Origin of the sequence: Microcoleus sp. B13-B6, assembly GCF_036705405.1 — a bacterium.
Taxonomy (GTDB): Bacteria; Cyanobacteriota; Cyanobacteriia; order Cyanobacteriales; family Microcoleaceae; genus Microcoleus.
Window position 1 is genome coordinate 1 of sequence record NZ_JAUBUJ010000017.1, and the last position, 109,512, is coordinate 109,512.

Below are 109,512 nucleotides of genomic sequence, written 5' to 3' on the forward strand. Positions count from 1 at the left end.
GGAGCGGAATGAAGCGAAAGTTTCACGTTCCGTTCTGAAGGAGAGGTAGGGGTAGAAATGCCCCTATCGACTCTAACCGATACATAGCCAGTGCTACTTCTATTGTCGTTTCAGCCATAGATGAAAAAGGTGTGGTTCCATGTTCTAAAAAATATTGGTTATCGTTTTTTAAATATTTTTCTAACTTTTTTAAAATCATTAATCTCATGGTTTTTATATTACTTACCCATAATAGATGTCGATGCTCGCTAAGTTCTATTGCACCTAATAAATATGCTGCTTTTTCCCAGTAGTTTTGCCAAAAATCTACAATTCCTAATAATGTGTAATTGTCAATATGATCGTGAAAAGTAACCAGAGCAGACCACAGTAACGCTAAATATGGTAAATTTTCACGAGCTTGTTGAAACTCAACATCTTCAATTTCTGAAATTTGGTGAAGAGTCCTATAAAAAATGTTTGAGGATGTTGAGATTTGTTGTGTAGTAGACGTTTTTCCTAAACCACGCGCTTTTTTTCTTCGTTTTGCTTCTCCCATAATGCCTCTCAAATATTCAAAAAAGTTAACATAACACATAAAGTGTTCATGTAACACAACATCAGTTTTCCAATGGTTACAAGGCTTAGGCGGGGAAATGTGCCTTTCCCCGCCTAGCTTTTTTAAAGGGGTTTCAGCCTCTAAATTAAGATATGCTCTTATCCTGATTTAGTAAAGTAACGTGCCTGATATTTGTTGGTCTTCTTAATTAACTGGTTCCCAGGCTCAAGCCTGGGAACGAGCAAACACCTATGCTTTGCGCTTCCGACGGCGAATCAGCACACTCATCACCTGCTTCGGATTGGCTGCACGTTGTAGCTGACTCCAATCGCCGACTTGTGCAAATCCCAGGCGGTACAAGGTGAGTATGGTTTCCCTGACACCCTTGGGCGAACCTGTAACCGTTACACACACCACATCCTGTTCCGATTCTGCTGCTGAGTCGTCATTTGGCCGTGCAAATTTGTTGTCGTCAGGCAAGAATTCCTGTGACATAATATGTTCTCCTGGTTTTGGGTTTTCTAGAAAAACCCAAAAACCCAGCCGCCCCGCATTTCAACACATAGCAGGGCGGCTACAGAGGATGTTAAGATACTCCGTTAGCCTCCAGACTGCCTTGTACAGTTTGGCGGTTAGCTGTCCATTGCTGTTACCAGCAGCTTTGGGCAGTGCAACTAGATTTTTGGGCGACGCGGGCTACTTCCTCTACAAGCAAAGCAACCTCTAACTTCAAAGCGTAGCCGCAGACGGGGGCCTGTGTCAATCCATTTCGGATTTTACCGAAAGCGAGTAAACGAGTAAGAGTGAACTGAGATGTTGCACCATTCTCAAGAACGGGCAAGATGCCCGTTCCACAAAAGATAAATTTTCTTGTGGAACAGGCATCTTGCCTGTTCATAAAAGGCTAATTGAGAATGGTGCCAGATTTAAGATTAAATGAACCGCGAGGCACGAAGGACGCGAAGAAAGAGATACAGTTCTTCCTTCGCGCACTTCGCGTCTTCGCGGTTCGTTCACATAATCAAAAAGCCCTATAATTTCGGTGTTAGCAAAATTAGCTGTTTTGATAAGATCGATCGCACTTCATCCAATCCCATCTCCACATCCGCCAAAATCTCCCCAACAGTCTTCCCACCACCTTGTAGGGGCGGTGCCCCCGTGCCCGCCCTGTCTGGGGGGGGTACACAACCTTGCAAAAACTCAAATTCCGCACTTGACAAATTGAGCAATTGGTAGTTGCAATCAAACACTTGTTGACTAGGCCAACCGTGCATACAACCACTCAACTCAGGAATTGCCGCCAAAAGTGCCTTATCGTCCGACCAATCAATTTTATTAACAGGCTTTTTGCCCAAGAAAAACTCGTAATGAGTGATTTCCGTATCCAACAACTCAATTAATCGATAAAGCTCCCGTTCCGTCAAACCCTGAGCTCTTTCTATCAATTCCGGCGCTTTCCCCAAAAGTCTTTCTAACTGCCAATATCCCGGATTTGAGAAACCAATAAATTCCAATCCCGAAGCGTCAATTAACTCGAACAAAGTCTCGATATTGTAATCAATTTCCTGCGGGTGAACGTACATATCAGCAAAACATTCGTCCCGCTGATTTTCTCCTGCCCAACGCTGTTTCTCGTACTTGACAAGACGGTTGTTTTCTGGTAAAGAAGCAAAGATTTGACGACCGACTTTCACACCATCGGGATAGTCACCTTTTTGGGGGCCTTGGAGAAGTCCGATCGCCCTTTGCATCAGTTGAATTTCCCAGCGTCCGAGCTCAGCATACACAAAAATGTGCATCAAACCACCCTCGGCCAACTTCGCCGCCAGCGCTTGAATGCCCCGGATCGGATCGGGTAAGTGGTGCAGCACGCCGACGCAGTTGATCAAATCAAACTCGCCCTCTAACTCGGCGGCATCGTACAAGCTGAGGTGGCGAAAATCAGCTTCCCGCGCTCCCGATCGGCGACAGCGTTCTTGTGCTACCTTCAAAGCACCCGCACTCAGGTCGATCGCCGTTACCGAAGCTTCAGGATTGAGGTGAATCAGATAATCAGTGCTCGAACCAGTGCCGCAGCCAGCATCTAAAATCCGAATATCGAGTTTGGGCGGCTTTTGGCCAGTGCAAAAATTGTAAGCATCAGGCCAACTCCAGCGCCAGTTGTACCCAGGGGGCGGTTCATCGGACAAAGGATCGGGCGGGAAAGGGAAAGTATCGTACAGCCGCCGCACGGCAGCACTGATATCGGGTGTAGTATCCATAGGTGACATTTGTTGCGCTTGGGGATTCGGGATTGGACTGACAACTGACCGCTGACCACTGACCGACAGCAATTTGATCCGCGCCCCCCGGATTTATCGGTGGGGTCGATTCTTCAATCTAAAATCTAAAATCTAAAATCTAAAATCGGTTGACAGCTTCTGCGTAATAAAACTTATCATTTTTTCTCATATAAGCTCTCTTAAATCTATACAATAAATCTCGACAGGCTTTTTAACAAACAAGGACTGTCAATAGCCCACCGCTGAACTGTCGAGTAAAGCGGAGGCGTCTTTCCAGAGAGCAAGAGGCCGCGAAACAGGCAGAAGAAAATTTTTGATTTTCTTTTCCTTTAATTCAAGGCACTGGCTGCGATCGCCCAAAGGCAACTCTCCTGCCGAGTCTTTTTTTCCACGGGTATGCCGGCGGAGTGCAGCGGAGGGAGTACCCCGTGCCTGCCTTCGGATCGGACATTTCCCCGCAGGCAGAAAGATGAAACCAAAACATTTTAATCTAAGAAAGTAAGCGCGCCCGAACCTCGTGACAGGTAAAGGCAAAAAGTAAACAAAGCAAAAATACCTACTTTGACCTGCATGAGAAGGCAAGGTTAGTCTGGTTAAATGCTGCAACGATTTAGATAGGGAGCTAAGGAGTCTAATGACTGTAAAAGCAAGTGGTGGAAGCTCGGTTGCGCGTCCGCAACTATATCAAACTGTACCGGTCGCAACAATTTCGCAAGCAGAACAGCAAGACCGCTTTCTACAGCGGGGCGAACTCAGCGAACTGGCAAGTTATTTCAGTTCAGGGGCTCTTCGGATCGATATCTCTGCGACGCTGACCAAAAACTCGGAACTGATAGTATCCCGCGCAGCCAACCGGATTTTTACCGGCGGTTCCCCGCTGGCATTTTTGGAAAGACCACAAGAACCTGCGATGGCTGTAGCAGGTGCGGCTCGCGCCGGATCGGGGAATGTCTCTGAAGGCATGAAACTGGGAACTGTTACCTACGTTGAAGGTCGCGCAGGTGGCGGCAACGGCGGTGGCGGTGGCGGTGGTTTCTTGGGGCTAGGAAATCTATTTTCTGGCAACGGTGGCGGCTACAGCGGCCCAATCCCAGCAGGATTTCAGCCGATCAATGTCTCGCGCTACGGCCCGGGCAACATGACCAAATCTCTGCGGGATTTGAGCTGGTTTTTGCGCTACATCACCTACGCGATCGTAGCTGGCGACCCGAACATTATTTCGGTGAACGTGCGCGGATTGCGAGAAATCATCGAAAATGCTTGCTCTTCGGCAGCCACAATTGTGGCAATGCAGGAAATGAAGGCTGCATCTTTGGGATATTTCAAAAACAATGCAGAGGCCGCTGCGATCGTCGGACAGTATTTCGACGTAGCAATTACCGAATTCAAAGCTCCCACACCTTCAGACAAGGTGCGGCAGCGCGAAAGCAACGACCAGCAAGGGCTGCAACTGCCTCAAATCTACTTCAACGCAGCCGAGCGCCGATCGAAATTCGTCATGAAAACCGGTCTGTCTTCGGCTGAAAAGCTAGAAGTAATCAAAGCAGCTTACCGCCAAGTATTCGAGCGCGATATTACCCGCGCATACAGCCAAAGCATTTCTGACTTGGAATCCAAGGTCAAAAATGGCGAAATCTCGATGAAAGAGTTTATTCGCCGGTTGGGTAAATCTCCTCTGTACCGTCAGCAATTCTACGAGCCGTTTGTCAACAGCCGCGCTGTAGAACTTGCCGCCCGCCACTTCCTCGGCCGCGGTTTGAGCTCGCGGGAGGAATTTAGCAAGTATTTTGCGATCGTCAGCAAAGGCGGCCTGCCAGCCCTCGTAGACGCGATGGTTTATTCCCAGGAATATTCCGACTATTTCGGCGAAGAAACAGTGCCTTACCTGCGCGGTTTGGGCCAAGAAGCTCAGGAGTGTCGCAACTGGGGCCCGCAAATTGATTTGTTCAATTTCAGCGCTCCGTTCCGCAAGGTTCCTCAGTTCATCACCTTGTTTGCCGGCTACACCCAGCCTCTGCCAGACCAGCACGTTTACGGTGTTGGCAATGACCCCTTAGAAATTCAGTTTGGCGCGATTTTCCCCAAAGAAACTCGCAACCCCAAGAGCCGTCCGGCTCCCTTCGGCAAAGACACTCGCCGCATCCTGATCCGTCAAGGTGCAGGTATTGACAATCAGTTGAGCAATCCGGCTGCTCGCGGTGCTGCTCCTGGTTCTCTGGGCCCCAAGGTCTTTAAATTAGACCAGTTACCGAGCAACTATGTTGCTTCCAAGAAAACTGCCCGCGGTGTCTCTAGCAGCTACAGCAATGCTTCCAGTGTCAAATTTACCGAAAGTTCCACCCAAGCTGTGATTCGGGCAGCTTACCTGCAAGTGTTCGGTCGCGATGTGTTCGACGGCCAGCGCCAAAAGGTAGCGGAAATTAAGCTGGAAAACGGCGAGATTCCGATGCGCGAGTTTATTCGGATGTTGGCGAAGTCTGACGTGTTCCGCAATATGTACTGGAGCAAGCTCTACGTTTGTAAGGCGATCGAGTACATTCACCGCCGACTCCTGGGACGCCCTACCTATGGCCGTCAGGAAATGAACGCTTACTTTGACATTTGCGCCAAGAAGGGTTTCTACGCGCTGGTCGATAGCATCATGGACAGCATGGAGTACAACGAAGCTTTCGGGGAAGATACAGTGCCCTACGAGCGCTATGTAACTCCCGGTGGTTTGTCGATGCGGACGATGCGATCGGGTTCCATCGCTGAGCAAAATGTCCAAGCTCAGACGCCCGAAACTCCTCGATTTATCGAACTCGGCACTGCGCTCGATCGCGGCGAATTCGAGTTACAAAATAGCCTCGCTCAAGGTGTCAGCAAGCGGCGCGAACAAACTAAGGTGTTCAAGCTGACGACTACTTCGGACAAAGTAGCTTTGAAAACTTTAATTCAAGCTGCTTACCGTCAAATTTTTGAGCGCGACATCAACCCGTATGTTGTGAAGAATGAATTCACGGCGCTGGAAAGCAAACTGGGCAACAATGAAATCAATCTCAAGGAGTTCATTGAAGCTTTGGGTTGCTCATCGCTGTACATCAAACAGTTCTACGCACCTTATCCCAATACTAAGGTGATTGAGTTGGGAACCAAGCACTTCTTGGGTCGCGCTCCCCGCAATCAAGCGGAGATTCGGACGTACAACCAAATCTTGGCAAGTAAAGGGATTAAGGGCTTTATCAACGCGATGTTGAACAGCGTTGAATATGCGGAGGCGTTTGGCGAGGATACTGTTCCTTACCGTCGCTTTCCGACTCTGCCTGCGGCGAATTTCCCGAATACTGAAAGGCTGTACAATCAACTCACTAAGCAGAATGGTGAGTTGGTGGTTCCAAGCTTTGAACCAGTAGCTGCTACTGACAGAAGCTAACAACAAACTGCAAGAAAATTGAGTTGGTAGGTTGACAAAAATCCCTCGCTATGGTAATGCTGTAGCGGGGGATTTTTGCAACCGCAGATTTTAGGATCGCGAATTAAATAATTTACACTCTTGAAAGTGGGGAGTAGGGGTTGGGCTTATAGCCCGCCCTTTCTGGACGGGCGGGACGCCCATCCCACAAGAACCATCAAAATTCTAAGTTATTTAATTCTCATTCCTTAGCGGATAAACGCGGATAAACGCTGATGGGATGATATGAAATGCTAATTTCGGCAACTTGCGAAAATAGCCTCACACCTCAAACCTAACACCTACAACCGAACTCTATCACCTCATAGCTATTACCTAATGCCTACAACCGAACACTTTTAACTAATTAGCTCGATCGCCCGATCGGCTTGAATCAAACCATATCCACTGGCAAGGTCAAATCCAACATCAAAACCGGGCGTGTTTGGATCGTCCATATCCAAAGCCGTTTGCGCTAGGACTCTATTAATGTCCGCTGGGCTTAAGTAGGGATTTGCTTGCAGCATCAAAGCCGCAACTGCCGCCGCATGAGGAACCGCTGCAGATGTGCCCGCGAAATTGGGGAAACTGTCAGCATCTTCCAGAATATCGTTGCCAAAGAACGTCGTATTGGTATTGTTGGGAGCGACGAAACTCGGCTGCGGGCGCAACTCAGGTTTAGATAGACGATCGCCCTTTTCATCAAACAAAATAGGAGTGCCACCAGCCGAAGAAAACTTTTCCAATATTGCAGGATTTACACCGTATTCAGGAGTGAGAAAATAAGAGGCAGCCCCGACTGCTGCGACTCCTCTGGCATTCGCATTGCCATATACAGTTGAACTATTGGTGTTGTAATTGTTGATTTTGAAGGTAGCGGAACCGCCCGCTATATACTTCATTAAACCGGGAGCAGCACCCGATCGCTTGGCAATCATGAGATTGAATAAATTGGAGCCAAAGGAACCATCATTGGAGAATTTAAAAAACTCGATCGGATCTCCTCCCACATTTGACAATGTGCGGCTGCCTAATATTTTTTGTTTGGTGCTGTCGAGCAGGTAAATGTCAAGATCGTTAGTTGAATTAGCCATAGGTGAGTCCCATTGCAGTGAGAGGTCGAAGGAATCACCTGTCTTTAGCGTGATGTTTTGATAGATATCTACCCCAGGCCCCGGATCGAAGTCATGAAGTTCTCCGAAACCTGGCACAAATCCAGCCGAGTTGAAAGCACTTTGATAGCTATGGCGAGCAGAATTACCTGCTGAAGTAAAATAGGAAACTCCCTGTTTGACTACTTCTTCGATCGCTCGGGCAATGATGCCATCTTGGAACATCGGTTCAGATAGAACCCTGACATCATCTACAATGATTTGCGCTCCCCGTGCTGCCAGGGCATGAATTCCGTCAGCTATAACCCTTTCATTTGCTTTGGCGAATTCTAGAGCGCTGTTAAACTCACCGACTGCAGAGGCTGTGTGAAATAACAATTCAGCTCCTGGAGCAATATCGTGAATAATTTGCAGCAAAGCTCTGCCTTCATCCATCGGTGCGAGGGACTTATGGTCAAATTCTGATAACACCTTGACTGTTGCAGGCAAGTCGCCGCTTTCAATATCTTTGGCGGCTCCACCCAGTTTGTTGAAACTATCAGATAACACCCCGATTTTAACGCCGGTGCCGTCTACTCTAAACCGATCGCGCGCTACATCCGATCGCATGGCCCGATCGCCGAGGCTGGTTACAGATCCAGGAGGTTTTAAAGTGAGGAAGGCTGAATTGTCGATCGCGCTGGCACTGGTGTTTTTGATAATTGCCAGCAAATTCCCAGTCTTAGTGCTAATTAATGTACTGTCGCTGTTGTCGCCTGTGCCTTGATAAACGATTAATTCATCAAGGGTTAACCCCGCAGCTAAACCGAGCCGATCGCGATCGTTAAGATTAAAGTCAGTGAGAATATCAGTTCCTTCCTGGGCTTCCAACACGAAGATATCGCTCTCAGTCCCGCCGATTAATACATCTAGCCCCGCGTCGCCCGCGAGCAAATCGCTGCCAGCATTCCCCCAAATCGTATCGTTGCCGACATCGCCCAACAGGATGTCATTATCGCTAAGTCCATTGATGCGATCGCCACTTTGATTGTTTATTGCATCGCTGACATGGTTGAATCTTGCCATCAAATCGTTGAAATTGTTGGGCAGCGCGATCTGGCTTTTCATGTTACTGGCTAGCAGCAGATTGTGGCGATCGAGGAAAGTAGATAAGTTGATATTTACAGGATCGATGTTCATAGAAGTTATGCCAAATTCCAAAATCTTTTCACGCGAAACTAGACATCACTTAGGTGCTGTCGGTGCATTTGCTTTTTAGTCGTTTAATTACGGCTTCATATCCCTAAACAAATCTCTTGGGATGTTATGCGGCCAATCGAGGGGCGGCATTGGGAAGCCATTCTGCTGGGAAGCAGGCTGTTGTTGACACCGCTTTTTGTCGTCATTTAAGCCAAAGCCCATGTTCCAACTGAAATTTTCGTTGCGGGTGGTGCTTTGATTTCTGCGCTCGATTCTGGCGGTGAAAGTACCGGATTCAATGATGGTATTACCGCGTTTTATCTCATAGGAAAAGTCGTTATTGCCAGGTTGTACGGCTAAATAGCTACCCTTGTGTGTGATGTCAAAAGACACTTTAAATCCTTGCGACATTGGAGCTTTATCGTATCCGCGATCGGTATAAGGAGAAGGGTTGCGATCGATCCCGGGGGTGACATTTCTGATAGTAACGCGCAACCCTGGAGCGGGTGGCGTAGTTTGGGAAATGAAGGCTGCTCTCCCGAAGACTAGCTCTTCGTGGGTGCGGCTGTGAGTCTCCATATTAGGGTGGTAGAACTGACCGACACACTTGCCTGAGTCTACTTGGTAAGTTGTAGTGACAGATAAAGTAGTTACTGCACCGACATTGAATTCCTCAGATGCTTGAAATTGCAATCCGGTTTGCAGGGCGGGTGATGGGGTTTGGGCATTGGTAATATCAGACAGCACCGGTACGCTTAACAGTGAAATTCCCATGACTGTAGAAACAAATTTTGCTTTCATTGTTAGGATTGATTTTTGTAATTTCATCGGTTTAGCCTCACAAATATTTGCAATTATCGGCAAGTTTTAGCAAGCAGATAACCGAGCTCGTGTCCGATCGATTACCATAACAAAAACTGTTTGTAGTGCGGACTTTATGCAGCAGGATAGTGCGGGTTAAAGTCCAGAATACGAAGCATAGTTATTGCGGTCGCTCGCGCCTACACGATAGGATACGATAATTTTTGGGACTGGCTGATTTCTAATTCGATTTATTCTCAATCTAATGCAAGGTGTTGTTTGCATCATGTGTACCAGCATCTCGAATTCAGGCTTTCATGTCGATAGATAAACTTCGCGTTACAGATCGATTTTCCACAGAGCAAGTTCGTGCAGGGTATCTGCCACAGCCAAACTGTTGAACTTAAAGGAGTTTGAGCCAACTTCTGGCAGTCGGTTAGAGTCCAAAAAATTTAACCGCATTGCAATTCACAAAATCCGTTTCCTGTCAATAGCTGAAATTCGTAAATTATTTGGTAAGCTTCAAAGGAAATATTGTTCGATAGGTAATTTTTGTAACAATTAATACTTTTATCGATAAAGTATGGAGCTGGAACACGGACTTGAATGGGTCGATCGGCTGGTGAAAAATCGCACGGGCAATCCTCTGACTGCTATGGAAATTGCGCTGCTTAGAGGTGCGTGGTTGGGACAAACCTACGAAGCGATCGCACAGACAACTAACTACTCTGCCAGCTACCTCAGCCGTACCTTTGCACCCCAGTTATGGCAACGTTTATCAACTGCCTTTGGCGAATCTGTAACGAAGAAAAGCTTTCGTGCTTGTATAGAACGCCTTGCGGCCGGACAAATAATTGCACAACAACAGGGACAAGACACAGAAAAACAAAAAAATGCTCCTGTTCTTGCTGACCATCAAGCTAGCCTTGCCCAAACACCAGCCACTGCGATCGGCTGCCTCAATGTGGATCCTCTTTGTGATTGGGGAGAAGCGATCGATGTCTCCATTTTTCACGGACGCACTCAAGAATTAGGCAAGCTAACCCAGTGGATAGTGCGGGAGCGCTGTCGATTAGTCGCCCTGTTAGGGATGGGTGGCATTGGCAAAACCGCACTGTCAGTAAAACTGGCCCAGCAGATTCAAGAACACTTCGAGTTTGTTGTGTGGCGATCGCTGCGGAACGCGCCTCCCCTAGAAGACTTGCTCAAAGACCTAATTCTAATACTTTCCCAGCAACAAGACATTGAGCTGCCTCGATCGACTTACGAACAAACTTCTCGTTTATTGCAATACTTGCAAAAACATCGCTGTCTGCTGATTCTAGATAATGGCGAATCGATCTTGCAGAGCGGCGATCGAGCCGGGCACTATTTACCTCAGTATGAAGGCTACGGACAATTGTTGCAGCGTGTTGGCGAGAGCAGCCATCAAAGCTGTTTAGTCTTTACCAGTCGTGAAAAACCAGACGAAGTTGCGGTTCTAGCAGGAGAAATCTCTCTAGTGCGGGTACTGCAAACGATCGGTTTAAGCGCTGCAGAAAGCGATGGCATTTTCTCAAGTAAGTCTTTGAGCGGTTCAGATGCCGATCGCCAACAGCTTAATGAACTTTATGGGGGAAATCCTCTGGCTTTAAAGATTGTCGCCACCTCGATTAGCGAAGTATTTGACGGCAATATTTCTGCGTTTATACAGGAAAAAACTGCTGTTTTTAACGGAATTCGGTTGTTACTTGATGGGCAATTCAATCGTCTGTCGGATATAGAAAAACAGGTAATGTATTGGCTGGCTATTAATCGAGACTGGGTAACAACTCAGGAATTGCAAAATGATTTTTTCCCTGCGCTTTCTAAAGCCAAACTGCTAGAAGCATTAGAATACTTGCGGCGGCGATCGCTGATTGAATGCAGCACTCAAGGATTTACCCAGCAACCTGTTGTCATGGAATACATGACACAGAAGTCGATCGAAACTGTTTGTGATGAAATTTGTCAGCAGGCACCGCAATTATTATCAACCTACGCACTGTTAAAAGCGCAGGCAAAAGATTACATTCGAGAGGCGCAACTGCGAGCGCTCGTGCAACCTCTGATTGCTCAACTGTTGGGTCATTTTGGCACTCAACAGGCGATCGCGCAACAATTACAGCCAATGCTAGAACGCCTGAAACGAGAACCTCACCTCCGATCGGGATATGGAGCTGGTAACTTAATCAATCTACTATCTCAATTGCACGCCGATCTGAGTGGATATGATTTTTCTGGCTTAACGATTCGTCAAGCAGATTTGCGACAAGTGTCGCTTAAACAAGTTAATTTAGCTGATACCCATTTGATTAACTCAGTCTTTGCCGAATTACTGGGCAGCCTCAATGCAGTTGCCGTCAGCCCAGACAATACCTTAGTCGCAAAGCTCGGTAACGATGGCATGATTTGTGTTTGGCAGGTGGCAACAGGTCAACGAGTGCTTACCTTAGCAGCCCACACTTCTTTAGTCTTGAAAGGTTTGGATTTTAGCCCAGACGGACGATTGCTGGTGAGTGGTGGTTACGATCATCTCGTCAAGTTGTGGGATGTCACAACAGGAAGATGCCTGCAAAGCTGGTTCGTTGGTAATTCTGTGCTAGTAACGATATTTAGCCCAGACGGTAAGCTAGTTGCCTGCAGTAAAGATGGCAATACGATCGAACTGTGGGATGTCCAAACCGGGCAATGTCTCAGGGTGCTTTCAGGCAGTCAGGCTCAAGGTATTGGGTTGGCATTTCACCCTCACAGCAGGCTACTGGCGAGTGCTGGGGCCGAACTAACAGTCAGACTCTGGGATGTCTCGACTGGAGAATGTTTGCAGACATTTGTCCATACAGATATGGTGTGGTCAGTTGCTTTTAATTCTGACGGTACTCATCTGGCGACGGGTGGAGCAAATTCTTCAGTCAAAATCTGGGATCTAGAAACGGGGGACTGTCTCCATACTTTGGAAGGTCACAAAGGTCCTGTAAATGCGATCGGCTACACTGCTGATAGCAGCATTTTGGTAAGTGGCAGTAGCGATGGCACCGTTCGCCTCTGGGATGTCCGGACTAGAAGATGTCTTAAAGTTCTGTCGCAAGGCGATGGAGATGCTGTCTTCGCAATTGGCTGTTTCTCGAACAGTTCGATCGTTGTCAGTGGCAGCGTTAACGGAACCATCAGATTTTGGGATACAACAATCGGGCAATGTACCAGAACTTTGCAAGGAAAGATGATTGCTTTTAGAACCCTCGCCTGCAACAGCCAGGGAACTCTACTGGTTAGTGGCAGTGAAAATGGTCAAGTAAGAATTTGGGATATAGCAACTGGACGCTGCTTGAAAGTTATAGCAGAACATACTATACAGGTTTGGGGTACTGCGTTTCATCCCCAAAAAAACTGGTTTGCTACGTCCGATTTGGGTGGCAAGGTATGCCTGTGGGAGTTTGAGGTAATTGCTCAACCTTCTACTCTCAGTCAAGCTTCAGAAACTGCATTTGACTGTCGTCTTAAGACGGTTTACCAGCATACCCATTGGGTGCAAGCGATCGGCTTTCATCCTCAAAGCGATATTTTAGTGATGGGTCATGGCGATGCAATGATTCGGTTCTGGGATATTACTACTGAAACCACGATTAAAACCCTATTTGATGGGGGGCATTGGAATGTACTAGCAATCGCGTTTCATCCGCAAGCTCATCTCCTAGCAAGCGTGAGTAACGATCCGTTAGTCAGAGTGTGGAATGCAAACACTGGCGAGCGTTGTATGGCTTTGCAGGGTCATACCAGTCGCAACTGGACAGCGGCCTTTCATCCCCAGGGGCACTTGCTGGCAACAGGTGGTGATGACCATTTGTTGAAGTTGTGGGACATTAATACAGGTCAATGCTGCGTTACTTTGCAGGAACATACGAGTTCGATTTGTTCTATTGCTTTCAGCCCAGACGGTAGATTAATGGCAAGCAGCAGTACCGATCGCACAATTCGCCTGTGGGATACAACAACTTGGCAGTGCCTGCGAGTGCTGCAAGGACACACAGGAGCGGTCATTTCTATTGCGTTTCAACCGCATTGTGATGGCGTTTCTTCAGATCGTCCGCTGATTCTAGCCAGTGCTAGCTATGATGAAACCCTGCGATTGTGGAATGTTCAAACAGGAGAATGTCTCAAGATTCTCCGTCCCGATCGGTTATATGAAGGCATGAATATTACTGGAGTAACCGGATTAACGGAACCTCAAAAAGCAACATTAAAGGCGTTAGGAGCGATAGAAAACCAATTATGAAATTTCAGTAGGTAGGCGTAAATAAACCCGCTTATGTAACAGAATGTAAATAACTCGAAACTTCTGCGATTGCCTTTCTTCGGATCTTAACGAAGAGAGGTTCTCTTCGTTAAGCTCGCTTGTGACTACGCGCAGCGGTTCTGTTGTCGAGCAAACTGTCGAGACTGAGGAAGAAACTCCGAGGTTTATCGAATTGGGCGCTGCGCTCGATCGGGGCGAATTCGAGTTACAAAATAGCCTCGCTCAAGGTGTCAGCAAGCGGCGCGAACAAACTAAGGTGTTCAAGCTGACGACTACTTCTGACAAAGTAGCTTTGAAAACTTTAATTCAAGCTGCTTACCGTCAAGTTTTTGAACGCGACTTGAATCCCTACGTTGTGAAGAATGAATTTACGGCGCTGGAAAGCAAACTGGGCAACAATGAAATCAATCTCAAGGAGTTCATTGAAGCTTTGGGTTGCTCATCGCTGTACGTCAAACAGTTCTACGCACCTTATCCCAATACTAAGGTGATTGAGTTGGGAACGAAGCACTTCTTGGGCCGCGCTCCCCGCAATCAAGCGGAGATTCGGACGTACAACCAAATCTTGGCAAGTAAAGGGATTAAGGGCTTTATCAACGCGATGTTGAACAGCGTTGAATATGCCGAGGCTTTTGGTGAGGATACTGTTCCTTACCGTCGCTTTCCGACTCTGCCTGCGGCGAATTTCCCGAATACCGAAAGGCTGTACAATCAACTCACCAAGCAGAATGGTGAGTTGGTGGTTCCAAGCTTTGAACCAGTAGCTGCTACTGACAGAAGCTAACAAAAAACTGCAAGAAAATTGATTTTGTAGGTTGACAAAAATCCTCCGTTACGGTAATGCTGTAGCGGGGGATTTTTGGTGATGTTACGCTGTTTATCGATCGGCGAGTCCCATAGTCCGACAGGGATTGAACTCCCTGTGTCCTAGCTAAAGTCCTTGCTATGAGGACTGAGGTGGGCGATCGTTTGATTTGGCGCTTCAGTCGGTTTTAACCGACTTTAGCTATGAGACGGGGATTTCAATCCCCGGCGGACTGAAAGCAAAACCCGATCGCCCAAAAGTGCGATCGGGGTCGATCGATGAGTCCGAGAGTCCGACAGGGATTGAAATCCCTGTCTCATAGCTGAAGTCCACGCTTTGTGGACTAAATTGAACCACAGTTTGATGAGACTGAGAAATTTGATAACGGGCAGGCAAGCGTGAGAAATGGTTGGCAATTCAGTATGGTCTCTGACCGTACTGAGTATATTTAGGATTTAAATAATTAAACTAACTGCCACTCAAGAATACCAAACTACAAAGTATAGGACGAAAAGAATATGGGTTTGTTGATCTAAGGATCGCGAATTAAATAACTTACAATTTTAATTGTTATTGTGGGATGGGCGTCCCGCCCATCCCACAAACTTGTGGAAGTTATTTAATTCTCATTCCTAAGCTGTTGTGCATTTAATTTGTATATTGAGGGCGGGATTTCCTGCCCAACCCCTACTCCCCACAAGAGGAAAAATTTATTTTACTATGCAATTTAAATGCGGATTAACTGATTGATTTCGCTAATCTTAGGATTAGTAATTACAGCCATGATTAATCGGTTAATGGGGATATAGCAACCGCCAAGGAGGTTTCTATACTAGCGTGTCTTTTTTATTCAAACTGACAACAAGGATTTTTTGTATCGGAGGCGGAATATGGATAATTTATCGGACAATTCAGCAGAGAAAACACAATATCTTGGTTTATGAACTCGGATATGGTGCAAGTTACCGCCCTTTATATATTCGGTTAACCGTACTAAAATAGCCACTTTGACGCGAGAACATTACCGCCCAATCTTCGTCGTTGATTTCAATATACAAAATTGCGATCGGCACAGACACAGCGATTGCCTAGTTATCGGGTATTAGTGATTTCCCTTCATTCCCTGTAGGCAAAAATTAGGTATAATTGGTGAGTGCGTATGATGATAAAAGTTTAAAAAAAGAATAGCCAGGGAGGGAAGACCCCAACCCCGATAGTGATTAGTCATTACCCATCTAAAATCTAAAATCTAAAATCTAAAATTGTATGGGCTACATCAAGATATTGACCGCAAAATAAAACAGCCGAATAAACGGGCCACTTGTTCTGATTAGTAAAGTAGCGAAACGAATAAGATATTAGGGCATAATGTTGTGAAAGATGGAACAGGGTATGGAACTAAATTTACAGAAATTTTATAGCGCCTGCAATCCCAGCTACACCCTGGCAGTAGCAAATCAAGAAGACAGACAATACTATATCGATTTCTCATCAGTGCGGGGCGGCACAATCGTAGAACAATTGGAGCGCACCATCAGCCGTCTGTCCCCGGATGCACCTACCTGTCAATTATTCACCGGTCACATCGGCTCTGGTAAATCAACAGAATTGCTGCGGCTGCAAGCTCAATTGCAGCAACAAGGATTTCATGTTGTTTACTTTGAGTCGAGTAAAGACTTAGACATGGCAGATGTAGATATCACTGACATTTTGTTGAGCGTTGCTCGTCAGGTGAGCGAAAGCATTGAGAAAATGAAAATCAAGCTGCAACCGACGGGTTTTAAAGCTTTGCTCAAAGGGGTTGCGGATGTTTTTCAAACTCAAATAGACTTGAGCGCTGAAGCTAATGTCCCTGGTTTGGGGGAAATAAATGCCAGCACGGAGGGAGAATTTTCTCTGGCGTTGGGAATTGGCAAAATTACTGCTAAGGCGAAAGATGCTCCGAATCTGCGATCGGAGTTGAGGCAATATTTGGAGCCGCGAACTAACGTAATTTTAGATGCACTGAATAAGGAGTTGTTGGAGCCGGCTAATCAAGAACTCAAACGCCAAGGAAAACAAGGACTTGTAGTAATTATCGACAATCTCGATCGCATACACCTGTGCGCGAAACCGACGGGGCGACTGCAGCCGGAATACCTGTTTGTCGATCGCGGCGAACAGTTGGCCAGACTAAATTGCCACGTCGTGTATACAATTCCTTTGGTGCTGATTTTCTCTAACGATTTGGGCCAGTTGACCAATCGATTTGGGGTAGATCCGAAGGTTTTGCCGATGGTGCCGGTACAGTTGAGCGATGGTTCTGAGTGCTCTGAGGGTGTGGAATTGCTGCGGCAGATGGTTCTGGCGCGTGCGTTTCCCACAGTGCACCCTTCGCAGCGCTATGCTTTGGTAGGCAAAGTTTTCGACTCTGCGGAAACTCTCGATCGCCTGTGTCGAGTCAGCGGGGGTCATGTCCGCAATTTGCTGCAACTACTGTATGGCTGTCTGCAGAAACAAGACCCTCCTCTGTCGCGGGAAACTTTGGAAAATGTGATCGTCCAGCGCCGCCACCAGCTTACTTTGGCGATCGAACCGGATGAGTGGAAATTGCTGCGCCAAGTATCCGCTACCAAAACTGTGAACGGGGAAACTAAATACCAAATATTGCTGCGGAGTCTCTGGGTGTTTGAATACCGTTACGGCGAGGATTACTGGTTTGATGTCAATCCGATTTTGGCTGACGCCAAAGAGTTTCGGGAAACAGTTGAGAGTTGACGGTTGACAGTTGACAGTTGACAGTTGACTGTTGACAGTTGACGGTTGAAATCGCTCTTCGGTCAAACGAAGTTCACTTCTAGCGGACTAAAGAATAAGGGCGTTATTGTAGCAGGATGTGCTATGAAAACTAACAAAAGTCAACAGTCAAAAGTCAACAGCATTGCCCGATCAACAGTCAACCGTCAACAGTCAACCGTCAACCGTTAACTGTCAACAGTCAACAGTCAACTAACAAAAATGATTAAAGGCACTACTAAACTGTTGGGAGTAATTGGTCATCCCGTCGAACATTCTCTGTCGCCGGCGATGCACAATGCTGCTATTTCCCACTTGGGAGTCGATTTTGTTTACTTGCCGTTTCCAGTAAAACCAGAGGATTTAAAGGTTGCTCTTGCAGGATTTGCGGCGATCGGCGTTCGGGGATTTAGCATCACGATTCCGCACAAACAAGCAATCCTACCGCTGTTGTCGGAAGTTTCCCCGATCGCCCGATCGATCGGCGCAGTCAATACCGTATACCTGACTGACAAAGGTTGGTGTGGCACAAATACTGACGTTGAAGGCTTTCTCGCGCCGCTGCAACCCCCCCCAACCCCCCCTTACCAAGGGGGGGCTAAAGACGCGACCTCTCCCTTAGAAACGGGCAATACGGCTATCGAATCCTGTCCCCCCCCTTACCAAGGGGGGGCTGTTGAATCCTGTCCCCCCCCTTACCAAGGGGGGGCTGTTGAATCCTGTCCCCCCCCTTACCAAGGGGGGGCTAGGGGGGGTTCCGATTGGAGTCAGAAAGTAGCGGTAATTTTGGGGAATGGCGGGGCGGCGAGAGCTGTTGTGGCTGGATGCGCTCAATTGGGATGTGCAGAGATTCACGTTGTCGGCCGCAGCGAACAAAATTTAGCGGAATTTCAGCAGAGTTGGGTCAATTCTCCGATGCCCGTGCATAATTTGCAGGTGCATACTTGGGATAATTTGTCAAGTTTAATTTCGCAGGCAGATTTGCTGGTGAACACGACGCCTGTGGGGATGTATCCGCAGGGGGAAAAGTCGCCGGTTGCGGCTGGTGAGATCGATCGAATTTCAGCAAGTGCGATCGTCTATGATTTAATTTACACCCCTAATCCTACCCAGTTTCTCAAAGATGCACAGCTTCGGGGAGCGCGAGCTATTGACGGACTCGAAATGCTAGTTCAACAAGGAGCAGCCGCCTTAAAAATTTGGCTGGATCAAGAATCCGTCCCAGTTGATGTGATGCGCCAAGCCTTGCGACAGCATTTAGGTCTAGATTAATGCCATTTCTTCAAAAAGTAGCTGTAGTTTTCAGAATTCCTATAAGCCGGAATTTGAGGCCCAATTCGCGCTAAGCTGAGAATTAAAATATACTTGCCCCGCAATTTATGAAATTTCGAGCTATCAGCCTTTTTTTTGCTACTTGCCTAATCGGAATTTTTAGTTTGGTCTTCACTCCACCTGCTTGGGCTCTGACGCAGATTAAACTTTCCGACCTTTCTTATCGCGAATGTCCGGCAGAAATGGGAGAAGGAACAGTCACCAGTGGCAGTTCTATGGAAGCTACCTGCTTTTTGATTACTGGGAAAGCTGAAAATAGCACCGGCAAACCAGTTGTCAATGCCGATATTTTCGGCCGCATTTATGATGCTGACGACAATCCGGTGATGCAAAACCGGACTCGGTTGGGTTCTATAGAAGAAGTTCCTCCCGGAGTTAGCGATTTTCAGCTCAGAATTTCGGTTGCCGCCAATCAACGAACACCTTTGAAGCTCAAGCAATTTAAAGCTACAGGTTTTACTGGCGTGGTTCGCCGCTAACGAAACTATTTGAGATTTTAGATTGCTGAGAAAGAGATTTTGGGTTGGCTGGCCGTGAAATTGCGATGCAGTTTGAGATTTTAGATTTTCGATTGTTGAGTGGCTGGCAATTTCTCATTTCTCATGTACGATAAACTCCCCAGCTTTTCAACCGGGGAGTTTATCTAAAAATGTCAAATCTAAAATTTAGTTGTCGGCAGCTAGGTCGGCAAAACAATTTACGCTCGATGCTTAAAAACTTAAGCTTTTCAAACTACAAGGATGTTTGCAAGCTGGTCAAAAGACCAATCAAGAATTCCGAGCCGAATTGCAGTACAAAAAACGCAATCAGCGGCGAAAAATCAATCCCTCCCAAGGGGGGGATAATCGATCGGAATAGATTGAGGTAAGGGTCTGTTAACTGACTCAAAATTGAAAACGGGGGGTCGTACCAATTGATGTTAGGGAACCAGCTTAACAGCACCCGAATAATCATCAGGGCTACATAGATTTGCAGAAATGTGGACAGCGTGGTTGCCAAAAGGCCTATTGAAGAACTCATAAATTTTGCTTGTAGTTTGAGTAAAGTTTACAGACACTTTAACTTAAAGTTTAGCATAGGTCGGGGAGAGGGGGAGCATGAGGCTGTTTACGGGCGGGCTAGAAGACTAACGGCCCACAATAAAATTCACTCTTGGCTTCACAGGCCCGAAAGGCCTGTAAAGCGAGAATGGTGCAAGATGTCAGTAACGCGCATCGATCTGCCAGACTAATCTAAAATTTTAAAGGGATTCAGGAGTCGTTGGCGATCGAACCCTCGCCACCCGGCGCCGGCGCGTTCCCGTTTACGTCGCCGAGTTGCAGCCGCACGTCATCTATTGCCTGATTTAGCTGAGCAATTTTATCTTCTAAACTCAGCCTTGCTACTTCCATACTGTCGGCTTCGAGTTGGCTGGCTTTCCTCTGGCGGATCTTTCTTGTCTTTGCGTCTGAAGGTTCACTCAGCAAAGCTTCAGCAGCGCGCCGCGACAGCACCGCGCCCAAAACTGCACCCACCAAGCCGCCAACAGCAGCTCCGGCAATAAATCCCCCTGTAAAACCCTCTCGATTGCTCATGGATCAACTCAACTGCGCGATATTTCTTTGATTTGTTTATTTTGACACTCTCCCGGTGAGAAACCGGCAGACGATTTTAGATTTTAGATTTTAGATTTTAGATTGAGATGCCCAGCGCGAAAAATCATCCGCAAAGAGAAAGCCTAATGAGCATCAAGTTCGGTTAGTTGTCAGGTAAGGCGAGAATTCCGACTTCAGAGTTAAAGCGGATCATTTCCAAAGATCGATCGCCATAAAGATCTTCAATGTGCTCCAAGCAGCACTCGATCGCGAAATCGTTCAATTCAGTCGGCTCAACGCCGTACATATCCTGAAACACCTCTGAGTCTACCCGACAAAAGCGCGGTCGATCGGCATAAATTCCGCATTCTCGCGTCGCTCTGTCAAAATTGATACACCAACCGTCCTCTCCGACTAAGCTCAAATAGAGCGCTAATTCCTCTTCAGATAAATACTCGTCTAAGTCTGGGCGCTCTGTTGGGTCGAGGTAACAACAAGCACCGCACTGCTTTACGCAACGCCAAGTAGCCATAGTTTGATTTTAGATTTTAGATTTTAGATTTTAGATTTTAGATTCGGAGCATTATGTGGAAAATGCCAAACTTTAGGAGATTGGGGCTCTTCAAGTATATCAATTGCCAGCGCCGGAGGCGGATATCCCGAAGGGGCGGTTCGATTTTAGATTTTAGATTTTAGATTGGGGGACTTTCCGGGAAGGGGCATCAAGTCCCTGGTTTCCTGTGACTGAGAGGTCGATCGTAGTTTACATTTTGTTGAATTTTGTAAAGTTCCTTAAAAAATATGGTCGATCGCCCGGTAAAATCAGAAGCGGATTTTCTAATGCAACAATCTAGACTTAATCACTACAGTCAGGAGGACAAATGGACTTTATAACCGATCTTTTCAGTGGTATGGGTGGTGTAGACTACCAACTCATTGTTCAGGTAGCTTTACTCGCAGCAGTCGTGCTTTCTGGCCCGATCGTGATTTTTCTCTTGGCTGCTAAAGGCGGCGACCTGTAATTATAGCACGCTAGGCGGCGATCGAGAGTTGGGAGTTTTGAGTTTTAAATTATTCAAAATTCACAACGCTTGATCGCCAATTTTCCCTGCTGCACGAGCTTTGTTATCAAATACCGAGTTATCAAATACCGAGTTATCAAATACCGAGTTATCAAATACCGAGTTATCAAATACCGAGGGCGTGTTTAGCAGTTTGAATCAAATTCTCAAAAAAAGGTAGAGATACATCGACTTCTCTAGCATCCTTGCGGGAGTTGCCTAACAAACCGATGTTTTGTCCGGGTGCAACAGCCAAAACTTGCCCTTGAGAGTTGCGAATTCTCAATTCCTCGATCGATCCGGCTGGAGACAGACTGCAAGAATAAGTGCGATCGCAATAATAAAACTCAACTTTTCCGAACATCGGCGGCCTGGAACTAGCAACACTTGCGGGCAGCCGGACACCCAACAATTCTAACTCCACCGATGTCTTGCCATTAAAACTATTTTCCCGCAATCGGTAAGCAATATCAACCCGCCGAGGCAAAGGAAAATATTCGCCCCAACGCCAAGCAATCGCCTTCACACTAGCCGATACATTTCCATCTTGAGTTGCAGTTAGTTTAACGTGACCTCCTTTACCCACAATTTTCTGTTCAGTTATGCAAACATTAGGCGTCCAAAATACAGGAGCCTTATTTTCAATCCCGCAAGGTTCTAGAGCATCAATTTGTCGGTAAATGTCGAGATTTATCTCTGCCAAATTTGCCTGCACATCTACTGAAACCAGCGGTTTTAGGTGTTCCGGCTGCAAACATTGATTGGCAAAAATTGACAATTGATTGCGGAATTGGTCGAGATTCTCAGCCGGCATAGAAAAACCGCCAGCCGCTTTGTGTCCGCCAAATTTAGTTAATAAATCCGCGCAAAAATTCAGACCGTCAAATACATTAAACTCAGGAATTCCCCTCGCCGAACCCCGGACAATTTTAGCGGGCGGGCACGGGGGCACGGAGGAGGATGAGGTTGTAGGGGCGGTGCCCCCGTGCCCGCCCTCATCCTCAAAAGTACCAATAAACACAGGTACGCCGTAGCGTTCCACCAACCGAGAAGCTACAATCCCGATCACCCCGTGGTGCCAACCAGGTTGCACGACAACTAAAACTCGTTCTTGCTGCAAGTCTAGCTCACTTTTCTCGCACCAAGCAATTGCTTCCTGCTCAATTTCCTGGCACAACTCCTGCCTGCGCTGATTAATTTGTTCGCACTGCATCGCGTTTTTAAGAGCCAATTCGCGATCGTCCGTAGTCAGCAACTCTATCACAATTTGAGGGTCAGCCAGCCGCCCCACAGCATTAATCCGGGGCCCAAGCCGAAAACCAATATCTTCAGGCTTTAAGGAATTTTGAGTAGGGGCGGTGCCCCCGTGCCCGCCCGTGAGTTTTGAGTTGAGAATAGATGAACTTTCCCCACTTCCCGGCTGCACTCCCGCCACCTGAATCAAAGCCTGAATACCCGCCAATTGCGAGTGAGGCAACAGCCGCAAACCCCGCTTCACCCAGCGCCGATTAACTCCTGTCAAAGGCGCTAAATCCGCAATAGTTCCTAAAGTAAATAACTCCAGCAGCGGATTCACCAAGCCGCCCACTTTCTGCATATCAATCGCCAAAGTAATCGCCAAAACATAAGCAACGCCTACGCCAGCTAAACCGCGATAGGGCGAAGATTCCGCAATTAATTTCGGGTTGAGAATAGCATCTGCCGGCGGCAGTTTTGGGGGTAAATCGTGGTGGTCTGTAATAATAACTTTGACACCGAGTTCTCGCGCTCTGGCAACCGGGCCGTAGGCTGCAATTCCGTTGTCAACAGTGAGAATGAGAGCGACACCTTCGGAGTGAAATTCTTCTACAATGCGATCGTTAATCCCATAACCTTCTCGCATCCGGCTGGGAATAGCATAATCCACATTCGCCCCCAGCAGCCTCAGAGCGCGTAGCAACAAAGCCGTGCTCGTCATCCCGTCAGCATCGTAGTCGCCGCATATCGCAATTTTTTGCCCTCCCGAAATCGCCTCCCGCAACAATTTGACACTCGCAGCCAAATCGGGAAACTCATCCTTTGGTGCGGGCAAAACCAGAGATTCCGGTTCGATAAACCCTTGCACTTCTTTAAGCGAATCGATTCCCCGGTTAATCAGTACCTGTGCCAGCAAGGGCGACAAACCGATTTCAGTGGCAAACTGTTCGGCTTGCTGTGGTTGAGGCGAATAAATTTGCCACCGTTGGTTTGGCAATCGGTGAAAATGCGGGGGCACAGATGTCGGTAGCTCTTGCACGGAAGCTGAGGTTTAAAGATACATGATTAATCTTACCGAATTAAGTGCCTCAGTCAATCAATTTTAGATTTTAGGTTTTAGGTTTTAGATTTTAGATTGATCCTAAATATGAGTTTTTTGGGTAAAATCCAAAGGTTGTTTGTAGGAAAGCTTTTTTCGGAAGCTCTCACCGCACCCAAATAGGGATACAAGCCCCCGACAGCAGTCGTGGAGACCAAAAAATTTTAGACCAAAGTTCAAACCCCCCACATTTATCTGTGGAGTCAATCTAAAATCTCGAATCTCAAATAGACTGAGGGGAGCTGCAGAACTAAGTGTAGCAGGCATTTGTGCGGCAGGCCCTAGGGCGCAGACTACTAATTTAATGAGGAGACTTGCATGAGTGGCGATCGACCGTCGTGGTTTAAAATTGCATTACAGGTTCGAGGGTCTGTCATTCCCTCAATTTTGCCGCGCGTTTTGCTGTGCGGCGGATTTGGGGTGTTTATTTCCTTCCTGTACTTTTTCAACTTGCCAGTATCCTTGCCGATTTTGTCTAGCATTGTACCGAGTATTGTCCTCGGTTTACTGTTAGTTTTTCGGACAAACACAGCCTACGAGCGATTTTGGGAAGGTCGCAGATTGTGGGGTACTTTAAACAATAACATCCGCAATTTGGCTCGTCAAATCTGGGTAGCAATTGAGGAAAAAGACCCGCAGGATATCATAGAAAAAAAGTCAGCACTGCGCCTATTAGTTGCCTTGGCAGTGGCAATGAAACTGCACTTACGGCAAGAATCAGTCAATCCAGAGTTGGAGCCGTTAATGTCCCCAGCGCAGTACCAAAAGCTCAAATCGATGAACAATCCGCCCCTAGAAGTTGCCTTTTGGATTGAGGATTATATGCACGAGCAGTACGAGCGCAATTGCGTGGATGTTTATCAGTTAACTGGTATGAATGAGTTGCTCAACTCTATGATTGATGTATTAGGGGGCTGCGAGCGGATTTTGAAGACGCCTATCCCTTTGGCTTACGCGATTCACCTCAAACAGCTATTGTTACTTTACTCTTTGGCACTGCCCTTTCAAATGGTGAAGGATTTGGGTTGGGGAACCGGCCCTGTTGTTGCTTTAATTAGTTTTACTTTGTTCGGCATCGAAGAAATCGGCATTGAAATAGAAAATCCCTTCGGGCGCGATGCCAATGATTTGCCTTTGGACAATATGTGTGCTGCCATGCAGCGCAATATGGACGATTTAATTTCTTTATCTCCTAGCGTTCACCAACACCTGAAAGATAAGTAGAGTCATTAATCATTGGTCATTAGTCATTAGTGAACTGTAGGGGCGGGTTCACCAATAATCCTCACAGTGCAAACAGATTTAATAAACCCGCCCCCGCCCCACCCTAAAACTCTTTACTAACGTTAATTTCTAACAATAAACCGCATTAATCCAGCCAATACTAACAATTTTAGATTTTAGATTTTAGATTTTAGATTGGTATCGAAAATCTAAAATCGTATAACCTACGGGTTAATTTCTAACAATTAACCGCATTAACCCAGCCAATACTAACAATAAAGGTGTCAGCCAATCTCCCCACCGCACGTACAAAGTTCGAGTTTGCCGCCGATAAATAGTAGCATCTCGGACTTCATAGGTATTAATTCCAGACTTCCAAACCGTCTCGCCGCGAGGATTTACAAAAGCAGAGTAACCCGTATTAGTTGCGATAACTGCCCATCTATCAGTTTCAATTGCCCGCATCACATCTAGAGCATGATGTTGATCCAGCATTGGGGGTTTGTAATGGGCATTGTTGGAAGCGGTGATCATAAATTCGCCTCCCTTCGCCGCCTGATATCGGAAAATTTCAGCAAACGCCGAATCGTAACAAATTCCGACAATGGCGCGGCCAAACGGCGTATCAAACACTTGTTTAGAATTACCGGGTACTAAATGAGCATCTAAGGGAGAAAGGCGATTAATAATCCCGCCTAAAATTTCGTAAAAAGGGATATATTCGCCTAAAGGCACTAGCTTTAGTTTATCGTAGCGACCGATAATTTCTCCAGTGCGATCGATCGCCAATAAGCTGTTAGTGATACTATTATCTTGCTGTCCGAATCCTCCAACCCAAGCCACAACGCCGCGTTCGAGAATAGCTTGGTAAAAGGAAAGAGTAGAACGCTGATACTCGTTTGTCCAGATAAAAGGCAAAGCCGTCTCTGGAATTAACACAGCATCGACTTTCCTGTCTGCTAACTGTTTGTATCCAGTGGTGTAACCTTCCAAAGCGCGCCCCCAGCCCGCTGAGTCAAACTTAATCTCGTTAGGAATATTGCCTTGAATAATGCCAATTTTTAATGATGTTCCCGCCTCTTGAATTAAAGGCCGATTGTACAAACTCCAGCCTGCAATATGCAAAACTAAAAATAAACCCGCAGGCAAAATATAAGCAACCGACTTCTTCCCTCGGACTTCTCCCTTCTTACCTCGGGCTCTCTCCTGCTTCCATCCATCCGTTACATCCGTTACATCCGTTACACAATCCGTTGCCGAACTTCCTTCTTCCTTCTTCCTTCTTCCTTCAAGAAAAGCTTCGGCGATTAAGCCATTTACTGCTACAAGAGCGGCTGTTACTGCGCTGGGCCCGGAGAGTTGACCGAGGTGCAATATTGCTAAATTGTGCGGGCTTTGGGTATAAGAGAGAGATGTCCACCACAGCGAACCTGTACTCCAAATACTTTCTAAGGCGCACCACAAAGCTGTGCCAATTAAAACGCGAGTTAATGCTGAAAATTTAGAGCTACCCCCCCCAGCCCCCCCTTGTAAAGGGGGGGAGTTAAGAATATGAATAGGATTTTTGCCGGGTAAAGTTAGAGAGTTGAGAATTACAAATAGCCACGCCCAAACGGCGACTAAGGCGGCTCCCCAGAGGGTGATGAATGCCCAGCAAAAAAGTGCGATCGCCAAACTCGGCCACCAAGGAACTCCCAACCAAGTCATCGGGTGAATTCCCATAATCCAAGATAAGGCTAATCCGTGATAGCCAATTCCCCAGAGTAAAGGAAGAAGGAAGAATGAAGCAGGAAGAATGAAGAATTTTTGTTTTTTTACTTCTTGAAGAGGCTTTTCATAACTAACAACCAAAATCCAGAGGGGAACTAGGGCTACCCAAGCCAATAGCCAAGCATTTACTGGTGCGGTTGTCAATGCCATCAAAATGCCGCTGAAAAGTGCGATCGCCCAGGCTAATGTTTTGGATTTATGAACCACGAGTTTTTCAAATTTGTGCCTGTTAAATATCGCCACTTTGATGATTGCCAAAAATAATAATTCTTAATCAATATATCAGATCGATCGGGAAGAAGGAAGCTCGGCAACGCGCAGTGTACGAGATTTAACAGATTTAACGGATTTAACTGAGAAGTTGCACCATTCTCAATAAGCTTTTTATGAACAGGCTTTCCGGCCTGTTCCACAAGAAAATTCACTCTTTGTGGAACAGGCCGGAAAGCCTGTTCCTGAGAATGGTGCAACATCTCAGATTTAACGGATTTAACAGAAAAAAATCTATCAAATTATACTTGCCCAAACAAAAAGCGCCCCTATTTCTAGGAGCGCTTTTTGTTAATCAAAAGCTAAATTTAGCCGTTGATGGAAGGAGCAACCAAAGCTACGGGAGTTGTTTCACCGGCCGCCAAGTCGAGAGGGAAGTTGTGAGCGTTGCGCTCGTGCATCACTTCCATACCCAAGTTAGCGCGGTTGATGACATCAGCCCAAGTGTTGATGACGCGACCTTGCGAGTCGATAACCGATTGGTTGAAGTTGAAACCGTTCAAGTTAAACGCCATCGTGGAAATACCCAAAGAGGTAAACCAGATACCGACAACTGGCCATGCACCTAACAAGAAGTGCAAAGAACGGCTGTTGTTAAAGCTCGCGTATTGGAAAATCAAACGACCGAAGTAGCCGTGGGCTGCAACGATGTTGTAGGTTTCTTCTTCTTGACCGAATTTGTAACCGTAGTTCAAAGATTCAGTTTCGGTTGTTTCGCGAACCAAAGAAGATGTTACCAAGGAACCGTGCATGGCGGAGAACAGAGCACCGCCGAAGACACCAGCAACTCCCAACATATGGAAGGGGTGCATCAGGATGTTGTGCTCGGCTTGGAACACGATCATAAAGTTGAATGTGCCGGAGATACCCAAGGGCATACCGTCAGAAAAGCTGCCTTGTCCGATCGGGTAGATCAAGAATACTGCGGTGGCTGCTGCAACTGGTGCAGAGTAAGCGACGCAGATCCAAGGACGCATACCTAAGCGGTAGGACAATTCCCATTCACGACCCATGTAGCAGAAAATGCCAATCAGGAAGTGAAATACTACCAATTGGTAGGGGCCGCCGTTGTACAACCACTCATCGAGGGAAGCTGCTTCCCAGATGGGATAGAAGTGAAGCCCGATCGCATTCGATGAAGGAACAACAGCACCACTAATGATGTTGTTGCCGTACATCAAGGAACCAGCAACTGGTTCGCGGATGCCGTCGATGTCCACAGGAGGAGCAGCGATGAAGGCGATGATGTAGCAGATGGTGGCACTCAGCAAGGTAGGAATCATCAAGACGCCGAACCAACCGATGTAAATCCGGTTTTCCGTGCTAGTTACCCAGTTGCAAAACTGCTCCCAAACGTTGGCGTTTTCGCGACGCTGTACGGTTGTTGTCATAAGAAACTTTCGGTAAGTGGGAAACGACTCGGCGGTTTCAACCGCCTTGAATCCCTTGCGGGGTTGGAGAGGTATGGTTGCCTCTCCGGTGAGGTATGGTTGCCTCAATCTCCTTTTCGGGGTAATGTTCGCTTCGCCAAGGTTATCGGGGCTTGTCACGCTTACAGCACTGTCGAGAGTGACTTTAAGGCTGTTTAACTGTAAACAACAGAGCGGAAAACTAGCGTCGCATTTTCCGGTGTTATGACCCCAATAACGTAGTCAGTGAAGACTTAGGCTGGTCAATACAGCTTGCTTGATTTCTCTTACAAGCTCAGTGGCTTTAGCCCTGAGTTACTGACTTGGTTTATGATTGCTTAATTGAATTTTCAAGGTTCGTTGTGGGGATGCCCCACGCTTATATTAGTAACACCATTCACTAAAGTTTGCCAAGGGATTACTGCTGACAATTTAAATATTTTACAAACATTTACAAAAATTGGATTCTTGGTAAATATTTATAGTTTTTTACAAAGTAATATTACAAGCAAAACGGGTTAAATACAGCGACCTGAATAACTGAATCTATTGGCTGTAGCTTGGTTCAGCAGTTCGAGCATTGTTTTTTGTTCAGGTCGATTCTCTTTGTCTTTAAATATCTGTTAATTAGGTCGTGAAGAGATGATTTTTAATATTTATTCACAAATACCCGGTGGATTCTGCGAGGGGAAATTTTATCGGGAGAATAGTGAAAACCTGGTTTCAAGTGCGATCGGGCTCCATTCTCAATAAGAGCCAATCAACCCGGTTTATTGACGAAAAAAGAAACCCGGTTTCTGAAGCGCTGGGCAATAGAAATCAACCGGATTTCTGAGGATGAGTCCGCAATTTCTGCGTAAAAATTAGGCTTTAGCCTGGGGGCCACTTCATCTGCCGTCCGCCGAGAATGTGAAGGTGCAGGTGGTCTACAGTTTGACCGCCGTCGCTGCCGCTATTAATGACGACGCGATAGCCGTTGCTAAGTCCGAGTTGTTCTGCTACCCGTTTGACAGTCAGCAGCAAGTGTCCCATGAGAGCATGATCTCCCGATTCGGCATCGGCTAATTTGGCAATAGGCTGTTTGGGAATGACGAGGATGTGGACGGGTGCTTGCGGATGGATATCTCTGAACGCGAGGGCCAAGTCGTCTTCATAAACGATGTCTGCGGGAATCTCTTTGCGGATGATTTTGCTGAAAAGCGTTTCTTGAGTTGTCATGGGTGTTAACGAACGAAGGAAGAAGGAAGAAGGAAGAAGGAAGAAGGCGGAAGGGGGAAGAGGGAAGAAGGCCCAAGTGGGAAGTGGGAAGAGGGAAGGCCCAAGTGGGAAGGGAGAAGGGGAAGTGGGAAGAGGGAAGAGGCAGCAGGAGAGAGGGAAGAGGAGAAAAAGAAGAGGCAAGGAAAAGTTTTCTTGCCTCTCCCGATATTCATTAGTCATTGTTAATCATAATAGATGATGAATCAAGGACAGGCAAATTAAGGATAAAGAAAAATGCTTGCTAGGGTTTGGAGTGCATCGATCGTTGGAATTGACGCGGTAAAGGTGGGTGTTGAGGCTGATGTGTCAGGGGGGCTACCGAAAATCGTCGTTGTGGGGTTGCCCGATTCTGCGGTGCAAGAAGCTAAAGAAAGGGTTAAGGCTACGCTAAAAAATTCTGGATATGCTTTTCCGATGCGGAGTATTGTGATTAATTTGACTCCGGCGGATTTGCGGAAGGAGGGGCCGAGTTTTGATTTGCCGATCGCCATTGGCATTTTAGCAGCATCCGAACAAGTCAGCGGTCAACTTTTGGGAGATTATTTGTTTTTAGGGGAACTTTCTTTAGATGGGAGTTTACGGCCTGTGGCTGGGGTTTTGCCGATCGCCGCTGCTGCTCAAAAAATGGGTATTTCGGGGTTGGTTGTACCGGCTGGTAACGCGCAAGAAGCGGCTTTGGTGCACGGAATATCTGTTTATGGTTTTGAGAATATTTTTGCAGTTACTGATTTTTTGAACAATCCTGAAGTTTATTCGCCTGTAGAAGTAAACGGTCGAGAAGAATTAGCTAAAACGCGGTTTTCTGGCCTTGATTTAAAGGATGTAAAGGGGCAAATTCACGCGCGGCGGGCTTTGGAAATTGCGGCGGCGGGGGGACACAATTTAATTTTTGTGGGGCCGCCAGGGAGCGGTAAGACTATGTTGGCGAGGCGTTTGCCGGGTATTTTGCCGCCGCTGACTTTTGATGAAGCTTTGGATGTGACTCAGATTCATTCGGTGGCTGGGTTGTTGAAGGATAAGGGAAGCTTGGTGGGCGATCGACCTTTTCGCAGTCCTCACCATTCGGCATCTGGGCCTTCTTTGGTAGGTGGCGGCAGTTTTCCGCGTCCGGGTGAAATTTCTTTAGCACATCGCGGCATTCTTTTTTTGGATGAATTAACTGAGTTTAAAAGAGATGTTTTGGAGTTTTTGCGACAACCGCTGGAAGATGGTTATGTGACGATTTCTCGAACTAGACAATCGGTGATGTTTCCGGCGCAATTCACTTTAGTTGCTAGTACGAATCCTTGCGCTTGCGGTTATTACGGCGATTCGATTCAACAGTGTACTTGTTCGCCGCAAAAGAGGGAGCAATATTGGGCAAAACTTTCGGGGCCTTTGATGGATCGGATTGATTTGCAAGTGGCCGTAAATCGTTTGAAACCCGAGGAAATTACGCGACAGCCGACGGGGGAGGAGTCGGAACCGGTGCGGGTGAGGGTGCAGCGGGCGCGAGAACTCGCAACTCGCCGTTTTCAGTCGGAATCTAGTTTGCGCTGTAATGCCCAGATGCAAAGCAGTCACATTAACACATGGTGTCAGTTGGATGATGCTTCTCGGAATTTATTGGAGATGGCGATTCGGAAGTTGGGGCTGTCGGCGAGGGGGAGCGATCGCATTTTGAAGGTTGCTAGAACTATTGCTGATTTGTCGGGGGATGAAAGCTTGAAAACGAATCATGTGGCGGAGGCGGTGCAGTATCGGACGATCGATCGGATGCAGTAAGTCAATCGATTTTAGATTTTAGATTTTAGATTTTAGAGGCGACCCCACGGATAAATGCTCTTTCTTGAGGATTTTCGATTTTCGATTTTGGATTGATTCCACGGATAAATCACGTGGGGGGTACCACCTTTGAAATTCTTGGTCAGCAACGGCTCAAAACACACAAGACCCCGATACCCGACTTCTTAAAGAAGTTGGGAATATAACAGTTGATTCGGCGATTTAAATCGCTTCTAAACATACAAAGTCCCAGCCGAGGGGGACTGAGGGATTAAGGGGGTATTTAAGCTGGATTGATGTTGTCCAATTATTTAATTGAGCCACTGAAACGCCCCGATTTTCCCATGTTTATTGTCGGATTTTGTGCTGCATAGTGCCCGGATCACTGGTGACACTTGTGTAAGTTCTGTTAGTGTTAGATTGGGGATGCGACAGCAAACCAAGGCAGCAGTTAAAGTGGCGATAGGAAGCTTTAGACCAACTGCCCGAAAGCTAATCAACTCAAGTGTATCAGCGCAAATATCAAGAGGTTTATCAGCACGTCTAGGAATCTTATTCTGAGGCTACACGCAGTATTTAGACCACTGCAGCTTGAAGCTGGTGTCAATGCCACCCACCCACAGCTTTTGTCAAAAATTCCTCATAATTTCATCAAAAATTCATCAAGTTTTTACCCACTTTTTGTCATTTTTACTGTAATTTATGATACCGATCGCCCAAGTTGCCCGAAGATCCACAACGGCAGAATTTTTAATATTTAATTTCTCGCTCTCTCTCTCCCTCGCTCTCCCTCGCTCTTCCTCGCTCTTCCTCTTTCTCTCGCCCCCTCTCTCTGTTTCACCCTAAAATTTGAAATTTTTGAGTGACGAATTATGGCACGATCGCAGCGCGTTTTGATACCATTCAATCAAGCGCAAGACAATCAGGGAATGCACTGGAGGTGTGTAAATGGAGCTTTTGGCAGAACAAAAACGGTGCTTGGATTGCTTGGTAAGCTCGATCGAGCAATTGGGAGGTCGAGTAGACATTCCAAAGCTGGAGCAGATAGCTGAGCTAATTATTCAAACGATGAGAGGGCCTTGGCGCTACTTTCACACGTCGGAACACATTTTTGAGGTCGGGGGGTCAGTCGATCCGATCGAGGTGCTGGCTGCGTTGTTTCACGACCTCGTGTACGTGCAAGTCGATCAGGGCGTTAGTTTCAATATTAGCAGCGCCCTTTGTCCTTTTGTCAAAGAGGTGCGATCGCAGTTAGTTATTAGAAATGAAACCGAACTGCCCGACGATGCCATGTATCACCTAGTGGCCTCAGTATTTGGGTTTATTCCCGGCAAGACTCTCTCTCCGTTTGGCGGCCAAAACGAATTTTTGAGTGCCGTTATTGCTGCCAAATCTTTGGAGCCTTTTTTGCCAGCTAGTACGATCGCCGAAATCGCCGCTTGCATCGAAGCTACTATCCCTTTTCGTCCCGTTTCGCCCAGCGGTTTGAGCGCGATCGAACTTTTGCACCAGCGTTTGGTAAGTGCGAACCGCGATTTTAACTTGGGATGGAGCGATGCCCAAATCGTAGAAATTGTCAAGCGTGCTGTCAGGTTAGCCAATCGGGATGTAGAGAATTTTGCCTCTCCCAATTCCTCTAATTTTTTAGACAATACCTGGAATTTGATGCCAGAAACCAACCACGAATTGACCAATGTTAATTCCTATACTGTTGCCGGATATCGCAGGTCTCTGCAAAAAATGGAAGGATTTTTGAACTTCCTCAAACCCGAACTGGTTTTCCAGCAGTTTATGCAAGAGCCGGACGATGCAACCTACGCTAACCTGATTGCTAGAACTCGCAAAAATATCGAAGTTGCTAAACTTTATCTGGGGGTCAAGCTAATTACTATCGCCATTTTAGAAGCTCTTTCCTACCGTTTGGGGCGCGATATTCCGCTTTCAACTATGATGGGAGAATTGCGTACACCAGGATTTAAAACCTCGGTTTTGGAGGATTACTTGCCCAACAGACAGAGCGCCTACCCCTTAGACAGTCAGTTGCAAAGAGAAGTGTTAGACCTGCTAGAAATAGGACGCAATCAAGAATCGCGCTATGATATTAAAAACTCCCCGGTTTCTACGTTTATTATCAAATCTATCGGCTTTGCTGAAACAGAAAACTTTTTGAAGAAAGCTCAAGAGTTTTTTGCAGATCCTACTTCTTCGGAAGAGTTTCTCTCTTACTGCGCTCCCGATGTCATCGAGACCATCACCTCCGGCGTGATGAAACTCTTTGACAGCAGGAAGACGGCTTTAGGGAAAGTTAAATTAGTTCACCAAACTGTTTCTTAGGATAGGTTGGCACACTCTTAAAACGTTTTCCACCGCAGAAACCAGGTTTCTTGAGTTCAGCCACAATGTCCGGTTAGTCTGAGATGTTGCACCATTCTCGCTTAACAGGCTTTCGCGCCTGTTTCACAAAGAATGAGTTTTCTTGTGGGGAGTAGGGTTTGGGCAGGAGATTCCGCCTATAGCAGGCTTATTGATAATGGTGCAAGATTTCACTTTAAACCCTAAAAAAAAGTCCTCTTTAACTAATATGTTGCACCATTCTCAATAATCCTTTTTTGGGCGGGCTAGAAGCCCACCCCACAAGAAAATCTACTCTTTGTGGAACAGGCCGAAAAGCCTGTTCTTGAGACGCAAGATGCCTGTTCCACAATAAAATCTACTCTTTGTGGAACAGGCCGAAAAGCCTGTTCTTGAGACTGGTGCCAGATATCAGCTTTAAAGGACTTTAGCTATGAGTCTGGGGTTGGAACCCCAGGCGGACTAATTCGACATCCAACTTCTATTGCGGTGAACCAGTCGCACCCTCTGCGCCGGAGTTGCTTTCAGGTACAGCCGTATCCGTAGGATTAGACTCGCTCCGGCTTTCGGTATTAGTTTCGCCGCTGGTACCTGCTCCAGGAGCGCCCTCATCTTGAGTTGGAGAAGGAGTAGCTGAACTCTCAGGTGCTGCAGTTGGCGGAGTGGAAGCTGGCTCATCCTGCGGATTCGGAACCGTAGTATTGGTATTATTTGACGGCGAAGATGGAGACGGCGCTGCTTGCTGAGCGGGTGCATCTTGCTGCTGTGAATTTGGAATTGTAATATTGATATTGGGAGCCGGACTTGGTTGAGGAGCCGGAGTTGCCTTTTGAGCTGGACTTGGTTGAGGACTCGGCGTAGCCTTTTGAGCTGGAGATGGTTGAACCGGAACCGGAACAATCTTTTGAATGATCGTTTTTTCTCTCTCTATAGTCCGAGTCGGAGCAGGTGTTGCTGAAGGTTGATTCGCTTTCGGTACAACAATCACAGGAGCAGAAGCAGGAGTAGGAGCCTCCTCGCTCCGATTGAAGTAATATACACTGCCCAGAACTAAACCTGCCAAAGAAGCAAGAAGAATTCCTAACAGTAACCCGCGACCAGCATTCTCATTATCGCGGACTTCTTGGACTCCAAGTTGGCGGTGGTTTTCCGCCATTTGACCCTGTACATAACCTTGGTGATGAGCTGCTTCTTTAGAAGCCTTCGCAGTTGTACTCGGAACACTTGTAGTGGTTCGCGTTGTACTGACGTGACCGTTACTTGCATCTGTGTGAACTTCTTGATGAATTTCACGGCTAGAGCTATTTTCTTCGTTAGGTTTCATAATTATCTTCGCCACAACTATTCAAAAAATATTTGTCTGTAGGAGATGCTCTGGTTGGAAAACTTGAGCTAAGCTGTTCAGCATTTAAATCACTTACTTCGATTCACTGTCAAGATTCAGGCAAGATTCATGTGTAAGCATTTGGCGTTTTGCTCATACCCAGTTTAAATGCTTAACAGCTTTCTGCTTCGGGAGTTTAGAGAACTTTTGGTTTTTCCTTCATTTGTATCGAATCTAACTCGCCAATATATTAACCAGGCTCTACCCCCAGAGTGATTGCCCAAGTCTCCAAAGGAATAGGATTAGCCGGACTTCAACAAAGAATACCCGCTAAATGAGTTATTTATAATGCTTGCTGTGCAAGCATATAGCAAGCCTTGCAGGAGTCGTAAAAATTTTACGACTCCTGCAAGGCTTGCTATATTTATAAAGCCAGTTTGTGCTTGAAATTTGTTCAAGTCCGGTTAGATAACCACAATTAAGTTTTTAGTAGTAAAGACAAGTTTTTTCTCATCTAAGGTGTCACGCATTTAAATTGCATATTCAGGGCGGGCTTTCTGGCCCAACCCCTACTCCCCACAAGACGGCGAATTGTTTGTTGACATTCTATTTAAATGCTGAACAGCTTATCAATAGATGATAGTCGTACTCACTACCAACAAGCTTGATTACGGGATATTAACCGGACAGGAGCCTTACTAACAACTGAGTTTTTTTACTCGGTTCTTTCAATGATGATGGTAAGGTGAGCGACTAATGCACCTATCGCTCCTATTGCTGCAATGACTGGAAACAAGGCCGCACCGATGACTCCACCGACTACTCCCACCGTCAGAGGAACTTCTACCAAAATCCGTCCCTCTTCATTTTTGATAATGATGCGGCGGATATTTCCTTCGTGAATCAGTTCTTTAACTTTAGCAACCAAATCGTCCCCGTTAATCTTCAACTCCTCGACGCTAACTTTTTCCTGAGTATAAGTAGGGGTTTCTAAAGGAGTCGTTTCAAAATTAACTTCACTAATTTTGTCGGCCGAAACTTTGTCAGATACAGGTATTGATTCGAGTTCTCTTGTCCCGACTGGTTCTTGTAGGCGTTCTGTAGGTGTGTCCATTTTTTGTTCTCCTTTTAGGTAAAAGTATTTTTGTATAGAATTATATTGAAATATAACACGCAACTTTTTTTGAATCAATCATTCTTTTGGGTGATATTGCTGGGGGTGCTATGGTGCTTTTCTCTATTGAGATTTGACGGTGAGATTCTAAACTCCTTCCTCAGTGGGCGTTAGCGGCCGACTTCCCTTGTGCCGTTTGGTTAACTGTCTGCTTCTGGCCCTCGCACCGCCCCACCCTTGAAAAACCTTCTATCCAGACAGCCAAAGGATAAAAGCGACTTTCACACTCTCAGAGACTCAGACTCAACAAATGTACAGGTTGAAATACTGACATTGTACTGAAAGTACGATCGCCCCGCCGTGTATAGAATTACCACCTCTAGTTCGGGAAACCGCACATGGAAACCGTCGCTTACTTTCCTCCAATGTCATTTCAATTTAGCTCAGTGCGATCGCCCAAGCAAACCCCACCCCCCGATGTTCCTCAAATCAACATCTTAGAGTTTCTAATGAGAATTGCCTAAACTCAAGGGGGAGGAGAAATAATAATGATCGAAATATTACCGCAACCAAACCAATTTCGTCAAATTGAAGTTGAAGTTGGGGAAAATTCGGGTACAATAGAATTATTTATTTCTGCTTCCTCTTGATTCTCCGTCTCCGATTTGCCAGCGACAGAATTTGAATTTCAAGTTGGTGCCCCGACGGTACTTTTGTGGAAACTTTTAAGGCAGGTTAAGGGGATGTGTGGAATGTGAGTTTTAGTTGCGATCGCACAACTTTAGCATCTGCCGGGAAAAATTTCGTCGGTGAAACTTTGGAGTGTCGATGCGGCTAAAGTATAAGCTGCCGAACTTGACAAATTGCTCGCCATCGGCTGTCCCTGGCTCGGAGACTACCTACAATACAATCTTCGGGTTGAGTGCGATCGGCATTTGTGCAAAAAAACTGACAATTGAGATTAATTGGCAATTGCCGGAAACCTGTTTGGCCTGAATTTTAAAATCGGGCGATCGGCGGCCGATTTGTCGCTATTCTTGTCTTATTGTAATATAATTTTACGCAAGGGGTAATACGAAATGTACTGCCACAGGTCGCAGATGTCTATCCATCTGAACCAAGTTAATGTCATCAAACATTAAAAATAGTTATGACTGTTATATTCGGATTAGCCAAATCTTGGATATATAAAATTTACTACATAGTCAAGTTTCAAAGGGGTGTCTGCTGTTAAATCAATCTAACCTGCAATATCGTTTCGGGGGACACCAGCACGATTTAAGACAAAAAAATCCTGCTGAATTAACGGGATTCCAGGGAGCAGAGGGAAGTTGATAACTAAGCTATAAAAAGAGTTGAAAATGCCGTCTAAATAGTAGGCAAGACTCCAGCAGCCAACCGCAACTGCCAATTACCAAAGGAGGGAGCAGTGTATGAAACTGACGGGTTGAGTCCCCTAAAATCGCCGCTTGGTTTGCGATCGACTCTACAGGAATTAACCCTGTACGACTTTCTCCTAGAATCTGAGTGTCCGGGGGACGAAGTTGCTAAAATTTTTCAAGCAAACCCTTTAGTTCCGGGCATCATCATCACTCAGCAAGGAAAGTTTATAGGGATGATTTCGCGGCGGCGTTATTTTGAACACATGAGCCGCCCCTACAGCTTGGAGTTATTTTCTCAACAGCCTTTGTTCATACTCTACCGCTTTACTAAAACTGATATGTTGGTTCTCGATCGCGAAACCTCAATTGTGACGGCAGTGCGGCAGTCTTTGGAGCGATCGCCCGAACTAATCCACGAACCAATTGTAGTACAAGTAGAACCGGAAACTTACAAACTTTTAGACGTACACCAACTGCTGCTTTCTCAGTTGCAAATTCACGAGTTATCAACCGTGGCAATGCGCGAGTCGCAAGCGCAATTGAGACATCAAGCCCAACAGCTCGAACTGGCCCTGCTGGAACTTCAGCGCACTCAAACTCAACTAATTCAAACAGAAAAAATGTCTTCTTTGGGGCAGTTAGTAGCAGGAGTAGCTCACGAAATCAACAATCCTATCGGCTTTATCTACAGCAATTTGCACCACGCTAAAGAATACACGCAAGCTTTAATGCAGATGCTCAACATCTACAGGCAGCAGTGTTCCGAATTCATACCGGAAATTGCAGCGGAAGCTGAAAAAATCGAACTCGATTATTTGCTAGAAGACTTGCCAAGAGTCTTAAATTCCATGCAGCAAGGTGCAGAAAGAGTGCGCGACATCGTTTTGTCGCTGCGGAATTTTTGCAGATTAGACGAAGCTGAAATGAAGCAGGTCAACATTCACGACGGTATCAACAACACGATTATGCTGTTGCAAAGCCAGCTTAAAGCGAAACCGGGGCAGGAGGCGATCGAAATTCACAAAGAATACAGCGACTTGCCGCTGGTGCAGTGCTATCCCGGACAGCTAAATCAGGTATTTATGAATATTTTACTTAATGCAATTTACGCTCTTCTTGAGTCTAATACATACGAAAATGTCGATAAAAACAACCCTAAAAAGTCGCAATTAGGCGACCCAAAGCAGTCTTGTACAACGACTCAATTATCACTTTCTAACTCTACCCGCCTGATTCCTGTGATTCGGATTCGCACCGAATTAATTGAGAAAAAAAAGGTAATAATTAAAATTTCTGACAACGGGCCGGGGATGGCAGAAGATGTTCGGAAGCGGTTGTTTGACCCTTTCTTTACTACTAAGCCGGTCGGCCAAGGAACGGGTTTGGGACTGTCGATTAGCTATGAAATTGTTGTCAACCAACACGGCGGCGCATTGAAGTGCTTTTCGGAACCGGGAAAAGGAGCAGAATTTGCGATCGAAATTCCGCTTCAACAGTCTTCCGTAGCACAGATTTTGCCTCGCTTTGCATGATATAGAAGAAGGAAGAAGGAAGAAGGAAGAAGGAAGAAGGAAGAAGGAAGAAGGAAGAAGGAAGAAAGAAAAAGGAAGAAGGAAGAAAGAAAAAGGAAGAAGGAAGAAAGAAAAAGGAAGAAGGAAGAAAGAAGAAGGAAGAAGGAAGAAGCAATAAAAGTTAGGGACTCGGCGGTTGAAACCGCTTCTTGTCAAACTTTCGTTCCTCTCGCTTGAGACTAAAGAATAAAGCCCGTCGGCTACCGCGAACCTTTGCAAACCCACTTCCACAAAGGATGACTCGGCCCCTGTTGGCGAATGCGGCGAACTTGTTGTTCCAAACCCTGTTTTTCCCGCAGGGGCAATCCTCGCACCATATTGCGACTTTGCCAAGTTAGCACTCCTAAAGTCATCCCCAAGCACAAACCCAAACCGAGAGTCGGCCAGCGATGAAAAGATAAACCGTAGCGCACTGCCGCCCAAGTGAAGTGTTCTAACCACAAAGCGATTTCGCGGCGCAAACCCCAAATGCTCAAAGAACCGACGCTAATCCACAGCAATATCACAGTTAACCAGCGGCCGTAAACTGTTAGTTTGTGAAGCCTTTGGACTTCACTTTGAAAATTTGCATCGCTTTCATTAGTCATTAGTTATTAGTCATTTCTCATTTGTCATTGGTTATTGATTATTGAGGATTTATTATTAGTCAGTCAACAGTTAACCGTCAACAGTTAACCGTCACCAGTTAACCGTCAACAGTCAATTAAACTTCCTCTGACTGGTTGATTCCTTCTGCGGGGACGGGGATGGAGTGACCGGTGCGACTGCGCCACCAAGCTAGCAGCGTACTGGCAACGAAAATACTCGAATACGAACCAGCAATAAAACCGACAATCAAAGCTAAAGCAAAGTATTTGAGGGTTTCGCCGCCAAACAAAAAGATTGAAAACAATGTCAGCAGCGTGGTAAACGTTGTGTTAATTGACCTTCCCAGCGTCTGCATGACAGCATCATCGACAATTTGATTGATTGGCTGTCCCGGATTTAGCTTGATTACTTCGCGCACGCGATCGTAAATTACGACTGTATCGTTAACAGAAAAACCGATAATTGTCAAGAGAGCGACCACAAATAAGCTGTCAACTTCCACTCCTTGAACTAAACCCAAAAACGAGAAAACACCAAGAGTAACCAACACGTCGTGGAATAGAGCAACGAAAGCAAAAAAGGCATAATCCAACTGAAACCGGAATGTTAGATAAACCGTAATTCCGGCAAAAGAAAGAAATAAAGCCAACAATCCCGAAGTAAATAATTGTTTACCGAGGGTAGGCCCAACCGTATCGATTTGAGTAGATTGAGGAGAAAAAGTGCCTATCTTTTCGCTCAAAGCTGTTTGCAAATTAGTCCGCTGTTCGACATCCAAAGTTTTTGTTCGCAGTGACAAACCGCGCTGTTCTTTGCCGATAACTTGAAGGCTGCTGCCACCTAAACCTTGGGTGTCCAGGACTTCACGGACAGCAGCAAGATCGATGGGTTTACAATTTTCCGGTTTCGTGCAGTCGAGCTCAAATTGCAGGCGAGTGCCGCCGACAAAATCTAAACTTGGGCGCAGCGGTGCGCGGATGTCGGGACGACTCCAAGAAATCGCCATCGACACTATACCTGCGAGGATTATAGCGGCGGAAATACTCCACCAGAGCGATCGCTGTTTGATTACACTGAATTTCATAATTTAGCGGGAATTGGGAATTGGGCATTGGGAATTGGGCATTGGGCATTGGGCATGGGGCATTGGGCATTGGGCATTGGTAATTAATTTACAACTAATTTTTAGCGGTTTGTAGCTGACAACTCTTAGCGATTACCAACTACCAATTACCAATTACCAATTACCCATTAGCTATTAGCAGTTTTCGACAAACCGGGACAGAACCACTGAGGTTTCCGCAATGCTGGAAAGCTCAATACTACGAACAGCAGAGTGCGGCTGCAAGTGAGCGCCGTAAACATACTCACTCCCACCCCCAATGCCAGAGTTACAGCAAACCCTTTAACTAAACCAGCGCCCAACCAGAACAAAGCAGCACAAGCAATAACTGTTGTGACGTTACCGTCTAAAATGCTGGAAAAAGCGCGGTAAAAACCCGATTCTACCGATCGATAAAGCGATTTCCCCGCCCGCAACTCTTCCCGCGTGCGTTCAAAAATCAGCACGTTAGCATCCACAGCCATCCCGATGCTGAGCACAAAACCAGCTATTCCCGGCAGCGTCAATGTCACTCCCAAAAGCACGAAAGCTGCCCAAGTTAATAGAGCATAAATTAACAGCGCAATATTGGCAATTACGCCGGGGAGTCGATAGTAGGCAACCATGAAAATCAAGACTAAAACTAAGCCGCCGATACCTGCGTTAATACTGCTTTGAATGCTGTCTTTACCCAAGCTAGCGCCGATGGTGCGGTTTTCTACAATTTCGACCGGCACAGGCAAAGCGCCGCCCCGCAATTGCACTGCTAAATCGTTGGCTTCTTGCGTTGTAAAGTTGCCTTGAATTACGGCACTCCCACCAGTAATTCCTGTTTGGGCAAATTCAACGCCGACGACTGGAGAACTGATCATTCTTTCGTCTAGGAAAATACCGATACTGCGTCCGGTGCCGGCTAAATTTTTAGTGAGTTGGGCAAATAGTTCGCCTCCTTTGGAATCGAAAACAAGAGCAACGTTCCAGTTGTTCCCAGCCGCCAAGGGTTGAGGTTGAGCGTCTTTGAGGTTTTCGCCGCCGAGGCCGCTGCTTTTGAAGAGTTTGGCGATCGCCTCATTGCTTCTTTTCAAAGCAGCCTGATTTTCTTTAATAGCCGCCTCATTCGGGCTAGTTTTCAATTCTGCTTGTTTGACCAGCAATTCCTGCTGCAACTGCCTTTCAATGCCTAATTGTGCTTCTGTTCCAGGCAGTTGTTCCAGAAATTCTAGCTTTGCCGTGCCGCCCAAAACTCGTTCTGCTTGCTGCGGGTCATTTACTCCGGGCAACTGCACGAGAATTTGGTCTTCTCCTACTGTTTGGACTAATGCTTCGGAAACACCCAAACCGTTGACGCGGTTTTCGACAATCCGCCGCACTGCTTCTAACATTCCCTGGTCAATTTTGGGAATTGTGGGGGTAGTTTTTACCTGAATTGTGAGTTGCGACCCTCCTTGCAAGTCTAATCCCAGCCGCGTCGGAATTGTTACTATTACAGTAATGGCGGCGATGATTAAAACAAAAATTAGGGCTAATAGGGAACGTTGTTTTTGCATATTTAATTATTAGTCATTAGTCATTGGTCATTAGTCATTGGTCATTGGTCATTAGTCAGTAGTTAGGTGGAAGAAATAATCAATCTGTGCATCCGTGTTTTAGCATCAATGTCCTGCTGGCAGATATCGTTAGTTTTAGCGAACAACCAAAGAATGATAACTAATGACTAATGGCTAATGACTGATGACTATTTATACTCGCAAAGCTACCATTTTTTGGACGGCCTCGACAATTTGATTGGGCTGGACAATGGTCAGTCTTTCCAAATTCCCGTTGTAAGGTGTGGGAATATCTTGTGAAGACAGGCGCAAAACTGGTGCGTCGAGTTCGTCAAAAAATCGATCGCTGATTGAGGCAATTAGTTCGGCACCAATGCCTCCTGTTTTCATGCACTCCTCTACAATAATTACTTTGTGAGTTTTGCGAAGGGATGCGCCGATGGTCTCCATGTCCAGGGGTTTGAGAGAAATTAGGTCGATTACTTCTGGATCGTAACCTTCTTTTACCAGGGCGGGGACGGCTTGCATGACGTGGTGTCGCATCCTCGAATATGTCACGATTGTGACATCTTTGCCCGATCGCACAATTTCTGCTTTGTCCAGCGGCACTAAATATTCTGTTTCTGGCAAATTTTCTTTGAGGTTGTAAAGAAGAACGTGCTCGAAAAACAGAACGGGGTTATCGTCGCGGATAGCTGATTTTAAGAGTCCTTTGGCGTTGTAGGGAGTCGAACAGGCGACTATTTTCAAACCGGGTACTGCTTGGAAATATGCTTCTAAGCGCTGGGAGTGTTCGGCGCCGAGTTGCCGGCCCACGCCGCCGGGCCCACGAATTACCATTGGCATTTTGAAGTTGCCGCCCGATGTGTAGCGCAGCATTCCGGCGTTGTTGGAAATTTGGTTGAAGGCCAGCAGCAAAAAGCCCATGTTCATGCCTTCGATGACCGGCCGCAGCCCCGTCATTGCTGCGCCTACTGCCAGGCCTGTAAAGCTATTTTCGGCGATCGGGGTGTCGAGCACTCTAAGTTCGCCGTATTTGTTGTAGAGGTCTTTGGTGACTTTGTAGGAACCGCCGTATTGACCTACGTCTTCGCCGAGTACGAATACGGCGGAGTCGCGGGCCATTTCTTCGTCTAACGCCTCGCGGAGGGCGTTGAAAAGTAAGGTTTCTGCCATAGGAGATTAAGCAATGATTGCAGGAGGGTCAGACTAGAATATTAACCTTTTGGGGGTGTCGATGAGGATGCGATCGCAAATTCGGCAGTTAAAACCTGAGATTTTCCCAATCTTTATCATAACATTTGTATTATGTCAATGAATATTTAAGAAGTTAAAATAATACTAACTTGCCTGCCCACAGCAGAGGAATATTATGCTCCAGACAAAAACTCAACTAACTCTGGAAGAGTTTTTCGCTCTTGGCGAAGGAGAAGGCGATATTACCTACGAACTTATTGACGAGCAAGCAGTACCGAAGATGTCACCTAAAAAATTTCATTCTCGCCTCACCCGAAGCCTAATAAAAATCCTCGAACAGTGGGGTGAGGAACGGGGAGAAATTGGTGTAGAATGGGCGGTAAGATTAACCAGACTGGGGCGAGACTGGGTGCCTGTACCCGATCTTTTATATGTTTCTTACGAACGCTTATCTCCTGACTGGAATCAAGATGAAGCCTGTCCTGTAGTCCCAGAATTAGTCATAGAAATTATTTCACCAGAACCAACTTTCGGTCAGTTAGCTGCTAAAGCGAGAGATTATTTAGATGCTAAGGTATTGCGGGTTTGGGTAGTAGATAGCAAGGCGAGAAGCATTACAGTTTTTTACCCCGATGCAGCACTGCAGACTTATAGGGGAGATACGCTATTAACAGATACACTTTTTGAGGGATTAGAATTTACGGCAGAACAGCTATTTCAGATGGCAAAAATACCATAAACTTTTTTTAGGATGAGTGTGTGGTAGTTGACAAGCTATTCCCTATTTAAATCAATATTGTCAATGACGGGCATTCGATGTTGCAATTTTAACCCTAGCAAAATCCAGTCTTCCAAAGTTGAGCGCAACTCATTTTGACACTCCTTTAAAGTTGAACCAAAGGCGATGACTCCCTTGCAAACAGGAATTTTCCCAACAAAGCTACGATCTTCAAGTTTGTCATACATCGCCTCCGCCATTGCTTTGTCAACGTATTCGCTCAGAATGAATTTTACAGTCATTGAGTTTCCTTTTGCTTGGCAAATATTTGGCTAGTGGGTATTTACGGTTCCTCCACAGTTCCATTTATTATATTTCTTTTTTTTGTTAAATACCTCTAGTTAAAAGAGTCCCAACTCATACCTTATAGGAGACCAGTTTATATCATAAATATTTGTTTTTGTCAAGCTCCGGCATTTAGATTTCCGAAAAATGTTTTTGCAATAAATCGTGAATAAATCGATAACGCCGATCGCCAGTTTTTTGCAGCAACAAGCGATCGCTCGCAGCATCGAGAAAACGCCTGTAATCCCAAGGAATGTAACCCTTCGACCACAGTACAAGGTGCAATATAAAACTTTCAATCCCCGGAAGTCCCGGCAACAAAGCACTAATTACCGCAGCAACAGCGCCGGCAATTAATCCCCAAATCGACCCGGAGACTAGGCTGGCAATTAATCCCAAAAGCACCCAAATCAGCCCGCCAACCAGCTTAACTCCAAACTGATACTTGCGCCGTTCCTCGTCTGTTTGCAGCCAGCTAGATGGTATGCGATCGAGGTAAAATTCTTGAATTCCTTCCTGTTCCATCCTTCTCGCCAACCATCCCAGCCAGTGGCGAATTTGTTCGGGCCGCAGTTCCTTACCTCTGGGATACTGCTTGACTTCGCCGGTGATTTGGTGGCGAATATACGCAGTTAACAGATATTTGCGCTGTTCTTCTGCGGAAATAATGCGCTTCCAAGCTTCAATTAAAATATCGTCGTAAGCCAGAGCCATCATGCTCAAAAGCAAGGGAACTTTTGCCAATTTCAACAACTCCGGCTCGTGCTCAATGCTGTACCAAAGTTCGCGGCTTCGGGCTTCTAGCAGATAATTTTGAATTTTAGTTTCTGTTAAAGGTTTCAATAAAACCGCTGCTTGCAGGCGAAATCGACTTTCGCAGTTTTTGTAAGCATCAAAACTGCTGCAAGCTACTAAATGTTTGGGTTTAAATTCGCTTTCAACAAATTGATTAATTGCTTGAATGCAGATATTTTGGCGGTGGGTTTCTACTTCGTCCAAACCGTCGAGGAGAGGCAGCAATTGTTTTGCGGCAAGCCATTTTTTGCCCACCGCAGGAGAGATGCCGTATTTGAACTGAAGTTGAGCAATTAACCAATCTGCGATCGCCCCAGATTCTGCTTTCCACGATCCGAGTTCAAACAGCACTGGTACTGGCAAACTAGCATCTTTTTGGGCGCGGGAAATTAACACGCGAGCTAATTCTAGCAGCGTCGTAGTTTTGCCTGCACCCGTCGCTCCCAAAATTACCAATTTGCCACCGGTGCGATCGAACACTTTGGCAATGCTTGCTGTGGGAGGAAGCCGAAAACTCGGACGGTTGCCCGCTTTCACTTCCACATCCCAACAGCGGTTAACACCAACAGGAGGCGAGTCTTGGCTGAGGTTAGCGAGCACAGCAGCGTGCAAAGACTGCGCGAGGCCTGCTTGGACTTCCTGCTTCACCTCCTCCAACAATCGATCGCGAGGCTGTTGCAATCTCAGAGGAATCAATTTTGACATTTTATGTACCTCGCGCTGAACGCTTACCTTCGCAAATTTGCGCGCAATTGACATCCACTCCGCGCTCTCTGCGACGGAGATTCCTAAGACTCACGACTTAGGTTTCTGTTTCATAGCACCAGCCTTAACAGATTTACTCTGTTCGGGTCTTACAGTCGCTCCACAGACATTCACCGCAAGCCCTGCGGCAAGAATATTTTTAGCAGCATTTACATCTCTATCGTGATGTGTACCGCACTTAGGGCAATCCCACTCTCTGATATTTAAAGTCAGCTTGTCAACGATATGTCCACAATGTCCACACCGCTTCGAGCTAGGAAACCATCGGTCAATTTTGACAAAAGTACGACCGTACCAGTTGCACTTATATTCAAGTTGCCTGACGATTTCCCCCCAACTAGCATCACTAATCGAGAGAGCGAGTTTTCTATTTTTTACCAGATTCTTCACAGATAGATCCTCGACTGCAATCACTTGGTTTTCACGAACCAGTCGAGTTGTCAACTTGTGAAGAAAATCATTGCGAGCCTCGCTAATTTTTGCATGAACTTTAGCGACTTTCAACCTTGCTTTGTGGCGGTTTTTAGAGCCTTTTTTCTTTCGGCTAAGCGCTTTTTGAGCTTTACGTAACTTACGGCGCTTTGCTTTGAAAGTTTTAGGGTTAACAATCTTCTCGCCATTACTCAAAGCGATCAGGCTAGTAATACCCAAATCCAAACCAATTTGATTAGGAGACGCCGGTAATGCAGCTATCTCAACATCTACCAGTAAAGAAACAGTCCACCGTCCAGACGGTGAGAGCTTCACCGTAATTGTTGATGGTTCTGCGCTTTCTGGGAGTTGACGACTCCATCGGATATCCAAGGGTTGAGTACATTTAGCTAAAAATACTTTGCCATCTTTCCACCTAAAAGCGGCTTTAGTGAATTCAGCATTACCGCCGTGATGCTTTTTCTTGAAGTTCGGGTATTTTGCCCTTCCTGCAAAGAAATTAATAAAGGCAGTTTGTAAATGTCTCAATCCTTGCTGTAATGGCACACTGCTAACTTCATTGAGAAACTGCAAGTCTTCCTGCTTTTTCCAACTGGTTAGCATTGTTGAGGTTTCCGAGTAGCCGACTCGCTCTTGACGTTCATACCATGCTTCTGTCCTTGCGGCTAAAGCACGGTTGTAAACTAATCGAGTACATCCCATCGTTCTTCTCAGCAAAGTTTCTTGCTCAGGAGTTGGATAGAATCGGTACTTAAATGCTTTTTGTGTCATACTTACATTGTATCAGATATTCTGTAAGGTCTTCAAATTAATGTAAAGCCGTCCTAGAAGGGCGGGGTTTTAAACCCAAATTTTCGATAACCCAGAGCAAGATTACCATCAGTATAGGCGTCCAGTATATATTGACTCAAATTATTGCGACAATTATGGATATGAAATTTTATCTAAAAATCCTGACCCTGTGGCCCGCACTAGGTATTTCCACTATAAATTAACTGGCGATCGCCTCAACTCCTAAACAAAAATTATTAGTATAGATACAGAGAGGGTTTTTTATGTCATTTACGAAGGGTCAAATCATCACAGTAAGCTTAGCAGGAGTTGCAACAGCGGTGGGAGTAGCTGTTGCAACTATACAGTCGGGTGCGATGAAACAATCCCATCTTCCCCTCGTTGAATCGCCGACATCCACCAGAAACCAGATTGCAGGGCCGAGGAACAACCCTGAATCTCGGCAACCAGAACCTCTGCAAGCACAAACCCAAGCGGCAGAATCTCCGAAATCCCAACCCCAACCGGCAAAAACACCAGCACTTCAATCCTCGCTAGTTGCAGGAGTCTCTGGGCCAAAAGGTGAGCCAGTAGTTGTCACACCGCCCAATTCTGGTTGCAAAATCAGTATGGCTGTAGTCAGCGATCCCAATCCACCGCTAAATGTGCGATCGATCCCCCAAGTAAGGGGCAGCAACATAGTAGGAAAACTTAAAAATAATACCTTTGTTTCAGTCGCCGAAGAACAAAACGGTTGGCTGCGAATTACCGATCCGCCCGGTTGGATTGCCAAAAACCGCACCGAAAGCAGTTGTTCTAACGTCAACCAGCAGATTAATTTTCTACCGGGAGGAGATGAGGCAATTGTTAAAGGTCGAATCATCGGCGGCGGCACCCACTCTTACCGGATTCGCGCCCGAAAAGGTCAAACAATGACTGTTAGGAATCGGAAAGATGTTTTCCCGCAAATTCTAACTCCTCGTGGCAAACTTTTAGCCGGAGATCCTTATCAAGGCAATGAAACAGAGTGGACTGGAAAAGTGCCAGTAACTGGCAATTACACATTACAACTAGACTCAAATTTCCGGGGGTACGAATACGAATTTTTAGTACAAGTGCGTTGACATACTCATCGCCCTTTCATGTGCGGTGGTTAGTGAGCGTAGTCGAACTATGATTCTTGACGCTTTTTTGGGGTCTGCTACCTTCGGTAGTCTTACGTCCCCTCTGCGTCGTCAGTCAAGCGAGTCGTGGCAATGCCCTATCCCGACTTTGTTTGTATTTTGGGCGGCGTTGATTGACTGTAAAACGAGTTATTCTGGTATAATACAGGGGATACAATTATGCCTGCGGTAACTCCTTAGCTAGTAGAAAACAGGAATGTCAACAAAAGTAGAGGAAAATCTAGCGATCAATACTGGAATCCATAAACGTCTCGGTCAGTTAATAGAGGCGTTGGTGGAGGATGAGCGCGTTGGTAGTTCTAGGGAACTAGGAAGGATTACAGGAGTTGCATTCAACACGCTGGTGAACTGGAACGAGGGCAAAGCCGATCCCAGATTGCAAAAGTTAGTTCAGTTTGCCTATGCTATCGGTTGGTCTATGACAGAGTTGATGCAATATGCGGAAGGGGATGAAGATCCCTATGAAGCGATCGCTCGTAAAAAAAGAGCAGGACAGCAGAAGTATCGGAAATCGTCTTAACCAGAGAAAAATATCCATTTATTCAATATTTCAATGCCACGCTAACTGCCGAACAAATTCCGAAGCGCGACTTATTTTTACAGCGTATTAAATACGTTATTGAAGGGTTTTGGCAAGCGGTCTCGACTTTCCTGGTGCGATCGCCTGCTAACACAATTCTTTCTGACGGCGGGATTTGTGCGATGTAGAGCTTCATTAGACCTCTTGCAAAAGTCCTTTTCATAAATTTATTGGACGGGCTCTGGGGTCCATCCCACAAGAGTTATTTTTTCTTGTGGGATGGGCCCCAGAGCCCGTCCTAGTTATTTTTGCAAGAGGTCTATTAACCGATGAACGATCGAACCCTTGTATCTTGTAGTGCCTCGTAGACGCTACTCCAGTAATTAAGGAATCTCGGAAAGTGATATATCCAGAATCGCAAACTTCTGCCAATCTTCCGAATCAAAGTGCCACCATTCAGTTGTGATACTCATAAATCCGTGTTTTTTCATCGCATCCTTAAGCACTTGACGATTTTTCCGAGATTCCGCGCTGCCCCCTTGATAATCTCCGTGAGCTTTTTCGGTAAAATCATCGTAAGGTGTAGGCATTTCTAATTCTTTGCCAGTGCGATCGACTAAAGTCAAATCAATAGCAGCACCGCGATTGTGCCGCGAACCCCTAGCAGGATTAGCAACATAGCGCGGATCTGGCCAAGCTTGCCACATTTGCTTAGTCACAGAGAAAGGCCTGTAGCAATCGTAAACTTTCAAACCCAATCCGATTTTTTCCAAATCTGTTTGAACCAGCGCTAACTGTTGAGCAACAGAACTTCTCAAGGCGCATTTCGATATAGGGTAAAGTTTTCGTTTCAAGAAATTGTTAGTAGTGGCGTATCGGATATCGAGCCGAATGTTGGGATTTACGCTGCGGATGTCAACCAGTCGTGCTCCACTGGGAAGTTGACTCATGAAAATGCTTTCAGGTACTACTGGGTTTGGTTCTGGTTGGGTAATTTGCACTTGTGGCGGCTCCTGGGCGCGGACAAATGTTGTATGATGCAGTGTGGTTGTAGATAGTAATATTAGAGCGAATACAATTAAATATTTGGTAGATCTGTTTGATTTCATAGCTGTGTTAAGTGGATATTTAATAGAGTTTTTACATTTCCTATCTTGGGGAATTTTCGCGCTTTTCGTGTTGTCTGTCATCCCGCCAGACCGACAGGGGTTGAAACCCCTGTCTCATAGCTAAAGTCCTCTGAAGAGGACTGAAATATTTCTCTAAAACTTTTATTTTATGAGTCTTTCAGTCGGTTTTAACCGACTTTAGCTATGAGACGGGGGTTTTAACCCCCGGCGGACTGTGGGACAAGCGCGAGAATGATAAATCACTTCTCGAAGTAATTTTTAATTGTTAATTCTCATCAAATTCCCAAGCGCTGATACACTAAGTCTAAGTGCCTCAATTGATACTGCGGATCGAAACAATCATCAATTTCTTTGGTAGTCATCTTAGCTGTTACCCGATCGTCCTTAGCAATTAAATTGTAGAAATTGCCGCCCGGTTTGTTCCAGGCTTCGTGAGCACAAGATTGCACAATTTTGTAGGCGTCTTCGCGACTTGTGCCTTTTTCTACTAAAGCTAACATCACGCGCTGGCTGAAGATGACTCCGCCGTAAAGGTTCATGTTTTGTTTCATGTTTTCGGGATAGACTAGCAGGTGTTTTACTAAGTCTGTGGTTTCTACTAACATGAAGTGAGTTACTGTAGAACTGTCGGGCAAAATCATCCGTTCTACGGAACTGTGAGAGATGTCTCTTTCGTGCCAAAGTGCAACGTTTTCTAAGGCTGCGACAGCGTTGGCGCGGACAATTCTCGCCATTCCTGTCAGTCTTTCCGATCGAATCGGGTTGCGTTTGTGGGGCATGGCGGATGAGCCTTTTTGCCCTTTGGAAAAGAATTCTTCGACTTCGAGAACGTCGGTGCGTTGCAGGTTGCGGATTTCTACTGCAAAACGCTCGATCGATGCTGCTAAGAGTGCTAAGGTTTGGACGTATTCGGCGTGGCGATCGCGCGAAATGACTTGAGTCGATGCGGTATCCGGTTCGAGGCCGAGGTTTTGACAGGCGATCGCTTCAATTCGCGGGTCAATATTAGCATAGGTTCCGACTGCGCCGGAGATTTTGCCGACTGCAATGGACGATCGCAAATTCACCAATCTTTCTCGGCTGCGAAACACTTCTGCCAGCCATCCTGCTAGTTTAAAGCCAAAGGTGATCGGTTCGGCGTGAATTCCGTGCGATCGGCCAACCATGACGGTATTGCGATGCTGTTGAGCCTGATAGCGAATAGCTTGACTCAATTCTTCGACACGTTCTAACAAAATATTGACGCTGGCGACTAATTGCAGCGCCAAAGCGGTATCGAGCACATCGGAACTGGTTAAGCCGAGGTGAATGTAGCGGCCGGCATCGCCTACATATTCGTTGACATTTGTCAAGAAGGCGATCATGTCGTGGCGGACTTCGGCTTCAATTTCGAGGACTCGTTTGGGATCAAAATTAGCCTTAGCTTTGATTTCTTCGACTGCCGCGGCGGGGATGTAGCCGAGTTCGGCTTGAGCTTCGCAGACAGCGATTTCTACTTGCAGCCAGGTTTTCAGTTTGGCGGTTTCAGTCCAGATGTTGCCCATTTCGGGCAAAGTGTAGCGCTCTATCACGGTGGGAGTTGGGGAATGCGATCGTCCTATTGTACCTCTGCGAGGGGATACAAGAGTCATAGGACTTACACATGGGCCCAGAAACCGGGTTTTTTACGAAAATACTTTGTTTCAGCCCGCAGATTTGGTAAAAACCCGGTTTCTTAAATCAACTCGGTTTTTGTCGTTTGGGCGATCGGCTATAATATCCTAAACCTCATTAGCGGGCATCACTCATGCCTAAAAAAATCAGAGAATTGAAAAGCCTATTACTAAAAGCCGGCTTTACTTACAGACAGGGAAAAGGCAGTCACACTGTATGGGAACACCCATTATTACCTGAAAAAATTACACTATCAGGTAATGATGGTGATGATGCACCCAATTATCACGAAAAAAGAGTAATTTCTGATTTACAGAAGCTCAAGGAGATAGAAGAATGAATAGCCATTACAGTATCATTATCCAGTGGTCAGAAGAAGATCAACTTTTTGTTGTCAGTTTACCTGAGTTTACCGATGTCATGCAGCCTTGCACTCACGGACACACTTACGAAGAAGCGGCCAAACACGGACAAGAATTGTTAGAAACATTGATTGAACTCTATCAAGAAGATGGCAAACCTCTACCAGAACCTCAGACCTTGGGGAAACGATTACAGATAGCGTAAAATGAAACAATTGAGGTGCTTAGGCAAATCGAAGCAGAGGAGAAAGTATGAGTTGGATCGGTGAGAATATTCGTCGCTTGTTGCGATAAGTTTTGGGGAGAAATCGCCAGCCAAATCAAGACGTGCGTATCCAGCAAAATATTCATGCTTCACCCAACCAAAACGCATCAGGAAGTGGCTCGTTAAAATCCTCACTCATCCAGCCCATCCCTTGATGCAGGCCCAAAACCCGTTGTTGCCCAGGAGGAGGTTCAGCTTCAACTGAAGTGTTTTCGGGGTTCGATCGCATCTGTCGTTCCAGCAAAAACTCTGCAAAAGTTAACAGAAGCTGCTGATTTTCCGGGAGTAAGTGTTGTAACTTGCCTAGCAAATCTTCCAAAAGTTCGATCGTTTGAGAAGTCATCTTCCCTCAATGTTAGCGATAGTCTCATTATACGTTATTCTTTGGCGATCGATGCTCATCTTGAAACAAAAGCACCATTGATTTCAACACTTGCTACTGGCCGAAAACCAGCTTGCAATAAACCTGTTTCTAGTTTTTTACTGCGTTCTATCTGATGTTGCCCACTTGGGGCAGGGTGTAGGGATCGATCGCGCTTGGAGTCAGAGAGTGCGATCGCCCTATTGTACATCTGCGAGGCATCGGTCTTGAGTCGGGATGGGGAATTTCGGGCGATCGGGCGATCGAACTTTCCGATTTCTGGATTTGAATATTTCGTTTGTTTCGGATATTGCGTTTATGGCAGAGTAAGTGTTATCGTGAAGGAAACAACCAAGTATATGCCGGCCAAATACTTACATACCCTTCCAGCAATGGCTGCACAGGTTTTCCCCGATCGCGGCCTCTGTCTGCTGAGGCATAAAATATTGGCTCTTTGCTTCAAAAACAATCACATCAAAAAAGATATTAATTATGTTGAACCAAAAAGCATCGCTTGAGTCAGTTTTGATTCCTGAACAAAAACAAGAAGAAATAGCAAAATTATATCGGATTCTCAGCCACGAATTTGCACAACCAAAATTAGTCGGAAGTAACGGAGAAGAGATAGTAATTCCTGAATCAGTCTACAGCATTTTGCGTCAGGTCGTGCGTGCAATGGCATCAGGTCAAGCTATCTCTCTAGTACCTCACAATCACGAACTGACAACACAAGAAGCTGCTGATATTCTGAATGTATCCCGACCATTTCTGGTCAAGTTACTAGACCAGGGAGAAATTCCTTGTATCAAAGTAGGAAAGCATAGACGTATTCGTTTGGAGGATTTAACTTTATATAAAGAACATCGAGACAACAAACGTCGCAAACACTTGGATCGGCTAATCGAGATGACCGAAGAAGCTGGTTTGTACGAGGCATAGAAATAATTCCAACATTAATATGTCTAAGCTTAGTGTTGTCCTCGATGCTTGTGTCCTGTTTCCTATGTATCTGCGCGATACTCTGCTTTCCACCGCCGAGGCTGGTCTGTATTTACCGTATTGGTCGCAGAAAATCCTTGATGAAGCAATGAGCAACCTTGTCCGCCAAGGGATATTATGCCAGGAGAAAGCAATCAATCTTGAAGCGGAAATCAATGCAGCCTTTCCCGAAGCAATAATTGAAGTACCTGTCGGCTTAGAGCAAATCATGAAAAATGACCCTAAAGACCGTCATGTTCTTGCTGCTGCTGTAACAGCCAAGGCTGATGTCATTGTTACCAGCAATCTAGCGGATTTCAAAGCAAAGGATTTAGCTCCTTGGAACATCAAATCGCTGTCACCTGATGAGTTTATGAGCGAGCTATTTGACGAATACCCGGACTTAATAGTGAGATTATTACGGCAACAGTCGCAAAGGTACAAAAAACCTCCGAAGACTGTTGCTGAATTACTTGAATTTTTGGAAAAAAAAGCAGGTATGCCCAAATTTGCTAGTGATATTTTGTTATATGAATATAGTCTAGATATGGTGCAAACTGCGGAAACAGTCTTAAGGAACTACGGCAGAAAAACACCCGAAGGCGGTAAATTTCTTGAGGGAGATCGGTATCGTATTTGGCAGCAAGAAAAAACACTTACAATTACTGCGAAAGATGGTAGAGGTGAAATTCTACGATTTCAGAATGAGGAAATTGAGGGGAATATCTCATCAGAGGATATCAAAGCATTAAAAATATTTGCTCAAAGCTGGGATCGAGAATTAACAATAAATAGGGTTGAGGAGCAACAAGCTGATTAAAATAACCGATTTGCAGAAGCTGAAGGAGATAGAAGAATGAATAGCCATTACAGTCTCATCATCGAGTGGTCAGAAGAAGATCGACTTTTTGTTGTCAGTTGGCCGGAGTTTACCGATGTCATGCAGCCTTGCACTCACGGACACACTTACGAGGAAGCAGCAAAACAGGGACAATAATTGTTAGAAACATTGATTGAACTTTATCAAGAAGATGGCAAACCTCTACCAGAACGTCAGACTTTGCGAAAACGATTACAGATAGCGTAGAGTTATTGTACAATATCTGCTCCCATTCACTTATGCCTAAAAAGATTAGAGAATTGAAAAGCCTATTACTAAAAGCAGGATTCATTTGTCAGCCCGCCAAAGGCAGTCATAGTAAGTGGAAGCATCCCAAATTAGCCAAGGCTATTATCATAGCTGGCAAAGACGGAAATGATGCTAAACTATATTTAGAGAAGTTAGTAAACGAAACAATTGAGGTGCTGAGGCAAATCGAAGCAGAGGAGACAGAACCATGAAATATACAGTTGTGATCCAATGGTCAGAAGACGATCGGTGCTTTGTCGTGTTTTTGCCTGAATTTGAGGATGTAATGCAACCAGTAACTCACGGAGATTCTTATGAAGAAGCTATCTATAATGCGCGAGAGGTGCTAGAGTTGCTAATCGAAAGCTGTCAAGCAGAAGGTAAACCATTGCCAGCAACTAAGAAGCTAGAACGATTATTTCAGGCTGCTTAAATTTGTTCACAGCAATATCAGTCAAGTATGGAATAAGTGCAAAACATATACACTCTGCTAAACGGGGCGTTCGAGTTGTGCTTTGATCCTTTCAAACTTCTTGACAATATCAAGAGAGTACAGTCGTTCCGAACACTGACTGCAAACATAGGCGGGAACTTTGAGCGTTACTACTTTTCCGCCTCCTTTGATTTTCTGATTTACTTCTTTTTCTAGTATTTGCCCCGCACAAACGGGGCATTTCTCAAAAGGCAGCAACTTTATCTCCTTACACGGCGGCTGAACCAGCCTTTATCACAGTACGCTGTAACGAGCATAGCCCACTTTGTCTCTTCATTATATGCCCAGACACTATTAACTTTAACACCACTCTTGGTGATGCCGTTGATCGAGCAAGTAGGATTATAATAACGTTTGTAGTAAAAATTTTCTTCAATCACAGTGCCACGCAGCGCTGAATCGATAACGCCTTCTACCAGAAGATCACATTCTTCCATGCGATCTATGGCGTGTACTGAAATACAGATGCGGCCCGCTTTAATTGCTTCTACGGTCAACTTATGCAGCTTTGATTTACCTGTTCCCATTTTGGCACCTTTTTTTGACACAACTATCCCGCTGAAAGTAAAATTCACGCTGGATATTTTATGCAAATGGGTGCTAGGCAGGCTACGTCATAAGTATCTGTGAGTCGTTTTTAAGTTGTCTCTTTAAGAATAACGCTCTTTACTGTGATGTGCAAGCTTTATCGCCAAACAATTATGGCTTGTGAAAAAAACGAATAACTAGAAATCGGTACATTACTCGCGATGATGGGATTTGTGGTTTTGACGACTCTTCAAGCTGTCTGCCTAAATACCAACCCGAAATTCTATCTGATGTTGCCCATTTCGGGCAGGGTGTAGAGCTCGATCGCGCTTGGAGTCGGGGAGTGCGATCGCCCTATTGTACCTCTGCGAGGCATCCGTCTTCAGTCGGGATGGGGAATTTGGGGCGATCGAACTTTTCAGATATGTGACACATCGTCCGTAGACCGATCGTCCGCAGAGACTGAAAATTGGCAGATGAGTCGATCGAAACAGAAAATTCTGCGTGCTTTAGGTCATCTCGTAAAGCAACGCAGGACAGCGTTGGGAATTTCGCAAGAGGAGCTGGGAATGCGGGCTAATTTAGACCGCACCTATATATCTGGAGTCGAACGCGGAGTCAGAAATCCGTCAATCACTGCAATTGCAAGTCTAGCTACCGGCTTGGGCACAACAGTTTCCAATCTTCTCGAAAATCTAGAAATAGAAGCGGAAAATATAGAGTGAGCAATCAAGATTTACCAGGAACAATTAAAGCTCAATTAAAACAAGACTCAACTCAATTCAAAGTCTTTAATCTCCTCTCAGACCAAAAATGGCACTGTCGGGAGTGCGAAGGCAAACAGATAGCATCAGCTCAATATGCTGGCGGTGGCGGAATTCAGGGATTGCAGCGCGGAACAAGGAAGCGCCCCGGTCTGGTTATTGTAACAGAAAAGAGATACTGTCAAACTTGTCAGGCAACACGTTTGGGCGATTTGTGGACAGGAGAAATTAAATCAGCAAATTCTGCTGCTAACATACCCGCTTCTCTGGTAAAAAGAATTCTCGAAGTTTACTTTTATACAGATGTAATCGAACAGAGAAAACGAGCAGCTCATGAGTTAGTAATTGACCATAGATTCCCAATGGAGCGTTGGGGAGATAATGAGCCACCACACCTGGCATCTATGAGCGAATCTGAAATCAAGGCAAAGTTTCAGTTGCTCAAAAAAGATGCTTCAGGCAATCACAATCTTCTAAAATCTCGAAGTTGCGAACGCTGCATCAAAACAGGGAAAAGAGGCACACCTTTCGGAATCAAGTTTTGGTATGAAAGAGGCGAAGACTGGCCTTCCATACATCAGCGCGGCGCTGAAGCTGAGGAAGGCTGCACAGGATGCGGCTGGTATGATTTTGAAACTTGGCGAAATGCTCTCAATCAAAAACTAGCTGACTCTGTTCGGGAGGTTTAACAGTAACTAAGCTAGGCTTGTTAAGCGCAATATCAGTCAAATATGGAATAAGTGCAAAACCGATACACTCTGCTAAACGGGGCGGCACGGCATTTCCAATTTGCCACATTGCCTTTTTCATTGAACCTTCAAAAATAAATGAATCCGGGAAACTTTGCAATCTAGCCATTTCGCGAGCTGAAATAACGCGGTTGAGATAAGGATGAATATGAGTGCCGCCGTGATTTTCTTTAACAGTCATACTGGGTTTTCCCGGATACTGTCGCTTGAAAGCATCGGCGTAGCTTTCATACAAAGAACCGCCTGGTGGAACTTTAGCAAGTCTTTCCATGTACTCAACAGAATGACGAGTCCATTCGTGGTTAATTTCGGGGATGGGAGTATACTCTGGTAAATCATCAATTGCTGACTCAATCGCTTTGTATTGTTCGGGTAACAATTGCGGCTTCGGATAGGGATTTGGCATCCCGAATCTATTGGCAATAAAAATAGCTCGCGGGCGGATTTGCGGGACTCCATAGGCGGCTGATTCCAGAACAGCAACGGACATATGGGGATAGCCAATTTCTTGAAAAGCCTCGCAAATGGCTTGCTTAACAGCTCCTTTTTGTATAGTCAATATTCCTGGTACGTTTTCCATGACAACATACCAAGGACGTATTTCAGAGACAACGCGGACAAACTCTCTAAATAAGCGATTTCGAGGGTCGTTGGGGTCGCGTTTTCCTGCAACTGAGAAGCCTTGACACGGCGGCCCACCTACAACAACATGAACTTCTGGCGAACCAATTTCAGCGAGCAAATTTTGGGGATTTAAGTTTTTTATATCGTCGCACAAGTGATGGCAATCAGGAAAGTTTTTTGTATGAGTTGCCGAGGCGATCGCATTAATTTCAACACTTGCTACTGGTCGAAAACCTGCTTGCAATAAACCTTGGGTCATGCCGCCCGCACCGCAAAAAAGATCGACAAATGTATAGTCTGATTTTGGCAGTGACTGAGATTCAACATCAATGAATATCTTGTAGGGGTCGCAGTCATTTGCTTCTAGTTCGCGTTGGATGCGTTCGTAACGCCCTAATTTTGCTTTCTTCTGCTTTTTGGCAGGAATTAATTCTTCCTCATTTGAGAATAAAGACAGTTGTATTGCTTCCATTTTATATTTTTTTACTGCGTTCTATCTGATGTTGCCCACTTGGGCCAGGGTGTAGGGATCGATCGCACTCTGCGACTCCAAGCGCGATCGTCTCACATATTGCACCATTCTCGCTTAACAGGCTTTCCGACCTGTTCCACAAAGAGTGAATTTTATTGTGGGGTGAACCCCAGAACCCGCCCATAACAGGCTTATTGAGAATGCGACAAGATGTGAGTTGCAACTGAGATGTTGCACCATTCTCGCTTAACAGGCTTTTCGGCCTGTTCCACAAGAGATGAATTTTATTGTGGAACAGGCCGAAAAGCCTGTTCCTAAAAAGCTTATTGAGAATGGTGCAATATCTCAGTTGTCAGGCAGTATTCTCCTAAAAAACCAGGTTTCTGAGTCCCAGCGCCTCGATTTTCAGCTTTTAGAGAGATGTAAAAACTCGCCCGATCGCTACACTATTAACTAGGAACTCAGCAATTTTGGAGAAGAGGTGAATTGAAATTCGTTTCCGACCCGCAAATAAAAGTCAAAATCCGCAAAATGAACGAGCGGGTGCGGTGGCAAGAACAGTCGATCGTCCATCGGGGAATAGACCAAACTCGGATGGTTTTAGAATCTCAAACCACCGACTCTCCAGAGTTTTCGTTTTTAGTCGTAGGCGACAGCGGCACGGGCAATCACCGCGGCTACAATCCCCAGCGGCAGATTGCCGAACAGATGGTCTCCGAGCGCGAAACCTGCCGTTTCGTCCTCCACACGGGCGATGTAGTTTATCTCGTCGGTTCCAGCGAATATTACTTGCAAAACTTTATTCGCCCCTACCGAGAATTTATAGTCGGCGGCGAGCATCCCTCTCGGATTGCCTACGATCGCATGGTGTTTAACTTTCCGTTTTTGCCCGTACCGGGAAACCACGACTATTACGACTTGCCCATAGTCTACGGCATTCTGTCGGCGACAGCTTTGCCGCTGCGCCGGCTGTTGGGTTCCAAGTTGGATCTCGATGTCGGCTGGCACGGTTCCGATCGCGGAAATACCTACGCCAAAGCCTTTCTCGACTACCTCAAAGCTCACAAAATGCCGGGAGAACTCGATCGCCACCTAGACGCCCACTACACCGCCAGCACCAGCACAGGCCGCTGCCTCCGCTACCAACCCGGACGCTTTACCCGCTTACCCAACCGCTACTACACCTTCCGCAGCGGCGGCATCGACTTCTTCGCCCTCGACTCCAACACCTTCAACGAACCCTTACCGATCCCGAAAACCAAACAGGGCGACATTCGCCGCCAGAATTTGGAACTCGATCGCCAGAAGTTGGAACAAGAAAAATTGGCAATGCTCGAAATGTGCGATCGGCTCAAGCCGGAGATTCCCGAGGAAGACGAACAGCTAGACGACTTGACCGCCAAATTAGAGCAAGTTGACGAAATGTTGATGGATATTGACAAACAACTGTCCCCCGACAAAACAGCCGCCACCGACGTTGAACAGCTCGAATGGCTGAAAAAAAGGCTGATTAACTCTTGGGGCGATTCCGAGGTGCGGGGGCGGGTAATTTACCTGCACCATCCCCCCTACGTGACCGAGGCAACAAAGTGGAATCAAGCTCAAACTTTGGCGGTTCGGTTGCGATTGCGCGAGGTACTCGACGGGGTGGCCGATGCAGTTGGGGATGTGGCGCAGGGGCGTCCGCTAGTAGATTTGGTGCTGACTGGCCACGCTCACTGTTTGGAATACCTGCGGACTGGGAATACCGGACACGGCGACTCTGGGATTAATTGGATTGTCTGCGGGGGAAGCGGCCACAGTCTCCGCCGCCAGCGTCCGGAAGGGCCGATGTTGCAGGAAGCATTGAGTCCTGAAGCTTATCGGTTGGCGCGGCAGTCTGGTTCCGAAACAGCCAGCCGGCGGGTAGCGGAATCTTTGCTATTTGTCGGCCGCAGCGGCCAAGGTTCCTACAAACGCCGTCCTTATTCGTGTTTGCGGATTGATGTTCTCAATGGGTGTCCCCCCAAGTTCCGCATCCGACCTATGGTTGTCGAACGATTTGAGGGGAAATGGCAGGATATCTCGATCGAACCTTTTGTGATTTAGCATCAGTCATTCAATTTGATTGCGGGGAGTAGGGTTGGGCACGCGAGCCCGCCCAAACAGGCTTTCCAGCCTGTTCCACAAAAATTCAATTTGATTGTGGGTTGGGCACGCGAGCCCGCCCAAACAGGCAAGATACCTGTTCCACAAAACCAACCTCACTTAATTCAGGAGAAAAATTCCATGATTGCTAACTTAACCGCCACCGGCTGGGAAATTATTTACCACCGCGCCCATGCTTTGCTCGCCGCCCAACTTGGCGGACAGTGGAAGCGCTCGAAATCTCCGCTTCGCTTGTACGAAACCATAGCCGCGATTTCGCATCACGATGATTTGGAGAAAGAGTGGGAAGAAAATATTTTAACTGAAGCGGGCGCGCCCTTTGATTTTACGTTGCAGACGGAAACTTCTCTGCCGAAAATTAAAGCTATGGCGCAGAATTCCCTATATCGCGGTAGGTGGGTAGCCATGCTGATTTCTATGCACATGAGCTATCTCAATGAAGGAAAGCGGGGAGAGTCGAAGGAACTCGACGAATTTTTGGACGAACAACTGGAAAATCAAAAAAAATGGCAAAAAGAGTTGAATATTTCTCAGGAAGATGCTAAGGCAGCTTATGCTTTTTTCCAGTGGTGCGATCGGCTATCATTAATTCTTTGCTGCCGCGAGTTACCGGCCGGAGAACGAGCTTTAGAAATTGCTGTCGGCCCGGACGGCAAGCGCTACGATATTGTACAGCACAGCAACGAACTCGTTACTGTAACTCCTTGGCCTTTTGAAGAAGATAAGTTTACTGTGAACGTCGAAGCGTGCAATTTGAATCAAGTCAAGTTTGACAGCAACGAGGAAATTAAGGAAGCGTTGCACAAAGCTCCCCGCGAAGTCTTAGAGTGGACTTTTGTCAAGTCTTAACTAAACCTTTGAAAAATAGGTGAGGGTTGTTGTCGAAGTTTAGCGGGCATGGCATTTGTGTTAACTTAATCTTAAAACCATGTCTCATATTATGTTGGGTCGATTACCCCTAATACGGTAGGGGCGGGTTCACGAAAAATATTTGCCAATAATTGACAATCTCAAAAACCCGCCCTGTTAATCGCGGTCACTCGATCGGACATGATATCAATCAGCGTTATAGTTGAGTCTTGCTCCCCCTTAACTCCCCTTAATCAGGGGGGGATAAGAACAGTCAAAATGGGTCTTATTAAGGGGGATGCGATGGCTATCGAAACTTCGAGACAAACGAAAAAAAATCGAGGGTTTCAGTTCAGCCATTACCCATTACCTATTACCTATTACCAACTATGAAACGTTCAGCTTGCCTAATTTTCAATCCCGTCGCCGGCAACAGCGACCCCGACCAAGACTTAGCTAAAATTCAGGAACTTTTAGAGCCTTTTATTGACTTAGACATTCGGCTGACAACCCCAGAAGTAGACGCAGATCAAATCGCCCGCGAAGCTGTTGATAGAGGAGTTGAGGAAATTATTGCTTGCGGGGGCGACGGCACATTATCAGCAGTTGCTGGGGCGATTGTCGGCACAAATATTCCTTTAGGAATTATTTCGCGGGGAACGGCTAATGCTTTTGCTAATGCTTTAGAGATTCCGAATACAATTGAAACCGCCTGCGCCACTATTTTTGGAGGGTTGACGCGGGTGGTGGATGCGGCGATTTGCAACGGTGAAATGCCGATGGTTTTGTTAGCGGGAGTGGGTTTTGAGGCAGAAACTGTCGAACTCGCCGATCGCGAAATGAAGAATCGCTGGGGAATGCTGGCTTACATTCTGTCGGGAATTAAACAGTTAAACAATTTAGAAAGATTTGAAGCGGAAATCGAAACCGAAGATAGAATTATCAGCCTTACTGCTGTGGCGGTGACGGTGGCGAATGCAGCGCCGGCTACTTCGATTTTAGCTCAAGGCCCGGCAGGAATTGTTTTTGATGACGGCTTGCTGGACGTGACGCTGGTTGCGCCCCAGAATAAAGCTGGGGCGATCGCAGCTTCTTATCACCTTTTGCAAACAGCTTTGAGCGGCAATCCTACCGATCGCGACGACATCGGTTATTTGCGGGCAAAAAAAATAAAAATTACTACCGATCCGCCTCAAAAAGTGGTTTTAGACGGGGAAATCATCGGCATGACTCCGGTTTCTATTGAGTGCGTTCCGGGAGGTTTAACTATTTTTGTACCGCGAATTGAAGAAGAGCCAGTGGTAGAAAAACTTACTGGTTTAGCGGACATCGAAATTACATTGAAACCCTGAAGTTAAAATTTTTAGCGACACAAACAATAAGAAAGACCGCGCGGGCGGTCTTTGTTTTTTAGGCTTCTAAAATTTGGCGAATGCGGCGCTCCAAACGTTCGAGGTCGAGTCCGCCTTCATCGCGGCTGATGCGGCGCACGGTGACGTTAACATTGCTCAAATCTGCCAGCAAATCTTGCAGGATTTCTTGTTGCTGCCGAGCTTGAGTTATTTCGCGCGGTTCCTGCACCAAATCGCGAACAATTGTATCTTCCGCGCGCGAAGCAACGATCGGGTCTGCTTCGCCGTCTACGTGCACGAAAGTGCGCCGACCCGGCCCCCGTTCTTCTTCAATTGGTATTACTGCTGTTACTCGATCGGAGCGTACATATTTGCCAAATCCCAGGTGGACTAAGACAGAAGATTGTATTTTCATAGATAGCAAGTTTTATTTGTTAGTTATCTATATTTTAACTTTGTCAACTCTGAGATGACCACTAATATGAGAGCTATTATTACTACAATATATGTCGGTTTTTCCTGGATATTATCGTTGTCATCTTGCGGAAAAAATGGTAATATTTTTGGTTGATTTTCCGCCGTCTGATTTCGCACTATCTGACAGTCCGGCAGGGGTTGAAACCCCTGCCTCAAAGCTAAAGTCCTCTTAAGAGGACTGAAGAATTTATTCAAAATGCTCGGAGTTGTGAATTGAATTTCATCAAGCAATCTTATTATATATCATATCAATTTCGGTTGGATATGATATGTTGCACCATTCGTGTGATGTAGGGGCGGGTTCGCCCAGAGCCTTTTGGGGTGCAAATAGGTTAAATAAACCCGCCCGATCCCATCGAAAATTCCTTTGTTGACTCTTTGTGCAACGTCGAGCGTTCGATCGGAATGATTTAACCACAGAGAACGCAGAGCACACAGAGAAAGAGAAGAGAGAGATTAATAATTCTGATGTTAATAGATTTGATATCATTCAATATCTGGGTTGAATCCAATTACTAAATAAAAATACGATTCCACAGTCCTATGCAAGAGGATATTCCCACAATCCGACAGTCTGGCAGGGGTTAAAATATTCCCACAATCCGACAGTCTGGCAGTGGTTAAAATATTCGCATAATCCGACAGTCCGGCAGTGGTTAAAATATTCGCATAATCCGACAGTCCGGCAGGGGTTGAAACCCCCGCCTCATAGCGAAAGTCCTCTTAAGAGGACTGAATAATTTATTGAAAATTATCCTATTGGTGGGTAAAAAATTCGCAAATAATGTTAATGCATATCAAGATAATACCTGGGTCGAATCAAATTGCTAAATAAAATATGATTCCCTAGTCCTATGCAAGAGGACTTTTGCTATGAGACAGGGGTTTCAACCCCTGGCGGACTGTCGGAATATGGCAAATCTCGGACTGTTAGATTACTATCGGAATATGGCAAATCTCGGACTGTTAGATTACTATCGGAATATGGCAAATCTCGGATGGTTAGATTACTATCGGAATATGGCAAATCTCGGACTGTTAGATTACTGTCGGAAGATGGCAAATCTCGGATTGTGCGAATCTCGGACTGTCAGTGGGCGACAGTTGGCTGATGGGTTACCATAAAAATAGAGCATTTTGCGATCGCCCGCAGCGCATTTCAGGGACACAGCCTACCGATTCGAGATTTGAGCATTACTTCCACGGACAAACAGGAAAGCCTAAATCATGTTAATTAGTCTCGACTTAGTTATCAGCCTCCTGACAGCCATTCCCCTCGGCACCATCAGAGACAAGTTTCAGCGCAACGAAACTGTCATCAAACTCTTAAAAAAATTTAACCTCGACCCCGATGCTCCGCCGGCAGATTTTAGCGGAGTTTATGTTTATACTTTAGTAGAATACGGCGCTGGCAAACCCAAGCAGATTTTAGAACTGTTTCGCCAAAAAGAGATTGAATCAGCATTTCGCCAAGCCTTCGAGTCCGATAGCCCAGCCATTTTAATTAAAGCAGGCGATGACTATCTGAATGAGAGTGCTTTAGGCAAAGAAATTCGAGATTTAGGCATTGACCCCAGACGGGAATTCATGGCATTTGCCGCCGTGTTTATGGAAGTAGCAAAGCGGACGCGGACGCTGGGAGATGTGATGGTGGGAAATGCGATCGCCTCTTTGCAAAAACGCCTATCTCTGGTAATGGATCGCATCGAACGCCTCCCCACTATCGAAGGAATTCGCACCGAATTTGCGCGGTTGGAATCCGAAGATTATCCCGCACTTCCCGCAGCAGCATCAACTAATATTCAAAAGTCTCAAGCTTTTATTTTATCACAACAAGTGCGCGGTTGGTTTGAAACATTAAGTTATAAGTTTGAAACCTATCAAATCTCGGAGGATAACTATTTTGAATGGATTATCAATGTCCCCGTCAGACACAATCGGTACGATCGCATTTTAGTGCGCGGAATAGCCGGAGAAGCGGGACTCAGAGATATCTCGGCCTTGCGCCAGTCGGTGGAAAAACAGCGCACCGATGAAGGATGGTTAGTCACCGCCCGCCGCATCAGTCGCGCAGCGCGGGATGAAGTAGATAAACCAGAAAATAGCGATCTAGCTTGCTATACTTTCGATGAATTACTCGACCAAGATGCCGATTTTACGGCTTATCTGGATTGGCTGGAAACTGAAATCACCAGCCGGGGAATTAATACTAAATACGTACCGCTAGCTTGTACGAAAGAAGAAATCGACCCCGATACTCACCGCAAAATAGGCGTCAGTCATTATGGCGATCGAGATGGCTGGATTGAAGGTTATATTGACCTGTGGTTGGATGACCCAGTAAAAGAACATATTTCAGTTTTAGGAGAATTTGGAACCGGGAAAACTTGGTTTGCGATGCACTATGCTTGGATGGCGCTGCAACGCTACAAAAAAGCTCAAAAAAGCGGCTTAGAACGTCCGCGTTTGCCGTTAGTAATTCCGCTGCGAGATTACGCCAAAGCAGTTAGTGTCGAGTCGCTATTTTCCGAGTTTTTCTTTAGGAAACACGAGATACCTTTGGCGGGTTATTCGGCTTTTGAACAACTCAATCGCATGGGCAAGTTTCTGTTGATTTTCGACGGTTTTGATGAAATGGCCGCCAAGTGCGATCGGCAAGAAACCATCAACAACTTCTGGGAACTAGCAAAAGCCGTGGTTCCCGGCGCAAAAGTCATCCTCACTTGCCGTACCGAACACTTTCCTGAAGGCAAGGAAGGACGGGCATTGTTCAATGCAGAACTGCAAGCATCAACAACCATTTTAACAGGCGAAACTCCCCAATTTGAAGTCTTAGAATTAGAGAAATTTAACGACCAACAAATTAGCCAAGCGCTGTCATTTCAAACAGAAGCGGCGACAGTAGAAAAAGTGATGGGAAACCCGCAACTATTGGATTTAGCGCGTCGCCCTGTGATGACCGAGTTAATTTTGGAAGCATTGCCCGATATTGAAGCTGGAAAACCTGTCGATATGTCGCGGATCTATCTGTATGCGGTGCGGCGGAAGATAGAGAGAGATATCAAAGCTGAACGGACTTTTACTTCGCTAGCAGATAAGCTTTACTTTTTGTGCGAGTTATCGTGGGAAATGCTGTCTACAAACCAAATGAGTCTGAATTATCGCGGTTTTCCCGATCGCATTCGAGGCCTGTTTGGTTCCGTCGTCCAAGAGGAAAAAGACTTAGACCACTGGCATTATGACATGATGGGTCAAACGATGCTGATCCGCAATGCAGATGGCGATTATACTCCAGCCCACCGTTCGTTATTAGAGTTTTTTGTCGCTTATAAATTTGCAGCAGAATTGGGAGTTTTGGCCGCAGATTTTACCGAATTAGTGGCGCCCGAACAGTCTTGCGTCAACCCTGATGCAGAACCTCGATCGTACACTTGGTCAAATTATTGTCGGCTTCAAGCCCAGAAGAGAAATAATGGTGAACTAATCGCACCTTTGAAGGGATTTGTTGCTGAAGATTTAGATCAACTTCTTCAGAGTTTCGGACACGCGCCGCTAACAAAAGCAGTCATGGATTTGTTGTTGCCGATGCTAGTAGGGGCGGTGCCCCCGTGCCCGCCCGACCAAGGTTTAGGGGCAACCACGGGGGGATTGCCCCTACTCGAAATTATAGAAGCAACGCGAGGTAAAACAGAAACTGAAGTAGGCTACGTGGGAGGCAATGCGGCAACTCTGTTGTTAAAAAAGGACAAGACTGCTTTAGAAGGGAAAGACCTCTCTAGTGCAGTTATTTTAGGTGCTGATTTTACAAACGCGACGCTGCGCCACGTCAATTTGGCTGAAGCGAATTTGGCTAATTCTACTTTTACTAAAATCTTCGGCAGTGTTCGGTCAGTAATATTTAGTCCAGATGGCAAACTGTTAGCTACAGGTGATACTGATGGCATAGTTCGCTTGTGGGAAGCTAGCAGTTGCAGAGAAATATTGACCTGTAAAGGACATACCAACGTGGTGGAGTCAGTCGCCTTCAGTCCTGACGGCAAAATACTTGCTAGCGCCAGTTATGACAAAACGATCGAGTTATGGGATGTCAAGACTGGTGAATGTTTAAAAGTTTTCCAGGGACATACCGAATCAGTAATGTCAGTCACCTTCCATCCTGATGGAAATATACTCGCTAGCGGTAGTTTCGATCGCACGGTAAGGTTATGGGATATTCGCACGGGTGAATGCTGCAAAATTTTGCAAGACCATACTAAAGTTGTATTTTCAGTTGTTTTCCATCCTGCTGGTGAGATGCTTGCTAGTGGCAGCGGCGACCAAACAGTGAGGCTATGGAATATCGGTACTGGTGAATGTCTCAAAACTTTGCAAGGTCATACTAAAGTTGTATTTTCAGTTGCTTTCCATTCTGCTGGTGAAATACTTGCTAGTGGAAGCGCCGACAAAACAGTGAGGCTGTGGAATATCGGTAGCGGTGAATGTCTCAAAACTTTGGAGGGACATTTGGATCAAGTACGGTCGATCGCCTTCAGTCCAAATGGCGAAATACTCGCTAGTGGAAGTCACGATCGCACAACGAAGCTGTGGGATATCCGTACTGGTGAATGCTTGAATACTTTGCAAGAACATAACGATCGAATAGGGTCAGTCGCCTTCCATCCTGCTGGTGAAATACTTGTTAGTGGAAGCGGTGACCAAACGCTGAAGCTGTGGGATATCAATACTGGTGAATGCTTGAATACACTGCAAGGGCATAGCAATCAAGTAAGGTCGATCGCCTTCAGTCCCAACGGTGAAATGCTGGCCAGCGGGGATGACGCGCAAACAGTCAAGCTGTGGGATGTCAGCAGTGGTGAATGCCTCGAAATCTTGCACGGACATCTCGATCGGGTAGACTTGGTTGCTTTCAGTCCAAACGGTGAAATACTTGCTAGCGGCAGTTATGACGAAACAGTGAGGTTGTGGGATGTTAGCAGTGGTGAATGCCTCCATACTTTGCCAGAGTGGGGAAATGAAGTACACTCGATCGCCTTCAGTCCTTCGGGCGAAATACTTGCTAGTGCAAGTTATAACCAAACATTGAAGTTATGGGATGTCAGCAGTGGTCAATGCCTCAAAACCTTGCAAGGGCATAACAGTTCAGTACACTCGGCTGCTTTCAGTCCTTTGGGCGAGATATTTGCGAGTACAGGTTATGACGGAACCGTAAGGCTGTGGGATATCCATACTGGTGAATGCCTCCAAATTTTGCAGGCGCATACGGCTTGGGCGCGGGCGATCGCCTTTAGCCACAACGGTGAAATACTTGCCACTGGAAGTGTCGATCGAACAGTCAGACTGTGGGATGTTCGCAGCGGTGAATGCCTTCTAATCTTGCAGGGGCATACTGATTGGATAGGTTCAGTTGCCTTTAGTTCTTCTAGTGAAATACTTGTTAGTGGAAGTGTCGATGGAACGGTAAGAATATGGGATATCCGTACAGGTGAATGTCTAAAAATTTTGCAAGATCATACCAGTAGAATTAACTCAGTTGCCTTCAGTTCAAATGAAAAAATTCTTGCTGCTTGCAGTCGGGATGGCACAATTATGATGTGGGAGATTGAGACTGGTGAGTGCCTCAAAATCCTCAAAAGTGACAGACCTTATGAAAACATGAATATTGCTGGAGTTACGGGTTTAACGGAAGTTGAGAAAGTTACGCTCAAAGCTTTAGGGGCTGTTGAAAATTAATCATCGCAAAGGAGGAAGTATGCAGTCAGCAATACGAATTACAACCAAAGTTCTTGCAGGAAATAAACTGGAAATTTAAGTGCCGCCTGGATCGGTGGGCGAAGATGTTGAAGTTTTTGTGATTATACCAGAACAGCCTCCGTGGCGGCGTAAAGTGTTGGAATTGCTTACAGAAATCCGCAGCCGTCACGTTTCCAGAACTGTTGAAGAAATCGATCGCGAACTTCAGAACTATTAGTCTATGAGCTTTATTCCCCGCTTCTCATACAATCACAATCTGGTTAAGCATTTGGGAGTCATCGAGGGTGCCCGTGCTGTCATTAAGGTGTTACCATTGCCACCTGATACGACTCTACGCCTGCGCCACGATGCTTTGCAAAGAAGTACGCGCAGCTCTACTCAGATTGAGGGTAATCCCTTGGATGAAGCGGCGGTGCGACGGGCGATCGCCAGGAGCTCGCGCACGGGAAGTGATGCTGAACAGGAAGTCCGAAATTACTGGCGGGCACTCGATCGCGTGGAAGAATTCGCAGAAGCCCAAACCCCGATTACAGAAGCATTTATCAAAGAACTGCACCGAATAGTCATCGTGCGCGGTCGCGGGCGGCGGGGTAGCAAAAGCGAGTATCGCATTACAGAATGCCCTGTGGTGGATACAGTCACGCGGGCGATCGATTACGGACCACCGGAACCGGGGGACGTACCCGCCCTGATGCGGGAATTAGTCGATTGGCTATCTTCAACGACAGCAGCAGAATGGTCAGCCCCTATCCGTGCGGCTATTCTGACGCACCGCTTTCTCAGTATCCATCCATTTAACGACGGGAACGGTCGCACGGGACGGCTATTGGCTACTGCTGAACTGTGGCGTTCCGGCTATCGAATGCGAGGGTTTTTCTCATTTGATGAGTATTTTAATGCCGATCGCGATCGCTATTACCGTTCGTTGCAGATGGGACTGCCGGTGAACTTCTACGAAGGTCGCCACGACCCAGACCACACGCCCTGGCTGCTTTACTTTGTGGAGACGATGGCTCGTGCCGCCGATGAACTGCAAGCTAAAGCTAAGTCTCTTTATCAAGGCGCTTCTCCTGATGCCCTACCCTGGGAAGCATTGCCACGTCGCTCTCAACAACTCCTCACCCGACTTTTGGCAAGGGTTTTGGATGGAGTGGAAAATCCTTTTGCCATCGACGTTTCAGATGTTGCATCCTGGTTTGGCATTTCTGACAAGACGGCCCGCGAATGGCTGCTTGAGTGGACTGAAGGTAGTTTGATCCATCCAGTTTTAGCAGGTTCTGGGTCAAGAGTCCGCAGTTACGCACTAGCTGAAGAGTGGATCGTTGCTTGTTTCAAAATAAGGGAATCAGTTTCGGAAAATAGCGGAAGTTAATTTGAGCATTTAGCCCCTAATTTGAGGGATGTTTCACGAATTTACAAGGTTTTCGGCTGTTTTGAGTCTAAAAATAACGGAAGTAGGTTCGGAAAAATAACGCCTATTTAGCTTAGTTGGGGGTGCCATCGCACTCCGAAAAGAATAGTCCTGGATGCACGGGTGGTCAGAAACCGGGTTTTTTCCAAAATACTTGGTTGAGGCCAGCAGAAACGGCCAAAAACCCGGTTTCTAAAGTAGCCTACTGACTAAACTGTTGAGCGTAGTAGCCAGCATAGCGAGATCCCTTTTCCAGCAACTCCTCGTGCGTCCCCGATTCCACAATTCTGCCTTTTTCCAAAACTAAAATACGATCGGCTCTCCGCACAGTAGCCAAGCGGTGCGCGATAATAAAAACCGTGCGATCGCGCATCAATCTTTCCAGCGCTTCTTGCACTAAACCTTCGGATTCCGAATCCAGCGCCGATGTCGCTTCATCCAAAATCAATATTCTCGGATCGAGCAAAACTGCACGGGCGATCGCAATTCTTTGTTTTTGTCCCCCAGACAAATTTACACCCCTTTCTCCTACCCAAGTTTGATAGCCGTCGGGAAACTGACTAATGAATTGATGAGCGTTAGCAATCTCCGCAGCTTTTTGAACATCTTTCAGTTCATAATAAGATTGACCGAAAGCGATATTTTGAGCGATCGTACCCGAAAAAAGAATAGTTTCCTGCGGTACAATTCCGATTTGCCGCCGCAGAGTATTTAAGGTGACATCTTGAATATCAATACCGTCAATTAAAATCTGTCCCGCTTGCGGATCGTAGAATCTCGGTAACAAGTTTACTAAAGTAGTTTTACCCGCACCCGATGCGCCCACGAGAGCAATCATTTCTCCGGGAAGCACCAACAAACTCATGTTTTGCAGAATTGGAACCCCCCCTTGCCCCCCCTTATCAAGGGGGGGTTGAGGCTGTTTTCCCCCCTTATCAAGGGGGGGTTGAGGCTGTTTTCCCCCCTTATCAAGGGGGGGTTGAGGGGGGTAGGCAAAATTAATATTGCGGTATTCGACTTTTCCGGTAACGTGGGGAAGTTCAGTTGCCCCAGGCTTTTCGACTACTGTTGGTTGAATTGCTAATAATTCAAAAATGCGATCGCTAGAAGCTTCTCCCTGCTTAAAATCTCCGTAATTAGCAGTTGTGATAGCAATGGGGTCAATTAAAAGTGCCACCCCTGCGATATAACTGATAAATTGAGTACCTGTGAGATTTCCTTGAGAAATTTGCCAACCTCCCAGGAAAAAGAGCAAAATCACGCTCATCGCTTCCAGAAAGCCAACTACAACGAACTGAAGTGCTTTTACTCTTTCTGACAAATACTTAGCGCGGCGGTTTTGTTCTGCTTCTTCTGCAAAGCGGGCAATTTCGTAGTCTTCAGCAACAAATGCTTTGATTAAACGAATGCCGCTGAATACTTCTGTCAGCAAAGCGGATAAATCAGAGATGCGATTTTGACTTTGGCGTGAATAACTCAGCAATCTTTCGCCAAACCAGCCAATTAAAATAGCCATCAGCGGTGCAATAATTAATGCACCCAAGGTTAATTGCCAGTTGAGATAAATCATATATCCCATGACGGCAATTAGCTGCAAAACACAAGGGATAAACTGATGAAAAAATTTATTTACTACTTCGCCAATGCGGTCAATATCTTCGGTGAGGCGGTAGGATAAGTCTCCGGTTTTGGCGGTTTCAAAGTAGCCGATATTGAGAGTTTGAAGATGGGAGTAGACTTTTTTGCGAATTTCTAAAGCAATAGTCAAAGCAGCTTTGGCCATCAGTGTATCTTGACCGTACTGGGCTGTACCGCGAATTAGAAAGATAATGGCGCTGAGTGCCGCAATTTGAGCGAACCCTTGTAAATCTCCTTTACCTATAAATTTGGCGGTTTCGCCAACTAGCCACGCTATAATTGGCCAAAATATGGTAAATACTACGGTACAAGCTAATGCTTTACCGATGGTTTGTTTTTGGGGACGGAGGTAGGGTAAGATTTGCCAGTATGTCGATCGAGTTTTCAAGATATTTTGCCCTCGCAAATTCTGTTTTTGGGGATCTATGCAAGAATATTCAAACTTCGATCCCCCCTAACCCCCCTTAATAAGGGGGGGACAAGATTATTTATTATTCAAAGTCCCCCTTAAGAAGGGGGATTTAGGGGGATCTCTGGGTCACTCATTGCGTAAGTCATAGAGATATCGGAGCCAGAATATGATAACAGCGATCGGACAAATCTCAACAATCATTCTTGAGCGTCTGCATGAGTAGCTACTACCTTAGCCCCCGCGACAACTTCGCCCCGAAAGGCGGCTGACTGTCCGGGTGCAAGAGTAACTGGTTCAGAGTAGATAAATCCGTTGTCAATTAAATTGCCTGACTCGTCCAAAACTTCATAATTGACTTTGACATTCTTGATTATTTTGCAGCCTTGATTAAGCACTTGACCGCTGAAAAAGTTGCCGTCATAATTGGCCGCCGCGATTGACACTTTTGCAGCGATGTTGGAACCGGGAATGCAAGTTTTGGCAGTTCCAGATGCTGGCTGTTTATCGCACAATCTGCCCAAGTCTACTGTTTTGCCGTCGGGGGTTTTCATGTAGCAAAACGGCTCATCAACTGGTGAATTTTGAGCCAGTGTATTTGTAGCGTCTGCCAGCAAAGGACGAGCAGATATCGGCGATATTAGCAAACTCGATAAAGCTACGGTTAAATGTAAAATCTTCATATTTATTCAGGATTTTTTCAAGTTAATTTTACTAAATAGTTTACCTAAAATTTCCGCTTACATATCTATTATATATAAATAGGTTTCAGTTAATGTTATAAAAATGAGATTGCGTAGCTTGGACACGAATGAACTAACCCTCCGTTTCACTCCACCCAAATTTTTCGCGGCAAGGATGTGTTGGGTTTCGTTCCTCAACCCAACCTACAAATCTAAAAAGCTCACTGTCAACTGTCAACTATTTAAATTATGCTATCATAAGACATCACAATTTAGAAAATAAAGTCATGGTCGTTACTCAAAATAACCCAGGACAAAAAACGTTAGAACTGATCGTAACTTGGGAGAAGTTGCCCGACGACTTCCAATTAGAAGAAAAACCAGTGGAGAATACAGGTCAACCGCTAATTGCTGGTGCACTGCGAGAAATCTTAGAACTGAGAGGATTTATCGGGTCACGAATGCTGATAGCCAGCAACTTTGGCATTTGCGCTACTGTCAACGGCGAGTTAGTCATCAAAGCACCAGATTGGGTTTATGTACCGTCGGTACTGCCTGCCGAATCGAGAAGAGACCGCAAAAGTTATACCCCAAACTTGGAAGGAGAAATCCCGACCATTGTCATGGAATTTTTGTCGGAAACAGACGGCGGCGAATATTCTGTAAAACGTACTTTTCCTCCGGGAAAGTGGTTTTTTTACGAACAAATTCTGCAAGTACCAACTTACATCATTTTTGACCCAGAAACTGGCTTGCTGGAAGTATATCGCTTGCAAAATGGCAACTACGAATTAGAATTTCCCGACGCGGAAGGTCGCCACTGGATGGCAGATATTGGTTTGTATTTAGGAACGTGGCGGGGGGAGAAAGAACAACGTTCAGGCTATTGGTTGCGCTGGTGGGATGAAGCAGGAAATCTGCTTTTATGGGGTGTAGAACAGTTAGCAGCAGAACGCCAGCGGGCCGATCGCGAACGTGAACGGGCCGAACGACTGGCTGAATATTTGCGCGATCGGGGAATTAACCCGGACGAGATTATTTGATAAGTTGTACGCCATAAGCTGTTGGGCATCTAAATTGTATTTTGGGGCGGGCTAGAAGCCCAACCCCTACTCCCCACAAGAATTAGATGCACGGGCTAGGAGCAACGGCAAACAAGAATTAGATGTACACCTTACGAGCTTATCTAATACTCGGCTTTCTATTCCCAAGATTCCGCGCTCCGGGAATTTTTCGGCTCGGACGGGGACTGTTCAAACTGCTCGCAGTTCGAGTATTCAAAGCATTAGCAGAAGGTATCAAACCCAAGTCTTGCAAAATTTCAAAAGCCGCCCTTTGTCCAGTTTCACAACCGCCTTCCATGTAACCTTGATTTTCCAGCGAAGTGTGTTCCCCGGCAAAATATAAATTGCCAACTCGTTCGCCTTCAACGCCGTACATTTGCGTCCACTGTCCGACTAAATAGCAGGAATAAGAACCTTTGAAAAAGCGTTCTCCCGGCCAATAAGCTCGCACAGCTTTGCCCGATCGCAAATTTCTCACTCCGGGAAAAACTCTTTCAAATTGGTTTAAAAATCTTTGTGCTTGGTCTTCTGGAGTTCCCGCACCGATCGACAAACCCTGCTTTCCTCCTGTAAAATTAGTAACTAAACCGTTAGGAGTAGGGGCGAAAGGCGTAGCTTCCCAGGTACTCTGGAATCCTAAATCGCTATAAACAGAAGCTGTCGATCGATAAAGTTCCCGCCAAATTCGGCTGCGGTAGCCAGTAATTAACTTAGAATTAGTACCGTAACCCAATTGCTCGATCGCCCTACGCTTCGGTTGTGGCAAAGGTACGTTAATTTTAACGTCTCGCAGAGTGCTAAACGGCAAAGTTAACAAAACTCGCTCGTAAGTGCGATCGAAGGCGCTTTGTCCCGATCGCAAATTTACGCGATAGCGGCCATCCGGCAAAAGAGTAATCGCTTCCAAAACCGTCCCCGCCTCGATCGAACCAGATAATTGACCGGCTAAACTGTTGATAATTTGACTGTTGCCGCCGTCAATTTGATAACGCTCATCGCTGTTGCCGTACAATTCAAAACTGCCAGATTCAGCACCGATTAAAAAAAGCAGATTTAACGCCGACTGTTCTTCAGGATCTCGACCGTATTCTCCCGTATAAGCAATGCGGAGTAACTGCCGGACAATAGTGCTAGTATCAGCTTGGTCTACATATTCAGCGATCGAAAGATTGTCCAATCTTTCCGCTGCTTCCGTAAAATCTTGATAGCTAATGTTATCTCCAATAGCGGCCAAATCTCCATTAATTTTACTAGCTAGGGGCGCAAAATCGGCGATTAATTGCTCAAGAGAAAAGCGCCGTCCTTCAAAGAAAAAAGTATCCTTCACCAGTCCACTCTGCACTTGGGCTAAGTCGATCGCCCGCAAACCCAATTCCGTCGCCAGCGAGATTAAATTAGTATGACCGGTGTCAATAAATTCTCCCCCCAAATCCGCCGGAATTAGCGTTCCAGCCACCTTGGGAACCGTGCGTATCCGCCCCCCCACGCGGTTAGTTGCCTCGATTATATCGGCGCGCACGCCCGCTTGGCCCAAGCGATAAGCCGCCGTCAAACCCGCAATCCCTGCACCCACAACCAAAATCGGCGATCGTCCGCCCTGTTGAGCAAAAGCTCCCCCTCCATCCCTGGTAAAAGTCGCAGCAGCGGCCGCCCCCGCAGCAGCTAAACCCCCGTGCAGCAACTGGCGACGAGATATGGCAGAATTAGGAATGCGATTCCCTACGGGATAGCTTCGCTTCACGCTCAGCATCCCCAGCAGTTCATCAGCCGGAATGCCCGTTTCCCTTGATTTCTGGGCAATACTCGCAGCGCGGCGCAGCATAGCCATCAGTGCAGACTTAGCCATAATTAAGACATCCTCACAAAACAAAACTTTGATGTAAACTGGATTCTCGATCGTGCACTTTCCAGACTAAAGCCCAGAGAGATTTTTTTAATAATGCTAACCCTCAGAACACTGTTCGACAGGAAATTTTATCTCGAAAACAACCCAGATGTCGCCGTAGCAGTTGCCAGAGGCACGGTATCGAGTCCCTTCGATCACTACCGAAAAATTGGCAAATTTGAAAATCGCGACCCGAATGCCCTGTTCGACGCCAGCTATTATTTAGACACCAATACAGATGTAGCGGTATCAGCCAAACTCAACGGCTTTTCAGCAGCCGATCACTTTATTAGATTCGGTCAATTTGAACGACGCAACCCCAATCCTTTTTTCGATGTTGGTTTCTATCTAGCAAGCAACCCAGACGTTCAGACAGCAGTCCAAACCAATCAATTTACCGCCTTTGAACACTATTTAAAAGCCGGTCAATTAGAAAACCGCAAAGCCAGCGTTTTCTTCGATCCCAGCTTTTATCTAGAAAAATATCCGCTGGTAGCAGCAGCCGTTCAAAGCGGCGCAGTTCAAAGTGCGATCGGCCATTACATTCAATTCGGTCAACAAGAAGGACTGTTGAGCACTCTCCCCGATACCGCAGACAATTTGAACGTAGCAAAAAGCCTGGGTATTCTGGGAGAAATTCAAACGGCGAGCGATTTTGTGGGAGATGCAGAACCAGCCGACATTTACAGTTTTATCCTCAATACTCCCAGCCTTTTCAGTGTAACTATTGACGGTTTGAGTGCAGATGTTGATGTAGAATTAATTCAATATCTCAACGGCAACGGCGCAGTTGGATTAGACGATATTATTGCTTCGTCTAACAATTTAGGCACGTCTTCAGAAACAATAGTCAGCAATGGGGCTTTACCTGCGGGGACTTATTTTGTCCGCGTTTCTCAATTTCAAGGCGATACAAATTATGACTTGAGATTGCTTTCCGCTCCTTCTCCCACGCCGCTTCTATGACATGAGGGTTTACACTCGAAGGCAGCCAAAATAGGAAGGTGGAAGACCGAATGCAGAATTACATAAAAATTTATAATTAAATAATTCTGCGGGATTGTCAGTTAGATACTGTCCGGTTAATGACTTATAATATAATTGTTTGTTGTCATCCTCTTAAGAGAAGAGAAGACTTAAGCCCTCACTACAAACCTAATTATAAATTTTTGACCGTACTTGATATTAAAACAAACAATTCTCTTTTCCATCTTCTATCTTCCATTGGGCTGATCTTTCAATTATTAGTTTCGGGCCCGCTGGGAGAGGGCAAAGATTGAACAGGTGTCGGAGGCCAATTAGAGCGACTTCTGCTTAGAGTAGTAGACACCAAAGCATAGCCCAAAACAGCCGGAAGGACGATCGCACTCAGAAACACGATCGTCGCAGCCCAAGTCATCGCATTCGAGAGCGGGCCGTAATGAGTGCGGTAAGGGTCAAACAGTGGTAAATTAGGCATCGGCGCGTCCCGCAGCGCGATCGGACGTTTGAACCGCACCCGCCTGTCGTCTAGCTTTTCGAGCAAAATCCAGCCAACTTCCGCTTCTTCCTGGCATAGCTTGTGAAAAATCGCAGGATTGCGGAACAAATCGTTGCTAGCCCGCACAATCTTGTACTCCCAAACCGTCAAATCAACAGAATTGGGATCAGATGGGGGAGTGCCATTGGAGCGCGCATTTTCAGGCGCATTAAAATTATCCTCTTGAGATTCGTACCGAGTCAAAACTTCCTCCTCCTCATCGCATTTTTGCCCCGCATCCAATTGCTCGTGGTTCACCAAAAGACCCACAAGCCCAGCCTCCAAGCCGAGACTGCCAATCATCAAACTCCAAATCAGAATTTCCACCATAAAAGGAGTTAAAAGTTAAAAATCAAAAACTCAAAAGACTCGCTTTTAACTTTCAATCTTTAATTTTTAAATAGCCTTCTACCACACAATCTGCACCCACCGCGCGCCAAGAAATCCGCTCTAAAGTCAAAGCCTCAGTCATTGCCGAAAAGCCCAAATCTCCCACAGGAGTTGGAGCTCCTTGGCCACCGACAATTTTAGGAGCAATAAAAGCCATAATTTTTTGAACTGCACCCTCAGCAATTGCCCTCGCGGCCAAAGTGCCGCCGCACTCCCAGAGTACAGAAAGAAAAGATCGATCGTACAAATAACCCATAACATTAGTCGGCGTCAGCGGCGACAATTCCACAACTTCCACCCCTTTTGCGATCAAAAATTCCTGAAATTCCGGGTTAACCCCAGGCTCAGTCAGCACCAAAGTAGCCGCCACAGAGGTTTCCCACAACCAAGCCGACTTCGGCAAATCCAGAGTGCGACTCATCACCACCCGCAGGGGATTATTCCTATCAGGCTGGTGGCTCGTCAGTAGGGGATTGTCCAGACGCACCGTATTTCCCCCAACAATCACAGCATCGCAGCCGACGCGCACCCGGTGTACCTCGCTCCGAGCCTCCTCGCCTGTCACCCAAGCGCTGTGGCCGCTACTGGTAGCAATTTTACCGTCCAAAGTCATTGCATATTTCAAAATTCCAAAAGGCCGGCGGTACAAAATCCGGTGCACAAAAGCCTCGTTGAGTTTCTGGCAAGCTTCCCCTTCCACTCCCGCCACCACTTCAATGCCAGCCTCTCGCAACCGGGCCAGCCCAGTTCCAGCTACCAAAGGATTCGGATCGACCATGCCAGCCACTACTTTTGCCACCTTGGCGTTAACTAAAGCTTCGGAACAAGGGGGAGTCCGGCCGTAGTGGTTGCAGGGTTCCAGGTTCACGTAGACAGTCGCTCCTTCGGCGAGTTCCCCCGCTTCCCGGAGCGCAAAAACTTCGGCGTGAGGTTGACCGGCACCGGGATGAAACCCTTCGCCGACAATCTTGCCGTCTCGGACAATTACAGAACCGACAAGGGGGTTGGGTGCGGTTTTGCCGAGAGCACGGCGAGCCAATTCTATGCAGCGGCGCATCATGGCTCGATCGAACTCTTGAACTTCGCTGTTTTCCAGTTGTTTTGTACCTTGCTGCTGTCGGTTAGCTAAGCTGGCGATCGCTTGAGCGTGCGCCGGAAAAGTTTCCATGAGATTTTGCTATGATATCTATCCCTGAGTGTACTGACTTTGATGCTAATTTTGGCTACGAACCGACGATCGATTGCGGCGGGGGAAAACTGTACGTTACCACTGAGATATTGCACCATTCTCAATTAGCCTTTATGAACAGGCTTTCCGGCCTGTTCCACAAAAGATAAATTTTCTTGTGGAACAGGCCGGAAAGCCTGTTGCTGACAAGGGTGCAAGATGTGAGTTAGCAGGAGTGAAAAGCAATTTAGGACATCGACCCGCACGATCGATCGAATAGCTTTAACATGAGGAAAGAATAGCAGCCGCTTGAAAAAACAATGAGTCAGGACATGAAGCGGGAATTTGCCAGCCGCGACGAATTAATTGCCTACGTGCGCGAACAGTTCCCCGAAGCCGCCGCCAGGGACAGCAGCGTACCCCCAACCCCAGGCGGGCGGAAAGCAGCCGAGACAGCCCTGCAACAAATTGACCCCAGCAAATACGGCTCAACCCGCAATTTCCTCAACGGTGCGGTAACGCGCTTGTCGCCCTATTTGCGCTACGGCGTTTTGAGTCTTGCGGAAGTCCGGGATGCCGTACTGGAGAAGGTGCGGCATCGAGAAGAGGCAGTAAAACTCGTCAACGAGTTGGGTTGGCGGGATTATTGGCAGCGACTGTACGCCGAATTGGGCAACGGGATTTGGCAAGACCGGGAACCCTACAAAACTGGTTACACTGCTAAAGATTACAGCGAAACTCTGCCGCAGGATGTCGTCGAGGGCACGACTGGTTTGGTTTGCATCGACAGTTTCAGTCGCCAGTTGCGAGAAACTGGTTATTTGCACAACCACCAGCGGATGTGGACTGCCGCTTATCTCGTACACTGGCGCCACGTGCGCTGGCAAGCCGGAGCTCGCTGGTTTTTGCAACATTTGCTAGATGGAGATCCGGCGAGCAATAATCTTTCTTGGCAGTGGGTAGCAAGCACTTTTAGTCACAAACCTTATTTTTTTAATCGGGAAAATTTGGATCGTTACACTAAGGCGGTTTATTGTCGGGATTGTCCTCTGTATGGGCAATGCGATTTTGAGGGAACTTACGAATATTTGGAAGGGAAGTTGTTTCCTAATGGAGAAAAGGTCGATCGTACCGGCGGTTCTAAAAGTTGGCAAGGCCCTAAAAAAGGTCGCAGAAATTAAAAAGTCAGTTGTCAGTAGTCATTAGTCAGTAGTCATTAGTCATTAGTTATCAACAGTTAATAGTTAACAGTCAACCGTCAACAGTCAACCGTCAACAGTCAACCGTCAACAGTCAACAGTCAACAGTCAACAGTCAACAGTCAACAATTCCCAATTTATGAACAATTCGATTATTTGGCTGCACGGCGACTGTTTGAGTCCTGAAGGCCCCGCTTTTCAAGCGCACCCAGAGGCACCGGCAATCTGGGTTTGGGATGATGCGCTGATTGATGAATGGCAGTTGAGTCTCAAACGAATGGTGTTTATTTACGAATGTTTGCTGGAGTTGCCGGTAGTTATTCGGCGGGGCGATGTGGCTGCGGAAGTTATCGCTTTTGCGATCGAATCCGGCGCAAATCAAGTGGTAACTACCGAAAGTCCCAGTCCTCGGTTTCAGGATATTTGCCGGGAAATTAAGCGATCGCACCCAGTAGAAGTTTTGCCACCCGAACCCTTTGTCCGCTACGATGGTTACATTGATTTGAAGCGTTTTTCTCGCTATTGGCGCGTCGCTGAAAAATATGTTTTCTAATTGGGAATTGGGAATTGGTAATTGGAAATAGGTGTTCTTTTCTCTTCTTCCTTTTTCCTGAAATCCGTTACATCCGTTACATCCGTTACATCCGTTACATCCGTTACAGAATCCGTTGCCGAACTTCCTTCTTCCCTCAACTCCCCTTCAAACGCTCCAACAGCCATTGAAATCTCGATGCCGCCAAATCGGGATTTTCGACATTTTGGGGGATGCCGTCCTCGCCGTCGGGATCTTCATATATTAAACCATCACTATCATCGCCGAAGCGTTTGACTGTACCCCGCAGTCTCGACGACAGAAATTTGGTAATCGCCCGATAAAACCGCAGGGAAAAAAGCACGTCTTGCTCGAGTTTTTCAGTTAGCAGTCGCCGGGGAATTGACAGGATGAGGCACTCTTCAATTGCCGTGACGCTAGCAGAAGGAAGCCTTCCGTCTACAAAAGACATTTCGCCTAACACTTCGCCAGAAATAATTTTTCCGATTTCTTTGTCGCCCAAAGATGATACCGCAACGCTCAAAGTTCCCTCCAGAACTATGTACAGGGCGTCTAAGGGCTTACCTTCGGTGATCAGGGTTGTGCCGGGGAGGACTTGGGTGCGGGTGCCGTTGGCGAGCATCCAATCGATGTCGCGATCGCTCAATTCGCCTAATATCACTAGAACTTTGCTCATAAAGTCAGGTTGAGATGAGATAATTTGTATTTTTTTACTTGTTTAGTTGCGTGCTGTTGTGAGATGGTCAGACCCTGAGCGAAAGCGAAGGCTAAACTTTACAAATAGAACACTAAATTTTACACAATTTTCATAAAATTCAGTAATTTTGACACGATCGAGCCACAAATATTTCTCGGATCGGTGGTATTATTCTACATTAATTGTCATGGACCCTGCAGCAGCCGATCGGGTTGTATTAACTGCACTTGCTTGGGACGGCGGGGTTGCCCAAACTGTTTTGACAGCTTGCTGTCTCTTGGTTTCGAGCTGGTGCGCCCTCAAAAACCGGGTTTTTCCGGCGTGGCTGCGAGTGCAGCGCCCCCAAGTACAGTATTGTAGAATGCAAGCGAGACGCGCGATCGACCCATCAATTAAACAGGATTAAGGATGGAATCATCCCTAGGATTGATTTTTTGCCGATCGATCGGTAAATTTAAATTAGCCTCTAAACCCGCCGTCCGTTCTTGAATCTAATCAGCTTGAGAGTTGACTATTCAACAGTAAAATGGCAATCTAGGAACAACACAACTCATATTTGTGTCTTTTTTGAGCAAAGCTCTCGATGTTCGCCCTCAAACACTTACACTTTTAACACACCCTTCATTGAGGAGTTTCTATGAATAGTCTATTTTCCAAGTCTACTTTTGCGTTAATAAATCTTGCAGCTTTAGCTGTTTGTTGCAGTACCATGTCAGCGAAAGCTGAAACTGGCAACTTGCCCGATGTCGCTACAACTGCAACAATCGCAGCTCAAAATATTGACCAAATTTCTGAGCCGACGGCAACTTCAGCAGTTAAACCCGACGCAGAAACAACGGCTAGTAATAAAAAAATTGATTCTATCAGTTGGAGCGAACTAACAGAAGTGGCAGAGCCAGCAGCCTCTGAATCGGCAGCCAACTTGCAAGTATCTATGGCTGCACCCGAAAAATCGGAAGCAGTAACATCTGAAATTGCTGAGACAGAAACAGCGCAAAATACATCCATTGCTGCTGAGACCCAAAAGTCGGAAGAAACCGCTAAAATTGCTGATAATGGTGTCAAAGTGCAGTCAACAGTCGAGACTGCCAAAAAGAGCGATCGACCTACCTCAATTGTTGCCCAGACCAATAATCTGGAAGTAACTGCAACGAAGGAAGAAAAAGAAGTCCAAACAGCACAAGAATTGTTGAGCAATCCTGTCAGCACTTCCGCCTCAGCTTTGACAAACCAACCGAAAGTTGCTGAAAAACCGGCAACTGTCTCGGAACCAACTGAAAAAGTAGCTCAAGGAACTCAAATCCGACCAGGCCGAGCTACTCGTTCTGGGCCCAGCTACATCGGCATTGGCGGCAATCTAGGTTTTGGCGGAGATTCAGCTTTAGGCGACGGTTCATTTGCGATTATTAGCAAAATCGGTTTGACGAACAATTTATCGGTGAGACCGACTGTTTTGTTCCGCGACAACTTAGCTTTTCTAGTTCCCGTTACCTTCGATTTTGTATCTCAAGATGCCGTCGAAGTCAGCGAGGATTTTGTGATTACTGCGGCTCCTTATGCAGGTGCTGGCGTGCTAATTTCTACCGGCGGTGACGGTACTTTTGGCTTCCTGATTTCGGGGGGTGTAGATGTGCCGCTGTCGAGAAATTTAACAGCAACAGCGGGACTGAATGTTGGTTTTGTAGACGGAGCTGAAGTGGGATTGTTAGTCGGTGTCGGCTATACGTTCCCGAATATTGCCCGGTAGTGTTGCTGTTTGAGCAAACGCAGGACAAATAAATATGTGCGGGGTTGGCTGTAGGAATACAGTCAACCCTTTTTGATGATGGAAAATCTGTCTATGCGATCAATGTAGGGTGCGCCACAAGCACAGAGCGGTAATGTAGGGTTGGAAATCTTCGTAGAAACCTGGTTTCTTTACTCGTCCTGGACGCACAAGCCCGATCGATGAAGGATAATAGGTCGTTTCAGCCATCAATCTAAGTCCAGAAAGCCGGAATATTCGTGACAGTGTGCAAGTCTGATAGTTGTATAATAGACAGACTAGCCAAGCGTAAAAAGTAGAATCCTATGCCGCAGGGAATCTTCAACAAAATCCTCAATCAGCTTGACACTCTGGAACTGCTAGAACTACAGCAACTAGAGCGCGCTATAGGGATATATCTGGCCCAGAAAGAACAAACTGCTCAACGGACAAAATTGCACCAAGCGCTGTTAACTTCTGGTTTAGTAAAAAAAATCAAGCATTCTTCTGGGAGTCAGCAAACAGAACGGCGACTAATTCAGGTACAGGGTAAGCCTGTTTCTGAGACAATTATTGAGGAACGCCGCTAGATGACAATTTATTTTGTAGATAGCAGTGCGCTGGTCAAACGCTACATTAATGAAATAGGTTCGGCATGGGTTTTGAGTTTGTGCGATCCTGCACTTAACAACGATATATTGATTGCTGCTATTACAAGTGTTGAAATTGTTGCTGCAATTACCATAAGGTCGCGCGGCCGAAGTATCAATGCGACAGATGCTACAGCAGCGTGCAATCAGTTCAGGAGTGACCTACAATCTTAGTATCAGGTTGTAGAATTCACCGAAAGCATTATTAACTCTGCAATGGCATTAGCTGAAACCTACGGATTGCGAGGCTATGATGCTGTGCAGCTAGCAACAGGCTGTGGCATAAATAACCTTTGCACAGCTAACAGTTTGCCTGCGATGACTTTTGTATCTGCTGACGGGGAGCTGAATGCAGCAGCAACAAGTGAGGGTTTGATAGTTGAAAATCCCAACAATTACCCGTAAGGTTGCAAGCCCGTACAGTAAAAACCGCACAAATCTCGTTTGTAGCCGAGTATCGGGATGCTCCCGGATCGATCGTACTTTCTCACCAACCACCCGAAAAAACCGTGACCAAAACAGAAATCTTAGCAGCACTCAAAAATCTGACAGCAGAAGAACGCCTAGAAATCATCGAAACAGCTTCGCGGATGATGCGCGAAGAAATAGAAGAAAAAGCCCAGCGCAAAGCTGAGAGAAAGCGGAGACTCAGAGCCGCAGCCGAAGCAGCGGTTCCTTTGTATGAACCAGGAGGGCCGCTGCACGATTTGTGGTCGCCCGACAGCGAACCGTATTTCGATTCAGAGGAAGAATACCTGAGCGCAGGGGTAGAAACTAATGCGTAAGGGCGAAGTGTGGCTCGTCAGACTAGATCCAACGGTGGGAGATGAAATCGGCAAAACTAGACCTGTTGTGGTTGTCAGCGATGATGAAGTGGGAAATTTGCGCCTCAAAGTAATTGTTCCAATTACAGCATGGAACGATCTTTTTTCCCCGCTTGATTGGATGGTGCAGCTCGAACCGACATCAGAAAATGGCTTGGCCAAACTCTCCGCCGCCGACGCTTTTCAAGTCCGTTCCGTTTCTCAACAAAGATTTCTCCGACAACTCGGAACCCTGTCCGAGACAATTATGGAAGAAATTACAGAAGCACTGACAATTGTTCTGGATCTAGATTGAATAACTAGGCAACAGCGTACAAATAGTGTTATTTATAGATAGATTGTATGGCGCGATGGCCTAAATGATTCCTATACAACTTACACTCAAAAATTTTCTCAGCTATCGCGAAGCTGCTTTAGACTTTCGCGGCTTGCACACTGCTTGCATTTGCGGGCCTAACGGTGCTGGCAAATCCTCCCTCTTAGAAGCCATATCCTGGGCACTTTGGGGCTGTTGCCGCAGCGATACGGAAGACGATATCATCCATATCGGCGAAATTGATGTGCGCGTTGATTTCACTTTCTCCACCGGCGGCCAAATCTACCGGGTGATTCGCAACCGTCGGCGCGGACAATCGGGAAGTTTGGAATTTCAAGTAGCAACAAACCCCCCCTTCCCCCCCCTTGGTAAGGGGGAGCCAGAAGAAGTGAATTCTTCCCTTAATAAAGAAGATCCAGAAAACTTAAATTCTTCTCCCCCCCTTAGTAAGGGGGGGGCGGGGGGGGTGAATTTTCGCACGCTCACAGACAAGGGGCTGAGAACAACTCAGCAAAAAATCCTCGAACACATTAAACTAGATTACGATACTTTCATCAACTCGGCGTATTTGCGGCAAGGGCGAGCTGATGAATTTATGCTCAAAAAACCGATCGAACGCAAACAAGTTTTAGCCAACCTGCTCAAACTCGACTCCTACGATACTTTATCCGACCAAGCCAAGGATACCTCCAAACAATTTAAAGCTCAAGTCGAAGTGCTCAAACAGAGTTTGCTAACCGTACAAGAGCAACTGCAACAAAAAGAGGCTCTCGCCTCCGAACAAACTCAATTGCAGCAAGCAACCGATTTGCTTCAGCAGCAGCAGCAAGCCGACACAACCGAGTTACAGCAACTGCAACTCCAGCACCACAACCGGCAAACTTGGCAAAAACTCCTCGCCGGCCACCAGCAACAGCACTACAATATCACTCAAGAATGCCGCCGCTTGCAGCAAGAACTCAGCGCAGCCAAACAGCAGCAAAATGAGCTACAAGCCCTCCTAGAACAAGAAAAGGAAATAACAGCAGGCATCGCGTATTTCCACAGCTTGCAAGCGACAGAAGAAAGTCTGGCTGGCAAATTCAAGGCAAACCAACAAACCCAAAATCAGCGCCAGCAATTGCAAGAACAGCAGCGGCAAGAACTGAGCTTTTTGCAAAGCAAAATTCAGCAGTTGCAAGCTCAATTAGAGGTTTTAGAACAAGATGAAAAAGATGTTCTGGAAATTCTCAAACAGCAGCCGGAGGTTGACAAAGGACTCGCACAGTTGCAAGCAGTTCGATCGCGCCTCAACGAACTAGAGCAACTGCAACTGCAAGTTTCGCCGCTGCTACAACAGCAGCAGCAAAAGCAACAAAAGCTCGATCGCGCCCGCGCCGGTTTAACCGCCCGCTTAGAGGAAATCAACCGACAGGTGCAAGTTCAGCAGCAGAAGCGACAGCCGCAATTACAGCAGGAAATCTCGGCCATCGCCAATCAAATTTTGCAGTTGGAAAACAAGCGAGTTTATCAGCAGCGAGTCCGCGAAAAAGGTCAAGAAAGGCACGACTTTCTAGGAAACCTGCAAGCCAAAAGCCGCGACTATCAAACCAGACTCGCCGAGCTCGACCAAAAACTGCAACTCCTGCGGAAACATGAAGGAGAAAAAACCGCAGGTGAAGGTAAAGCCGCGAATTTTGCGGAAAACGAGCCATCGAATTCGCATTTAATGGTGCGGGATGCAAATTTTGGCAATTGTCCTTTGTGCGATCGACCTTTAGACGAACACTACTGGAATTTAGTAGTCACAAAACACCACACCCAACAGCAGGAAATCTGGAACCAACTGTGGGTTGTGCGCGAACAGTTGGCCGTCTCCGAGCGCGAAATTCAAGTCCTCAGACATGAATACCGCGAACTAGAAGAGGAATTAGCGCCCTACCAAGAATTGCGGGAACGTCGCAGTCATTTACAAGCACAATTAGATAGCCTGGGCCAAGATGAAAACCGACTGCAAAGTATGCGTCAAGACGCTGCAGAAATAGAGCGGTTGTTACGCACCGGCGAGTATGCAGCGGAGGATTTGGGCGAACTCCAGCAAATCGAACAGCAACTGCAACAGCTCAATTACAGCGATCGCAGCCACTCCCTCGCCCGCAGCGATGAAAAGCGCTTGCGGTGGGCGGAAATTAAGCAAGCTCAAATCAAAGACGCTCAGCAGAAACTGAATAAAATTAATGCCCGCCGCCCGGATTTGCAAACTCAATTAGCCACCGTACAGCAACAGTTAGAACAGCAAAAAAACAGCTCGGAAATACAGCAGCAAATTCTATCTTTAGATAGATACATTGCGGAAATTGGCTATAATTTGGAACAGCACGAACACGTCCGCAGCGAAATGCGCCGATCGCAGTTTTGGATCGCCCGCGCCGAAAAATTGCGATCGGCAACTGTGCAGTACCCGCAAGTGCAGCAGCGGGTTAATGAAATAGCAAATTCCATCGCTGTGCGCGATCGAGATTTGCAAGCTGTCAGCGCTCAAACTGCAGCGATGAACCAGCAATTGCAAGAACATCCCGATCCCACAGCCAGAATAAGTGCGATCGAACAGCAAATCAGTCGCCGCCGCCAGCAGCTAGACCAACATTTGGGAAGTCTCGGACGCCTCCAGCAGCAGCAGCAAAATCTGGAAACTCTGCAAGTTCAGCTAGTAGCTCAAAAAGAGCAAATGCAAGTTGCCAAACGCCAGCAGCGAGTTTATCAAGAGCTGGGTCAAGCATTTGGTAAAAACGGCATTCAAGCTTTAATGATTGAAAATGTTTTGCCTCAACTCGAAGCTGAAACCAATCAGATATTGTCGAGATTGAGCGCGAATCAATTGCACGTTCAATTTATTACTCAGCGGGCGGCTGCTTCTAAAAAAGCAACTAAGTTGATTGACACTTTAGACATTTTAATTGCTGATGCTCGCGGTACTCGCGCCTATGAAACTTATTCGGGCGGTGAAGCTTTTCGGATTAATTTTGCGATTCGGCTGGCGCTGGCGAGACTGCTGTCTCAGCGGGCGGGCACGGCTTTGCAAATGTTGATTATTGATGAGGGATTCGGGACTCAGGATGCGGAAGGGTGCGATCGGCTGATTGCTGCAATTAATGCGATCGCCTCCGACTTCGCCTGCATCCTCACCGTTACCCATATGCCCCACCTGAAAGAAGCTTTTCAAGCCAGAATTGAAGTCAGCAAAACTGCTCAGGGTTCTTGCATCAACTTGTCAATTTAAAAGGGTTGGCGAGCCGGATGGAAGGAGGAGAAGAAAAAAACTTGAAAAGATCAGTATTTTCACCTTCTGTTTTCTTGCCGCCTTCGGTATTTTCACCTTCGGTTTTCTGGATAAGTGCCTCATGCCTTCGGTGATACTAATTTCCCAAAAGAAGGCAACTGTAGACCCACGATCCCCACCATGATGGAATCAGTCATTGCCAATCCAAAATCTCACACCTAAAATGGTATTAGTCGTCTCCCACGCCGACTTTTTTGGGCTGCTGACTTTGTTAAGAAAGCTAAATTAAAAATAAGATTATAGAATAAGAATGGCTTCAGGTGTTTATATTTTTTTATTCTTCTGTCCGCTCCGAAGGAGCGTGAATATTGCTACAGATGACAACAGACTCTTTCAACCTGTCTCTCCTAGAGCGGGCGATCGCAGCTTCGAGCAACAGCATCCTCATCGCGGATGCTCGCAGGCCTGACACACCTATTATCTACTGCAATCCTGCTTTTGAGAAACTGACCGGTTACAGTACCGAAGAAGTTATTGGACGCAACTGCAGGTTTTTGCAGGGCCCCGATACCGATCAGAGCGAATTAGATAAACTCCGCAGCAGTTTACGATCGGGAACGGAAATTCAGGTAGTTCTCAAAAATTATCGCAAAGACAAAACTCCTTTTTGGAACGAATTAATGGTTTCCCCCATCCTAGACAATGAGGGAAAATTAACCCATTTTATCGGAGTTCAGAACGATATTAGCAAAAGAGTAGCAGCCGAAACAGCCAGGGAAGAAAGCGAAGAAAGATTGCGGGCGATCGCCACTGTGACTCCCGTTCCCATGTCAATTACGCGCCTAGAAGATAGCGTAATTTTGTATGCAAATTCTGCCCTCGGAGAAAGTTTAGGTGTGAGTTGCGAACAACTTATCGGACGCAAAAAAAATGAACTTTATGCCAATATCAATGACCGCAGTCAATTGATAGAATTAGTCAAACAAAAGGGCTTGGCAGACCGCGAAGAAATCTGCCTCAAGAAAGCAAATGGCAGTTTTTTTTGGGTAAAAATGTCGATGCGAGCGATTAATTTTAATGGCGAAGCCGCAATTTTATCGGCATTTTACGATATTACCGATCGCGTAGAAGCAGAAACCGCACTACGGCAAAGCGAAGCGAGGTTTCAAAAACTAGCCGCCAACGTTCCGGGAATGATTTATCAATTTCAGTTAGCAGCAGACGGCACTGTGTCATTCCCCTACGTCAGTTCCGGCTGTCGCGAGCTCTGGGAATTAGAACCTCTTGTACTCCAAAATTCAGCAATTCCCGCGATCGAAATGATTCATCCAGAGGATGCGCCCAGCTTCCACGAATCAGTTGCTATCTCAGCTAAAACTTTAGAGCCTTGGCGGTGGGAAGGCAGATTTGTTTTTCCGGGCGATCGGATTAAGTGGATTAGCGGGGCTTCCCGGCCAGAACCGGGCGAAAAAGGTGACATTATTTGGGACGGCGTGTTGATTGACATTAGCGATCGCAAACTTGCAGAATCAGCACTGCGGCAAAGCGAAGCCAGATTTCAAAAAATGGCCGCCAATGTGCCGGGAATGATTTATCAATACTTGCTGCATCCCGACGGTTCCGATGAATTCATTTATGTGAGTTCAGGCTGTTGGGAACTCTACGAATTAGAGCCAGAGAAAATTCAAGAAAACTCCGCTTTAATTTGGGCAACGGTGCATCCTGAAGACCTCAACAATCTGTTAGAATCAATCGCAGTTTCCGGCGAAACTCTCAAACCTTGGATATATGAAGGGCGGATCGTAACCGGATCGGGAAAACTGAAATGGATTCGCGGCATTGCCCGCCCCGAACTGCAGCCGGGGGGCGATATACTGTGGGAGGGAGTGACAATCGACATCAGCGATCGCAAGCTAGCAGAAATCGCCCTCAGCGAGTCAAAAATCGCCCTGCAACAAGCCAATCAAGAACTTGAAAAGCGCGTCCTAGAACGCACGGAAGCCTTGGAAACATCCCAAAATATGCTGTGGTTGGTAATCAATAACATCCCTCAGTTAATCGCCTGGAAAGATCGAGATTTAGTTTACTTGGGAGGCAACAAAAACTTTGCCAAAGTCGCAGGTTTCAATCACCCCAGTGAAATCGCCGGTCTCACCGATTTCGATATGCCCTGGAAGCCCGAAGAAACAGAATTTTTTCGAGCCTGCGACCGCCGCATCATGGCAACCAACACCCCAGAATATCACATCTTAGAATCCAAAATGCAAGCCGACGGCACCCAGTGCTGTCTGGATACAAATAAAATACCTTTACACGACAATTCCGGCAATGTTGTCGGCATTTTGTCTACGTTTGAAGACATCACCGATAGGCTTTCCCTAGCAGCTCAAGTCCGGGCCAGCGAGGAACTATTTCGCACAATTTTTGAAGATGCACCGATCGCTATCTACTTAGCTAATTTAGATGATAACAAGTTAGTGAGAGTTAATAAAACTTACTGCGAAATGCTGGGATATACCGCAGCCGAATTGCTCGCCAAAACATTTATTGAACTTGGACATCCCGAAGATTCTCCAAAAAATCTCCAAGTTGCTGATTCTCTGGAGCGGGGAGAAATTACTCACTATCAAATCGAACTCCGCCAGATTACCGCTATCGGTAAAATTGTTTGGGTAAACGTGACAGCTACTTTGATTCGAGACGGCGAAGGAAAACCCATTTACAATTTAGGGATGATTGAAAATATAACCAACCGCAAAATTTCCGCCGCCGCACTCCAAGCTTCCGAATCTCAATTGAGAAAACAAGCAGCCCAATTGCAAGAAGCCTACGAAAAGCTACAACACGCTCAAATCCAATTAGTTCAATCAGAAAAAATGTCGAGCCTCGGTCAGATGGTGGCTGGCATCGCCCACGAAATCAACAATCCCGCAACTTTTATTAACGGCAATATTTCTCACACATACAACTATTTTCACGATTTAATTGAACTGTTAAGTCTCTACCAGGAATGCTATCCGTCCCCAGTACCTCAGATTGCTGAAAAAGTTAAGGAGTTAGAGTTAGATTTTCTGAAGGAAGACTTGCCACGAATGCTAAATTCCATGAGAGTAGGAGTAGAAAGAATCAGTAATATTGTGCTGTCGCTGCGGAATTTTTCGAGACTGGATGAATCAGAAATGAAGTTGGTAGACGTTCATGAAGGAATTGACAGTACACTGTTAATCTTGCAGCACAGATTGCATCAGAGCAGTATAAAAAACGGGATTGAAATTATTAAAGAATACGGAAAAATACCCAAAATTTACTGTTGTGCGGGTCAGTTAAACCAGGTATTTCTAAATATTATCAGCAATGCGATCGACGCTCTAGAAAATCAACGGGAACCTCGGACAATCGTGATTCGCACCCTCATGAAAAAAGCTGGCATGAAAAGCCACAGTAAAAACCAGCTCAGTGATTGCGATCGCATTGTAATTTGCATCGCCGACAGTGGCCCGGGAATGAGCGAAGAGGTTCGCAAGCGGCTATTTGACCCGTTCTTCACCACCAAGCCCGTAGGGGCTGGAACCGGCTTAGGATTATCCATCAGCCATCAGATTGTGGTAGAAAAACATAAGGGAAGCCTGCGGTGCATCTCAGCGCCCGGACAGGGAGCGGAATTCTGGATTGAAATCCCCTGCTGAGCGATCGTCCATTAATCTAAAAGTTTACATATCTAACTTTTAATTCCCAATTGCCGTCGGTGCTTGAGTTATCAGGGTTTTGAATTAACCGCACTCAGAGGCCGAAATAAATCCCACTCAGCGGTGTGCTAATCTGCTGCCCTTATTCGCTAGGCAATTATGCTGAAAAAACTACCTTTATCCTGGTCTCGCTACATTCCAGCCGGGTTGACGCTGGCTTTGGGTGTCGGACTGTCGATCCTAGCATTCGCCTTGGTTTGGGACTGGGAAGACAAGCGCCGCGACTACGAAATGCAGCGCCGCATCGACGATATTTCGATCGGCATCGAACGCCAGCTCAACTCCGACTTAGATACTGTTCTGGCCCTCAGCGACTACATGAAAGCCTTCAGCGCCGTCGAGCGTTCCTCTTTTGCCCGGTTTGTCGCCCGTCCCCTAGCCGTCCACCCCAGCCTGCAACTCCTGGCTTGGGCCCCCCGCGTCCCCAATTCCGAGCGGCGCAACTACGAAACCAAAGCTAGAACCGAAACAGAGCCCAGCTTCGAGATTACAGAGCGCGGCCCGCGAGGAGAACTCCGCAAGGCTCTCCAGCGTTCCGAATACTTCCCGGCTTTCTACGTCGAACCACCAGCCGGAAACGAGATAGTATTAGGCTTTGACCTCGCCTCCCACCCAGAAATCCGCGCCGCGCTCGATCGAGGGCGCGATACAGGAGAAATGATTGTCACCAGCTACATCGGCTTAACTCAGGGCAACTCCCCGGAACTAGGTCTTTTAGCCATAGTTCCGATTTACGAAAACAGCAGTAAACCGACTACCCTGGAATCCCGTCGCCAACTGCTACAAGGATTTGTTCTGGGCGTATTTCGAGGCAAAGATATTTTCCAAACCTCTTTAAAAGGACGCAATACCGACTACCTCAATATTTATCTCGTTAGCGAGGCTCCAGACAAGCAACAAGCAGCGTCACTGTTACCGCAAAGGGCCAACCCGGTTCTCAAAAATCTCCCTGCTGAGAGGCAAATTCAGCTATTTGCGGTGCAGTTCCAATCCGAGAGCCAACAAGTGCTTCCAGCATCAGCCGCTGCTGACCGAGCGCTGATGCAAAACTGCCCGATTCTTGACAATCCAGGCCCGAACTATACAGCTTGCAGAAGGCGGCTGAAAATTAGCGGCCGCCAGTGGTCTATGTACGTGTCGGCAACGCCGGAAATTCGCCGGATTCGCAAGCACTGGCGCTCTTGGGGAACTCTGACGATGGGGATGCTGTGGACTCTGATTCCGGTGACATATATGCTGACAGCTTTGAGCCGCACCGCCCAAATCGAAAAGCTAGCCCGAGAAAGAATTCGCCAAGCCGAACAGTTGCAGGCTGCTTACCTACAGTTGGAACTCGAACAAGCTAAATCCGAGCAACTGCTGCTAAACGTTTTGCCTGCTGCGATCGCCCTGCGTTTGAAGGACAATGAACACAATATCGCCGAAAGTTTTGCGGAAGTAACTGTGATGTTTGCCGACATTGTGGGGTTTACAGAGCTTTCGTCGAGAATTTCAGCGACGGCGGTGGTGAAAGTGCTCAACGATATTTTTTCGGCTTTTGACCACTTGGCCGATCGCCACGGTTTGGAGAAAATTAAGACTATTGGTGATGCTTACATGGTTGTCGGCGGTTTGCCTACGCCCAGAGACGATCACGCCGAGGCGGTTGCGAACATGGCGATCGATATGCTGCACGAAATTCGGCTGCTAAGTTTAGAACATTCGGAACCTTTCAGCATTCGGATCGGGATTAGCAGTGGGCCTGTCGTTGCCGGCGTGATCGGCTTAAAAAAGTTTATTTACGACCTCTGGGGCGACACAGTAAATATTGCTTCGCGCATGGAATCCCACGGGATTACCGGCTGCATTCAAGTCACCGCCGAAACCTACGAGATATTAAAAGATAAATATACTTTTCAGAAGCGTGGCGCCATTCAAGTTAAGGGCAAGGGATACATGGTTACTTATTTGCTGACTGGGAAAAAAGATTATTGACAATCAAGCATCCGGGATACCCGCCACGTGATTCATCCGTCCAGAAATAAAAAACCTGTATCCGATGAAACTTGCCCCCCAAATTGATCCGTGGGGTCAGTCGATTTTAGATTTTAGATTTTAGATTTTAGATTTACCCCACAGATAAATCTGGGATCTTGAACTAGGGTCTAAAAATTTTATCTTTCCACGACAGGAGTACGTGGCACGGTATCCGTTTTTGGGCTGGGTCAAGGCTTCTATTCTTTAATCTTTAATCTTTAATCTTTAATCTTTAATCTTTAATCTTTAATCTAAAATCTTTAATCTTTAATCTTTAATCTTTAATCTAAAAATGCTTCAATTCTAAAATCTAAAATCTAAAATCTAAAATCTAAAATCGATTGACCCAGCCCAAAAACGGATACCGTGCCTCCGATTCCCCGATCGACTAAGACTTTCGAGCGCCAAGCTAAGATATGATAAGCTCAAGGTATTCTATCACCCCTGCACCAACTGAGGAAAAACCATGACGACGCTGCTAATCCAAACCGAAAGCGTCCCACTGACGGTCAATTTCCCTGCGATCCAATCGATGACTGTTGAACAGTTCTATGAATTCTGTATAGTTAATCGCGATTTAAGAATTGAGCGTACTGCCAGTGGGGAAGTCATTATCATGTCACCAGCCTTTTCAGATACAGGGAATCGCAACATTAAAATTGCTCAGCAACTTGCGAACTGGGCAGAAGAAGATGGCACAGGTGAAACGTTTGACTCCAGTGCAGGCTTTACCTTGCCGAATGGAGCAACCCGATCTCCCGATGCCTCATGGATTAAACTAGAGCGCTGGAATGCCTTAACTGAAGAACAAAAAGCCTCATTCGCACCGATTTGTCCTGACTTTGTGATTGAATTGCGGTCTGCTAGTGACACTCTCAAGGGATTGCAAAACAAGATGCAAGAATATATTGATAACTGTGTATCGCTCGGCTTTTTGGTCGATCGCAAAAACAGAAAAGTCTACATCTACCGTCCCGATTGCGAACCTGAAATCTTAGATAATCCTGAAACAGTCAGCGGCGAGCCAGAGTTACCGGGATTTGTCTTGCGGATGGCAAAAATCTGGTGATTTAGATTGTTAAACCATACTCAAAGACATCAATTCATCTGTCATTTCAAAATTCGCCGTCACACTTTGCACGTCATCCAAATCTTCGAGTGCATCCATTAACTTAAGGAGCGATCGAGCTTTTTCAGGAGTGTCTATTTCCACTGTATTGCTGGGAATCCAGCGAGTTTCCGACTGCAAAACTGCCAAGTTTTTGTGTTTCAAATGACACTCCCCGCTCTTTCAGAGACTGGGATTCTTGGTTCATAGATACCTTATTTTTTAGCTCGAATCACTAAATCAATTAACTGTTCTCTTCCCCAGAGTTGTACCCCATTCGCTTGAGCCAGTTTATGAGCATTGGATGTAAACATACTGTTTGTAATAACGATCGCATCTTGCGCCCCGTAATACTTAACCGCACTAACCACTTCTTGCACGGCGGAATTTCCCACTTTTCCTTGATAGCGTTTTGCCTGGACAACGGTTTTCTTGCGGGCTTTAGAGAGAATCAAGTCCGCACCAAAATCCCCCGTTTTGGGTGTCATTTCGACCGCATAACCGAGATTGCGGAAACAGCAGGCTAAAAATTCCTCAAACTCTTCTCCCGTCATGCGATCGACCTGATCGATTAAATACCCAATCTCTGCCACTTCTAACCGCGTAGAACCTGCTAAAATCTGCTTGAATTTTTTCAGCAGAATTGCACTCAACTTAGTAGAAGGAGAATGAGAAGATAAGGGGGGAGCTTGTGATTCAGTATCTATTAAATTCGCAATCTTTTGCACGTCTAATCGCCCAGCAACTTTTATGATTTTTTGGAAATTTTGCAGCATACTCGAACTAAACTTATTAGTAGAAGGAGAATCAGAAGATAAAGAGGGAATTTGTGATTCACCTTGGACTTCAGTTTGTGCTTCAGTGGGTGGCGGTACCGCATCCTCGATGCAAGTTTGCTGGGCTGGCTTTTGAGCTTGCTTTCTTTTGCTCAAAACAGCCCGTTGAATTGTCAGCAAAATTTTCCCCTCTTGTTGATTAATTTCACCGTCAGCCTCGATGATCTCAGTGCATCGCTTTAAAAGTGGTTCGGCAAAGTCAAGTTCGAGTTGTGCGAGTAAAATATCCAACTTGGGAAGCAATTTAGACTTATTTGTCACAGCTTCAATCTCAGCTAAAGTCCTGGGATTTAAATTCGCCGCTCGTAATTCCGGTAATAACTCATCCCATCGGGTGAATTTTTTGCTGGCATAGACGACATACACCAAAATCCAATCCATCACCGTTTCTTGTGCGATCGCTGTCTCTAAATATTGCTCACTTTCCGCTTGCAATACCTCTTGTAAATCTCCGAGCTTGGTTTCGATTTCCGAGGAATCGAGATGCGCTTCATAAAACCGACAAGCACCGTATCCCAGCGCGTAAATCATTGTCGCACTGGCGCTAGCATTAATTACCGCACCCGCCAAGGGAATATTGCTGACAAGCGTAACTCCAGCTTCGATAGCTAAATTGCTACCCAAGGACAAACCAAAAATAGCGACAACTTCTGCTTTGCGATCGCTCGATCGCAAATCCATGCCATAGGCTGCAGCAATTTGATAAACCAACTCGGCAGATAACGCCGTCATTGCCGCTAAATCCATGCCAGACAACGCCAAAGCCACGCCGGGAACTAAACTGCTCACCAAGCCACTTCCTGCCGCTAGCAAGGCTTTTTCCACCATCAAGTGATGTGCGATCTCTTCGGGTTTCTCGTGAGGATATTGGCGCTGTAACTCTCGAACTTGCGCCTCGGCAGTCACGACATCAACTTTACTGATCGCACTAACTAACCAGTCGATTTTGAAATTTTCAGTCAGTTTTTTCAAGATAGGACTCTGGGAAATCGAACCGAGGGCTGAATCCCAAAAATTGGGAAATTGGAGTGCTGCACTTCCGGCATTCCCTACCGCATTGCCTACCGCACTCGCGGTATTAACAACAATCTCACCTCCAGCACTGCTTGCTGCATTCCCCACCGCACTGGCGGTATTAACAATCGCACTTCCGGCATTCGCTACCGCATTCCCTACCGCACTCGCAGTATTAACGATCGCACTTCCGGCATTCCCTACCGCACTGGCGGTATTAACAACAATCGCATCTCCAGCACTGCCTGCTGCATTCCCTACCGCACTGGCGGTATTAACAATCGCACTTCCGGCATTGCCTACCGCACTCGCTGTATTAACAACAATCACATCTCCAGCACTGCCTGCTGCATTCCCCACCGCACTCGCGGTATGAACAATTGCACTTCCGGCATTGCCTACCGCATTCCCTACGGCACTCGCCGTTGCAGAGACGGCTCCGAAAACGGAACCGAACCAATTGGATTTACCCCCTGGTTCAGCCTGCACATTCGATTCGGATATATCCTTGGTTTCGGATACTTCGGTTGCTGACAGAACTTCTTCTGAGTGCGTGCTGTCCATTTTGCTTTCGTTGTTATCAAAAAATTTGGTTTAAAACCCCTTCTTCAGTGGCCGGCTTTAATTTCTTAAATCCATTCCTAAAAATCAGGGAACTGCTGGTATTTGTAGTATACTACAATCGTCAAGGTTAAACTCCTGTGCCATCGTGAAACAGTTAAGACACACTTTTAGGCATAAATTGTTGGACTCAGAGCAGCGAATACTCTTAAAACAGCTAGAGAATCAACGCATTCTCTTTACCAGAAAACAAATAATTTGGTTCATTTGTTAAGTAGGGTAGGGCATACCCGAACTCGCTTGTTCATATCAAGCGTACGCTTTTGGAGATAGACCCTCTGGGGTTGCTGTGAGTTGAACTCGTCAATTGGTATTTTGTACGGTTGAAAGGTTTAAGAATTGCCGCAAGGACATAGCGCTTAAAGGTCAGTCGATGAATTAAGAATCCCCACGCCTTCAGGCCCGGGAGTGTCAACTAGCATGGCTTTACTGTGGGTTGAGATTTTCAATGCAGCTTTTTCAGCAATGCGTTGGATTGACACTCCCCACTCGCGTACAGATAGGGATTCGTTTCCTGGTAATAGTGTAGCGCGATCGTCCCGCTGGCGAGTTTTCATCTTTTGCAGTGCCAGCGGGACGATCCAGATCCCTCATCTTTAAAGCATTAAACCATACTCAAAGACATCAATTCATCTGTCATTTCAAAATTAGCTGTCACACTTTGCACGTCGTCCAAATCTTCCAGTGCATCCATTAACTTCAAGAGCGATCGAGCTTTTTCAGGAGTGTCTATTTCCACTGTATTGCTCGGAATCCAGCGATTTTCCGACTGCAAAACAGCAAAACTTTTTTGTTTCAAAACATCAGCCAGTTGTTCCAAATGAGCCACACTTGTAAATACCTCTGCACCTTCAGTATCCTCATCAATTAATATCAAATCATAAGATTCCGCAGCCGCCTCTAGGGACGCTTCAAACAATTGTTCCTCATCAATTGGGCCGCGTACCGTACAAACCCCTTTGTGGTCAAACATCCAGCCCACACAACCAGTTTCGCCCAGGTTGCCGCCATTTTTAGTAAAAGCTTCTCGCAAGTCAGCCGCTGTGCGGTTGCGATTGTCTGTCAGCGCTTCAATCAGAATAGCAACCCCGCCAATGCCGTAACCTTCGTAGCGAATAGCTTCTAAATCCGAACTTCCCCCCGCCAAGCCAGCACCTTTGGCGATCGCCCTTTCTATGTTTTCATTAGGAATATCCGCCGCCTTGGCTTTTTCAATAGCCGTCCGCAGTTGAAAATTGCCAGCGGGATCGGGAACTCCACTGCGGGCCGCGACAATAATTTCGCGAGATATTCTAGCAAAAATCTTGCCTTTAACGGCATCAACTCTAGCTTTTTGGCGTTTAATATTCGCCCACTTACTGTGTCCAGCCATACCTATTTGAGATTTGCGATTTAAAATGTGCGATCGAGATTAAAGAATAACACCCTGATTCGGACTAATCAGATTAACGTAGGGTGCACCGGGCAGCGCACCTTACACACATAGCATAAAATGCGATTTTTCGCACAAATCTCAACTTTAATTAAACCGGATCGCGGTTTCAGAGTCAGTCAGGTGAGAAGTATCGCCATTAAGTGCGATCGACCATTCTCCCTCACCCCGCACCACTTTCACCAAACAGCACAAAGAAGCGTTAATTTCCGTTTCTGCACAGCCCGCCAGCCCGATCGCAGTTCCTAAAACCGACGCACCGTGACCTACTAATAACATATCTTCGGGAAACTCAGCCGCGAGGCGTTTAGCCGTTTCCCCCGCCCTTTTGAAACAAGCTTCCCCAGTTTCGGGATAATTAGCAATACCGCCTTTGTAGGAAGCATCAATCCTGGGAAAACGCCGGCACAAAGCTTCTACGGACTCAGTTTCCGGCATTTCTGTCATCCATTCAGGATTTAGCCATTCGCACAGTCCCCAGTCTAGTTTAATTGACAAATCGAGAGCTTCTGCCGCGTGATTTGCTGTTTGGACAGTTCGCAGAAAAGGGGAAGCAAAAATATGAGAAATTCCTTCTCCTTTGAGGCGATTGGCGAGTTGTTTGGCTTGAATGTGACCGTCTTCGGAAAGGTGGGGGTCATAGGGGCGTTCTGCTGTGAGAAACCAGTCGGGGTTAACGAAGTCGATGCGGTTTCCGTGTCGTGCGATCCAGACTGTTTGTGGCATGAGTTGGTTTGAGTTTGGATTATGGGTCTGATATTATATCAAATATTAGTCATTAGTCATCAGTCACGAGTCATTTTTTTAAGTATTAACTAATTTTCCGACCGTTAGTAAAATACAAAAGTCTTTAATTAATTTTACCGCAACTGTGCGTGATATTGTACGCAATTATTTGACACGGCGCTAAAATTAAATCAGTCACTCTCTATTGTCCAATGGCTCAATCTATAAAGCAACTTCATGCCCAAATCCAAGCCATGCCCAGCGATTCGGTTAAGGCGATCGTGCTTTCATGGCTGAATCAGTCCAACGGTAATCTCAGCGACTTTGAACGGTTAATCGCAGAAATTGCCGAGGAAACGGAGGGATATCAGTGGGGCGAAATTGACACAGCAAACGAGTTTCAACCCCTCAGCAAAGAACAAATGATCGCCAATAGTCTCGCAGCCTTGCAAGATTACCAGACAAACAAGACGGGCCGAAGAGCACGATCGGGTTAAGCAATGGGCCGATAGTCTAGGGAGCGATCGTTTTGGCTACCTATGCCAAAATAAAGTTAGAAAATAAAGTTAACCATTCATCATAACTTTTATGACTCTTACACTCACCTTACCCCCCCAAATCGAAGCACTGCTGCGCCAACGGGCGGAAAGTACAGGACAAGATATAACCAGCGTTACCCTAGCTGTTATCGCGTTCGGACTTAGCTTTGATGAAAGCGATTTCTTCGAGGCATTAGAAGGGATTCAACGCGGACTTGATGACTTCGATCGGGGTCAGTTTTCTACTCTGGAAGAGTTTGTCGATAGACAAAACCAGAAATACGGACTTTCTTTGGAAGCATAATGTATCGCATTGACTTTTCTAGTACAGCTCAATCTGAAGCTGATGCAGCGTTTCTGAACTTTTCCCAATTCACGACTCCCGAACGCGCTCAAGCATGGTATCAGGGCCTGATTAAAGCGATTTCCTCACTCCAAGAAATGCCGCGTCGTTGTGTTTTAGCCCGTGAAAACGCATTTTTCAGCCAAGAGATTCGCCAGCTTCTGTATGGAAGTGGTAAAAACACGTATCCCATACTCTTCACTATTTTTGACGATCAACCCATACCAACGGTGAGGATTATCCACATTCGCCATGCAGTCCAGCGTGCGATTGGCGAACCCCAAGATGAGGCATGACCTTATGCTTAGCTTATCTAATTTTTTTGAAATAAGCGATCGCAAATTGCCATGCCCTCCGCAGCCGCGAATTACATTCGCCCCCTAACTCGCAGCATCTTATTCCCGCCTTTTTGAAACTCATAAGGAGCCTCTTGAATTTCTACACTAAAATTTCTCTTTTTCAATTCGGCGACGATCGGATTTAAGTGATCGGATTCTTCCCCGCTAAAACTCTGCAATAGAGGAAAGACGCGGACTTCCTTCGCAACCCGACACATTTCTGTAATTGCTGATCGATGAAATTCTTCGGAAAGCAGGTGAGAATAAGCAAATAAGAAATGGCTGCACAAAGCTAAATCGAATTGACCGTTCTCGAAAGGCAAAACTGGCAGCTCAGCATTAATGTAGCGGCCTTGCTGCAAGCCAGATGGAAAATCTTCTAAAAATTCCTGCATCGCCTTCATTCGCACTTCGCCTAGCTGGTAGGGCGATTCAAAATTATTCCACAGGTAGCCGTCTAAATTGGCTTTAACACCGTCAATCACAGTTTGATATGTTTCTTGGATGCGATCGCCAATTTCCACCGCAGTAAACTGATAAACTGGATCGCAAGAAATTACCTTTTTACCTTGGCGAGTCATTTCGGCATTGAAACTCGCCGGGCCGCCTGCACAATCAAGGATTGCTAGTTTGAGGTCACTTGATGTCAAGCTAAACATTCCTATGTATTCATCCAAGCAGCGTCCCCAGGGAATTACTTTATCCAATTTTAGTGACACTTGTCTTTGTCCCGCAGATATAATTATCTAATATTTTACCTCAAATCAGGGCGGTTTTTTCCTATCTCCTTTCTGTGGCGGGTTGATTTGTATCCCGAGTTATGTGTGAAAAATTTTGCTCAAACGAGATCCTAATCCTGAGAACAGTTGGCGGGCTTTACAGTTTCTTTACAAACAAGGGGCAAAATAGTTAAGTGCGATCGCACAATTTTTATGATTCCACCTGTGGATTTTGCAGCGAAGCGAGGCTACACTGGACAGCAGGGAAAATAAACTAAAATCCACTAGCTAAATTGCTCTTGTTCAATGGCAGGCTGCAACCAGGAAAGAAAGATGAAACATACCATTCAAACCGCTACAAGTCTGAGTTTGTCAGCACTCCTGGTGCTATTGAGTTCGCTGCCCAGTATAGCTCAGTTGCCTGCCGTCAGAACTCCTGCAGGCACTCCTAACCCAAACAGGCCGAGAGTACCGCCGCCGCCACCTGCGGGTTCGGGTTTGCCGGCGAGCGGCAATTCTGGTTCGCTGACGCAAGAAGCAGCTTATACTTTAGGGTCGGGCGATCGCATTGCTTTAGAGATATTCGGCGTCCCTGAATTCAGCAGAGAATATCAAGTGTTAGTTGACGGGACGCTCAATTTGCCAATCATTCGCAGCGTCTCAATTCAAGGGTTGACGCTGGAACAAGCCGCTAACGTAATTACCAGGCGATACGAACCCTTCATCAATGTTCCCGTTGTTACCGTGACTCTGATGGTCGCTCGCCCCCTAAATATAGGTCTTGCAGGTGAAGTTACTCGCCCGGGTTCCTACAAGATTAATCCCACTAGAGAAGGAGGAGGAGTAAAATTCCCGACTTTGATGGAAATGCTGCAACTTGCAAAAGGGGTGACATCAGCAGGAGATATGCGAAATGTCCAAATTCGCCGTCCCCGCAGAGGCGGGCCGGAGCAAGTTACTACTGTTGATTTGCAGGATTTTTTAGAGACGGGAAATTTGCGTCAAGACGTTACCATTCGAGATGGAGATACAATTTTTGTACCGACAGCAAGTGCCCTTAATACTGAAGAAGTCCGTCAAAGAGCCAGTGCTAATTTTTCCGCTGATATTACTCAACCAATTGGCGTGGTAATTGTCGGGGAAGTAAACCGGCCGGGGCCTTATACTGTATTTGCTTCGGATGTGCGATCGAGCAACCAACAAACAGAGTTGAGTTTTGTATCTATCGACCAACAGCAAGGAGCTGTTGTGGGCTTACCAACGATAACTAGAGCATTGAAAATTGCTGGTGGTATCACTACAGAAGCTGACATTCGCCGAGTGCAAATCCGCCGCCGAGTCAGAGGGGGCAACGAACAAACTATCATGGTAAATCTGTGGGATTTGCTGCAAAGAGGCGACGCAACTCAAGATATTTTGCTGCAAGAAGGAGATAGCGTAATTATCCCGACAGCAGCTACTGTAGACTTAGCTGAAGTTTCTCAAGTCGCAAATAGCAGTTTTTCTCCGAACGCGATTAGCATCAATATTGTAGGAGAAGTAATTAGGCCTGGGGCTTTGGAGGTGCGGCCTAGTACATCCCTGCACCAAGCTTTGCTGACCGCAGGCAGTTTCAATCAATTGCGGGCTAAAAAAGACAAGGTAGAACTATTGCGATTGAACCCCAACGGTACTGTTTCTCGCCGCACCATCGAGGTGGATTTTGCTCAAGGGTTGAATCCTAATAATAACCCTACTCTCCGCAACAACGATGTGATTCTGGTAGCGCGATCGGGCTATGCTAGGGTAGCAGACAATATAAACAGATTCTTGCAGCCCATAACAGGAGTAGCAAGTGGCATTAGCACGGTTAGCGGCGTTCTTACGGGGTTTCAAGCAACTATCAACGCTTTTCAAAACTTATTTTTGGGAGGGGATTTCGAGCGGCAAAATCAGCTCAGACAGCTTCGCGAACAACGTGAAGACAGACAAGAGCAACGTCAAGACAGACTGCTAGACAGAGAGCTCCAACGTGAAGACAGACAGCGGCAAGCTGAAGACAGACGCTTGCAACTGGAAGACAGACAGCGGCAAATCGATCTGCAAAATCGGCAACTTCAGATTCAGCAGCAGCAACTTCAACTTCAGAATCAGCAGCCGCAGCAAATGCAGCCACAGCAAATTCAGCCAACTACTCCTTGATAAGACTCGGGCGTTGAAAGTTAGCCACCCTCTTTATGAATCGGCGGTTGAAACCGCTGCATAGAGTCAAACGAAGTCCGAGCAAAGGGGGAGGTATCTCCAGGACGAGTTTTTCTTAGACATTTCCCGCCATAAGGCAGACAATTGATGTAGACTGAGATAATTCACTCAAAAAACCCAATATGTCCACATATGTACCACCAAGAATCGCTATTCAACGACTTGGAGTATGTTCAAAAACCCTTGAAAGGTGGGAAAAAGAAGGGAAAATCAAAGCATACCGAACGCCGTCAGGACAGCGACGCTACGACGGAGACTCAGTTGTCAATATTCCATCTACTAAACCAACCATCCTCTACGCCAGAGTTAGCAGTCGAAGTCAAAAAGCCGACCTTCTCCGACAGACTGACTTTCTTCTGTCTCGCTACCCCCATTGGTGACAAGTTAAGGCTGTAAGTCTTTTGTCAAGAGGCTTTCGGAGAGTTCTTAAAAAAGAATTGGTCAGACCCTCGTTGCTTTTCAGGAAAAGGGGCAATAATTAACTTAACATTCGGTTTTCGCTGCTGTTTAATAATGCCTAAATCTCGATTTTGGGGGTCAGCAAAATACTTGATTGGATCTGTTGCTTTACCTTTATGATGAGCTATAGTAAAATGATAAAGACCGCGATAAATCATTTCTAAAGAAATCTGCTCAAAAGGTAGAGCTAGTTCATCAGCTACCGCATCACCTAAATCTACTAAAACTGCATAAAATAACCAAGTTGCCCAAATCTGTAATTTAATCCCATTGATTGAACCCGTCCATAAATAGCTTAAATCTAACAGCCTTTTTACAATATTAAAAGCTTCTTCAATCCGCCAACGTCTTCGATACAAATCTGCTACTACATAAGGGGGTAATTTTTCTGGCTCTAGCACACTTGTTAAATAAGAATGCCAGGTTTTTTCTGAACGAACTTCAATCAAACGTAAGGTAATAAACGGAGTTTTCTTTGTTCCAGACCCCAAACGTATCTTACGGTCTCGCAGTCCATAACTATCGGTAAATACTTCCTCTACTTTGATGGCGGCTCCTTTCTTTATTCGGGTAATAAAGTTAACCTTTTGCTCAATTAATCTTAACCAAAAATTAAAGTGATAAAAGCCTCTATCTAATAGTAATAACGTATTTTCGCTGGCTAGATTGAGGATATTCTCTTCAAGTTTTACATCCGATTATTTCGCATTTTCGGTAAACCAAATTTCGACTGGCAATCTAGTTACTAGATCAATTACTGTACTTATTTTCCCCGCCAATTGTCCTATTTTAGCTGACTCTAAGTTTGATAATTTCCGAAATAATGCCTCTAATATTGAACTATCTATAATCCATATCTGCTCAAATCTTGTTAATGTAAACTGAATACTTTCTGGTAAGGTTCGTTGATTTCTCCTCTGCCAATTTGTTCTTAAACGCGGTAATAAATCCTTAAATACTTGTTCAAACAGCTCAGCAGGAAAGGTCAAAAATCTCGATCGAGAGTGCTTGTTGGCTGACGGACGTGGGATTACACCACAGAAAGCCGTCTCTCGTTAACATTCGGGTCAGCTCTCTTACCCCTGCCACATCTCGCCATAGTAAGGTTAAGACCGCAGCCATCATCAATGGCAAGTTGAGAATTCGGTCTCGAAGTTTTAGCTGACGGTAGGAATTTTCCTGATTGAGCATGGCTGGTGTCAGTAATGCTTCTAGTTGCTGGGCAATTACTTCATCCTCTATCAGTGGTCGTTGTTTCTTTTTCGCGTGGTCCCGATTGGTAGTTCTGGTCTTGGTCATGGCTGGTCATAATTGCTCAACTACTTGCCTATTCTGAGTTTCATCTATTTTTTAACCAATGTAAATACCCCCTTGACAATTTACCCATCACCTTAACTTGTCACTAATGCGCTACCCCGGATGTGAAATTATCCAAGACATCGGGAGCGGCCTCAATTTCAAACGGAAAGGTCTTATCGCCCTACTGGAACACATTTACACAGGCGACATCGGAATGGTTGTCATTGCCTCAAAAGATAGATTGTGCCGATTCGGGTTCGATGTTATCTCATGGTTTGCGGAGCGGGGCGGGTGTAAGATTCTGGTTCTCAACAATAGTTCACTTAGTCCAGAAAGAGAAATGGTTGAAGATGTGCTCGCCATCATCCACGTCTTCAGTTGCCGATTGTACGGACTCAGAAAGTATAAAAAGCAAATCATTGAAGACTTTGACGTACCGAGTTTACCCAAAGGGGGAGACAAAGAAAGTCTGGATGTTGAGAATTCACGCCAATCGCAAAGTGTATAACAATGCAATCGCTTACCTGAATAAACACCAGGGAAAATTTACCTACTACACTGTGGACAAAAAGACCAGTCAGCCAGTCTTGAAAACTTCCGGTAAACAAGCTTTTCGTAGCTTCTGCAAAACTCGCTTGTTGCGAGATAATCCCGGAATGGTGCAAAGAATTGGGAATAGCACACAGTTTGGACAACGCCCTTTTCGAGGCTTATACAGCTTGGAAGAAGACTGACAAGCAGCCCGCTCAATTAGGTAAAGGAAAAAAGGCAAAACCCAATCCTTTAGTCGGATTGAAGTTGGCTCGATTCAGGTCAATCCGCTCCCAGAAACAAACAATTCAGTTCGACCCGGGTGATTACAAGAACGGTCATCTAATGCTCAATGCTAGCAAAGGTCTAGAAAAACCTCTCTGGACTGGGCAGGATTCCTGCTTAATCAACTATGACAAGGCAGTAGAAGTCACCTACAATAAGGGACGCTGGTTCGTAAATATGCCTAGAGAGATGGACGTTCCAGAACCCAAAAATGGCGGCAAGACCATCGCACTCGACCCCGGACTGCGCTGTTTCCTGACTGGATTTGATGGCAATTCTTTTACTGAATTTGGAAAGCATGACTTTGGGAAGATTGCCCGATTGTGCCAGCATTGGGATAAGATGCAGTCAAAATTTGGATGCTCAAAGGGCGGTCAGTTTTCTCGATTGCGTTATCGGCTAAAACAAGCAATGGAGAAAGTTAGAACTAAAATCAAAAACCTGCGGTCGGAAATTCACAAGCAGGTAGCGAGCTATTTAGCACGGAATTACGATGTTATTTACCTACCTACTTTTGAAACTTCTCAAATGGTGGCAAGAGGTAGTCGCAAACTTAATTCCAAGTCGGCGAGGGCGATGATGACTTGGGCATTTTATCAGTTCTCGCAAACCTTAGAACATCTCTGTAATCGTTACGGTTCGAGATTGGTTAGATTGACGGAAGAATATACTTCCAAAACTTGTACAAAATGCGGTCATATTCAGAGAAAGTTAGGTGGCTCTAAAACTTTTAGATGTCCCAACTGCGGTTATGAAATACCTCGCGATTTCAATGGCGCTTTAGGAATTTTTCTTAAAGCTTTGTGGGATACCACCATACTCTCAGACGTATCTGATGAGTGTGCTATATTCAGATTTTCGCCGATTGTCGGGGATTGTCTGAATTAAAAGTATCAGTAACAAATAAAGGGGGTATTAAAAGCAGATTTGCTATTACATGGCACATCCCAAATCTACGGCAAACATCCAAGGCGTTGCGGATTTACGGTATGAAAGGTTAAATAGGCCCGTCATAGAAACCAGTATCCACAAAGCTTTTGGATTTTAAAGTTATTTTTTTCATACCCTGATTAAGCAACGCCACTTTGAGATTGCTTCACTGAGTTCGCTGGGCGACAGCAATACGTTACTTTTTCGTAAGTCCTGTAATCCTAACAATTCGAGCCGTGAAAGGTATAAGTTGCTACATCAAAGGTAAAGTTTCGATTGACATAGTTCCCCTTTGTCCATGTCCCAAACTACATCAATCATGAGAAATTTTTTGTAGTCTGGAAAATTAATCAACCTTTTGCCTGCAACAACTGTGGCTGCAAAACCTGATTTAATTTGCCACTACGAAACCCCTCCAAATCCAAAGTCGCGTACACAAAACCAAACTCCTGGAACACCGCCACCAATGCAGGCAAATCCGTATTTACCACAAACTCCTGAATCTCCTCTGCGGGTAACTCAATCCGCGCCGTATCTCCGTCCGATCGCACTCGCAAATTTTTCAGTCCCAACTGTCGCAAATACCGTTCGGCGCGCCCCACTCTTTGCAACTTTCCAACGGTGATTTCTTCGCCGTAAGGAAAGCGCGAACTCAAACAAGGTTGAGCCGGTTTGTCCCACCAAGGCAAACCCAATTCTTTGGCCAACTGCCGCACTTCCAATTTAGTCATGCCTACTTCTGCTAAGGGCGATCGCGCGCCGCGTTCCTTCGCAGCCTGAATTCCGGGACGGTAATCCTTTAAATCGTCAGCATTAACCCCATCCACCACATAAGGATAACCCTTTGCTAGTGCTAGGGGTTTCAAAGTATCGTGCAGTTCGCTTTTGCAGAAATAGCAGCGGTTAACTGGGTTAGAAGTGTAATTGGGATTTGCCATTTCCTGAGTTTCTACTTCCTGGTGGGCAATGCCAATTTCTGCTGCTTGAATGCGCGCATCTTCTAAATCTTCTGGCAGTAAAGACGGCGAAACAGCCGTCACTGCCAAAGCGCGATCGCCCAATACATCAAAAGCGATTTTTCCCACCAAAGTGCTGTCAATTCCGCCGGAGTAGGCAATCAAAGCCCGTTCCATTTGTGCGAAAATATCTTTTAATTGTTCTAGTTTTTCTACTAACATAAATTCCACTTTTTGTTACAAACAGAGAAGTAAGAAAGCAAACTAAAGAAAGAAGGATGAAGAAAGCATATCTCGATCGGGTTCCCTTCTTCCCTCGAACCTCTTCTTTCTTCCGACTTCCATCGGACTTCTAATGCTATTCGGGATCGATACCCAGGGCTGCCAATCGAGCCAAAAGCTCTTGATTTCGCTGTCTTTCCTGTTCCAGCAGCGTCTCGGCTAACTCTTTGTGTTGCTGTTGGCGATCGGCCCGCTGGCGTTCATTTTCTGCCCTTTCTTCCGGCCACAAAAGCAGTTCTGCGCCCTCCGCCCACCAACGCAGCCAATATCCCGTTCTACCTTCGCTATTTCCCTGCCACACTCCCAAAAATAGATTTAATCCAGGTATTAAATAACGGCCATTTTCATCAGAATTTTGATTTTCATAACGCTCGGATTCAAGCGCATAAACTTCTATTCTGCCTGTATCCGGCCGAAAAATGACATAGCGAGGAACTTTGATTACTTGTTCGTAAAAAAACCACTTGCCGATTTCTTCTGTGTGTTCGACAGAGTATTCATCGCCGTAAGTAGCTGATAGAAATTCCATCACTACAAAAGGGACTGTTCCTTCGGTATGAGGGGTGTAACTGCGGCGGGGATAGTTTTGACACTCCCCGTGCTAAAGCAGCGGGGATTCTCCGGAAATTAATCCGGATATCCTTTTTTCTGGATAACCGC

The 109,512-nt window shown here is 46.2% G+C and carries 101 protein-coding genes and 4 pseudogenes; 59 read left to right on the forward strand and 46 right to left on the reverse strand.

Going from position 1 to position 109,512, the window contains the following annotated elements; translation table 11 throughout:
* Nucleotides 1–22 precede the first annotated feature (22 nt).
* Complete coding sequence (locus QUB35_RS09990; RefSeq protein ID WP_333141690.1) at nt 23–538, reverse strand: hypothetical protein; 516 nt, start codon at nt 536–538, stop codon at nt 23–25.
* A gap of 249 nt (nt 539–787) precedes the next feature.
* Entirely contained in the window at nt 788–1,033 is a 246-nt protein-coding gene (locus QUB35_RS09995) for a hypothetical protein (protein ID WP_333141692.1), read from the reverse strand.
* A gap of 88 nt (nt 1,034–1,121) precedes the next feature.
* Here QUB35_RS09995 and QUB35_RS10000 point away from each other — a divergent pair, with 88 nt between their 5' ends.
* A complete protein-coding gene (locus tag QUB35_RS10000; protein WP_333141694.1) occupies nt 1,122–1,265 on the forward strand; it encodes a hypothetical protein in 144 nt (47 codons plus the stop codon).
* Between the two features lie 32 nt (nt 1,266–1,297).
* Here QUB35_RS10000 and QUB35_RS10005 read toward each other — a convergent pair whose 3' ends face one another.
* Both QUB35_RS10005 and QUB35_RS10010 read right to left on the reverse strand, forming a co-directional pair.
* Nucleotides 1,298–1,423, reverse strand: coding sequence for a hypothetical protein (locus tag QUB35_RS10005; protein WP_333141696.1), 126 nt, complete (start codon nt 1,421–1,423; stop codon nt 1,298–1,300).
* Between the two features lie 146 nt (nt 1,424–1,569).
* Nucleotides 1,570–2,799, reverse strand: a complete 1,230-nt coding sequence (locus tag QUB35_RS10010) for a class I SAM-dependent methyltransferase (protein ID WP_333141698.1) — start codon at nt 2,797–2,799, stop codon at nt 1,570–1,572.
* A gap of 655 nt (nt 2,800–3,454) precedes the next feature.
* Between QUB35_RS10010 and QUB35_RS10015 the strand changes: the two genes are divergently transcribed.
* Nucleotides 3,455–6,232, forward strand: coding sequence for a phycobilisome rod-core linker polypeptide (locus tag QUB35_RS10015; protein ID WP_333141700.1), 2,778 nt, complete (start codon nt 3,455–3,457; stop codon nt 6,230–6,232).
* Nucleotides 6,233–6,609: 377 nt separating this feature from the next.
* Here the strand turns inward: QUB35_RS10015 and QUB35_RS10020 are convergent, their stop codons facing one another.
* Entirely contained in the window at nt 6,610–8,541 is a 1,932-nt protein-coding gene (locus QUB35_RS10020) for a S8 family serine peptidase (protein WP_333141702.1), read from the reverse strand.
* Nucleotides 8,542–8,628: 87 nt separating this feature from the next.
* Complete coding sequence (locus QUB35_RS10025; protein ID WP_333141704.1) at nt 8,629–9,342, reverse strand: hypothetical protein; 714 nt, start codon at nt 9,340–9,342, stop codon at nt 8,629–8,631.
* A gap of 583 nt (nt 9,343–9,925) precedes the next feature.
* On the opposite strand from QUB35_RS10025, the gene QUB35_RS10030 reads away from it, so the two are divergent.
* Both QUB35_RS10030 and QUB35_RS10035 read left to right on the forward strand, forming a co-directional pair.
* A complete protein-coding gene (locus QUB35_RS10030) occupies nt 9,926–13,633 on the forward strand; it encodes a WD40 domain-containing protein (RefSeq protein WP_333141706.1) in 3,708 nt (1,235 codons plus the stop codon).
* Nucleotides 13,634–13,799: 166 nt separating this feature from the next.
* Nucleotides 13,800–14,438, forward strand: a pseudogene (locus QUB35_RS10035) (phycobilisome rod-core linker polypeptide); the annotation flags it as partial.
* A 218-nt stretch (nt 14,439–14,656) separates the two neighbouring features.
* On the opposite strand, the gene QUB35_RS10040 reads toward QUB35_RS10035, so the two are convergent.
* Nucleotides 14,657–14,875, reverse strand: coding sequence for a hypothetical protein (locus tag QUB35_RS10040; protein ID WP_333141708.1), 219 nt, complete (start codon nt 14,873–14,875; stop codon nt 14,657–14,659).
* 976 nt (nt 14,876–15,851) lie between these two features.
* Between QUB35_RS10040 and QUB35_RS10045 the strand changes: the two genes are divergently transcribed.
* The 3 genes from QUB35_RS10045 to QUB35_RS10055 all read left to right on the forward strand — a co-directional run bounded on the left by QUB35_RS10045 (nt 15,852) and on the right by QUB35_RS10055 (nt 19,045).
* Nucleotides 15,852–17,216: a P-loop NTPase fold protein gene (locus tag QUB35_RS10045; protein ID WP_333141711.1), complete on the forward strand. Its 1,365-nt coding sequence runs from the start codon at nt 15,852–15,854 to the stop codon at nt 17,214–17,216.
* 240 nt (nt 17,217–17,456) lie between these two features.
* A complete protein-coding gene (locus QUB35_RS10050; RefSeq protein ID WP_333141713.1) occupies nt 17,457–18,506 on the forward strand; it encodes a shikimate dehydrogenase in 1,050 nt (349 codons plus the stop codon).
* A 107-nt stretch (nt 18,507–18,613) separates the two neighbouring features.
* Nucleotides 18,614–19,045 (forward strand): hypothetical protein, encoded by a 432-nt coding sequence (locus tag QUB35_RS10055; RefSeq protein WP_190657424.1) that lies wholly within the window; start codon nt 18,614–18,616, stop codon nt 19,043–19,045.
* 253 nt (nt 19,046–19,298) lie between these two features.
* On the opposite strand, the gene QUB35_RS10060 is transcribed toward QUB35_RS10055, so the two are convergent.
* The 3 genes from QUB35_RS10060 to QUB35_RS10070 form a co-directional block, all read right to left on the reverse strand.
* The gene (locus QUB35_RS10060) at nt 19,299–19,586 is read right to left on the reverse strand and encodes a YggT family protein (RefSeq protein ID WP_333102770.1); all 288 of its coding nucleotides are present in this window, start codon (nt 19,584–19,586) and stop codon (nt 19,299–19,301) included.
* Nucleotides 19,587–19,816: 230 nt separating this feature from the next.
* Complete coding sequence (locus tag QUB35_RS10065; RefSeq protein WP_333141715.1) at nt 19,817–20,140, reverse strand: hypothetical protein; 324 nt, start codon at nt 20,138–20,140, stop codon at nt 19,817–19,819.
* 163 nt (nt 20,141–20,303) lie between these two features.
* Nucleotides 20,304–20,672 carry a YkgJ family cysteine cluster protein gene (locus QUB35_RS10070; protein WP_333141717.1) on the reverse strand — a complete coding sequence of 123 codons (369 nt, stop codon included), beginning with the start codon at nt 20,670–20,672 and terminating at the stop codon, nt 20,304–20,306.
* Nucleotides 20,673–21,021: 349 nt separating this feature from the next.
* Here QUB35_RS10070 and psb30 point away from each other — a divergent pair, with 349 nt between their 5' ends.
* Nucleotides 21,022–21,162, forward strand: coding sequence for a photosystem II reaction center protein Ycf12/Psb30 (gene psb30, locus QUB35_RS10075; RefSeq protein ID WP_333054512.1), 141 nt, complete (start codon nt 21,022–21,024; stop codon nt 21,160–21,162).
* Nucleotides 21,163–21,262: 100 nt separating this feature from the next.
* Complete coding sequence (locus tag QUB35_RS39105) at nt 21,263–21,382, forward strand: pentapeptide repeat-containing protein (RefSeq protein WP_445252029.1); 120 nt, start codon at nt 21,263–21,265, stop codon at nt 21,380–21,382.
* On the opposite strand, the gene QUB35_RS10080 is transcribed toward QUB35_RS39105, so the two are convergent.
* A complete protein-coding gene (locus tag QUB35_RS10080; RefSeq protein WP_333141720.1) occupies nt 21,329–23,476 on the reverse strand; it encodes a DHH family phosphoesterase in 2,148 nt (715 codons plus the stop codon). The genes QUB35_RS39105 and QUB35_RS10080 overlap by 54 nt on opposite strands.
* Nucleotides 23,477–23,854: 378 nt before the next feature.
* Between QUB35_RS10080 and QUB35_RS10085 the strand changes: the two genes are divergently transcribed.
* Nucleotides 23,855–24,760 carry a bestrophin family ion channel gene (locus QUB35_RS10085; RefSeq protein ID WP_333141722.1) on the forward strand — a complete coding sequence of 302 codons (906 nt, stop codon included), beginning with the start codon at nt 23,855–23,857 and terminating at the stop codon, nt 24,758–24,760.
* Between the two features lie 231 nt (nt 24,761–24,991).
* Here the strand turns inward: QUB35_RS10085 and lnt are convergent, their stop codons facing one another.
* The 3 genes from lnt to QUB35_RS10100 form a co-directional block, all read right to left on the reverse strand.
* The gene (gene lnt, locus QUB35_RS10090) at nt 24,992–26,773 is read right to left on the reverse strand and encodes an apolipoprotein N-acyltransferase (RefSeq protein WP_445252113.1); all 1,782 of its coding nucleotides are present in this window, start codon (nt 26,771–26,773) and stop codon (nt 24,992–24,994) included.
* Between the two features lie 335 nt (nt 26,774–27,108).
* Nucleotides 27,109–28,191: a photosystem II q(b) protein gene (psbA, locus tag QUB35_RS10095; RefSeq protein ID WP_333141724.1), complete on the reverse strand. Its 1,083-nt coding sequence runs from the start codon at nt 28,189–28,191 to the stop codon at nt 27,109–27,111.
* An 888-nt stretch (nt 28,192–29,079) separates the two neighbouring features.
* Complete coding sequence (locus tag QUB35_RS10100; RefSeq protein WP_006631073.1) at nt 29,080–29,427, reverse strand: histidine triad nucleotide-binding protein; 348 nt, start codon at nt 29,425–29,427, stop codon at nt 29,080–29,082.
* Here QUB35_RS10100 and QUB35_RS10105 point away from each other — a divergent pair.
* From QUB35_RS10105 to QUB35_RS10115, 3 genes are all read left to right on the forward strand, one after another.
* On the forward strand, nt 29,426–29,665 hold the full coding sequence (locus QUB35_RS10105; protein ID WP_333141726.1) for a hypothetical protein: 240 nt from the start codon (nt 29,426–29,428) through the stop codon (nt 29,663–29,665). The two genes, QUB35_RS10100 and QUB35_RS10105, sit on opposite strands and share 2 nt — an antisense overlap.
* A gap of 35 nt (nt 29,666–29,700) precedes the next feature.
* The gene (locus QUB35_RS10110; protein ID WP_333141728.1) at nt 29,701–31,230 is read left to right on the forward strand and encodes a YifB family Mg chelatase-like AAA ATPase; all 1,530 of its coding nucleotides are present in this window, start codon (nt 29,701–29,703) and stop codon (nt 31,228–31,230) included.
* A gap of 948 nt (nt 31,231–32,178) precedes the next feature.
* The gene (locus QUB35_RS10115) at nt 32,179–33,564 is read left to right on the forward strand and encodes a hypothetical protein (RefSeq protein WP_333141730.1); all 1,386 of its coding nucleotides are present in this window, start codon (nt 32,179–32,181) and stop codon (nt 33,562–33,564) included.
* A 499-nt stretch (nt 33,565–34,063) separates the two neighbouring features.
* On the opposite strand, the gene QUB35_RS10120 is transcribed toward QUB35_RS10115, so the two are convergent.
* A complete protein-coding gene (locus QUB35_RS10120; RefSeq protein WP_333141732.1) occupies nt 34,064–34,906 on the reverse strand; it encodes a hypothetical protein in 843 nt (280 codons plus the stop codon).
* A 715-nt stretch (nt 34,907–35,621) separates the two neighbouring features.
* Entirely contained in the window at nt 35,622–36,020 is a 399-nt protein-coding gene (locus tag QUB35_RS10125; protein ID WP_333141735.1) for a DUF4342 domain-containing protein, read from the reverse strand.
* 1,429 nt (nt 36,021–37,449) lie between these two features.
* Between QUB35_RS10125 and QUB35_RS10130 the strand changes: the two genes are divergently transcribed.
* The gene (locus QUB35_RS10130; RefSeq protein WP_333141737.1) at nt 37,450–38,934 is read left to right on the forward strand and encodes an ATP-binding protein; all 1,485 of its coding nucleotides are present in this window, start codon (nt 37,450–37,452) and stop codon (nt 38,932–38,934) included.
* Nucleotides 38,927–39,091, forward strand: coding sequence for a hypothetical protein (locus QUB35_RS10135; RefSeq protein ID WP_333141739.1), 165 nt, complete (start codon nt 38,927–38,929; stop codon nt 39,089–39,091). Before QUB35_RS10130 ends, QUB35_RS10135 begins: the two co-directional genes overlap by 8 nt.
* Before the next feature lie 82 nt (nt 39,092–39,173).
* On the opposite strand, the gene QUB35_RS10140 is transcribed toward QUB35_RS10135, so the two are convergent.
* From QUB35_RS10140 to QUB35_RS10155, 4 genes are all read right to left on the reverse strand, one after another.
* The gene (locus QUB35_RS10140; protein ID WP_333141741.1) at nt 39,174–39,560 is read right to left on the reverse strand and encodes a hypothetical protein; all 387 of its coding nucleotides are present in this window, start codon (nt 39,558–39,560) and stop codon (nt 39,174–39,176) included.
* A gap of 116 nt (nt 39,561–39,676) precedes the next feature.
* Nucleotides 39,677–40,645: a protein translocase subunit SecF gene (gene secF, locus QUB35_RS10145; protein ID WP_333141743.1), complete on the reverse strand. Its 969-nt coding sequence runs from the start codon at nt 40,643–40,645 to the stop codon at nt 39,677–39,679.
* Between the two features lie 167 nt (nt 40,646–40,812).
* On the reverse strand, nt 40,813–42,210 hold the full coding sequence (secD, locus tag QUB35_RS10150; RefSeq protein WP_333141745.1) for a protein translocase subunit SecD: 1,398 nt from the start codon (nt 42,208–42,210) through the stop codon (nt 40,813–40,815).
* Between the two features lie 192 nt (nt 42,211–42,402).
* A complete protein-coding gene (locus tag QUB35_RS10155; protein WP_333141747.1) occupies nt 42,403–43,386 on the reverse strand; it encodes an alpha-ketoacid dehydrogenase subunit beta in 984 nt (327 codons plus the stop codon).
* Between the two features lie 196 nt (nt 43,387–43,582).
* Here QUB35_RS10155 and QUB35_RS10160 point away from each other — a divergent pair, with 196 nt between their 5' ends.
* Nucleotides 43,583–44,146: a Uma2 family endonuclease gene (locus QUB35_RS10160; RefSeq protein ID WP_333141749.1), complete on the forward strand. Its 564-nt coding sequence runs from the start codon at nt 43,583–43,585 to the stop codon at nt 44,144–44,146.
* A gap of 35 nt (nt 44,147–44,181) precedes the next feature.
* Here QUB35_RS10160 and QUB35_RS10165 read toward each other — a convergent pair whose 3' ends face one another.
* From QUB35_RS10165 to QUB35_RS10175, 3 genes are all read right to left on the reverse strand, one after another.
* Nucleotides 44,182–44,427 carry a type II toxin-antitoxin system HicB family antitoxin gene (locus QUB35_RS10165; protein ID WP_333141751.1) on the reverse strand — a complete coding sequence of 82 codons (246 nt, stop codon included), beginning with the start codon at nt 44,425–44,427 and terminating at the stop codon, nt 44,182–44,184.
* Nucleotides 44,428–44,602: 175 nt separating this feature from the next.
* The gene (locus tag QUB35_RS10170) at nt 44,603–45,970 is read right to left on the reverse strand and encodes an NACHT domain-containing protein (protein WP_333141753.1); all 1,368 of its coding nucleotides are present in this window, start codon (nt 45,968–45,970) and stop codon (nt 44,603–44,605) included.
* Nucleotides 45,971–46,060: 90 nt separating this feature from the next.
* A complete protein-coding gene (locus QUB35_RS10175; protein ID WP_333141755.1) occupies nt 46,061–47,233 on the reverse strand; it encodes an RNA-guided endonuclease TnpB family protein in 1,173 nt (390 codons plus the stop codon).
* Between the two features lie 284 nt (nt 47,234–47,517).
* Here QUB35_RS10175 and QUB35_RS10180 point away from each other — a divergent pair, with 284 nt between their 5' ends.
* Together QUB35_RS10180 and QUB35_RS10185 are read left to right on the forward strand one after the other, a co-directional pair.
* Entirely contained in the window at nt 47,518–48,357 is an 840-nt protein-coding gene (locus QUB35_RS10180; protein ID WP_333141757.1) for an SH3 domain-containing protein, read from the forward strand.
* A gap of 256 nt (nt 48,358–48,613) precedes the next feature.
* Nucleotides 48,614–48,937 carry a transcriptional regulator gene (locus tag QUB35_RS10185; RefSeq protein ID WP_333141759.1) on the forward strand — a complete coding sequence of 108 codons (324 nt, stop codon included), beginning with the start codon at nt 48,614–48,616 and terminating at the stop codon, nt 48,935–48,937.
* Between the two features lie 383 nt (nt 48,938–49,320).
* Here the strand turns inward: QUB35_RS10185 and QUB35_RS10190 are convergent, their stop codons facing one another.
* Together QUB35_RS10190 and purB are read right to left on the reverse strand one after the other, a co-directional pair.
* A complete protein-coding gene (locus tag QUB35_RS10190; protein WP_333141761.1) occupies nt 49,321–50,046 on the reverse strand; it encodes a M15 family metallopeptidase in 726 nt (241 codons plus the stop codon).
* 296 nt (nt 50,047–50,342) lie between these two features.
* Nucleotides 50,343–51,638 carry an adenylosuccinate lyase gene (purB, locus tag QUB35_RS10195; RefSeq protein ID WP_333141872.1) on the reverse strand — a complete coding sequence of 432 codons (1,296 nt, stop codon included), beginning with the start codon at nt 51,636–51,638 and terminating at the stop codon, nt 50,343–50,345.
* A 215-nt stretch (nt 51,639–51,853) separates the two neighbouring features.
* Between purB and QUB35_RS10200 the strand changes: the two genes are divergently transcribed.
* Nucleotides 51,854–52,060, forward strand: a complete 207-nt coding sequence (locus QUB35_RS10200; RefSeq protein ID WP_106148795.1) for a type II toxin-antitoxin system HicA family toxin — start codon at nt 51,854–51,856, stop codon at nt 52,058–52,060.
* Nucleotides 52,057–52,287 carry a type II toxin-antitoxin system HicB family antitoxin gene (locus QUB35_RS10205; RefSeq protein ID WP_293354324.1) on the forward strand — a complete coding sequence of 77 codons (231 nt, stop codon included), beginning with the start codon at nt 52,057–52,059 and terminating at the stop codon, nt 52,285–52,287. Before QUB35_RS10200 ends, QUB35_RS10205 begins: the two co-directional genes overlap by 4 nt.
* A gap of 142 nt (nt 52,288–52,429) precedes the next feature.
* Here the strand turns inward: QUB35_RS10205 and QUB35_RS10210 are convergent, their stop codons facing one another.
* Complete coding sequence (locus QUB35_RS10210) at nt 52,430–52,690, reverse strand: DUF2281 domain-containing protein (protein ID WP_333141764.1); 261 nt, start codon at nt 52,688–52,690, stop codon at nt 52,430–52,432.
* A gap of 194 nt (nt 52,691–52,884) precedes the next feature.
* On the opposite strand from QUB35_RS10210, the gene QUB35_RS10215 reads away from it, so the two are divergent.
* The 6 genes from QUB35_RS10215 to QUB35_RS10240 all read left to right on the forward strand — a co-directional run bounded on the left by QUB35_RS10215 (nt 52,885) and on the right by QUB35_RS10240 (nt 55,248).
* A complete protein-coding gene (locus QUB35_RS10215; RefSeq protein WP_333141766.1) occupies nt 52,885–53,226 on the forward strand; it encodes a hypothetical protein in 342 nt (113 codons plus the stop codon).
* A complete protein-coding gene (locus tag QUB35_RS10220; RefSeq protein ID WP_333141768.1) occupies nt 53,201–53,647 on the forward strand; it encodes a helix-turn-helix domain-containing protein in 447 nt (148 codons plus the stop codon). Before QUB35_RS10215 ends, QUB35_RS10220 begins: the two co-directional genes overlap by 26 nt.
* 19 nt (nt 53,648–53,666) lie before the next feature.
* Entirely contained in the window at nt 53,667–54,506 is an 840-nt protein-coding gene (locus QUB35_RS10225; RefSeq protein ID WP_333141770.1) for a PIN domain-containing protein, read from the forward strand.
* A 36-nt stretch (nt 54,507–54,542) separates the two neighbouring features.
* Nucleotides 54,543–54,683 (forward strand): hypothetical protein, encoded by a 141-nt coding sequence (locus QUB35_RS10230; RefSeq protein ID WP_445252028.1) that lies wholly within the window; start codon nt 54,543–54,545, stop codon nt 54,681–54,683.
* A 122-nt stretch (nt 54,684–54,805) separates the two neighbouring features.
* Nucleotides 54,806–55,027, forward strand: a complete 222-nt coding sequence (locus QUB35_RS10235; protein WP_333141773.1) for a type II toxin-antitoxin system HicA family toxin — start codon at nt 54,806–54,808, stop codon at nt 55,025–55,027.
* On the forward strand, nt 55,024–55,248 hold the full coding sequence (locus QUB35_RS10240) for a type II toxin-antitoxin system HicB family antitoxin (protein ID WP_333141775.1): 225 nt from the start codon (nt 55,024–55,026) through the stop codon (nt 55,246–55,248). The genes QUB35_RS10235 and QUB35_RS10240 overlap by 4 nt, the downstream gene beginning before the upstream one ends.
* A 57-nt stretch (nt 55,249–55,305) precedes the next feature.
* Here QUB35_RS10240 and QUB35_RS10245 read toward each other — a convergent pair whose 3' ends face one another.
* The gene (locus QUB35_RS10245) at nt 55,306–55,506 is read right to left on the reverse strand and encodes a YgiT-type zinc finger protein (protein WP_333141777.1); all 201 of its coding nucleotides are present in this window, start codon (nt 55,504–55,506) and stop codon (nt 55,306–55,308) included.
* 2 nt (nt 55,507–55,508) lie between these two features.
* Complete coding sequence (locus QUB35_RS10250; RefSeq protein ID WP_333141779.1) at nt 55,509–55,883, reverse strand: DUF4258 domain-containing protein; 375 nt, start codon at nt 55,881–55,883, stop codon at nt 55,509–55,511.
* Between the two features lie 429 nt (nt 55,884–56,312).
* Between QUB35_RS10250 and QUB35_RS10255 the strand changes: the two genes are divergently transcribed.
* Together QUB35_RS10255 and QUB35_RS10260 are read left to right on the forward strand one after the other, a co-directional pair.
* Nucleotides 56,313–56,561, forward strand: a complete 249-nt coding sequence (locus QUB35_RS10255) for a helix-turn-helix domain-containing protein (protein WP_333141781.1) — start codon at nt 56,313–56,315, stop codon at nt 56,559–56,561.
* Complete coding sequence (locus tag QUB35_RS10260) at nt 56,558–57,289, forward strand: restriction endonuclease (protein ID WP_333141783.1); 732 nt, start codon at nt 56,558–56,560, stop codon at nt 57,287–57,289. Before QUB35_RS10255 ends, QUB35_RS10260 begins: the two co-directional genes overlap by 4 nt.
* On the opposite strand, the gene QUB35_RS10265 is transcribed toward QUB35_RS10260, so the two are convergent.
* Nucleotides 57,252–58,445: a DNA cytosine methyltransferase gene (locus QUB35_RS10265; protein ID WP_333141785.1), complete on the reverse strand. Its 1,194-nt coding sequence runs from the start codon at nt 58,443–58,445 to the stop codon at nt 57,252–57,254. The genes QUB35_RS10260 and QUB35_RS10265 overlap by 38 nt on opposite strands.
* 289 nt (nt 58,446–58,734) lie before the next feature.
* Here QUB35_RS10265 and QUB35_RS10270 point away from each other — a divergent pair, with 289 nt between their 5' ends.
* From QUB35_RS10270 to QUB35_RS10285, 4 genes are all read left to right on the forward strand, one after another.
* Nucleotides 58,735–58,902, forward strand: a complete 168-nt coding sequence (locus QUB35_RS10270; protein ID WP_333141787.1) for a hypothetical protein — start codon at nt 58,735–58,737, stop codon at nt 58,900–58,902.
* A 29-nt stretch (nt 58,903–58,931) separates the two neighbouring features.
* Nucleotides 58,932–60,533: a metallophosphoesterase gene (locus QUB35_RS10275; protein ID WP_333141789.1), complete on the forward strand. Its 1,602-nt coding sequence runs from the start codon at nt 58,932–58,934 to the stop codon at nt 60,531–60,533.
* A 180-nt stretch (nt 60,534–60,713) separates the two neighbouring features.
* Nucleotides 60,714–61,442 carry a DUF3891 family protein gene (locus QUB35_RS10280; protein WP_333141791.1) on the forward strand — a complete coding sequence of 243 codons (729 nt, stop codon included), beginning with the start codon at nt 60,714–60,716 and terminating at the stop codon, nt 61,440–61,442.
* Between the two features lie 389 nt (nt 61,443–61,831).
* A complete protein-coding gene (locus QUB35_RS10285) occupies nt 61,832–62,794 on the forward strand; it encodes a YegS/Rv2252/BmrU family lipid kinase (protein ID WP_333141792.1) in 963 nt (320 codons plus the stop codon).
* 58 nt (nt 62,795–62,852) lie between these two features.
* Here the strand turns inward: QUB35_RS10285 and QUB35_RS10290 are convergent, their stop codons facing one another.
* Nucleotides 62,853–63,209, reverse strand: a complete 357-nt coding sequence (locus QUB35_RS10290; RefSeq protein WP_190740317.1) for a hypothetical protein — start codon at nt 63,207–63,209, stop codon at nt 62,853–62,855.
* 935 nt (nt 63,210–64,144) lie between these two features.
* Here QUB35_RS10290 and QUB35_RS10295 point away from each other — a divergent pair.
* The 4 genes from QUB35_RS10295 to QUB35_RS10310 all read left to right on the forward strand — a co-directional run bounded on the left by QUB35_RS10295 (nt 64,145) and on the right by QUB35_RS10310 (nt 70,394).
* Nucleotides 64,145–64,396: a hypothetical protein gene (locus QUB35_RS10295; protein ID WP_333141794.1), complete on the forward strand. Its 252-nt coding sequence runs from the start codon at nt 64,145–64,147 to the stop codon at nt 64,394–64,396.
* A 102-nt stretch (nt 64,397–64,498) separates the two neighbouring features.
* Nucleotides 64,499–69,001: a WD40 domain-containing protein gene (locus tag QUB35_RS10300; protein WP_333141796.1), complete on the forward strand. Its 4,503-nt coding sequence runs from the start codon at nt 64,499–64,501 to the stop codon at nt 68,999–69,001.
* Between the two features lie 79 nt (nt 69,002–69,080).
* Nucleotides 69,081–69,239 carry a hypothetical protein gene (locus QUB35_RS10305; protein WP_333141798.1) on the forward strand — a complete coding sequence of 53 codons (159 nt, stop codon included), beginning with the start codon at nt 69,081–69,083 and terminating at the stop codon, nt 69,237–69,239.
* Nucleotides 69,240–69,242: 3 nt separating this feature from the next.
* A complete protein-coding gene (locus tag QUB35_RS10310) occupies nt 69,243–70,394 on the forward strand; it encodes a Fic family protein (RefSeq protein ID WP_333141801.1) in 1,152 nt (383 codons plus the stop codon).
* 241 nt (nt 70,395–70,635) lie between these two features.
* On the opposite strand, the gene QUB35_RS10315 is transcribed toward QUB35_RS10310, so the two are convergent.
* Both QUB35_RS10315 and QUB35_RS10320 read right to left on the reverse strand, forming a co-directional pair.
* Nucleotides 70,636–72,459, reverse strand: a complete 1,824-nt coding sequence (locus tag QUB35_RS10315) for an ABC transporter ATP-binding protein (RefSeq protein WP_333141803.1) — start codon at nt 72,457–72,459, stop codon at nt 70,636–70,638.
* Nucleotides 72,460–72,680: 221 nt separating this feature from the next.
* Nucleotides 72,681–73,163: an FxLYD domain-containing protein gene (locus tag QUB35_RS10320; RefSeq protein ID WP_333141805.1), complete on the reverse strand. Its 483-nt coding sequence runs from the start codon at nt 73,161–73,163 to the stop codon at nt 72,681–72,683.
* A 287-nt stretch (nt 73,164–73,450) separates the two neighbouring features.
* Between QUB35_RS10320 and QUB35_RS10325 the strand changes: the two genes are divergently transcribed.
* A complete protein-coding gene (locus QUB35_RS10325) occupies nt 73,451–74,206 on the forward strand; it encodes a Uma2 family endonuclease (RefSeq protein ID WP_333141807.1) in 756 nt (251 codons plus the stop codon).
* Between the two features lie 139 nt (nt 74,207–74,345).
* On the opposite strand, the gene QUB35_RS10330 is transcribed toward QUB35_RS10325, so the two are convergent.
* Nucleotides 74,346–76,073, reverse strand: coding sequence for an NAD(P)/FAD-dependent oxidoreductase (locus QUB35_RS10330; RefSeq protein WP_333141809.1), 1,728 nt, complete (start codon nt 76,071–76,073; stop codon nt 74,346–74,348).
* A gap of 93 nt (nt 76,074–76,166) precedes the next feature.
* Here QUB35_RS10330 and QUB35_RS10335 point away from each other — a divergent pair, with 93 nt between their 5' ends.
* Nucleotides 76,167–77,078, forward strand: a complete 912-nt coding sequence (locus tag QUB35_RS10335) for a PPC domain-containing protein (RefSeq protein ID WP_333141811.1) — start codon at nt 76,167–76,169, stop codon at nt 77,076–77,078.
* 271 nt (nt 77,079–77,349) lie between these two features.
* On the opposite strand, the gene QUB35_RS10340 is transcribed toward QUB35_RS10335, so the two are convergent.
* The gene (locus QUB35_RS10340; protein ID WP_333141813.1) at nt 77,350–77,961 is read right to left on the reverse strand and encodes a hypothetical protein; all 612 of its coding nucleotides are present in this window, start codon (nt 77,959–77,961) and stop codon (nt 77,350–77,352) included.
* 52 nt (nt 77,962–78,013) lie between these two features.
* Nucleotides 78,014–79,189, reverse strand: a complete 1,176-nt coding sequence (ribD, locus tag QUB35_RS10345) for a bifunctional diaminohydroxyphosphoribosylaminopyrimidine deaminase/5-amino-6-(5-phosphoribosylamino)uracil reductase RibD (protein WP_333141815.1) — start codon at nt 79,187–79,189, stop codon at nt 78,014–78,016.
* 11 nt (nt 79,190–79,200) lie between these two features.
* Between ribD and QUB35_RS10350 the strand changes: the two genes are divergently transcribed.
* From QUB35_RS10350 to QUB35_RS10360, 3 genes are all read left to right on the forward strand, one after another.
* Nucleotides 79,201–79,359, forward strand: coding sequence for a hypothetical protein (locus tag QUB35_RS10350; RefSeq protein ID WP_333141817.1), 159 nt, complete (start codon nt 79,201–79,203; stop codon nt 79,357–79,359).
* A 150-nt stretch (nt 79,360–79,509) separates the two neighbouring features.
* The gene (locus QUB35_RS10355; protein WP_333141819.1) at nt 79,510–80,370 is read left to right on the forward strand and encodes an FAD-binding domain-containing protein; all 861 of its coding nucleotides are present in this window, start codon (nt 79,510–79,512) and stop codon (nt 80,368–80,370) included.
* Between the two features lie 157 nt (nt 80,371–80,527).
* Nucleotides 80,528–80,941 carry a hypothetical protein gene (locus tag QUB35_RS10360; protein WP_333141821.1) on the forward strand — a complete coding sequence of 138 codons (414 nt, stop codon included), beginning with the start codon at nt 80,528–80,530 and terminating at the stop codon, nt 80,939–80,941.
* Here the strand turns inward: QUB35_RS10360 and QUB35_RS10365 are convergent.
* Nucleotides 80,938–81,108 (reverse strand): hypothetical protein, encoded by a 171-nt coding sequence (locus tag QUB35_RS10365; protein ID WP_333141823.1) that lies wholly within the window; start codon nt 81,106–81,108, stop codon nt 80,938–80,940. The two genes, QUB35_RS10360 and QUB35_RS10365, sit on opposite strands and share 4 nt — an antisense overlap.
* Nucleotides 81,078–81,617 (reverse strand): cyclic nucleotide-binding domain-containing protein, encoded by a 540-nt coding sequence (locus tag QUB35_RS10370; protein ID WP_333141825.1) that lies wholly within the window; start codon nt 81,615–81,617, stop codon nt 81,078–81,080. Before QUB35_RS10370 ends, QUB35_RS10365 begins: the two co-directional genes overlap by 31 nt.
* 208 nt (nt 81,618–81,825) lie before the next feature.
* Here QUB35_RS10370 and QUB35_RS10375 point away from each other — a divergent pair, with 208 nt between their 5' ends.
* From QUB35_RS10375 to QUB35_RS10425, 11 genes are all read left to right on the forward strand, one after another.
* Nucleotides 81,826–82,044 (forward strand): hypothetical protein, encoded by a 219-nt coding sequence (locus QUB35_RS10375; RefSeq protein WP_333141827.1) that lies wholly within the window; start codon nt 81,826–81,828, stop codon nt 82,042–82,044.
* Between the two features lie 231 nt (nt 82,045–82,275).
* Nucleotides 82,276–83,385, forward strand: coding sequence for a hypothetical protein (locus tag QUB35_RS10380; protein ID WP_333141829.1), 1,110 nt, complete (start codon nt 82,276–82,278; stop codon nt 83,383–83,385).
* A 323-nt stretch (nt 83,386–83,708) separates the two neighbouring features.
* A complete protein-coding gene (locus tag QUB35_RS10385; RefSeq protein WP_333025420.1) occupies nt 83,709–83,972 on the forward strand; it encodes a hypothetical protein in 264 nt (87 codons plus the stop codon).
* The gene (locus tag QUB35_RS10390) at nt 83,973–84,206 is read left to right on the forward strand and encodes a type II toxin-antitoxin system VapC family toxin (RefSeq protein ID WP_333141831.1); all 234 of its coding nucleotides are present in this window, start codon (nt 83,973–83,975) and stop codon (nt 84,204–84,206) included.
* 42 nt (nt 84,207–84,248) lie between these two features.
* Nucleotides 84,249–84,437 (forward strand): type II toxin-antitoxin system VapC family toxin, encoded by a 189-nt coding sequence (locus tag QUB35_RS10395; protein ID WP_333141833.1) that lies wholly within the window; start codon nt 84,249–84,251, stop codon nt 84,435–84,437.
* 2 nt (nt 84,438–84,439) lie between these two features.
* Nucleotides 84,440–84,817, forward strand: a complete 378-nt coding sequence (locus QUB35_RS10400; RefSeq protein WP_333141835.1) for a hypothetical protein — start codon at nt 84,440–84,442, stop codon at nt 84,815–84,817.
* A complete protein-coding gene (locus QUB35_RS10405; protein ID WP_333141837.1) occupies nt 84,810–85,151 on the forward strand; it encodes a type II toxin-antitoxin system PemK/MazF family toxin in 342 nt (113 codons plus the stop codon). The genes QUB35_RS10400 and QUB35_RS10405 overlap by 8 nt, the downstream gene beginning before the upstream one ends.
* A 64-nt stretch (nt 85,152–85,215) precedes the next feature.
* The gene (locus QUB35_RS10410) at nt 85,216–88,431 is read left to right on the forward strand and encodes an SMC family ATPase (RefSeq protein ID WP_333141839.1); all 3,216 of its coding nucleotides are present in this window, start codon (nt 85,216–85,218) and stop codon (nt 88,429–88,431) included.
* 377 nt (nt 88,432–88,808) lie between these two features.
* Nucleotides 88,809–92,117: a PAS domain S-box protein gene (locus QUB35_RS10415; protein WP_333141841.1), complete on the forward strand. Its 3,309-nt coding sequence runs from the start codon at nt 88,809–88,811 to the stop codon at nt 92,115–92,117.
* 159 nt (nt 92,118–92,276) lie between these two features.
* Complete coding sequence (locus QUB35_RS10420; RefSeq protein WP_333141843.1) at nt 92,277–94,151, forward strand: adenylate/guanylate cyclase domain-containing protein; 1,875 nt, start codon at nt 92,277–92,279, stop codon at nt 94,149–94,151.
* Nucleotides 94,152–94,659: 508 nt separating this feature from the next.
* A complete protein-coding gene (locus tag QUB35_RS10425) occupies nt 94,660–95,262 on the forward strand; it encodes a Uma2 family endonuclease (RefSeq protein WP_333141845.1) in 603 nt (200 codons plus the stop codon).
* A gap of 9 nt (nt 95,263–95,271) precedes the next feature.
* On the opposite strand, the pseudogene QUB35_RS10430 reads toward QUB35_RS10425, so the two are convergent.
* The 5 genes and pseudogenes from QUB35_RS10430 to QUB35_RS10450 form a co-directional block, all read right to left on the reverse strand.
* A pseudogene (locus QUB35_RS10430) lies at nt 95,272–95,466 on the reverse strand (YebC/PmpR family DNA-binding transcriptional regulator); the annotation flags it as partial.
* A 50-nt stretch (nt 95,467–95,516) separates the two neighbouring features.
* On the reverse strand, nt 95,517–97,715 hold the full coding sequence (locus QUB35_RS10435) for a restriction endonuclease (protein ID WP_333141847.1): 2,199 nt from the start codon (nt 97,713–97,715) through the stop codon (nt 95,517–95,519).
* 416 nt (nt 97,716–98,131) lie between these two features.
* Complete coding sequence (locus QUB35_RS10440; RefSeq protein WP_333141849.1) at nt 98,132–98,329, reverse strand: hypothetical protein; 198 nt, start codon at nt 98,327–98,329, stop codon at nt 98,132–98,134.
* A 47-nt stretch (nt 98,330–98,376) separates the two neighbouring features.
* Entirely contained in the window at nt 98,377–99,144 is a 768-nt protein-coding gene (locus tag QUB35_RS10445) for a YebC/PmpR family DNA-binding transcriptional regulator (RefSeq protein WP_333141851.1), read from the reverse strand.
* Nucleotides 99,145–99,291: 147 nt separating this feature from the next.
* Entirely contained in the window at nt 99,292–99,930 is a 639-nt protein-coding gene (locus QUB35_RS10450) for a histidine phosphatase family protein (protein ID WP_333141852.1), read from the reverse strand.
* A gap of 212 nt (nt 99,931–100,142) precedes the next feature.
* Here QUB35_RS10450 and QUB35_RS10455 point away from each other — a divergent pair, with 212 nt between their 5' ends.
* The 3 genes from QUB35_RS10455 (at nt 100,143) to QUB35_RS10465 (ending at nt 101,108) form a co-directional block, all read left to right on the forward strand.
* Nucleotides 100,143–100,427: a hypothetical protein gene (locus QUB35_RS10455; protein WP_333141854.1), complete on the forward strand. Its 285-nt coding sequence runs from the start codon at nt 100,143–100,145 to the stop codon at nt 100,425–100,427.
* 91 nt (nt 100,428–100,518) lie between these two features.
* On the forward strand, nt 100,519–100,773 hold the full coding sequence (locus QUB35_RS10460) for a hypothetical protein (RefSeq protein WP_242716968.1): 255 nt from the start codon (nt 100,519–100,521) through the stop codon (nt 100,771–100,773).
* Nucleotides 100,773–101,108, forward strand: coding sequence for a type II toxin-antitoxin system RelE/ParE family toxin (locus tag QUB35_RS10465; RefSeq protein ID WP_333141856.1), 336 nt, complete (start codon nt 100,773–100,775; stop codon nt 101,106–101,108). Before QUB35_RS10460 ends, QUB35_RS10465 begins: the two co-directional genes overlap by 1 nt.
* Before the next feature lie 71 nt (nt 101,109–101,179).
* Here the strand turns inward: QUB35_RS10465 and QUB35_RS10470 are convergent, their stop codons facing one another.
* Nucleotides 101,180–101,869, reverse strand: a complete 690-nt coding sequence (locus QUB35_RS10470; RefSeq protein ID WP_333141858.1) for a class I SAM-dependent methyltransferase — start codon at nt 101,867–101,869, stop codon at nt 101,180–101,182.
* A 333-nt stretch (nt 101,870–102,202) separates the two neighbouring features.
* Here QUB35_RS10470 and QUB35_RS10475 point away from each other — a divergent pair, with 333 nt between their 5' ends.
* Nucleotides 102,203–104,050, forward strand: a complete 1,848-nt coding sequence (locus tag QUB35_RS10475) for a polysaccharide biosynthesis/export family protein (protein ID WP_333141860.1) — start codon at nt 102,203–102,205, stop codon at nt 104,048–104,050.
* Nucleotides 104,051–104,232: 182 nt separating this feature from the next.
* Nucleotides 104,233–104,490 (forward strand): MerR family DNA-binding transcriptional regulator, encoded by a 258-nt coding sequence (locus tag QUB35_RS10480; RefSeq protein ID WP_333141862.1) that lies wholly within the window; start codon nt 104,233–104,235, stop codon nt 104,488–104,490.
* Nucleotides 104,491–104,514: 24 nt separating this feature from the next.
* Here QUB35_RS10480 and QUB35_RS10485 read toward each other — a convergent pair.
* Nucleotides 104,515–105,814 (reverse strand): annotated as a pseudogene (locus tag QUB35_RS10485) (IS4 family transposase).
* Between the two features lie 160 nt (nt 105,815–105,974).
* Here QUB35_RS10485 and QUB35_RS10490 point away from each other — a divergent pair.
* Complete coding sequence (locus QUB35_RS10490) at nt 105,975–106,376, forward strand: IS607 family transposase (RefSeq protein WP_333141864.1); 402 nt, start codon at nt 105,975–105,977, stop codon at nt 106,374–106,376.
* Nucleotides 106,377–106,537: 161 nt separating this feature from the next.
* A complete protein-coding gene (locus QUB35_RS10495) occupies nt 106,538–107,572 on the forward strand; it encodes a transposase (RefSeq protein WP_333141866.1) in 1,035 nt (344 codons plus the stop codon).
* A 392-nt stretch (nt 107,573–107,964) separates the two neighbouring features.
* Here QUB35_RS10495 and larE read toward each other — a convergent pair whose 3' ends face one another.
* Both larE and QUB35_RS10505 read right to left on the reverse strand, forming a co-directional pair.
* The gene (larE, locus tag QUB35_RS10500; protein WP_333141868.1) at nt 107,965–108,792 is read right to left on the reverse strand and encodes an ATP-dependent sacrificial sulfur transferase LarE; all 828 of its coding nucleotides are present in this window, start codon (nt 108,790–108,792) and stop codon (nt 107,965–107,967) included.
* Between the two features lie 136 nt (nt 108,793–108,928).
* Nucleotides 108,929–109,420, reverse strand: a pseudogene (locus tag QUB35_RS10505) (Uma2 family endonuclease); the annotation flags it as partial.
* Nucleotides 109,421–109,512 lie beyond the last annotated feature (92 nt).

Coding starts and splice junctions, on each gene's coding strand:
- QUB35_RS10105 (WP_333141726.1), top strand. CDS start 29,426: ATGGGTGTTAACGAACGAAGGAAGAAGGAAGAAGGAAGAAGGAAGAAG.
- QUB35_RS10065 (WP_333141715.1), bottom strand. CDS start 20,140: ATGAGCAATCGAGAGGGTTTTACAGGGGGATTTATTGCCGGAGCTGCT.
- psbA (WP_333141724.1), bottom strand. CDS start 28,191: ATGACAACAACCGTACAGCGTCGCGAAAACGCCAACGTTTGGGAGCAG.
- QUB35_RS10205 (WP_293354324.1), top strand. CDS start 52,057: ATGAATAGCCATTACAGTATCATTATCCAGTGGTCAGAAGAAGATCAA.
- secF (WP_333141743.1), bottom strand. CDS start 40,645: ATGAAATTCAGTGTAATCAAACAGCGATCGCTCTGGTGGAGTATTTCC.
- QUB35_RS10115 (WP_333141730.1), top strand. CDS start 32,179: ATGGAGCTTTTGGCAGAACAAAAACGGTGCTTGGATTGCTTGGTAAGC.
- QUB35_RS10465 (WP_333141856.1), top strand. CDS start 100,773: ATGTATCGCATTGACTTTTCTAGTACAGCTCAATCTGAAGCTGATGCA.
- QUB35_RS10475 (WP_333141860.1), top strand. CDS start 102,203: ATGAAACATACCATTCAAACCGCTACAAGTCTGAGTTTGTCAGCACTC.
- QUB35_RS10045 (WP_333141711.1), top strand. CDS start 15,852: ATGGAACTAAATTTACAGAAATTTTATAGCGCCTGCAATCCCAGCTAC.
- QUB35_RS10240 (WP_333141775.1), top strand. CDS start 55,024: ATGAAATATACAGTTGTGATCCAATGGTCAGAAGACGATCGGTGCTTT.
- QUB35_RS10335 (WP_333141811.1), top strand. CDS start 76,167: ATGCTAACCCTCAGAACACTGTTCGACAGGAAATTTTATCTCGAAAAC.
- QUB35_RS10155 (WP_333141747.1), bottom strand. CDS start 43,386: ATGGCAGAAACCTTACTTTTCAACGCCCTCCGCGAGGCGTTAGACGAA.
- QUB35_RS10125 (WP_333141735.1), bottom strand. CDS start 36,020: ATGGACACACCTACAGAACGCCTACAAGAACCAGTCGGGACAAGAGAA.
- QUB35_RS10225 (WP_333141770.1), top strand. CDS start 53,667: ATGTCTAAGCTTAGTGTTGTCCTCGATGCTTGTGTCCTGTTTCCTATG.
- QUB35_RS09995 (WP_333141692.1), bottom strand. CDS start 1,033: ATGTCACAGGAATTCTTGCCTGACGACAACAAATTTGCACGGCCAAAT.
- QUB35_RS10350 (WP_333141817.1), top strand. CDS start 79,201: ATGATATCTATCCCTGAGTGTACTGACTTTGATGCTAATTTTGGCTAC.
- QUB35_RS10445 (WP_333141851.1), bottom strand. CDS start 99,144: ATGGCTGGACACAGTAAGTGGGCGAATATTAAACGCCAAAAAGCTAGA.
- QUB35_RS10370 (WP_333141825.1), bottom strand. CDS start 81,617: ATGAGCAAAGTTCTAGTGATATTAGGCGAATTGAGCGATCGCGACATC.
- QUB35_RS10385 (WP_333025420.1), top strand. CDS start 83,709: ATGCCGCAGGGAATCTTCAACAAAATCCTCAATCAGCTTGACACTCTG.
- QUB35_RS10220 (WP_333141768.1), top strand. CDS start 53,201: ATGTTGAACCAAAAAGCATCGCTTGAGTCAGTTTTGATTCCTGAACAA.
- QUB35_RS10455 (WP_333141854.1), top strand. CDS start 100,143: ATGGCTCAATCTATAAAGCAACTTCATGCCCAAATCCAAGCCATGCCC.
- QUB35_RS10070 (WP_333141717.1), bottom strand. CDS start 20,672: ATGGCTACTTGGCGTTGCGTAAAGCAGTGCGGTGCTTGTTGTTACCTC.
- QUB35_RS10085 (WP_333141722.1), top strand. CDS start 23,855: ATGAGTGGCGATCGACCGTCGTGGTTTAAAATTGCATTACAGGTTCGA.
- QUB35_RS10110 (WP_333141728.1), top strand. CDS start 29,701: ATGCTTGCTAGGGTTTGGAGTGCATCGATCGTTGGAATTGACGCGGTA.
- QUB35_RS10120 (WP_333141732.1), bottom strand. CDS start 34,906: ATGAAACCTAACGAAGAAAATAGCTCTAGCCGTGAAATTCATCAAGAA.
- QUB35_RS10165 (WP_333141751.1), bottom strand. CDS start 44,427: ATGACTGTAAAATTCATTCTGAGCGAATACGTTGACAAAGCAATGGCG.
- QUB35_RS10290 (WP_190740317.1), bottom strand. CDS start 63,209: ATGAAAATACAATCTTCTGTCTTAGTCCACCTGGGATTTGGCAAATAT.
- QUB35_RS10230 (WP_445252028.1), top strand. CDS start 54,543: ATGAATAGCCATTACAGTCTCATCATCGAGTGGTCAGAAGAAGATCGA.
- QUB35_RS10380 (WP_333141829.1), top strand. CDS start 82,276: ATGAATAGTCTATTTTCCAAGTCTACTTTTGCGTTAATAAATCTTGCA.
- QUB35_RS10490 (WP_333141864.1), top strand. CDS start 105,975: ATGCGCTACCCCGGATGTGAAATTATCCAAGACATCGGGAGCGGCCTC.
- QUB35_RS10450 (WP_333141852.1), bottom strand. CDS start 99,930: ATGCCACAAACAGTCTGGATCGCACGACACGGAAACCGCATCGACTTC.
- QUB35_RS10000 (WP_333141694.1), top strand. CDS start 1,122: ATGTTAAGATACTCCGTTAGCCTCCAGACTGCCTTGTACAGTTTGGCG.
- QUB35_RS10310 (WP_333141801.1), top strand. CDS start 69,243: ATGAGCTTTATTCCCCGCTTCTCATACAATCACAATCTGGTTAAGCAT.
- QUB35_RS10355 (WP_333141819.1), top strand. CDS start 79,510: ATGAGTCAGGACATGAAGCGGGAATTTGCCAGCCGCGACGAATTAATT.
- QUB35_RS10185 (WP_333141759.1), top strand. CDS start 48,614: ATGTCAACAAAAGTAGAGGAAAATCTAGCGATCAATACTGGAATCCAT.
- QUB35_RS10320 (WP_333141805.1), bottom strand. CDS start 73,163: ATGAAGATTTTACATTTAACCGTAGCTTTATCGAGTTTGCTAATATCG.
- QUB35_RS10170 (WP_333141753.1), bottom strand. CDS start 45,970: ATGTCAAAATTGATTCCTCTGAGATTGCAACAGCCTCGCGATCGATTG.
- QUB35_RS10235 (WP_333141773.1), top strand. CDS start 54,806: ATGCCTAAAAAGATTAGAGAATTGAAAAGCCTATTACTAAAAGCAGGA.
- QUB35_RS10175 (WP_333141755.1), bottom strand. CDS start 47,233: ATGACACAAAAAGCATTTAAGTACCGATTCTATCCAACTCCTGAGCAA.
- QUB35_RS10460 (WP_242716968.1), top strand. CDS start 100,519: ATGACTCTTACACTCACCTTACCCCCCCAAATCGAAGCACTGCTGCGC.
- QUB35_RS10425 (WP_333141845.1), top strand. CDS start 94,660: ATGACGACGCTGCTAATCCAAACCGAAAGCGTCCCACTGACGGTCAAT.
- ribD (WP_333141815.1), bottom strand. CDS start 79,189: ATGGAAACTTTTCCGGCGCACGCTCAAGCGATCGCCAGCTTAGCTAAC.
- QUB35_RS10010 (WP_333141698.1), bottom strand. CDS start 2,799: ATGGATACTACACCCGATATCAGTGCTGCCGTGCGGCGGCTGTACGAT.
- QUB35_RS09990 (WP_333141690.1), bottom strand. CDS start 538: ATGGGAGAAGCAAAACGAAGAAAAAAAGCGCGTGGTTTAGGAAAAACG.
- QUB35_RS10375 (WP_333141827.1), top strand. CDS start 81,826: ATGGACCCTGCAGCAGCCGATCGGGTTGTATTAACTGCACTTGCTTGG.
- QUB35_RS10005 (WP_333141696.1), bottom strand. CDS start 1,423: ATGCCTGTTCCACAAGAAAATTTATCTTTTGTGGAACGGGCATCTTGC.
- QUB35_RS10180 (WP_333141757.1), top strand. CDS start 47,518: ATGTCATTTACGAAGGGTCAAATCATCACAGTAAGCTTAGCAGGAGTT.
- larE (WP_333141868.1), bottom strand. CDS start 108,792: ATGTTAGTAGAAAAACTAGAACAATTAAAAGATATTTTCGCACAAATG.
- QUB35_RS10030 (WP_333141706.1), top strand. CDS start 9,926: ATGGAGCTGGAACACGGACTTGAATGGGTCGATCGGCTGGTGAAAAAT.
- QUB35_RS10415 (WP_333141841.1), top strand. CDS start 88,809: ATGACAACAGACTCTTTCAACCTGTCTCTCCTAGAGCGGGCGATCGCA.
- QUB35_RS10265 (WP_333141785.1), bottom strand. CDS start 58,445: ATGGAAGCAATACAACTGTCTTTATTCTCAAATGAGGAAGAATTAATT.
- QUB35_RS10055 (WP_190657424.1), top strand. CDS start 18,614: ATGAAATTTCGAGCTATCAGCCTTTTTTTTGCTACTTGCCTAATCGGA.
- QUB35_RS10480 (WP_333141862.1), top strand. CDS start 104,233: ATGTCCACATATGTACCACCAAGAATCGCTATTCAACGACTTGGAGTA.
- QUB35_RS10015 (WP_333141700.1), top strand. CDS start 3,455: ATGACTGTAAAAGCAAGTGGTGGAAGCTCGGTTGCGCGTCCGCAACTA.
- QUB35_RS10440 (WP_333141849.1), bottom strand. CDS start 98,329: ATGAAAACTCGCCAGCGGGACGATCGCGCTACACTATTACCAGGAAAC.
- QUB35_RS10420 (WP_333141843.1), top strand. CDS start 92,277: ATGCTGAAAAAACTACCTTTATCCTGGTCTCGCTACATTCCAGCCGGG.
- QUB35_RS10435 (WP_333141847.1), bottom strand. CDS start 97,715: ATGGACAGCACGCACTCAGAAGAAGTTCTGTCAGCAACCGAAGTATCC.
- QUB35_RS10020 (WP_333141702.1), bottom strand. CDS start 8,541: ATGAACATCGATCCTGTAAATATCAACTTATCTACTTTCCTCGATCGC.
- QUB35_RS10200 (WP_106148795.1), top strand. CDS start 51,854: ATGCCTAAAAAAATCAGAGAATTGAAAAGCCTATTACTAAAAGCCGGC.
- QUB35_RS10390 (WP_333141831.1), top strand. CDS start 83,973: ATGACAATTTATTTTGTAGATAGCAGTGCGCTGGTCAAACGCTACATT.
- QUB35_RS10285 (WP_333141792.1), top strand. CDS start 61,832: ATGAAACGTTCAGCTTGCCTAATTTTCAATCCCGTCGCCGGCAACAGC.
- QUB35_RS10060 (WP_333102770.1), bottom strand. CDS start 19,586: ATGAGTTCTTCAATAGGCCTTTTGGCAACCACGCTGTCCACATTTCTG.
- QUB35_RS10330 (WP_333141809.1), bottom strand. CDS start 76,073: ATGGCTAAGTCTGCACTGATGGCTATGCTGCGCCGCGCTGCGAGTATT.
- QUB35_RS10405 (WP_333141837.1), top strand. CDS start 84,810: ATGCGTAAGGGCGAAGTGTGGCTCGTCAGACTAGATCCAACGGTGGGA.
- QUB35_RS10050 (WP_333141713.1), top strand. CDS start 17,457: ATGATTAAAGGCACTACTAAACTGTTGGGAGTAATTGGTCATCCCGTC.
- QUB35_RS10360 (WP_333141821.1), top strand. CDS start 80,528: ATGAACAATTCGATTATTTGGCTGCACGGCGACTGTTTGAGTCCTGAA.
- QUB35_RS10100 (WP_006631073.1), bottom strand. CDS start 29,427: ATGACAACTCAAGAAACGCTTTTCAGCAAAATCATCCGCAAAGAGATT.
- QUB35_RS10140 (WP_333141741.1), bottom strand. CDS start 39,560: ATGACTAATGAAAGCGATGCAAATTTTCAAAGTGAAGTCCAAAGGCTT.
- QUB35_RS10325 (WP_333141807.1), top strand. CDS start 73,451: ATGGTCGTTACTCAAAATAACCCAGGACAAAAAACGTTAGAACTGATC.
- QUB35_RS10160 (WP_333141749.1), top strand. CDS start 43,583: ATGCTCCAGACAAAAACTCAACTAACTCTGGAAGAGTTTTTCGCTCTT.
- QUB35_RS10025 (WP_333141704.1), bottom strand. CDS start 9,342: ATGAAAGCAAAATTTGTTTCTACAGTCATGGGAATTTCACTGTTAAGC.
- QUB35_RS10255 (WP_333141781.1), top strand. CDS start 56,313: ATGAGTCGATCGAAACAGAAAATTCTGCGTGCTTTAGGTCATCTCGTA.
- QUB35_RS10410 (WP_333141839.1), top strand. CDS start 85,216: ATGATTCCTATACAACTTACACTCAAAAATTTTCTCAGCTATCGCGAA.
- QUB35_RS10300 (WP_333141796.1), top strand. CDS start 64,499: ATGTTAATTAGTCTCGACTTAGTTATCAGCCTCCTGACAGCCATTCCC.
- QUB35_RS10365 (WP_333141823.1), bottom strand. CDS start 81,108: ATGGCTGTTGGAGCGTTTGAAGGGGAGTTGAGGGAAGAAGGAAGTTCG.
- secD (WP_333141745.1), bottom strand. CDS start 42,210: ATGCAAAAACAACGTTCCCTATTAGCCCTAATTTTTGTTTTAATCATC.
- QUB35_RS10280 (WP_333141791.1), top strand. CDS start 60,714: ATGATTGCTAACTTAACCGCCACCGGCTGGGAAATTATTTACCACCGC.
- psb30 (WP_333054512.1), top strand. CDS start 21,022: ATGGACTTTATAACCGATCTTTTCAGTGGTATGGGTGGTGTAGACTAC.
- QUB35_RS10295 (WP_333141794.1), top strand. CDS start 64,145: ATGAGACAGGGGTTTCAACCCCTGGCGGACTGTCGGAATATGGCAAAT.
- QUB35_RS10190 (WP_333141761.1), bottom strand. CDS start 50,046: ATGAAATCAAACAGATCTACCAAATATTTAATTGTATTCGCTCTAATA.
- QUB35_RS10340 (WP_333141813.1), bottom strand. CDS start 77,961: ATGGTGGAAATTCTGATTTGGAGTTTGATGATTGGCAGTCTCGGCTTG.
- QUB35_RS10395 (WP_333141833.1), top strand. CDS start 84,249: ATGGCATTAGCTGAAACCTACGGATTGCGAGGCTATGATGCTGTGCAG.
- QUB35_RS10210 (WP_333141764.1), bottom strand. CDS start 52,690: ATGACTTCTCAAACGATCGAACTTTTGGAAGATTTGCTAGGCAAGTTA.